This is a genomic window from Methylobacterium sp. 174MFSha1.1 (genome assembly GCF_900116815.1).
Taxonomy (GTDB): Bacteria; Pseudomonadota; Alphaproteobacteria; order Rhizobiales; family Beijerinckiaceae; genus Methylobacterium.
Window position 1 is genome coordinate 1 of record NZ_FPCB01000022.1, and the last position, 109,402, is coordinate 109,402.

A 109,402-nucleotide genomic window follows, 5' to 3' on the forward strand; every position below is an offset into this window, starting at 1 on the left:
ACAGCATGACCTCGCGCGTGAGGGTGCAGCGCTCCTGCACAGGGCCGCGCCGGCGCACTGCGCCCGGGATCTTGGCCGCGCCCGTCGCCTTCTCCATCCCGGAGGGCGTCTGACGCGTCGGCGGGCGGGGCGGCAAGCCCTTGAGCCGCGCGATCTCGTCGCGCAACGCCCGGTTCTCGGCAGTCAGGCGCTGCGTCTGCTCAATCAGCGTCCCCACAAGGACCCGCAGGTCCGACAACCCGAGCGTCTCGACCGAAGTGGGATCAGGCTGCGCCATGCCAATGCTGAATCACATCGGGACAGCCGGAGCAAACCCAAAACCCGCAAATTTGCCCCGGTTACTCGCGAAGTTCTCTAGGTCTTTCATTTTACAGCATTTTCTTCGACGAACCGGTTTCCACTTCGTCGGAAAATGCTCTAGCGGGTACCGATCGCCCGCATCAGGCCGGGCAGCGCCCGGGCGAGCAGGCCCGCGCCCCGCAGGACCTCGCCGGCCTCAGGTACCGAGCGCCGCGCCAGCGCCTGGACGACGCGCAAGGGCACCTGCGCGCCGAAGGCCGTCGCCACCAGGGCGAGCGCGGTCGCCCGGCCGTGATGCTTGGCGGCGTAGCGGATCTGGCTCTCGAGGAAGCAGGCGAGGCGGTGGGCCTTGGCCGCCCGGGTGGTGCCCTGGCCCTCGTGCCGCACCGGGATGCCGGCGAGGTGCCGCACCGCGACGCCGGCATCCCGGGCCCGGGCGCAGAGATCGACATCCTCGTAATAGACGAAGAAGCGCTCGTCGAAGCCGCCGAGATCCTCGAAGAGCGGGCGGCGGATCATCAGGAAGGCGCCCATCACCTGGTCGACCGCCCGGTCCTCGGCGTGGTCCCACTCGGTCATGAAGTGGGTGGGCACCAGCCCCGCCCGGTCGAGGAGCAGCGCCTGGCCGATCAGCGAGCGGGCGGTCGGCCGCCGGGCGCAGGAGCGCTGCACGATGCCCGCCTCGTCGAGGAGCTGCGCGCCGACGATGCCGGTGCCGGGATCCGCCGTCAGGGCGGCGTAGGCACCCGTCAGGCTTTCGGCCGTGACCCGCGCATCGGGGTTGAGGAACAGGATCGCGGGCGCGCGGCCCCGCGCCGCGCCGGCGTTGCAGGCCCGGCCGAAGCCCTGGTTGTCGGGGTTGGCGATCACCTCGGGGCCATGGCGCAGGGGCGGCAGGCCCTCCAGCGAGCCGTCGCGCGAGGCGTTGTCGACCACCACGACGCGCAGGGGCAGAGCGTCTCCGAGATGGTCTTCCGCCGCCGCCAGGCTGGCGAGGCAGGCCCGCAGCAGGGCGCCGCCGTTCCAGTTGACGATGACGACGTCGAGGGCGGGATTCGGAGCGGCGGATGTCGGATCGGCTGTCATGGCAATCCTCGCGGCGGCCCGAGCCGGCCGCGCAGGCCGTCCCACATCGCGCCGGCGAGCTGCGCCAGCACGCCCGGGCGGAAGCCGGCATCGGCCCAGTACAGCAGGGTCTGGAGCGGCAGGTAGGCGGCCTGGCGCAGCCGCCAGCGCCGGGGCACGTGCGGCAGCCGCCAGGCATAGACGCTGTTGCGCAGGTAGGCCGCCATCCGGAAGGGTGGCTGGCGCGGCATCTCGATGCCGAGGAGTTTCGAGCGGATCACCCCGGCGCCGACCCGGTGGGGGAGGGCGGTGCCGGTCTCCATCCAGCAGCCATAGCCCCGGGCCCAGGCGCGGAAGCACCATTCGAGGTCGACGCCGTCGATGAAGAAATCGCTCCGGAACGGACCGATCCGCGCATAGGCCGCGAGGTCGACGAGGGAGCCGGAGGTCGCCAGGAACTCCACCGGCACCAGCGCGCCGTTCTCCGGGATTCCCGGCCGGCGCGGATAGGCCGGGGCCTTGCGGCCGGGCGCCGCCTCCGGCCGCGGCCCGACGATGGCGGGCGGCGGGCTCGCGGGGCGCAAGCGCGCCAGCGCCGCCTCCAGGGTCGAGACCTGCTCAGGTCGGAACGCCGCATCCTGGTCGAGGAGCAGCACGGTGCCTGCGCCCGCTGCGATGGCCGCCTGCGCGATCGCGTCGAGGGCGCCGCCGACCCCGATGTTCCGCCCCGCCGACAGCACCAGGGCGCCGCGGGCGGTCAGATCGGCGGCGGCGTCCGCGGGGAGGCCGCCATTGTCGAACACGATGGTCCGGCGCTCCTCCGCCGCGACCCGGGCGCGCAGGGCCGCGACCTGCGCCGCGTCCGGGCGGAAGACCGTGATGCCGATGGCGACGGACCGGGAATCGGGGGTGGGAGAGGGGGGCAGGATCGTCTCGGCGAAGGGCTGGCGCGGCATCAGGGAATCCCGCCGCCGTAGGGCCGTCGGGGCGGGCGGGTCAATATGCCGGGGCGGCAGCGACATTGTGGCGGGGCGGCAGGGTTGGACCGGCCGGGGCAGGCGTCTCGCCCGCGGCCTATGGCGAAACGGGCGCGATCATGCTTTCGCTGTGAGCCAAGCGAAGCGTGGCTTTCCTTGGAAATGGATCTCCGTATCGTGACGCCGCAATGGTTTACGATGTCGACGCGATCCGCCTGCCCGCTGCCTGGCGGGGCCTGACCTTTCCCCTGGAGGCGGCGTCCGACGCGCTGGTGCGCCTCGACGAGCGCCTCGCCCGCGCCGATCCGGTGCTGGCCGACGGCGCCCGCGCCCGGGCCCACCTGTTCGACGCGCAGGCCGCCCTGCACCTCGATGGCGAGCTCGTCGCCCTGGAGGATCTGGTGCTGCACGAGGCGGCGATGGACGTGCGCCGCCCGACTCGGGCGCTCTCCCGCGCCGTCGCCGTGCTGGCCGAGCGCCGTCGGCTGGCCGCCGCGGCCCCCGGCTGGGCCTTCTCCGGTGCCGGCTGGGGGCTGCTCGCCGGGCCCGGGCCGGACAAGCCTGAAACGGAGAACGAGGACGAGGCCGGTACCGAGGAGACGGAGGAGCCGGACTTCGCCGCCATCGACCGGTTGCTCGCCCGCACCCGCCGCACCCTCGCCGATCACGCGGCGGGCGCGCCGACGCAGCTTTCCGCAGCGGACGATCCGCTCGCCCGCTGGCGGCGGATCCTCGACGAGACCCGCGACCTGCCGGCCGTGCTGGCGGCGGCTTGCGCCCTCGATGCCTGGCTGGTGCTCGATCCGGCCCCGCGCCGCGGCCATCGCGGCCCGCTCCTGGCGGCCGCCCTGCTGCGGGCCCGGGGCAAGGCCGGCGCCCACCTGCCGGCCCTGTCGCTGGGCCTGCGCGAGGCGAGGGCGCGCTGGTCGCGGGCGCAGCCGCTCGCCGACCGGCTGGCCGGCCTCCTCGGCGCGGTCGAGGCCTCGGCCCGCGCCCTCGGCCGCGATCTCGACCGCCTGGCGCTCTCCCGCGAGGTGATGCTGCGCGCCTGCGCCGGGCGGCGGCGGACTTCCCGCCTGCCGCAGCTCGTCGACCTGTTCGTCGGCACCCCCCTCGTCACGGTGGCGAGCGCCGCCCGGGCCCTCGCGGTCAGCCCGCAGGCGGTGGAGGGGATGCTGGCGGAGCTGGGCGCGGCCCGGCCGCGGGAATTGACGGAGCGGCGGCGGTATCGGGCGTGGGGGATCGTGTGAGGTGTGGGCCATCTCAGTGGAGGGTTGCTCGCTGTTCGGACGGGACCAACCTTCGTCGGAAGTCTCCCCCTTTCCCGGACGACTGGAACGAAGTGAAAGGAGATCCGGGATCCAGCATAAAAAGTCGCGAAGCGTCTGCGTGCCTACAACGTTGCAGTATGCAGAGCCGCTTCGCGGCAATTTCTTGCGCTGGATCCCGGATCTCCTTCCGCTGACGCTTCAGTCGTCCGGGAAAGGGGCGGATGCAAAATCATCGTGCTGCCCGTCTGGCAGGCCGTCGAGATCGTGAGTCCCCTCAATCCTTGAATGACCCATTACGCCCCGATTGCGCCCGCTCCCGCTTGCCCCGACAATGCCCGCCCCCGCATCCCGGCGGGCAAGACCAAGGCATGCGCGTCGTGATCGACCAGGTTTCCCAGCGCCAGCAGGACATCCTCGCCCTCGCCCGCCTGCACGGGCGGGTCAGCGTCGAGGACTTGGCGGCGCGGTTCGAGGTGACGCCGCAGACGATCCGCAAGGACCTGAACGAGCTCTGCGACAGCCGGCTCCTGTCGCGCATCCACGGCGGCGCCGTGGTGGCGTCCGGCGTCGAGAACGTCTCGTACGAGGCGCGCCGCCTCGTCGCCCATGGCGAGAAGCGGGCGATCGGCGCCGCCGCGGCGCGGCTGATCCCCAACAGCGCCTCGCTGTTCATCAATATCGGCACCACCACCGAGGAGGTGGCGCGCGCCCTCGGCGACCACGAGGATCTTCTGGTCATCACCAACAACCTCAACGTGGCGACCCTGCTCTACCGCCACCCGAAGATGAGCCTGATCGTCGCCGGCGGGCCGGTGCGGCGGGCCGACGGGGCGGTGATCGGCTCGGCGGCGGTCGATTTCATCAACCAGTTCAAGGTCGATTACGCCGTGATCGGCGTCTCGGCGATCGACGAGGACGGCACGCTGCTCGATTTCGACTACCGCGAGGTGCGCGTCGCCCGCGCCATCATCGAGAATGCCCGCCGGGTGATCCTGGTCGCCGACAAGCTGAAGCTGGAGCGCTCGGCGCCGATCCGGGTCGGCCACCTGCGCGAGCTCGACTACTTCGTCACCGACGCGCTGCCCTCCGGCGCCCTGCGCGAGATGTGCGCGGCCCACCGCGTCGCCCTGGTCGAGGCCGGACTCGAGGCGCAGGACACCCCCGACGCCGCGGAGTGACGCCAAACCGAAAGTCTTAGGCTTTCATTCGCACCTGCCGCCTTTCGGTTTCGCTTGCGTCAGAACCAACCCGCGTCTAGATTCGCGCCAGGATGCAAACGAAAGAGCCGAAAGGCTCCGACAGGGAGGTGGCCTTGGCCCCCAGGCGCCAGCAGCCCGGCGACGAGCGCGGGGTGTTCGACCTCGCGGTGATCGGCGGCGGCATCAATGGCTGCGGTATCGCCCGCGACGCGGTGGGCCGCGGCGCCTCCGTGGTGCTGTTCGAGCAGAACGACCTCGCCAGCGGCACCTCCTCGACCTCGACCAAGCTGATCCACGGCGGCCTGCGCTACCTCGAGCACTACGAGTTCCGCCTGGTGCGCGAAGCGCTGATGGAGCGCGAGGTGCTGTGGGGCATGGCGCCCCACATCGTCTGGCCCCTGCGCTTCGTGCTGCCGCACCATGCGGGCCTGCGGCCCGGCTGGCTCCTGCGCTTAGGCTTGCTGCTCTACGACAACCTCGGCGGCCGCAAGCGCCTGCCCGGCACCCGCACCCTCGACCTCACCCGCGATCCCGCCGGAGAGCCGCTGAAACCCGGCTTTCGCCGCGCTTTCGAATATTCGGATTGCTGGGTCGAGGATTCGCGCCTCGTGGTGCTGAACGCCCGCGACGCGGCGGAGCGCGGCGCGATCATCCGCCCGCGCACCCGGGTCGTCACCGCGACCCGCAGCGAGGGCCTGTGGGAGGTCACCGTCGAGGATCGCCAGTCCGGCGCCCGCGAGACCGTGCGGGCCCGCACCCTCGTCAACGCCGCCGGCCCCTGGGTGGCGAACGTGCTCACCGGCGTGGCGCGGGCCAATTCCACGGAGGGCGTGCGCCTGGTCCAGGGCAGCCACATCGTGGTGCGGCGCCTGTTCCAGCACGACCGGGCCTACATCTTCCAGAACGCCGACCAGCGCATCATCTTCGCGATCCCCTACGAGCGCGACTTCACGCTGATCGGCACCACCGACCGCGACTACACGGGCGACCCCGCCGACGTGAAGGCGAGCGAGGAGGAGATCGCCTATCTCTGCGCTGCCGCGAGCGAGTACTTTCGCGATCCGGTCACCCGCGACGAGGTGGTGTGGACCTATTCGGGTGTGCGCCCGCTCTACGACGACGGCGCCTCGAAGGCGCAGGAAGCCACCCGCGACTACGTGCTGACCCTCGACGCGCCGGAGGGCCAGCCGGCGATGCTCTCGGTCTTCGGCGGCAAGATCACCACCTACCGGCGCCTCGCCGAATCGGCCCTGGAGCGCCTGAAGGACCACCTGCCGGCGGCGCGAAAGAGTCCCTGGACCTCGGGCGCCACCCTACCGGGCGGCAACTTCCCGAAGGAGAGCTACGACGACGTCGTGGCGAGCCTTTCGCGCCAGCATCCGGGCGTGCCGGAGGTGCTGGTCGCCCGGCTGGTGCGGGCCTACGGCACCGAGGCGCGGGAGATCCTGAGCGGCGCCCGCGCCATGGCCGATCTCGGCCGGCTCTTCGGCGCCGACCTCACCGAGCGCGAGGTGCGCCACCTGATGCGCCGCGAATGGGCGGTGAGCGCCGACGACGTGCTCTGGCGCCGCTCGAAGCTCGGCCTTAGGTTGACGCCCGCCGAGGCCTCCGCCCTCGACGACTTCATGCGCCGCGCCGCCGCCGCCCCGAACGCGGCCTGACGAGAAGAGACGGGAGGGCGCCATGACCCTGATCCTGGAGAACGTCACCAAGCGGGTGGGGCCTGAGACCCATATCCGCGACGTCAGCCTCGCCCTGCCGAAGGGCTCGCTCAACGTGCTGCTCGGCCAGACGCTCGCCGGCAAGACCACCTTGATGCGCCTGATGGCCGGGCTCGAGGCGCCGAGCGAGGGCCGGATCCTCGCCGACGGCAAGGACGTCACCGGCCTACCGGTGCAACGCCGCAACGTCGCGATGGTCTACCAGCAATTCATCAACTACCCCTCGCTCTCGGTCTACGAGAACATCGCCTCGCCGATGCGGGTCGCAGGTATAGCGAAGGGCGAGATCGAGGTGCGGGTCCAGGAGGCGGCGGGCCTTCTCAGGCTCACGCCCTACCTCAAGCGCAAGCCCCTCGAACTCTCCGGCGGCCAGCAGCAGCGCACCGCCATCGCCCGGGCGCTCTGCAAGCGCGCCGACCTCGTGCTGATGGACGAGCCGCTGGCGAATCTCGACTACAAGCTGCGCGAGGAACTGCGCGAGGAGCTGCCCCGCATCTTCGCCGCTACGGGGGCGATCTTCGTCTACGCCACCACCGAGCCGGCCGAGGCCCTGATGCTCGGCGGGCGCACCGCCACCCTGCACCAGGGCCGCGTCACGCAAGTGGGGCCGACGCCGGACGTCTACCGCCGGCCCGACGATCTCACCACCGCGAAGGTCTTCTCCGACCCGCCGCTGAATACCCTGCGCGTGGTCAAGGCGGGGGGCCGGGTCGCCCTGCCGACCGGCGGCCAGGTCCGGGCGACCGGCACGCTCGCGAACGTCCCGGACGGCGCCTACACGATCGGCTTTCGCGCCCACCACCTCGCCCTCGATCCGCTGCCGGCCGAGGCGATCGCGCTTCCCGCCACCGTCTCGGTCGCCGAGATCACCGGCTCGGAGAGCTTCGTCCACGTCGATGCCGGCGACAGCCGCCTGATCGCGCTCCTGCCCGGCGTGCGCCGGCTCGAGCCCGGCACGGCGGTCACCGCCTATCTCGACCCCCGCCACGCCCTGGTGTTCGACGAAGGCGGCCGCACCGCTGCCCTCGACCTGCCGGCGGCCGCCTGAAGGGGAGGGGATCCATGGCCCGCATCACCCTCGATCACCTCGCCCACGCCTACGGCCCGAACCCGCAAGGCTCGCAGGACTACGCGCTGAAGGAGATCGACCACGTCTGGCGCCAGGGCGGCGCCTACGCGCTGCTCGGCCCCTCCGGCTGCGGCAAGTCCACGCTGCTCAACATCATCTCGGGGCTGGTGGTCCCGACCCGCGGCCGCATCCTGTTCGACGACCGCGACGTCACCACGGTGCCGACCGAGGGGCGCAACATCGCCCAGGTTTTTCAGTTCCCGGTCGTCTACGACACCATGACGGTGCGCGAGAACCTGGCCTTCCCGCTCAAGAACCGGCGCGTCGCGCCCGCCACCATCCGCTCGCGGGTGGAGGAGATCGCCGGGCTCCTCGACCTGACTCGCGTCCTCGACCGCCGCGCCAACAACCTGACGGCGGACATGAAGCAGAAGATCTCGCTCGGCCGGGGCCTCGTGCGCCCGGACGTGGCGGCGATCCTGTTCGACGAGCCGCTCACCGTCATCGACCCGCACCTGAAGTGGCAGCTGCGCTCGACCCTGAAGGAGCTCCACCGCAAGCTCGACCTGACGATGATCTACGTCACCCACGATCAGACCGAGGCGCTGACCTTCGCCGACACGGTGGTGGTGATGCATGACGGCGCGGTGGTGCAGACCGGCACCCCCGACGAACTCTTCGAGCGCCCGGCCCACACCTTCGTCGGCCACTTCATCGGCTCGCCGGGCATGAACCTGCTGCCGGCTCAGGTGCAGGGCGCGACCGCGACGATCGAGGGCCACGCCATCCCGCTCGCCCGGCACTATCCCGACCTGCCGAAGGGCAAACGGATCGAGCTCGGCGTCCGGCCGGAATACGTGCATCTCGCGCCGAAGGGCCTCGGGCTCCCGGTGCAGGTGCGGCGGATCGACGATATCGGCCGCCAGCGCCTCGCCCGGGTCGAGCTCGGCGGCCGGCCCCTCGTCGCCACGGTGGCGGAGGACCAGAGCCTCGACGGCACCGAGGCGGCGCTGACCCTCGATCCGCGCCAGATCCACATCTACGCCGACGGCGCCCTGGTGCCCGGAGAGGCCGCATGACCAAGACCGTCAACCAGAAGGCCTGGCTCCTCGTCCTGCCGGTCTTCGCCGTCGTCGCCTTCTCGGCGGTGCTGCCGCTGATGACGGTGGTCAACTATTCGGTCCAGGACACGTTCGGCAACAACCAGTTCTTCTGGAACGGACTCGGCTGGTTCCAGGAACTGCTCGATCCGTCGAGCCAGTTCGGCGAGCGCTTCTTCGATTCGCTGTGGCGCAACCTGCTCTTCTCGGGAATCATCCTGGCGATCGAGGTGCCGCTCGGCATCGCGGTGGCGTTGTCGATGCCGCGGGAGGGCCGCGGCGTCGCCTTCTGCCTCGTGCTGATGGCGCTGCCGCTCCTCATCCCGTGGAACGTCGTCGGCACGATCTGGCAGGTCTTCGCTCGCTCCGACATCGGCCTCCTCGGCTCGTTCCTCAACAAGATCGGCATCGACTACAACTACGCCGGCAGCGCGCTCGCCGCCTGGGTCACGATCGTGACCATGGACGTCTGGCACTGGACCAGTCTCGTCGCGCTCCTGTGCTACGCGGGTCTCAAGTCGATCCCGGACGCCTATTACCAGGCCGCCCGCATCGACGGGGCGAGCCAGTGGGCGATCTTCCGCACCATCCAGCTGCCGAAGATGCGCCGGGTCCTGCTGATCGCCGTGCTGCTCCGCTTCATGGATTCGTTCATGATCTACACCGAGCCCTTCGTGCTCACCGGCGGCGGGCCCGGCAACGCCACGACCTTCCTGTCGATCGACCTCGTCAAGCTGGCCCTCGGGCAGTTCGACCTCGGCCGGGCGGCGGCGATGTCGCTGGTCTACAACCTGATCATCCTCAGCGTCTGCTGGGTGTTCTACACCGTGATGACCAATGTGGACGCCGGCAACCGCACGGTGCTGGCCGATAGCGCCCCGGCCGACACGGCGGCCGCCGGCAGCCTGCCCCCCGCCACCACCATCCCGCTCGACCGGAGGGCCGCCTGATGCGCCCGCGCCACGTCGTGATGACGCTCTACCTGCTGTTCCTGATGGTGCCGATCTACTGGCTCGTGAACATGAGCCTGAAGACCAATCAGGAAATCAACACCAGCATGACGCTCTGGCCGCATGCGATCACGTTCGACAACTACATGCGGATCTTCACCGATCCGAGCTGGTACGGCGGCTACCTGAACTCGCTGTCCTACGTGGCGATCAACACGGTGTTGTCGATCGGCCTCGCGCTGCCGGCGGCCTACGCCTTCTCGCGCTACAGCTTCATCGGCGACAAGCACCTGTTCTTCTGGCTCCTGTCGAACCGGATGGCGCCGCCGGCGGTGTTCGCGCTGCCCTTCTTCAACCTCTACTCGGCGGTCGGCCTGTTCGACACGCCCTGGGCGGTGGCGCTCGCCCATTGCCTGTTCAACGTGCCGCTGGCCGTCTGGATTCTCGAAGGCTTCATGTCCGGCGTGCCGCGGGAGATCGACGAGACCGCGGCGATCGACGGCTACTCGTTCCCGCGCTTCTTCGTGAAGATCTTCATGCCGCTGATCGCCTCGGGCATCGGCGTCGCCGCCTTCTTCTGCTTCATGTTCTCCTGGGTCGAGCTGCTGCTCGCCCGCACGCTGACCTCGGTCGACGCCAAGCCGATCGCCGCCACCATGACCCGCACGGTCTCGGCCGCCGGCATGGATTGGGGTCTGCTCGCGGCCGCCGGCGTGCTCACCATCGTGCCGGGCGCCCTCGTGATCTGGTTCGTGCGCAACTACATCGCCAAGGGCTTCGCCCTCGGCCGCGTCTGACCGGGAGTTCATCCGATGCTCGATTTCGCCTGGATGGCCTGGACCTGGCAGACCGCGCTCTTCTTCGTGGTCATCGCCAGCCTGCTCGCCCTGATGACCGCGCTCGCCGTCTGGCGCCCGGAGACCGAGCAGGTCGGGATCCTGCGGATCCCCACCACGCGGGGCGACCGGCTCTTCCTGACGCTGGTCGGCGCCGCCTTCATCAACCTCGCCTGGCTCGGCCTCGTCGGCCCGAGCCTCGAATGGGCGCTCGCGCTCTCGCTCGTTTACGGGGCGGTGATGTTCCGCTTCGCTTAAGCGGTCCGCCGTTACGTCCGGCAGCCAGCCGGCACCAGGCGGGCCGATCACCACCAGAGGGAGGACAACCAGGATGACACGCCACGGATTGCTGACGGCCGCGAGCGCGCTGGCCTTGAGCCTCGCCGCCGGCCACGCCTTCGCCGGCATGGAAGAGGCCAAGCGCTGGGTCGATACCGAGTTCCAGCCCTCGACCCTGTCGAAGGACGAGCAGCTCAAGGAGATGCAGTGGTTCATCGATGCGGCGAAGCCCTTCGCCGGCATGGAGATCAACTTCGTCTCCGAGACCATCACCACGCACGAATACGAGGCCCGCACGCTCGCCAAGGCCTTCACCGAGATCACCGGGATCAAGGTGCGCCACGACCTCCTGCAGGAGGGCGACGTGGTCGAGAAGATCCAGACCCAGATGCAGTCGGGCAAGAACATCTACGACGGCTGGATCAACGATTCCGACCTCGTCGGCACCCATTTTCGCTACGGCCAGACCGTGGCGCTCTCCGACTTCATGAAGAACGAGGCCAAGGACGTCACCTCGCCGACCCTCGACCTCGAGGACTTCATCGGCCGCTCCTTCGGCACGGCGCCGGACGGCAAGCTCTACCAGCTGCCGGACCAGCAATTCGCCAACCTGTACTGGTTCCGCTACGACTGGTTCACGCGCGCCGACCTCAAGGAGAAGTTCAAGGCCAAGTACGGCTACGAGCTCGGCGTGCCGGTCAACTGGTCGGCCTACGAGGACATCGCCGACTTCTTCACCAACGACGTGAAGGAGATCGACGGCGTCAAGGTCTATGGTCACATGGACTACGGCAAGAAGGACCCGTCCCTGGGCTGGCGCTTCACCGATGCGTGGCTGTCGATGGCCGGCAACGGCGACAAGGGCATCCCGAACGGCAAGCCGGTCGACGAGTGGGGCATCCGCATGGAGGGCTGCCGCCCGGTCGGCTCCTCGATCGAGCGCGGCGGCGACACCAACGGCCCGGCGGCGGTCTATTCCGTCACCAAGTACGTCGAGTGGCTGAAGAAGTACGCCCCGCCGCAGGCCGCCGGCATGACCTTCTCGGAGTCGGGTCCCGTCCCGTCGCAGGGCAACGTCGCCCAGCAGATGTTCTGGTACACCGCCTTCACCGCCGACATGGTCAAGCCCGGTCTCCCGGTCATGAACCAGGACGGCACGCCGAAGTGGCGCATGGCGCCCTCGCCGAAGGGCCCGTACTGGAAGGACGGCATGAAGCTCGGCTACCAGGATGCCGGCTCGCTCACCCTCCTGAAGTCGACGCCCCTCGACCGGCGCAAGGCGGCTTGGCTCTACCAGCAGTTCATCGTCTCGAAGACGGTCAGCCTGAAGAAGAGCCATGTCGGCCTCACCTTCATCCGCGAGAGCGACATCTGGGACAAGTCTTTCACCGAGCGGGCGCCGAAGCTCGGCGGCCTGGTCGAGTTCTACCGCTCGCCGGCCCGCACGCAGTGGACCCCGACCGGCGTGAACGTGCCGGACTACCCCAAGCTCGCCCAGCTGTGGTGGCAGAACATCGGCGACGCCTCCTCGGGCGCCAAGACCCCGCAGGCGGCGATGGACGCCCTCGCCAACGCCCAGGACGACGTGATGGCGCGCCTGGAGCGCTCCAAGGTCCAGGGCGATTGCGGCCCGAAGCTGAACCCGAAGACCTCGGCCGAGCACTGGTACGAGCAGGCCAAGAAGGACGGCACGCTGGCGCCGCAGCGCAAGCTCGCCGACGAGAAGCCGAAGGGTGAGACGATCGACTACGACACCCTGATCAAGAGCTGGCCGGCCTCGCCGCCGAAGCGCGGCTGACCTTGCGGGAGCCGGGGCGAGAAGCCCCGGCTCTCCTTTCCGCGGACGGCCGGATTCCGCTATCCTGGCGGAGACGCTGCCACGGAGGTTGTCATGGCCTATTACTCGCTGGAAGACGCCATCGCCCGCCTGCCCGAACTGCTCGCCAAGGCGACGGAGGGCGAGGAGGTGATCATCACCCGCCTTGACGAGGATCTCGTTCAGCTCGTCCCCACCGAGCCGCGGCCGGTGACCAAGGAGGAGATGGATCGCATCAAGGCGAATCAGGTCATCCCGCTCAAGCCCTTCGACTCGACGGCCCTCATCCGGCAGATGCGGGATGAGGGCTTGTGAGCCGAGTTTATTGCGACACCAACATCCTGGTGCCGGTCATCATTCTCGAATCGCAGAGCATCCGGATCAGGACTTGGATCTCGTCGCCGGACGTGACGCCAGTCGTGTCGGACCTCGTGGTTCTGGAGTTCTCCGCCACGATCTCGCGTCTCGTCAGAGAACGAACGCTCAGCGACTCTCTTGGCCACGATGCTGTCGGTGAATTCGAGACTTGGCGCAAGACTCTCGGTCGCCCGCTGACCATCACCCGCCAGACGTTCGCGATCGCCCGCACCATCGTCGAGGATGCCGCCCTCGGCGTGCGCGGTCCCGACGCCCTGCATCTCGCGCTGCTGCAGGTCACCGGCCTGCCCTTCGCGACCTTCGACGCGCGGCTCGGCCGGGCGGCCGCCACCCTCGGCCTCGCCACGCTGGAGCCGCCACCCCTCTAACGCACCGCGCGAAAGAGCCGTCCCGATGTCCTCCCTCATCCTCGCCATCGACCAGGGCACCACCTCCTCGCGCGCCTTGCTGTTCCGTCCCGACACCTCGATCGCCGGTCTCGCCCAGGCCGAGTTCCCGCAGCACTTCCCGGCCTCGGGCTGGGTCGAGCACGAGCCGGAGGACCTCTGGCGCACCACGCTCGACACCTGCCGGGCGGCGATGAAGCAGGCCGGGGTGACGGCGCGGGACGTCGCGGCGATCGGCATCACCAACCAGCGCGAGACGACGCTCGTCTGGGACAAGCGCACCGGTGAGGCCGTGCACCGCGCCATCGTCTGGCAGGACCGGCGCTCGGCCGGGATCTGTGCCCGTCTCAAGGAGGCGGGCCACGAGCCTGCGGTGACGGCGAAGACCGGCCTGATCCTCGATCCCTACTTCTCCGGCACCAAGATCGCCTGGATCTTCGACAACGTGCCCGGCGCCCGCGCCCGGGCGGAGGCGGGCGAGCTCGCCTTCGGCACGGTCGATTCGTATCTCCTGTGGCGCCTCACCGGCGGCCGGCTCCACGTCACCGACGCCACCAACGCCTCGCGCACGCTGCTCTTCGACATCCATCGCGGCGCCTGGGACGAGGAGCTGATGACGCTTCTCGGTGTGCCGGCCTCGATGCTGCCGGAGGTGCGCGATTCCTCGGGCGATTTCGGCGAGACCGACCCGGAGCTGTTCGGCGCCGCGATCCCGATCCGGGGCGTCGCCGGCGACCAGCAGGCGGCGACCGTGGGCCAGGCCTGCTTCCGGCCCGGCATGGTCAAGTCGACCTACGGCACCGGGTGTTTTGCCCTCCTCAACACCGGCACCCAGCCGGTGGTCTCGAAGAACAAGCTTCTCACCACCATCGCCTACCAGCTCGACGGGAAGCGCACCTACGCGCTCGAAGGCTCGATCTTCGTCGCCGGCGCGGCGGTGCAGTGGCTGCGCGACGGGCTCGGAGTCATCGAATCGGCCGCCGAGACCGGGGCGCTCGCCGAGCGGGCCGATCCGGCGCAGGACGTCTACCTGGTGCCGGCCTTCGTCGGCCTCGGCGCGCCCTACTGGGAGCCCGACGCCCGCGGCGCCCTGTTCGGGCTGACCCGCGGCACCGGCCCCGCCGAGCTCGCCCGCGCGGCGCTCGAGAGCGTCTGCTACCAGACCGCCGACCTGCTCGCCGCCATGCGGGCCGACTGGTCGGACGGCGACGGCAGCGCCACGGTGCTGCGGGTCGACGGCGGCATGGTCGCCTCGGACTGGACGATGCAGCGCCTCGCCGACCTTCTGGCCGCCCCCGTCGACCGGCCCGAGGTGAAGGAGACCACGGCTTTGGGTGCGGCCTACCTCGCCGGCCTCGCCTGCGGCCTCTACCCCGAGCCCGAGCACTTCGCCGACCATTGGCGCCTGGAGCGCCGCTTCGCCCCGGCGATGGAGCCGACCCTGCGCGAGCGGCGGCTCGCCGGCTGGCGCAAGGCGGTAAGTTGTCTGGTGGGGAAGTAGACGAATCCCCACAGACGTTTCCCACCTCACAGGGTCATCCCGGGGCTCGCCGAAGGCGAGAGCCCGGGATCCAGACACTCAGGTGGTAGTCAACCAAGCGGGACGCCGCCCGCCTTGTTCTGGACAACCTGCGTTTCTGGATTCCGGGCTCCGCTTCGCGGCCCCGGAATGACGATGGAGTATGAAGTCAGCGGGGTTTGACTTCCCTCACTTCTCCAGCCGGGCGATCAGGCTCGACGTGTCCCAGCGCCCGCCGCCCATGCTCTGCACCTCGGCGTAGAACTGGTCGACCAGGGCCGTCACCGGCAGCTTCGCCTTGTTGCTGCGGGCTTCGGCCAGCACGATCGACAGGTCCTTGCGCATCCAGTCGACGGCGAAGCCGAAATCGAACTTGCCCTGGTTCATGGTCTTGCCGCGGTTCTCCATCTGCCAGGAGCCGGCGGCGCCCTTGGAGATCACGTCGAGCACCGCCTCGATGTCGAGCCCGGCCTGCTTGCCGAAATGCACCGCCTCCGACAGGCCCTGGACCAGGCCGGCGATGCAGATCTGGTTCATCATCTTGGCGAGCTGGCCGGCGCCGACGGGCCCCAGCAGCCGGCAGGCGCGGGCGTAGGAGGCGATCACCGGCTCGACCCGGGCGAAGGTGTCGGCGTCGCCGCCGCACATCACCGTGAGCACGCCGTTCTCGGCGCCGGCCTGGCCGCCGGAGACGGGGGCGTCGATGAAGCCGAAGCCGGCCTTCTCAGCGGCGGCCGACAGCTCGCGGGCGACTTCCGCCGAGGCGGTGGTGTGGTCGACAAAGACCGTGCCCTTGCCCATCGCCGCGAAGGCGCCGTCCGGTCCGGTCGTGACCGAGCGCAGGTCGTCGTCGTTGCCGACGCAGGCGAAGACGATCTCCTGGCCTTCCGCCGCCTCGCGGGGCGTCGCCGCGGCCTTGCCTCCATGGGCGCTCACCCAGGCATCCGCCTTGGCCTTGGTGCGGTTGTAGACCGTGACGTCGTGGCCCTTGGCGGCGAGGTGCCGGGCCATCGGGCCACCCATCACGCCGAGACCCAGAAACGCGACCTTTGCCATGCGTTCATCCTCCCACGCCGTTGTCCCGGCGATCGGCCTCCGGTGTAGTGAGCCGGCCCGCCGCCCGTCAAACCGGTTCGCCTCCTCCACGAACGAGATCGTTCGTGGAGGGCGTCACTTCGTGTCGAACGGGATGAACTTCGCCCGGATGCGGTCGTAGCGCCCATCCGCCACGAGCGCCGCGAGCGCCTTGTCGAATGCGTCGCGCAACGTGCCGTCGCCCTTGCGCAGGCCGATTCCGAACCCCTCGCCGAGGAGCGGCTCGCCCGCCGGCACGTCGCCGACGAATCGACAGCAGGCCCCGCCCTCGGGCCTGCCGAGGAAGGTCGCGAGGTCGAGCTTGTCGCCGAGCACGACGTCGACCCGGCCGGCGCGCAGGTCGAGGGTCGCGTCGGCGAGCGAATCGAAGGTGCGGATTTCGGCGCCCGGCACACGCTGCTCCAGGAAGGCGACCTGCGGCCCGTGCGCCGCGACGCCGATCGTGCGGCCCCTGAGAGCCGCCGGGCTCAGGGTCGGCAGCGAGGTGTCCCGCCGCGCCACGTAGGCGAAGGGGACGCGGAGATAGGGCCGGGTGAAAGCGATGCGGGCGGCGCGCTTCGGGGTGATCGCCATCGCCGCCATGATGGCGTCGTACTCGCCGGCCTCCAGGCCTTTGATGATGCCGTCCCACTGGTGGAGCACGAGGGTGCAGGTGAGCTTGGCCTCGGCGCACAGGGCCTGGGCCAGCTCGACCTCGAACCCCGCCGGTTTGCCGTCCTCGACGTAGTTGAACGGCGGGTGGCCGCCCTCGGTGGCGATGCGCACGGGGGAGGGGAGAGGGGCGGGGGCCTGCTGTGCGGCGGGGGCCTGCGCGGGGGCGTCCTCGGCGAGGGCCGGCCCGGCGGCCAGCAGCGACAGGAGCAGGAGGCGGGAGAGCAGGCGGCTCATCCGGCGGCGGTCTCTCGTGGCAAGGGGACGGATCGAACGGGGCCGGACCCTGCCACGGCCACGCCTGCCGGCGCAACTCGCGCGTCGGGCCCGGCCTGGATCGGGGACAGCGGCGGTGACGTTTCGTCAGGGTTAACCGGCCTTTAAGCGCGGCGCGCTCTGATCCGGCCATGCGCCTGAGCTTCCGCCCGCCCCACCCGTCCCGCGACCGTGCCGGCGCGGTCGAGATCCTGCCGCCGCTCCCCGTCGGGCCGGCGATCGAGGGGCCGGTCGAGGGATCCGGGCGCGATGCCGGACGGTCCGGGCGCGACGCCGTCGACCGGGTCGAGGCGGAGCTGGTCCGGGCCGCCCGCGCCGTCGGCGTCGCCGCCCGGGACGGCTGCGCCGAGACCGAGGCGGCGGCCGCGGATGCCGCCGCCCTCACCCGCGGCCTCGACGGCCTGGGAGCGCGGGCCGACGCGGCGGGAGCGCGCGGCCGTGCGCTTGGCGCCGACGCCGCGACCCTCGCGGCGGAGGCCGACGGGCTCGCCGGCGTGCTGGTCCAGGCCGGCCGCCACCTGGACCGCACCGACCAGCAGAGCCGGGTGCTCGAAGCCGAGATGGGGAGCGCCGCCCAGGAGGCCGCCCGCGTCGTCGAGGCGGTGGCGACCCTGGCGCGGCAGGCCAACCGCCTCGCCCTCAACGCCACCGTCGAGGCGGCCCGCGCCGGCGCGGACGGCGGGCCGCTCTGGCGGGCGGCGGAGGAATTCAAGCTGTTGTCGGCCGATGCCGCCCGGGCGGTGGAGGAGGTGCGCGCCTTGAGCCGCCGCCTCTCCGGCCCCGGGGCGGTGGCGATGGGCAGCGTCGCGACCTCGCTCGCCTGCCTGCGCCCGGCCTTCGCCACCACCGGTTCGGCGGCCGAGGCGCAAGCCGCCTCCGCCCGGCGCCTGGCCGACGGGGCCCGGGACCTCGCCGAGGTTACCGACGATCTCGGCCGGGAGGCCGCCCTGGCCACAGTCGCCGCCGGCGAGGCGGCCCGGCGCATGGAGGCGGCCCGCTCCGTCGGCGCCGGCGTCGCCGGCCTCGCCGGGGGGCTCGCCGGGCGCACCGTCGCGTCCCTGCGCCAGGCGGAGATCGGCGACCGGCGGGTGCACGACCGCTATCCGGTCGACCTCGCGGCGCGGGTCGGCAATTGGGGCCTCGGGCGGGTGCTCGACCTGAGCCGGGGCGGCCTGCTCCTGACCCCGCCGGAGGGCTGCGGCGCGGCGGTCGGCGCCCGGCTCTCCCTCGACCTGCGCGGCATCGGCCGGATGCAGGTGCGGGTCGTCGGCGCGAGCCCGCGCGGCCTGCATTGCGCGCTCGGTGACGCCGTGTCGGACGCGCGGATGCGCGACGCCCTGGTGGCGATCGAGGAAGAGAACCGGCCGCTGATCGCGGCGGCGCTCGGCGGGGCCGCGTCGGTCGGTACTGCCCTGGAGCAGGCGCTGGCCGCGGGCCGGCTCGCGCATCATGCCCTGTTCGACACCACCTACCGCCCGGTCGCCGGCATCGAGCCGCCGCACTATCTCACCGCCGCCGTGCCGGCGCTCGAAGATCTCCTGCCGCCGATCCTCGAGCCGCTGCTGCTCGCCGACGCGCGCACGGCGTTCTGCATCGCGGTCGACCGCAACGGCTACGCCCCGGTCTACAACCGCGCCCAGGCCCAGGCGCCGCGGGCCGGCGACCCGGCCTGGAACGCCCTCCACGCCCGCCAGCGCCGGCTCTACGACGACCGCATCGGCCTGTCCGCCGCCCGTTCGACCCGGGCCTTCCTGGTTCAGGCCTGCCCGCAGGACGAGGCCGGCCGCCAGCCCCTGCGCGAGGTGTCGAGCCCGATCCGGGTGCATGGGCGGCACTGGGGAGCGTTGCGGATGGGGTTTCGGGTTTGAGCGCTGGCCAAGCGCGGTTCCGGAGGAATCTCGTACCCTCAATGTCATCCCGGGGCTCGCCACAGGCGAGAACCCGGGATCCATAACCGCTAACGGGATAGAATGCGGCTCGACGCATTCCGCTTCATTCCGGACCGTCGGCGGTTATGGATCCCGGGTTCCGCTGCGCGGCCCCGGGATGACACTGAGGGTTGCAAGTCCGGTCGAGCACATCGATCGAGCCTCGACCCGGACCCTAACCCCCCGTCGTGCTCATGTGCCGCGGCACCGCCGGCTTTGCCGCACGGGCGATGACGAAGTCGTGGCCCTTCGGCTTGCGGGTGATCGCCTCCCTGATCGCCTCGGCCACCACCGCGTCGTCGAGGGAGGCGCGGAGCGCCGCGCGCAGGTCGGCGGCGTCTTCCTGGCCGAGGCACATGTAAAGCTGGCCGGTGCAGGTCAGGCGCACCCGGTTGCAGCTCTCGCAGAAATTGTGGGTGAGCGGCGTGATGAAGCCGAGACGGCCGCCGGTCTCCTCCACCCGCACGTAGCGGGCCGGACCGCCGGTGCGGTCGGGGAGGGGAGTGAGGGTGAGGCGCTCCGACAGGCGCTCGCGCACCACCGAGAGCGGCAGGAACTGATCGACGCGGTCCGGCTCGATGTCGCCGAGGGGCATCACCTCGATCAGCGTCATCTCCATGCCGAGCCCGTGGGCCCAGGCGAGCATCGACGGGATCTCGTCCTCGTTGACGCCCTTGAGCGCCACGGCGTTGATCTTGACCTTGAGCCCCGCCTCGCGCGCCGCCGCGATGCCGTCGAGCACCGTGTCGAGGTCGCCGCGCCGGGTGATCGCCCGGAACTTGTCCGGGTCGAGGGTGTCGAGCGAGACGTTGATCCGGCGCATGCCGAGATCCGCCAGCTCGGCGGCGTGCTGGCGCAGGCGTGTGCCGTTGGTGGTGAGCGTCATCTCCTCCAGCGCCCCGGAGGCGAGGTGGCGCGAGAGGTTGCGAAAGAGCCGCATGATGTCCCGGCGCACCAGCGGCTCGCCGCCGGTGATGCGCAGCTTCCTCACGCCGCGCTCGACGAAGACCGAGCAGACCCGGTCCAGCTCCTCCAGGGTGAGCAGGTCGCGCTTGGGCAGGAACGTCATGTCCTCGGACATGCAGTAGACGCAGCGCAGGTCGCAGCGATCGGTCACCGAGACGCGCAGATAGGTGATCGCGCGCTGGAACGGATCGATCAGCGGCGCCGGCCGCGCCGGCACGGACGTGGCCGGCATCGGATCGTCGGTACGGGGACCCCACATGCGAACACTATCCTCGGGGCTTAATTTCTGCGGGACACGGGCTCTGGCGGCCGGCTGCCTGCCTGCATATGAGCGCTTGCGGGACCACGGGCAAGTTGGGCCTGAGGCGAGGGAGACGCAACCCATGACCGAGGCTCATAGGACCGACCAGGCGGCGGACCAGGCCGATTGGCCGACCGAGATCCGGCTGTCGCGCGACAAGCGCACGCTCCACGTTGCCTTCGCCAGCGGCGCGGCCTACGCCCTGCCGGCGGAGTACCTGCGGGTCGAGAGCCCCTCGGCCGAGGTCCAGGGCCACGCGCCCTCGGAGCGCAAGTGGCTGCCGGGGAAGCGCGACGTCGAGATCCTGGGGGTGGCCCCGGTCGGCAACTACGCCGTCAAGCTCACCTTCGACGACATGCACGATACCGGGATCTACGCCTTCGATTTCCTGCGCCGCCTCGGCGAGGAGCAGGCGACGCGGTTCGCCCGCTACGAGGAGGAACTGGCCGCGCAAGGTTTGAGCCGGGAGCCGGCGAAGCGGCGGTGACGCATATCGGATCTGTTTACAATCCAGATTTTACCAGTCGAGCGCGTCCCCCTCTCCCGTGTGGGAGAGGGGTTAGGGGTGAGGGTGGCGCGCTTCCGTGTAATCCTGAGAGCGTCGTGCTGGCAGCTCAACGTCCAGTGCTTGATCCTGAAACGTGTCACCCTCACCCCTACCCCTCTCCCACACGGGAGAGGGGATCCCGCGCTTCACATTTCTTCGGTGAGACTGTGTAGATCTGCATCAGCCCTCCGCCACGCGCACGGGCCGCGACGCCGCCGAGACGACGAGCGCCGCGACCGCGACGGCCAGCGGCGCGAACGACACCCACAAAACCACGTCCCAGCCGTAGCGCGCCAGCAGCCCGCCGGAGGAGAACGACCCGACCGCCATCGTGCCGAACACCACGAAGTCGTTGAGCGACTGCACCCGGGTCCGCTCCTCCGGCCGGTGGCACTCGAGCACCATCGCGGAGGCGCCGACGAAGCCGAAGTTCCAGCCGAGGCCGAGCAGGACCAGGAAGGCCCAGAAATGGGCGAGGTCCAGCCCCGACAGCCCGACGAAGGCCGCCACCGCGGTGAGCGACAACCCCGCCGCGACGACGCGCGAGGCGCCGAACCGCGCGATCAGCCGCCCGGTGAAGAAGCTCGGGGCGTACATGGCGATCACGTGCCATTGCAGGCCGAGATTGGCGTCGTCCTGCGTGAAGCCGCACAGGTGCATCGCCAGCGGCGCGGCGGTCATCAGGAAGTTCATCAGGAGGTAGGACACCACCCCGCACAGGACCGCGGTGACGAAGCGGGGCTGGCGGGCGATCTCGCCGAGCGGGCGCCCGCCGGAGAGGTCGGCTGGCGTCGGCCCCGGCAGCCGGACGCCCATGAGCACGAAAGCCGACAGGAGCGCCACCGCTGCTTGCGCCAGGAACGTGGCGGCGAAGGCGTGGGCCGGCCACAGCGACATGGTGTGGCTGACGAGCTGCGGCCCGATGATTCCGGCGAAGACCCCGCCGGCCATGACGGCAGACAGCGCCCGCGGCCGCCGCGCCGGCGCGACGCAATCGGCGGCGGCGAAGCGGAACGACAGCACCACGGCGGCGTAGGCGCCGCCGAAGAAGGTCGCGACGCAGAACAGCCAGAACGAGGACAGGACGACCGCGAGCGCCGCGATGAGCCCGACGAGGACGCCGCTCCCGGTGCCGGCCAGGAACGCCGTGCGGCGGCCATAGGCCCGGGCGATGCGCCCGGCCGGCAGGGTGCAGGCCGCCATGCCGACGACGAAGATCGAGATCGGCAGGGTGGCCAGCGCCGGGCTCGGCGCCAGCTGGCTGCCGATCACCGCGCCGGTGGCGTAGACCACGACCGAGTTGGCGCCGGCGAGCGCCTGGGCCAGAGCGAGGCGCAGCACGTTGCCGGTGCCGGTCCCGGCGCGGACGGGGGTTCCGGGCAGGGAAGCCTCGGGCGAGGACTCTTCAGGAAGGGCGGCGGCGGGGTTCGACATCTCTCGTCTCGTCAGGGTGTCGTCGTCAGACGGTGAGCTGGGCCTGCCAGCGCGCGTCGCGCGGCGAGGGGCGGCGGTGGAGGCGCCGGTCGAGGAGGGTGCGGGCCTTCGCGGTCTCGCCGGCGCGCATCAGGGCGACGAGGAGCGTGTCCTCGATCACCTCGCGCTGGGCGCCGCTGCCGCCGATGCGCACGACCTCGGCCGCGACCGGTTCGAGGATCCGCGCGCAAGCACCGTAATCCTCCTCCGCGAAGGCGAGGGCCGCGCGGCAGATCGCCGGCACCACCGGTCCCGCCGCCAGCGTCCCCGCCTCGACGAGGCCGGTGAGCGCGTCGATGCGCGTCTCCGCCGCCGCGCGGTCGCCGGTCGCGGCGGCGAGCAGGCCCATATGCGCGTCGGCGAAGCCGAAGCCCGCCTTGGCGAAGTACGGTGCGGCATAGGCCCGGACCTCGTCCCACAGGCCGGCCGGGACCCTGTGCCCGTAGGCGTCGAGCCGCCAGAGCAGCGAGACCGTGTCGGTGATCACGTTGAGCGACAGGCCCGCCGTCGCCCCGGGCCGGACGTGGTCCGCGTAGATCGCCAGCGCCCCGTCCGGATCGCCGCGCTCCAGAGCCGCGAGCGCCGCGTGCCAGGCGATGTGGCCGTGCAGGATGCCCGAGCGGTCGTAATCCGGCAGCCACCCGGCGATCAGCGCCTCGGCCTCGGTTCCGGCCCCGTCCTCGAACAGGGCGTGCGAGAGGGCGTGGGCGCCGTTGGCGTTCTCGCGCCGAAGGGCGAAACCCTGCTCGGCGAGCGCCCGCCCGCGGGCGACCGCGCCGTTCTCGGTCTGGGCCCAGCCGCGATAGGTCGTGAACCACCAATCGTCCGCGTCGTAGGCGTGGGCGTGTCGCTCGCAGAGATCGACCCGGGCCTGGTCGTGGTCGGGCCGGCCGGAGAAGGCCAGGAGCCCGAAGGCGCCGAGGGGCAGCGACAGGATCAGGGCGTCCCGCGGCCAGGATTCGGCGTGGGCCAGCGCCCGTGCCAGAGCCTGCTCCGACTGGCCGTCGATCGCGAGCGACAGGACCGCGACGTGGCTGCGCTCCCGCTCGGTCCCGCGCCGCGCCACGCAGTCCGCGGCCGTGGTGATGCTGGCCCGCGCCGCGCGCGATTCGGTGCGCATCGCGTGCAGGCGGGCCCGGGCGGCGTGCGCCAGGGCGAAGCCGGGATCCTCCGCGATCGCAGCGTCGAGAGCGTCCGCGGCGCCCGGCCAGGCGGCGAGCAGGAGGTCGATCCCGGCGCGGTAGCGCTCGGCGGCGCGGTCGGAGCGGGTCGAGAGGGGCAGGCCGCGGCGGTCCTGGTGGCCCATGATGGTGTTCTTCTCTGGCGAAGCCCTGTGGCAGCAGAATTCTTCTCCTGCATAGCGGAGCGCCGGCTGTCCGTATTTCGACGGGGCGCCACTCCGTGTAGATTGGCCGCCAATCTGGAGTTCCGCATGCGGTGGGAGACGATCGAGACGCCGCCCGGGGCGGGATCGCCGAAGCCGCTGACGGTGCGGGCGCAAGCCATCCCGCCGCGCCACTCCTTCCCCGAGCACGCCCACCCCTGGCACCAGGTCGTCTACGCCATCTCGGGGGTGCTGACGGTGTCGGTGGCCGGGCGCTCCTTCGTGATCTCGCCGGAGCAGGCGGTGTGGCTGCCGACCGGGCACCGCCACCGGGTCGGATCCTTGCTCGGCGCCGAGTTCCGCAGCCTGTGGATCGCCGACGCGGCGGGGCGCGGGCTGCCCGGGGACCCGACGGTGTTCGGCGTCTCGGCCCTGCTCCAGGCGCTCATCGTCGAGGCCGCCGCCATCGACGGACAGGACGATGCCGACGGCTATGCGGGCCGGGTCGCCGGCCTGATCCTCGACCAGCTCCGCCGCGCCGCGCCGCTCCCCGGAGCGCTGCCCTGGCCGCGCGGCGGCCCGCTGACCGAGTTGTGCGAGGCGCTCTACGCCGAGCCGGCCGATGCGCGGGGCCCGGAGGAGTGGGGCCGGGCGCTCGGCCTGTCGGGGCGCACGCTGGCCCGCCGCTTCGAGGCCGAACTCGGCATGAGCCTGCGCTCCTGGCGCCGGCGCCTGCGGCTGTTCAAGGCGATCGAGCTGATGGGCGGCGGGCTCGACGTGACCCGCACCGCGCTAGCGCTGGGCTACGGCTCGACCTCGGCCTTCGTCTACGCGTTCCGGAGCGACATGGGCTGCGCGCCGCAGGCCTACATGCGCGGGCGGTCGGCGGGGGTGGGGGTGTGAGCGAGTGGTAATGTGCTGGGAGAGTTCGTGCCTGCCCCTTCTCCCGCATGGGAGGGGATCTTGCGGCATATCTGCAATATCAAAGCCTGTTCGGGTGATCCTGACAGTATCGACACCCTCCTCGTCATTCCGGGGCCGCGAATGCGGAGCCCGGAATCCAGACACTCAGGTCGTACAGGACGAGGCGGCAGGGTGTCCGTTCTTTCCTGAACCATCCGCGGTTCTGGATTCCGGGCTCCGCTACGCGGCCCCGGAATGACGCGAAGGGTGTCAATTTTGTGGGGGACGACCGAATATGCACTCAGGCAAATCAACATGAAAAAGGCCGGCACAAGGCCGGCCTCTTCACCCATCAAGATGATGCCACGCTACGTCAGCGCTGCACGATCACCTTCGTACCCACCTTGGCGTGGGTATACAGGTCCATCACGTCGTCGTTGGTCATCCGGATGCAGCCGGAGGAGACGGCGGTGCCGATGGTCTCGGGCTCGTTCGAGCCGTGGATGCGGTAGAGCGAGCCGCCGAGATACATCGCGCGGGCGCCGAGCGGGTTCTCCGGGCCGCCCTTCATGTAGCGCGGCAGGTCGGGCCGGCGGCGGATCATCTGGGCCGGCGGGCGCCAATCGGGCCACTCGCGCTTCATCGAGATGGTCTGCACGCCGCCCCAGGTGAAGCCCGGGCGGCCGACGCCGACGCCGTAGCGCAGGGCCTGGCCGTTGCCGAGCACGTAGTAGAGCCGGCGCTCGCTGGTCGAGACCACGATGGTGCCGGCGCCGTAGGGACCCGAATAGGCCACCGTCTCGCGCGGGATCGGGCTCAGCTTCGGCACCGAAGCGTCGAGGGGATCGACGGACGCCGCGGCCGCGGCGGGGGACCGCACCGTCACGGTGAGCGGCTGGTCGAGGGGCTGGCGGGTGAGCGGGTCGATCTCGTAGGCGGCGGCGGGCGCCGCCCAGGCGGTGACGGCGCAGACCAGCCCGGCCAGGGCGGGGACGAAGCGGCGCATGGAAGCCTCTTGGCAAGGACGAACTTGAATGGGGACGGGCGAATCGTGACGGTGCGAACGCAACCAGCACCGTACGGCTCACCAATGGCCAAGCCGTAAACGCCCACGTCCCAAAGCCAAGCTTAAATCCGGCGCAGCTTCGCGGTTGCGAAAGCGGCGTTGTTCCCGCGCCACACCGTGGCGGCGCGGGCACGTTTCCACATCGTTACTGCAGGGCCGCGAGGGTGCGGCGTGCCCGCTCGGTGATGGCGGAAAAGTTGCCGGCGCGGATCTCGGCCTCCGGCGCCAGCCACGAGCCGCCCACCGCCGCGACGTTCGGCAGGGCGAGCCAGGCCTTGGCGTCGGCTTCGCCGATGCCGCCGGTCGGGCAGAAGCGGGCCTGCGGGAACGGCCCGCCCAGCGCCTTCAGCGCCGCCATGCCGCCCGCCGGCACGGCGGGGAAGAATTTTGCCACCGTGAAGCCGGCGGCCAGCACCTGCATCAGGTCGGAGGGCGTGGCGATGCCGGGCATGAACACCATGTCGCTGGCCGCGGCCGCCCGCAGCAGTTCCGGCGTCGCCCCGGGGCTGAGCGCGAAGCGGGCGCCCAGCGCGTGGGCGGTCTCGAGGTCGGCCGGAGTGAGCACCGTGCCGAGACCCACCACCGCCTCGGGCACCTCGGCCATGATCGCCTTGGCGGCGTCGCGGGCCACCGGCGTGCGCAGGGTGATCTCCAGGGTGGTGATGCCGCCCGCCACCAGGGCCCGGGCGAGCGGCACCGCGTGGGCGAGCTCCGGCACGGTGATGACGGGGATCACCGGGGAGGCGGCGAGCAGCGCGTCGAGGCGCTGGGCGCGGGTCTGGGTCTCGGTCATTACGGGCGTTCCTGTGCGATTGTGAGCGGCAGGTCGGGCATCGCCGTCCGGGGGATCACGGCGCCGCGATGGCCGATCACGGTGCCGGCGAGGCGGTGGCCGTGAGAGGCGGCCTCGGCGGGCGGCCTCCCGGCGAGGCGGGCCGCCATGTAGGCCGCCGCGAAGCTGTCGCCCGCCGCGGTGGTGTCGACGACCGACGCCACGGGCGGGGCCGGCACGGTGACGTCCTCGGTTCCGGCGAGCACCCGCACGCTCGGCGGCGAGCCGCCGCCCTTCAGCACGATCTCGCAGCGGCCGTGGTGGCGCAGCACCTCCTCCTCGCCGTCGCGCCCGTACAGCCATTCGAGGTCTTCGCCGGAGGCGAAGATCAGGTCGGCCGCCGCCATCGCGTCGCGGAAGGCGCCTTGCGCCTTCGCCTTGTCGGGCCAGCCGCGGGGCCGGTAGTTGGTGTCGAAGGCGACACGCCCGCCCCGGGCCTGGACCGCCCGGCAGGTCTCGGCGAGCGCCGCCCGCCCGGCCTCGCCGTAGAGCGACAGGCTGATGCCCGACGCGTAGACGAGGTCGTAGCCCGCCAGCGCCTCCCGCGTCTCCGCGGCGCCGGGGCCGGAGAAGAGGTCGCGGGCGGCGGCGCTGTCGCGCCAGTAATGGAAGCTGCGCTCGCCGGAGGCGTCGGTGCGGATGATGTAGAGCCCCGGCATCCGCCCGGGCAGGCGCCGCACCTGACCGGTGCCGACCCCTTCGGCGGCCCAGGCCGCCAGCATCTCCTCGCTCCACGGATCGTCGCCGAGCGCCGTCACGTAGTCGACCGCGACGCCGAGCCGGGCGAGATAGAGCGCGGTGTTCAGCGTATCGCCGCCGTAGCCGCGCGAGAGGCTGCCGTCGGGCCGCTCCGACAGCTCCATCATGCACTCGCCGATGCAGGCGACCCTCGTCGTCATCGTGTTCGTTCCTCTCCCCGCCGTGCCGGCGGATCGACGCGTCGCCTCGGGCCCAAGCCCTCGAACCCAAGCTCTTATGACCAAGATCTCTTCGACCAAGACGTTGCCGAGGCCGGCTTTCTTCCCTCCCCACAAGGGGGAGGAGAGGGGCCGTGTCAACGGCTGCGCGCCCCGGCCGCCCCGACGCGATTTTCCCTGAGTTAACTCTTGAACGCTACGGAGATGACGCTAGAAGCGTTGACCCAACGTCGCCTGCGGGCGATCAGGGCGACGAGCCCGCGGCGGTCTGAGCCCGCCGCGGACGATCGTCCGACGCTCCCCGTGCCGGCCTGGCCGGAACCTGGGGCGTGGGGAACGGTTCGACACCACAAGGCAGCCGCCGATCACGCCAGACATCCGGGATCGCCAGACCCCCCTCGTCTTCGGAGTTCGCTCGTCATGCCCGTCTATCGCCTGCTCTCCGCCTCCCGCGACCGACGCGAGGCCCTCCCGCTCCACCACCTGTCGATCGAGGCGCCGACGGTGCGCCACGCCGCCGCCCGGGTGCTCGGACGGGCCGACGAGGTCTTCGGCGACCGGACCGGCGAGGCCTGGCTCGCCACCGAGGACGGCGCCCGGGTCTGGAGCGTGAGCCTCGATGCCGAGGAGAGCGAGGCCCCCGCCCCCGGCCTGGTTCCGGCCTGACACCCACCTTCTGCACCTTGCCGCGCCTTGCTGGCGCCGCAAGCGCCGCGCATCGGGACGGCCCCGAGGCCCGTTCCGAGAGTCCCGCTTCGATGAGAGCCCTGCTTCCGGGCGCCGTGATCGGCGTCGCTCTGGTGGCCAATCCGGCCGCCGCCGACTGGCGCTACTGCCTCGCCCGCGGGCCGGCCGACACCGTCTACCTGTCGACCCCGTTCTCGACTGTCGCGGCGATGCCGGCCCTCGACGCCGCCTTAGGGCGCATGCTCGACCGGACCAAGCGCTCCCACGATCCTGTCCAGTGCCCCCGGGCCGACGATGCCGCGGCCTTGCGGGCGATGCGGCACACCGCCTTGCGCTACAACCGCGAGGACGGAAAGACCGTGGTCGAGCTCGACTGGGCGCCTGACCGCGACGCCGCCGCCAAGCAGTAGATCCCGAGCAACAGGTCCCCGAGGAGGCGGAACCCTCCCTCGCACGCATGGCGGATCCGCGCCGTCCGCGCTTCAGCTCCGATCGTTAGTATCCTATCTATAAGGCCGATCAAGGATCGGTCCGCACGACGCGGCCCGACTGGCGGCGATGCGACGCGACCTCCTGCAATCCCTCACCCTGACCCTGCTCCAGGCCGGGCGCGTCTGGCGCCGGGCCGCCGACGAGGTCGTGACCGCCTACGGCCTGACCGAGGCGACGGCTTTGCCGCTGCTGCTGATCGGGCGGCTCGGCGGCGACCTGCGCCAGACGACCCTGGCCGACGCGCTCGGCGTCGAGGGGCCGAGCCTGGTGCGTCTCCTCGACCAGCTCTGCGAGGCCGGCCTCGTCACCCGCCGGGAGGACCCGACCGACCGCCGCGCCAAGGTGCTGCACCTGACGGCGGAGGGCCGGGCCCGCGCGACCGCGATCGAGGCGCGGTTCGACACCTTGCGCGAGGCGGTTTTCACCGATGTCGGCGACGACGACCTGCGGGCGGCCCTGAAAGTGATGCACGCGCTCCAGGCCGGGGGCCCGAAGGGTGCGAGCAAGGGCGGTGCGAGCCTGACCTGCGGGCCCGACGAAGCGCCGGTGCCCCGCCCGGCCGCCGGAGGACGCGCCTGATGCTGCCCGGCTGGCGCCAATGGCTGTTCGCCCTCAAGATCAGCGGGGCGGCTTTGCTCGCCCTCGGCATCGCGCTCTGGGTCGACCTGCCGCGGCCCTACTGGGCGATGGCGACCGTCTACATCACCATGCAGCCGCTCGCAGGCGCCACCCGCTCGAAGGCCTTGTACCGGGTGGTCGGCACGCTGATCGGCGTCGCGATGGCGGTCGTCCTGGTGCCGCCGCTGGTCAACGCCCCGGAGGTGCTGACGCTCGCCCTGGCGCTGTGGACCGCCGGATGCCTCTACCTCTCTCTCCTCGACCGCTCGCCGCGGGCCTACCTGTTCATGCTCGCCGGCTACACCGCGGCGCTGATCGGCTTTCCGGCGGTGACGAGCCCTGAGACCATCTTCGACACCGCGGTGTCGCGGGCGGAGGAGATCACCCTCGGCATCCTCTGCGCCTCGCTGGTCGCGAGCCTCGTCTTTCCCGAGCCCGTCGGCCCGGTCCTCGCCGCCCGGGTCGGCGCCTGGCTCAAGGAGGCCGGGCGCTGGACCGGCGACGTGCTCTCGCGGGCCGGCGAGGAACCCGCGACCCGGGCGCGGCGCCTGCGCCTCGCGGCGGAGGCGGCGGAGATCGACGCGCTCTCGACGCACCTCGCCTACGACACCTCGGCCCAGAGCCGGGCGGTGCCGCTGGTGCAGCTCCTGCGCGGCCGGATGCTGATGCTGCTGCCGGTCCTCTCCTCCCTCGCCGACCGGATCGCGGCCCTGAACGATCTCTCGGGCCTCACGCCCGATTTGCGCCGGCTCCTCGCCGACGTCGAGGCGTGGTCGGCGGCCGGCGCTCCCGCCGTCGAGGCCGACGCGCTCCTCGCCCGCATTGAGGCCGCCGACCGTCCGCTCCCCTCGCCCGCGTCCTCTCACGGATCTTGTCACGGATCTTGGTCCGCCCTGGTGCGGGCGAGCCTGATCGACCGCCTGCGCGAATTGGTGGCCATCGGCCGGGACTGCCGGGCGCTGCAGGACGGGATCGGGCGCGGCGACGGCGCCTTGCGCGAGCCGCTGGCCTATGCGGGCGAGTTCGGCGGCCGCGCGCCGCGCCACCGCGACCACGGTATGGCTTTGCGCTCCGCCCTCGGCGTGTTCCTCGGCATCGTCGCCTCCGTGACGGTGTGGATCGCCACCGCCTGGCCCGACGGCGCCACCGCGGCGATGATGGGCGCGGTGCTGTGCTGCCTGTTCGCGACCCAGGACGATCCGGCCCCGGCGATCCTGAGCTTCGCCACCTGGACCGGCATCGCCGCCGCCGCGATCGGCGTGCTCCTGTTCGGCGTGATGCCGCTGGTGCACGACTTCGTCAGCCTGGCGCTCGTGCTGGCCCCGCTGCTGATCCTGTGCGGCCTGCTGATGACGATCCCGAAGACGATGCCGGTGGGCCTGGCGCTCGGCGTCAACGGCAACGCCCTCCTGGCGATCCAGGACCGCTACACCTCGGAATTCGGCGGCTACGTCAATTCGGGCATCGCCCTCGTCGGCGGCATCTGGCTCGCCGCGATCGTGACGCGGCTGGTGCGCTCGGTCGGCGCCGAGCACGGCGCCCGCCGGCTCGTCGCGGCGAGCCGGGCCGATCTCGCCCGGGCGGCGCGCCGGCGCGGGCACGGCGACCGCGCCGCCTTCGCCCACCTGATGCTCGACCGCCTCGGCCTCCTCGTGCCGCGGCTGGCCGCCGCCGGGCCCGACAGCGACCTGTCCCGGATCGACACCCTGGCGGCGCTCCGGGTCGGCATGAACCTCGTCTCGCTGCGGCGCGCCCGCCACGGCCTTCCGTCCGGGGCGGTCGCCCCCCTCGATGACGCCCTCGACGGGGTGGCGGCCCATTACGAGGGGCCGCGCGGCCCGGCGTCGGACGACCTGCTCCGCCGCATCGACGCAGGCCTCGCGGGCGTCGGGGAGGCCGAGGGCCCCGGCCGGCGCGACGCGCTGCTGGGCCTCGTCGGCCTGCGCCGCGCCCTGTTCCCCGAGGCGCCGCCGCCCGGCGCCGTCCTGCGCGCGAGGGAGGCCGCCTGATGACCGACATCGACCTCTACGGCGTCTTCGTGCCGGCCCTGCTGGTCTGGGCCCTCGTCGCCGTCCTGGTCAGCCTCGGCTTACGCCGGCTGATCGGTGCGCTAGGGCTCTACCGGCTGGTCTGGCACCGGCCGCTCTTCGACCTCTGCCTCACCCTCGTGTGCCTCGGCGTCGTCGTGTCGCTCGCCGGCCGCCTGACCTGAAGATTCTTGAAGCCATGACCCGCGCGCTCGCCTTCCTCGGCCGCTTCGCCGTCACCGCCGCCATGCTGGCGCTCGCCCTCGTCGTCGGGACGGCGCTCTGGGACTACTACCTCGAGGCTCCCTGGACCCGCGACGGGCGGGTGCGGGCGGAGGTGGTCGGCGTCGCCCCCGACGTCTCGGGGCTGGTCCGCGACGTCGAGGTGCGGGACAACCAGCGGGTCAAGCGCGGCGACGTGCTGTTCCGCATCGACCCCGACCGCTTCGCCATGGCCTTGCGGCAGGCCGAGGCCGTGGTGGCCGGCCGCAAGGCGAACCTGGTCCAGGCCGAGGCGGATCTCGCCCGCTACCGCCAGCTCAGCGACAACGTCGTGTCGCAGCAGAAGCTGGAGGCGACGCTCGCCGCCGAGCAGAGCGCCCGGGCCGCCTACGACCAGGCCGTGGCCGACCGCGACCTCGCGAAGCTCAACCTCGACCGCTCCGAGGTCCGCGCCTCGGTCAACGGACGGATCAGCAACCTCGAACTGCGCCCCGGCGCCTATGTGGGGGTCGGCAAGGCGGTGATGGCGCTTGTCGACGGCGACACCTTGCACGTCCAGGGCTATTTCGAGGAGACGAAGCTCGACCGCATCCATCCCGGCGACCCGGTCACCGTGCGGCTGATGGGCGAGGATCGCGACGTCACCGGCACGGTCGAGAGCGTCGCCGCCGGCATCGAGGACCGGGAGCGCAGCGCCGGCTCGTCGCTGCTCGCCAACGTCAACCCGACCTTCGCCTGGGTGCGCCTCGCCCAGCGCGTGCCGGTGCGGATCGCCCTCGATTCCACCGTCGACCGCGACCGCCTCACCGTCGGACGCACCGCCACCGTCGTGGTGCATCCACGCGGCGAGCGGCCGGAGGTCCGGCCGTTCGAGGGGTTGCGCCATCTCGGCCTGCGCGACGGCTGGGAGGCGCTGAAGGCCACGCTGCCGGCGCGCCGGAGCTGACGCCGCGCGGCCTGAGATCCGCCCGCACACTCGCCTCGGCCGGCCGGGACCGGGATCTCGCGCCGGTCGTCCGGCGCCGGTGGAGGCGATTATCCCTTTCGGCGCCGGTTTCGGTCGCGAAAGGGATAACGGTTGTGTTTTCAATGGTCTGATCCGCGTTCCGAACGATCCCGTCGGAAATCGTCTCATACGATTTCCGACTGATTGCTTCGCAACGCGGAAATCGGCTTCGCTCAGGCGCCGCGCTGGCGGTGTGATACGGTTCCCGGAAGGAATCTTCCGGGAACCGTATCACACCGCCAGCGCGAGACAGGCCAGCCCCGCCGCCAGCCCCCACAGCAGCCCGCAGGCGCGCCGGTACAGCGCGAGCGCCCGCCGGATGTCGGCGGCCGTGGCTTCCGCCCGTCCCGATCCCATCCAGGCATCCTCGACCCGCGTGGTGCCGTAGACCCGGGGACCCGCGAGGCGGAGGCCGAGCGCGCCGGCCATCGCGGCCTCGGGGAAGCCGGCATTGGGCGAGCGGTGGCGGCCGGCATCGCGCCGGACCGCCGCGAGCGCCTCCCGGGCGCTGGCCCCAGGGGTGAGGGCGGCGGCGGCGACGACGAGCCCGGCGGTGAGGCGCGAGGCCGGCAGGTTGACGAGGTCGTCGAGGCGGGCGGCGGCCCAGCCGAAGGCCTCGTGGCGGGGCGTGCGGTGGCCGATCATGCTGTCGGCGGTGTTGATCGCCTTGTAGAGCGCCCCCCCGGGCAGGCCGCCGGCGCCGAGCCAGAATGCGGGCGCCACGATGCCGTCGGAAAAGTTCTCGGCCAGGCTCTCGATCGCGGCGCGGCAGAGCGCGGCCTCGTCGAGGGTCTCGGGGTTGCGCCCGACGATCATCGCCACCGCTCGCCGCCCGCCGGAGAGGCCGTCCGCTTCCAGGTCCCGCGCCACCCGGGCGACGTGGTCGTGCAGGCTGCGCTGGGCCGGCAGGCTCGCGGCGAAGAAGGCGCAGAGGACGATTCCGGGCAGGAGCCCGAGCGCCCCGCAGGCGAGCGCGAGGCCGGACGCCGCGACGCCGGTCGCCGCGAGGACGAGGAGGAGCGCCAGCACTCCGGCGGCGCGCCGGCGCCCCTCGGAATCGCCCTCGCGGTTGAGGCGGCGGTCGAGGGCGGCGATCAGGGCGCCGATCCAGGTGACAGGGTGGCCGGCCAGCCTGTAGAGGCGGTCCGGATAGCCGAGCACGGCCTCGACCGCGAGGGCGAGGACGAGCACCGGGAGGCTGTCGGGCGGGTGCAGCAGGGCGGTCATGGCGAGCGAAGGCGAGGAAGGGGCGATCCGGCACGGGGGCGACCTCGGCGAGGCCCGCCGGCTCTTCCCGCAGGCCCCCGAGCCCTGGATCGACCTGTCGACGGGGATCAATCCGATCCCCTATCCGTGGCCGGCCCTGGAGGCCAGCGCCTTCACGCGGCTGCCGGCGCGGGCCGACCTCGCCGCCCTCGAGGAGGCCGCGGCGCAGGCCTACGGCGCGGATCCGGCCCACGTCGCCGCCGCCCCCGGCACGCAGGCCCTGATCGACCTGATCCCGCGGCTGCGGCCGCCCGGCCGCGTCGCGGTCCTCGGCCCGACCTATGCCGAGCACGCCGCGTCCTGGGCCCGGGCCGGGCACGCGGTCGCGACGGTGCCGGACCTCGATCTGGAGGCCGACGTGGTCGTGGCGGTCAGCCCGAACAACCCGGACGGGCGGGTGATCCCGGCCCGCGCCCTCGCGGCGGCCTCCGCCCGGCTCGCGGAACGCGGCGGCTGGCTCGTGGTCGACGAGGCCTTCGCGGATCTCGAACCGATCGAGAGCCTGTGCGGGGCGCCGCCGCCCGGCTGCCTGGTGCTGCGCTCCTTCGGCAAGACCTACGGCCTCGCCGGCCTGCGCCTCGGCTTCGCGGTGGCGGCAGAGCCCCTGATCGGACGGGTGCGCCGCGGGATCGGCCCCTGGGCGGTGTCGGGGCCGGCGATCGCGGTCGGCCGCCGCGCGCTCGCGGACGCCGCCTGGCGGCGGGAGGCGGCGTCCGCGCGGGCCCGCGACGCGGCCCGGCTCGACGCGCTGCTCGCGCAAGCCGGCGGCCGGATCGTCGGCGGCACGCGCCTGTTCCGCACCGCCGACTTCACCGATTCCGCGCGCCTGTTCGCGCGGCTCGGCTGCGCCGGGATCTTCGTGCGCCGGTTCGAGGCGGCGCCGGCGCGGCTGCGCTTCGGCCTGCCGCCCGACGAGCCGGCCTGGGCCCGCCTCGAAGCCGCCCTGCGGGCGCGGTGAGGCGCCATTAAAAAGGCCGAAAACCGCAGCATCCGGTGAGCCTGGCCGTCGGGGTCGCGAAGGCGGCCGGGCGCCGCACGAGGAATCAGGCAGTATGGACGCGGACGAGGTCAAACGGCGCGACAGGCTCGGCAGCATGATCGCGTTCGCGCGGCGCACCGTGCCCGACCTGCGCCGCAACGCCGAGACGGTCGAGCCGATCTCCCCCCAGGGGCCCCGGGGCCGGCTGCCGGCGCTCCTCAACCCGCTGCGCTGGACCCGCGTCCCGCTCCTGCCCGCCGCCGGCACCCAGAACCGGGTCCTGGCCCGGCTGATCCGCAACATCGTCATCTTCGTGCTGCTGCCGACGGCGGTGATCGGGATCTACCTGTTCGCCTTCGCCGCCGACCAGTACGTGGTCGAGACCCGCTTCGCCGTCCGCGGCGAGGTCGAGCCGATGGGCAACGTCGCGCTCGGCGAGTTCTCCTCGCTGATCCAGAAGAACAACAGCCAGGACAGCTACATCATCCAGGAATACATCCAGAGCCAGCCGATGCTCGAGAGCGCCCAGAAGGAGCTCGACGTCGTCAGGATGTTCACCCGCGACGAGGCCGATTTCTGGGCGCGCTATTCCGGCGACAAGCCGATCGAGGAACTGCTCAAGTACTGGCGCAAGCACGTCCAGGTCCACATCGATCTGGTCTCTGGCGTGACGACCCTCACGGTGCAGGCCTTCACGCCCGACGACGCCATGGCGATCAGCCGCCACGTCATGGCCCGCGCCGAGGCGCTGATCAACGTGATCTCGTCCCGCGCGCAGCAGGACATGCTCCGGCACAGCAAGGACGACCTGGCGGCGAGCGAGGAGCGGATGCGCAAGGCCCACCTCGCGTTGCGCGAGTTCCGCAACCGCTGGGGCATCATCGATCCGGCGAAGTCGGCCGAGGCGACGATGACCACCCTGCTCACCCTGCGCAAGGACAAGATCAAGTCGGAGAACGACCTGCAGGTGCTGCGCGGCTCCGGCCTCGACGAGAAGTCGCGCTCGATCCAGACCATCGTGGCGAGCCTCAACGCCACCAACCAGCAGATCAAGCAGCTCGAGGATTCGCTGACCAGCGACGGGGTGGCGGTCGGCGGCCGGTCCGTCTCGGAGGCGATCCTGGAATACGAGGGGCTGATGGTCGAGCGCACCATCGCCGAGAAGCTGAACGACTCCGCCACCCAGATGCTCGAGCGGGCCCGGGTGGCGGCGAACCGCCAGCACGTCTACCTCGCGGTCTTCGTGCCGCCGAGCCGGCCCGAGCTCTCCACCGTGCCGATGCGCGGGCACAGCCTGTTCGTCGCCTTCTTCGCCTTCCTGGTGATCTGGGGCTGCAGCAGCCTGCTCATCGCCGGCGTGAAGGACCACAACCTGTAAGGCGGACCCCGCCCGGGACTTCGGTTCCGGCGCGGGCCGTGCGATGAGGCGGGCCGGAGCGCCGTCACGGAAGCGCCCGCGCCGCGTCAGGACGAGCAGTACACCGATGTCCGATTTCACCGACCTGGTCGCCCGGGCCGTCTCCCCGGCGATGAGCCGCGAGGAGCGCGAGGGGGTCTACCAGGTGGTCAAGCAGGCCATGCGCCGGCTCCAGGAGCGCGAGAACCTGCAGCCCGAGGATCCCCGCGCCCGGCTTCAGGAGCATCTCGTCGAGGAGACCATCCGCGACGTCGAGGCGCTGGTCACCCGCTACCTCGCCCGTCAGACCATCCTGGAGGCCGAGCGCGCCAACGCGGCGGCCAACGCCGCCGCCGCGGCGGCCGATCCGTAGCAGGTCACGTCGCTCACGCCTCCTCGGTCAGGCGCTTGAGCGAGGTCTGGAGCGCGTCGCCGCCGAGCAGCAGCGCCCGCGACAGGTCCGCCAGGGTGATCCAGCCGGTCACGCGCCCGCCCGCATCCCGCACCGGCAGGCGCCGGACGTGATGGGCGGCCATCAGGTCGAGGGCGGTGCGCAGAGGATCGGTCTCGGCACAGGACACGACCGGGCGCGACAGCACCTCGCCGATCCGCAGGGTAGCCGGATCGAGCCCCTTCGCGACCACCCGGTAGAGGATGTCCCGGTCGGTGATCACGCCGTCGAGGGCGTCCGCCGTGCCGACCGGCAGGGCGCCGACATCGAGCTCGCCCATCAGCACCGCGGCCTCCTGCACCGGCGCCTCGCCGGGGATGAATTCCACGTCCCTGCTCATCACGTCCGCGACCGTCGCGCTCATCGTGTCTCCTCGTCACCCCGGCATCCCGGCAACCCGCGGCGACGCCCGCGGCTCCGGATCGCGGCGCGATTCCCGCCGGTAAAATTGCACCAGTGAAATTTTGACGGCGGGACGGGAGCTTGGGCGAGGGCCGGCGCGTTCAGCCCACAGTCAGGCTTCTCGCCTCCGGGATCGTCGAACGCGCCCATGAACATGGAAATCACGTCCAAGCCCGCTCCGGAAGCCCCGGCGGCCTCGCCGCTCGCCCGGCGCACCTCGCCCGTCTCGCGCATCACCGAGGGCAAGCCCTTCCCGCTCGGCGCCAGCTGGGACGGCCTCGGCGTCAATTTCGCGCTCTTCTCCGCGCACGCCACCAAGGTCGAATTGTGCCTGTTCGACGAATCCGGCGAGACCGAGATCGAGCGGATCGAGCTGCCCGAATACACCGACGAGGTCTGGCACGGCTACCTGCCCGATGCCCGCCCCGGCACGATCTACGGCTACCGGGTCCACGGCCCCTACGAGCCGGAGGCCGGCCACCGCTTCAACCCGAACAAGCTGCTCCTCGACCCCTACGCCAAGGCGCTGGTCGGGTCCGTCACCTGGAACCCGGCGCTCTTCGGCTACGTGATGGAGAGCGGCGACGACACCACCTTCGACACCCGCGACAGCGCCCCCTTCACCCGCAAGTGCCGGGTGATCGATCCCGCCTTCACCTGGGGCCGCGACCAGAAGCCGAACGTGCCGTGGGACAAGACGGTCTTCTACGAGACCCACGTCAAGGGTTTCACCAAGCTGCACCCGGCGGTGCCCGAGCGCCTGCGCGGCACCTATGCGGGCCTCGGCACCCCTGAGGTGCTGGAATACATCCGCAGCCTCGGCGTCACCTCGGTCGAGCTCCTCCCGATCCACTCCTTCGTCAACGACAGCTACCTGCTCGAGAAGGACCTGGTGAACTACTGGGGGTACAACACCCTCTCGTTCTTCGCCCCCGCCCGCCGCTACGCCGCCGTGCCGGACTTCGCCTTCTCCGAGTTCAAGGAGATGGTGGCGCGCATGCACGGCGCCGGCCTCGAGGTGATCCTCGACGTGGTCTACAACCACACCGCCGAGGGCAACGAGAAGGGGCCGACCCTGTCGTTCAAGGGCATCGACAACGCCTCGTACTACCGGCTGCTGCCGGACCAGAAGCGCTACTACATCAACGACACCGGCACCGGGAATACCGTCAACCTCTCGCATCCGCGGGTGCTGCAGATGGTAACGGACAGCCTTCGCTACTGGGCGACCGAGATGCGGGTCGACGGCTTCCGCTTCGACCTCGCGACGATCCTCGGCCGCGAGCCCTACGGCTTCGACGAGGGCGGCGGCTTCCTCGATTCCTGCCGCCAGGATCCGGTCCTGTCCTCGGTCAAGCTGATCGCCGAGCCGTGGGATTGCGGGCCCGGCGGCTATCAGGTCGGCGGCTTCCCGCCCGGCTGGGCCGAGTGGAACGACCGCTTCCGGGACGAGGTCCGCGGCTACTGGAAGGGCGACGAGGGCCTCTTGCCGGCCCTCGCCTCGCGCCTCACCGGCTCGGCCGACAAGTTCAACAAGCGCGGCCGGCGCCCCTGGGCCTCGGTGAACTTCATCACCGCGCATGACGGCTTCACCCTCGCCGACACCGTCTCGTACAACGAGAAGCACAATACGGCGAACGGGGAGGACAACCGGGACGGCCACTCTCACAACCTGTCCTACAATTACGGCGCCGAGGGACCGACCGACGATCCCGAGATCAAGGCGGTGCGCCTGCGCCAGATGCGCAACCTGCTGGCGACCCTGCTCCTGTCGCGCGGCACCCCGATGCTGCTCGCCGGCGACGAGTTCGCCCGCACCCAGCGCGGCAACAACAACGCCTATTGCCAGGACAACGAGATCTCCTGGATCGACTGGGAGGGGATCGGCGAGGACGAGCGGGACTTGGCCGAGTTCACCCAGCGCCTGCTGATCCTGCGCCGGTCCCTGCCGATGCTGAGCCGCGGGCGCTTCCTCACCGGCGCCTACGACGCCGAGCTCGGCGTCAAGGACGTGAGCTGGCTCACCCCGGCCGGGACCGAGATGACCCCGGAGAACTGGAACGACGGCGGCGCCCGCTCGCTCGCCGTGGTCCTCGACGGCCGGGCCCAGACGAGCGGCATCCACCGGCGCGGGGGCGAGGCGACCCTGATGCTGCTCTTCAACGCCTATCACGACGTGGTGGAGTTCACCCTGCCGGAGGTGGTGGGGGGCGACGCCTGGATGCGGGTGCTCGACACCAACCTGCCCGACACCCAGGACCTCGCCCGGTTCGGTATCGGCGACACCTACGCGGTCACCGGCCGCTCGATGCTGATGTTCGTGCTGCGGCCCACCGACGTGGACCACGCCAGCGAGACCTGGCGCTCCTACCAGCACGTGATCCAGGCCTTCGAGCGGGCGGAATCCGAGTGCGTCGCGTTCGGGTTGCCGCACGAGGGGTGACATCCGGGCGGGCCTGCCCACTTTGAGTTGGGCCCGGGAGACGGCGCCCGTCCCCTGCATCAGTGGGGACGGGCGTGTATGAGGGCCTGTCGAACAGGCGCGATGGCGAGCGGGCGGCCGGACCGGCCGCCGGCGCCGTCTTGCGCGAGCGTGGAGTGGGGGCGGTGGCGAAGATCCTTCTCGTCGAGGACCACGAGGAAATCTGGGATTTCCTCTCCCGGCGGCTCAAGCGGCGGGGCTACGAGGTGGTGCTCGCCCATGACGGCGAGGAGGGCGTGATGAAGGCCCGCACCAGCCGGCCCGACATCATCCTGCTCGACATGAACCTGCCGGTGCTCGACGGCTGGTCGGCGGCCCGTGCGCTGAAGTCCGACGCCGAGACCGCCCGGATCCCGATCATCGCGCTCACCGCCCACGCCATGTCGGGCGACCGCGAGAAGGTGATCCAGGCCGGCTGCGACGACTACCACCCGAAGCCCGTCGACTTCTCGAAGCTCCTGACCCAGATCGGCGCCGCCCTCGGCACGCCGTCCGCTCCCTGAAGGCCCGGCGCCGATCGGAAGACCGAACGTAGACCGGCGCCGCGGCGCCGGACGCCCTCGCGTCGACGCGAGGGCATGAAGGGTTAGAGAGGCCGATGATCGACGATCCCGTGACGGCGCGCCGCCTGCGCGACGCGATGCCGGTGTTCACGGCGCTGGCGACCTGCCTCCTGGTGCTGGCGATCGGCGCGATCCTGTCCCTCGGGCGCGACGTGCTGATGCCGATCACGCTCGCGGTGCTCCTCAGCTTCGTGCTGGCGCCGGCGGTGCGGGGCCTGCAGCGCCGGCGCCTGCCGCGCTCGCTCGCGGTGCTGGCCGTCGTGCTGGCGACCTTCGCGGGGATCGGGGGGCTCGGGCTCCTGATCGCCAACGAGGCGTCGCAACTCGCCTCCGACCTGCCGCGCTACACCGTGACGATGCGCGAGAAGATCGGCTCCTTACGCGCCCAGGCCGGCGGCGGCGCCACCCTGGAGCGGCTGTTCCAGGCGGTGCAGGACCTGAGCCAGGACCTGCAGCCGCCGGAGCCCGCGAAGCCCCGCGGTCCGGGCGACACCGAGAAGCCGATGCTGGTCGAGGTGCGCGAGCCGAAGGCCGGGCTGCTCTCGACCCTCGGCAGCGTGGTGGCGCCGGTGCTGCACCCGCTCGCCACGGTCGGGCTGATCCTGCTCTTCACCCTGTTCTTCCTCGCGCAGCGCGAGGACCTGCGCAACCGCGCCATTCGCCTGGCTGGCTCCGGCGACCTGCGCGCCACCACGGCGGCGATGGACGATGCGGTGGCGCGCCTCTCGCGCTTCTTCCTCGCCCAGGCCGGGCTCAACCTCGCCTTCGGGGTCGTGATCGCGATCGGCCTGTGGCTGATCGGCGTGCCGAGCCCGATCCTGTGGGGCGTGCTCGCGGCGATCCTGCGCTTCGTGCCCTATATCGGCGCGGTGATCGGCATGGCCTTCCCGCTGCTGCTGGCCGCGGCGGTCGATCCGGGCTGGTCGATGCTGATCGCCACGGTGGTGCTGTTCGCGGTCGTCGAGCCGATCGCCGGCCACGTGATCGAGCCCCTGCTCTACGGCCACTCGACCGGCCTGTCGCCGGTGGCGGTGATCCTGGCCGCGACGCTCTGGACCTTTCTGTGGGGGCCGGTCGGACTGGTCCTCGCAACCCCGATCACCGTCTGCCTCGTCGTGCTCGGCCGCCACGTCGAGCGCTTGGCCTTCCTCGACGTGATGCTGGGCGACCGGCCGGCCCTGGCCCCCTCCGAGATCTTCTACCAGCGCATGCTGGCGGGCGACCCCCTCGAGGCGATCGACAAGGCGCGCCAGGTGCTGAAGGAGCGGGCGCTCGCCACCTACTACGACGAGATCGCCCTCGGCGGCCTCCGGCTCGCCCAGAACGACCGGGCGAGCGGGGCGCTCGCCGCCGACCGCCAGCAGGCGGTGGGCCAGGCGATCGAGACCGTGGTGACGACGCTCGGCACTCTGCCGGTGCGCAAAGGTGCCTCGGCGGTGCGCAGCGCCGAGACCGAGGCGGCGGTGGCGGCGCTCGGGCCGGACCGGGCCTCGACCGCCATCGTGCGCCGCCCGGAGGATCTGGCCCCGGCTTGGCGCGGCCCCGCCCCGGTGCTGGTGGTGGCGGCCCGCGGGCCGTTCGACGCCGCCGCCGCCGGGATGCTGGCCCAGGTGCTCGGGCATCACGGCCTCAACGCCCGCACCACCAGCCAGGACGCCCTGAACAAGGGCGAGCGGCCGGACACCGCGGGCGTCGCCCTGGTCTGCCTGTCCTACATCGAGCCGATCAGCACCTCGCATATCCGCCTCGCCGCCCGCCTCGCCCGGCGGGCGATCCCCGGCGTGCGGGTGATGGTGGCGATCTGGCGCGAGCGCGACACGGGCGGCCGCGACCGCCTGCGCCGGGCGACCTCCGCCGACATCCTGGTCACCACGATCAGCGACGCCCTCGACGCCGCCCTGGCGCTCTCCGGCGCCGGCGAGGCCCGCGAGACGCGGCGCGAGGCGGCGTGAGAGGAAGGGGGACTTCGCCGTAACATCCGGCCCGGTCGGCGGGGTCCGCGGGGCCTCGTCTCCGATCGCGACCCCCGGCGGGAAGCATAGTTATGAATTTTCCGCCCTTGTAAGGGCATAGTCCGGCCGCCTTATGCCGTCGCGACGGTGTTGCAGCGGGGGTGACAAGTGCATCCGCGACCGGGACGTGGCAAAATCCTGTCACGGCGATCGTTTGCCGGATCGGGACCGCCACTCGCCTGCCGGTGGCCGCCGCGACGGCGATTGCAACCTTGCATGTCCTGGCTTATCCAAGTCCCGAAGCGACGCCCGGTCGCGGTTGCGCTGGTGGCTTCGACCGTTGTGCAGGGACGCCGGGTGTAGGATCCCCTAAGTCCAGTCGGGATCTCGAGCGGACGGGATTCGGTCAGCGGGCCACCGGAGCGACGATGAGTGTGAAGCGAACGCCGATCGAACTCGGGGCCCGGCCGACCGTGGCGGACGTGCCCACCGACGTCTCGGACCACCACAGCGACATCTTCTTCGCCGCCGTCGAGATGACGCGGATGCCGATGATCGTGACCGATCCGCGCCAGCCGGACAACCCGATCATCTTCGCCAACCAGGCCTTCCGGGCGATGACCGGCTACGCGCCCGAGGAGCTGGTCGGCCGCAACTGCCGCTTCCTGCAAGGTCCCGAGACCGACCGCGAGACGGTGTCGGAGGTCCGCCGCGCCATCGCCGAGCGGAAGGAGATCGCCACCGAGATCCTGAACTACCGCAAGAACGGCTCGACCTTCTGGAACGCGCTGTTCATCTCGCCGGTCTACGATCCGTCGGGCGAGCTGGTGTATTTCTTCGGCTCGCAGCTCGACGTGTCGCGCCGGCGCGACGCCGAGGAGGCCCTGCGCCAGGCCCAGAAGATGGAGGCGCTGGGCCAGCTCACCGGCGGCATCGCGCACGATTTCAACAACCTGCTCCAGGTGGTGGTCGGCTACGTCGACATCCTGCAATCGGGCCTCGAAGACCCGGCGGCGGATCCGCGCCGGATGACCCGGGCGGTCGACAACATCCGCAGCGCCGCCGAGCGCGCCACCACCCTGACCCAGCAGCTGCTCGCCTTCGCCCGCAAGCAGCGCCTCGACGGGCGGGCGGTGAACCTCAACAACCTCGTCGAGGGCATGCGCGACCTCGCCGGCCGCACCCTCGGCGACGGCATCGCCATCGAGGCGGAGCTGCCCGAGGGCCTGTGGAACGCCCGCCTCGACCCGACCCAGACCGAGGTGGCGCTGCTCAACATCCTGATCAACGCCCGCGACGCGATGCCGGACGGCGGGACGGTGACGCTCCGGACCGAGAACCACGTCTTCTCGGCCGAGGATCTGCCCTCCGGCCTGGCCCAGCCCGGGCGCTACGTCTCGGTCGCGGTGACGGATACCGGCAACGGCATGCCGCCGGAGATCCTGGCGCGGGTGATGGAGCCGTTCTTCACCACCAAGGAGGAGGGGCGCGGCACGGGCCTCGGCCTCGCCATGGTCTACGGCTTCGCCAAGCAGTCGGGCGGCACCGTCGTCATGGAGTCGCGCTCCGGCCACGGCACCACCGTGCGGCTCTACTTCCCGATGAGCGACAGCGAGGAGCGCCCGGCCCCGGGCCCCGGCCAGCGCGCCGACCAGCGCTCCGGCACCGAGACGATCCTGGTCGTCGACGACCGCCGCGACGTCGCCGAGCTCGCCCGGGCGATCCTGCGCGATTTCGGCTACACCACGCTGCTCGCCACCGACGGCCGCCAGGCCCTCGAACTGCTCGACGGCGGCGACAAGGTCGACCTCCTGTTCTCCGACCTGATCATGCCCGGCGGCATGAACGGCGTGATGCTCGCCCGCGAGGCCCGCCGCCGCCAGCCCCGCCTCAAGGTGCTGCTCACCACCGGCTACGCCGAGGCCTCGCTGGAGCGGACCGATGCCGGCGGCAGCGAGTTCGAGATCATCAACAAGCCCTATCGCCGGATGGAGCTGGCGCGGCGGGTGCGGGCGGTGCTGGATGGGCCGACGGGGGTGACGTGAGCGGCGGCCGCACGCCGCCTGGACGGGGGAGGAGCCGATGCCGAATCGCCCGACGCGCCGCGTGATGCTCGGCACCCTTGCCGTCGGCCTCCTGGCGCCCCGGCCGGCGCGGGCGACCTGCCTCCTGACTCCACAGGCGGTGGAGGGGCCGTTCTACCTCGATCCCCGCCTGCTGCGCTCGGACATCCGCGAGGACCGGGCCGGCACGCCGCTCCGGGTGAGCCTGCAGGTCGTGACGTTGCGCGACTGCGTCGCCCTGCCGGCGGCCCGGGTCGATCTCTGGCACGCCGACGCGCAGGGGCAGTATTCGGGCACCCGCGACCAGGGCGCGTCGACCCTCGGCCGAACGTTCCTGCGCGGCACGCAGGTCGCCGACGAGGCCGGCCGCGTGGGCTTCCGGACGATCTATCCCGGCTGGTATCTGGGCCGCACGCCCCACCTCCACGTGAAGGTGATCCTCGGCGGCCGGACGGCGCTCACGGGCCAGATCTACTTCCCGGACGCGGTGAGCGAGGCGGTGTACGGGGCGCCCGCCTATGCGGGCCGCTCCCGGCGCGGCCGGATCGGCAATGCCCGCGACATCCTCCTGCGCCAGGACGACCCCGAGGGCCGCGGCATCGCGGAGCTCCGTCCGGAGGGCGCGGGCTACGAGGCGGCGCTGACGCTGGTGGTGAGGGGAACGTGACGGGTTCCCCGCGGCCGTCGGCGCCGCGGGGAACGATGCGTGAAGGGCGGCCGGCAGGCTCCGGCCGCCGCTCGGCGACTTACGCCTTCATCGCGGTCTTCAGGTTCTCGTCGACCTTGTCGAGGAAGCCGATGGTCGAGAGCCACTTCTGGTCCGGGCCGACGAGCAGCGCCAGGTCCTTGGTCATGAAGCCGGCCTCGACGGTGTCGACGCAGACCTTCTCCAGGGTCTCGGCGAACTTGGCGAGATCGGCGTTGGAATCGAGCTTGGCGCGGTGCGACAGGCCGCGGGTCCAGGCGAAGATCGACGCGATCGAGTTGGTCGAGGTCTCCTTGCCCTTCTGGTGCTCGCGGTAGTGGCGGGTCACCGTGCCGTGGGCGGCCTCGGCCTCGACGGTCTGGCCGTCGGGGGTGAGCAGCACCGAGGTCATCAGGCCGAGCGAGCCGAAGCCCTGCGCCACGGTGTCCGACTGCACGTCGCCGTCGTAGTTCTTGCACGCCCAGACGTAGCCGCCGGACCACTTCAGGGCCGAGGCGACCATGTCGTCGATCAGGCGGTGCTCGTAGGTGATGCCGGCCGACTGGAACCGCGACTTGAACTCGGCCTCGTACACCTCCTCGAAGATGTCCTTGAACCGGCCGTCATAGGCCTTGAGGATGGTGTTCTTGGTCGAGAGGTAGACCGGGAACTTGCGGGCGAGGCCATAGTTCATCGAGGCGCGGGCGAAGTCGCGGATCGAGTCGTCGAGGTTGTACATCGACAGGGCGACGCCGGCGCCCGGGAACTTGAACACCTCGCGCTCGATGACGGTGCCGTCGTCGCCCTCGAACTTCACGGTCATGCGGCCCTTGCCCGGCACCTTGAAGTCGGTGGCGCGGTACTGGTCGCCGTAGGCGTGGCGGCCGACGACGATCGGCTGGGTCCAGCCCGGCACCAGGCGCGGCACGTTCTTGCAGATGATCGGCTCGCGGAAGATCACGCCGCCGAGGATGTTGCGGATCGTGCCGTTCGGCGACTTCCACATCTCCTTGAGGTTGAACTCCTTCACCCGGGCCTCGTCCGGGGTGATGGTGGCGCACTTGACGCCGACGCCGTGCTTCTTGATCGCCTCGGCGGCCTCGATCGTCACCTTGTCGTTGGTGGCGTCGCGGTGCTCGACCCCGAGGTCGTAGTATTCGAGCGGAACGTCGAGGTAGGGGTGGATCAGCTTGTCCTTGATGGACTGCCAGATGATCCGGGTCATCTCGTCGCCGTCGAGCTCGACGACGGGGTTCGCCACCTTGATCTTCGCCATGTCTGATCCAGCCTTCCGTGATCCGGGGGCCGCCCACAAGCCCGCGTTGGCTAAGCGGCCGGCCGTGGCGCGGTCATAGCGCGCTGCACAAACAGGGGGAAGCGCCGGGACGGAATGGTTTTTCCGAAGAGTCGCGAAAAAAGCCCCGGCGCGGGGGCACCGGGGCTGCAAGGAGGTCCGTGGTATGAACGCCGATCGGGGCCGGCGGGTTCCCGAAGCCGCGCGAGGCCTCTTCGCGATCCGGGCGCGAGGCCCTATGTGCCGGCGATCCGTTCCGCTCGACGCCGCCCCATGACCGATCCTTCGCCGAACCGCCCCTGCATCATCCTGGTCGAGCCCCAGCTCGCCGAGAATATCGGCATGACCGCCCGCGCGATGGGGAATTTCGGGCTCGACGCGTTGAGGATCGTCAACCCGAAGGGCGGCTGGCCGATGAAGGGCGTGCGCGAGACCGCCTCGAGCGCCACCCACATCCTCGACGGCGCGCAGATCTTCCCGACCGTCGCCGAGGCCTTGGGGGACCTCCAGTACGTCCTCGCCACCACGGCACGGGAGCGCGGGCAGATGAAGCGGGTCTTCGGGCCCGACGAGGGGATGGCGGAGGCGGCGGGCCGACTCGCCGCGGGCGAGAAGGTCGGCATCCTGTTCGGGCGCGAGCGGGTCGGGCTGTCGAACGACGAGGTGTCGCTGGCCGATGCCATCGTCACGTTCCCGGTCGATCCGGAGCATTCCTCGCTCAACCTCGCCCAGAGCGTGCTCCTCGTCGCCTACGAGTGGCGCCGGGCGGCGGGCCAGGCGGTGCTGCCCTTCACAGGCGGGATGCACTCGGGGCCGGCGCCGCGGGAGGCGGTGATCGCGCTGTTCGAGAGCCTGGAGGCCGAGCTCGACGCCGCCGGCTACTACCCGCCGGCGAAGCGCGACGGGATGATCCGCAACATGCGCGACATGTTCCACCGCATGGCGATGACCGAGCAGGACGTGCGCAGCTTCCGGGGGGCGCTGCGGGCGCTGGCGCGGCGCCCCCCGGAGGAGTGACGCCTACAGCTTCACCACCAGTTTCCCGAAATTGCGGCCCTTGAGCAGGCCGATGAACGCCTCCGGCGCGCTCTCCAGCCCCTCGACGACGTCCTCGCGGTAGCGCACCTTACCCTCGCGCAGCCACTGGCCGACATCGGAGAGGAAGTCCTGCTCCTGGTCGGCGAAGTCCCAGACGATGAAGCCGCGGAAGGTCAGGCGCTTGCTGAGCACCGCGCGCATCAAAGCCGGCACCCGGTCGGGCCCGGGGGGTAGCTCGGTCATGTTGTAGTTGGCGACGAGGCCGCAGACCGGGATGCGGGCGAAGTCGTTCAAGAGCGGCAGCACCGCGTCGAACACCGCGCCGCCGACATTCTCGAAATAGACGTCGATGCCGTCCGGGCAGGCCGCCGCCAGCGCGGCGGGGAGGTCGGCGGAGCGGTGGTCGACCGCCGCGTCGAAGCCCAGCTCCTCCGTGAGGTGGCGGCACTTGTCGGGCCCGCCGGCGATGCCGACCGTCCGGGCGCCCTTGAGCTTGGCGATCTGGCCGACCAGCGAGCCGACCGGGCCGGTGGCGGCGGCCACCACCACGGTCTCGCCGGCTTTGGGCGCCCCGATGGTGAGGAGGCCCGTATAGGCGGTCATGCCCGGCATGCCGAGCACCCCGAGCGCCGTGGTGACGGGGGCGGCAGCCGGATCGAGCTTGCGCAGGCCCTGGCCGTTCGACACCGAAAAATCCTGCCAGCCGCCATAGGCCAGGACCGTGTCGCCGACGGCAAAATCCGGGTTGTGCGAGGCCGCCACCTCCGCGACCGTGGCGCCGACCATCACCTCGTTGATCTCGACCGGCTTGGCGTAGGACTTCGCCGCGCTCATCCGGCCGCGCATGTAGGGGTCGAGGGAGAGGTAGCGGTTGCGCAGCAGCACCTCGCCCTCCTTCGCCACCGGCACCGTCCCGCGCTCGACGCGGAAATGAGCGGGCGTCGGCTCGCCGTGGGGCCGGGACGCCAGGACGATGCGGCGGTTCACGTCGGACATGCGGGACCTCCTTGAGGGCTTTGCTCGCGGGCTTTCACAGGGGGATGGCCCCCGACCGCACTCGCTCGCGCTCGATCTGTCGCACTTGGGACGCGAGCCCCCGCGCGTCAACGCCGCGCTGGCCGGAGTTTGTCAGAGCCTTACCTGCGAGGGATGCGCCGGCCGGTCCGGCGCCACCGCGAAACGATTCGCGCGAAAGGGTTCGGCATGCCTGCGTCGTCGCTCCTCGCCTCGCTTCTCGCAAGCACCCTCCTGCTGGGGGCGGTCCTGCCCGCGGCCGCCGCCGGCTTCGACCTCGACCGCTACCGCTGGAAGTCCCGGGTCCTGGTGATCGCCGCCGCCGCCGACGATCCCCGGGCCGGCGCGCAGGGGCGCATCGCCGAGGCGGCCGGCGCCGGGATGCGCGAGCGCGACCTCGTGGTGGTGCGGGCGATCGGGGAGGGGAGGGAGGCCGCTGCCCTGCGCCGCCGCCTCGGCCTGCCGGCGACGGGATTCCGGGCGGTGCTGGTCGGCAAGGATGGCGGGGCGAAGCTCGTCGCGGAGGAGCCGATCCCGGCCGAGCGCCTGTTCTCCACCATCGACGCCATGCCGATGCGGCGGGACGAGGCGGCGGGGCGCCGCGACTGAGCCGAGATCGAGCCAGGGCCACTGCCCACGAAAAAGGGCCGCCCTCGCGCGGGCGGCCCCTTCCTGTCTGTGCGATCCCGCTCAGTAGCAGCGGGTCACGAGCACGCGGCGATAGCCGTAGGGCGTCCAGCGCACCCGGGGCACCTCGTAGCAGCCGCCGCCATAGCCGTAATCGTAGCCGCCGCCGTAATAGCCGACCGGGGCGTAGCCGCCATAGCCGTAGCCGCCGTAATACGGGTAGGCCGTGGCCGCCGCGAGGCCGAGACCGAGGCCGAGCCCCAGGCCCGCCGCGCCGTAGCCGAAGCCGCCATAGCCGCGGCGGTAGCCGTAGCCCCCGCGCCAGCCGCTGAAGCCGACGCCGCGATAGCCGCCGAACCCGCCGCGATAGCCGCCGAAGCCGACCCCGCGGTAGCCGCCGAAGCCACCGCGGAACCCGCCGCCGCCGAAGCCGCCGCGGAACCCACCACCGCCGAAGCCGCCGCCGTGGAATCCGCCACCATGGAATCCGCCGCCGCCGAAGCCGCGCGCCTCCGCGGTGGCCGGTACGACCAGCAGCGCGCCCGCGAGCGCCGCCGACGCCGCCAACATGCCCTTCATGATCCGATCTCCCTCGAGAGAGTGTCCGACCCCCAGGCTCTCAAAACTCGCAAGCTCGACGTTCGGTTCGTGCTGCAAAACGTCACGATCGCTCTATACCGGTAGCACGAAAACCGGATGCGCGGACGGAGTGCGGAGACGATGATGGCGGCAAGGGCGGGACGGATCGGGGTGTGGCTGCTCGGAGCGGGCCTGTGCTGGCTCGCCGCCGGCCCTGCCCCTGCGGCGCCCGCCGCCTCCCCTTCGGTCGCCTCCGCCCCGGCGCCCGCCGCCGCCCCTGCCTCCTGCCGCCCGCAGACCCACGAGGGCCAGGCCTACGCCGTCTGCACCGTCGACCTGCGCCGCGCCCGGGTGAAGCTCTTCTGGCGCGGGCCCGACGGCCTGCCCTACGGCTCGCTGTCGCGGCTCGCCGGCCAGCAGGGCACCAACCTCGCCTTCGCGATGAATGCCGGCATGTACGATACCGGACTCGCCCCCGTCGGCCTCTACGTCGAGGACGGGCGCGAACTGAAGGCCGCCAACACCGCCAACGGCCCGGGCAATTTCCACCTCAAGCCGAACGGCGTGTTCTACGTCGCCGGCGACCGGGCCGGCGTCCTGGAGACGGGGCGCTACCTCAAGGTGCATCCCCGGGCCGAGTTCGCGACCCAGTCCGGCCCGATGCTGGTGATCAACAACCGCATCCACCCGAAGATCTCCGAGGACGGCCCCTCGCAAAAAATCCGCAACGGGGTCGGCGTGCGGCCGGACGGGCATACGGCCGTGTTCGCGATCTCGGAGGCGCCGGTGAGCTTCGGGGCCTTCGCGCGGCTGTTTCGCGATGCGCTCGGCTGCCCCAACGCGCTCTTCCTCGACGGCAGCGTGTCGAGCCTCTACGCCCCCTCGCTCGGCCGCCAGGACCTGAGCCGGCCGCTCGGGCCGCTCGTCGGCGCCGTGACCAAGTGAGGCGGACCCGGTGAGGTGAGGCGGACCAAGTGAGGCGGGGGATGGGACGGCGGTTCCGTTGATCCCGAAAATGCTCTACGGGGGACCACGATGAACCGCACCGCGCTCTATGCCGGCTCCTTCGATCCGGTGACCAACGGCCATCTCGACGTGGTGCGCCAGGCCTGCCGCCTGGTCGGCCGCCTCGTCGTGGCGATCGGCGTGCATCCGGGCAAGACCCCGCTGTTCTCCGCCGAGGAGCGGGCGGAGCTGATCCGGGCCACCTGCGGGCCGCTCGCCGCCGAGACCGGGACGGCGCTCGAGGTGGTCACCTTCGCCGACCTCGCGGTGGCGGCGGCGCGCCGGCACGGGGCCAGCCTGTTCATCCGCGGTTTGCGCGACGGCACCGATCTCGACTACGAGATGCAGCTCGCCGGCATGAACGGCGCCATGGCGCCGGAGGTGCAGACCGTGTTCCTGCCGGCCTCGACCGGCGTGCGGCCGATCACCGCCACCCTGGTCCGCCAGATCGCCGCCATGGGCGGAGACGTGCGGCCCTTCGTGCCCGCGGCGGTGGCCGACCGCCTCAGCGCCCGCTTCGCCCCGTCCGCCTGACGCGGGCGTCCTCACCCTTTCAGGAGACATCCCGATGATCCGCTGGCTCGCAGCCCTGGTGCTGTCCGTCGCCGCCTTCAGCGCCGCCGCCCCGGCGAGCGCCGCACCCGACCAGAACACCGTCTACCTCGACACCAAGGACGGCCGCGTCACCATCCAGCTGCGGCCCGACCTCGCGCCCAAGCACGTCCAGCAGATCAAGACGCTGACGAAGCGCGGCTTCTACAACGGCATCGTCTTCCACCGCGTCATCGACGGCTTCATGGCCCAGACCGGCGATCCCACCGGCACCGGCATGGGCAAGTCCGACCTGCCGAACATCCCGGCGGAGTTCTCCAAGGCACCGTTCAAGCGCGGCACCGTCGGCATGGCCCGCTCGCAGGACCCGAACTCGGCCAATTCCCAGTTCTTCATCTGCTTCGGCGACGCCTCGTTCCTCAACAACCAGTACACGGTGGTGGGCGAGGTGACCTCGGGCATGGACGTGGTCGACAAGATCAAGAAGGGCTCCTCGGCCCAGAACGGCACCGTGCAGGGCCCGGACAAGATCGTCCGGATGAGCCTGGCGCAGGACGGCCAGTAAGGTCTTGCGCGGCGGGTCGATCCGCGTCGGCCTCGCGCTGGCCCTCTCGGCCGCGCCCGCCGCCGCGCAGTTCGACGTCTATGACAACCCCTCGGTGCTCTCGCTGCCGACGACCCTGCGGGCGACCGTGCGGGTCCCGATGATGGCGAAGCCCGAGGGGCCCGCCGACACCCTGGTGGCGCTCTATCCGCAACTCGCCGCCTGCTGGCGCCCGCCGGCCGACCTCGGAGCCGCCGCGATCACCGCGCGTTTCGCCCTGCGGCGGGACGGGAGCCTCCAGGGCATTCCGCGGATCACCTTCGCCCGCGTGCGCCCCGAGCGCCGCGAGGCTCTCGCCGCCGAGACCCTCTCGTCGCTGGCCCGCTGCACCCCGGCGCGGCTGACGGCGGGGCTCGGCGGCGCCGTCGCGGGGCGTCCCATCGCCCTGCGTTTCGTCTACCCTGGTCCGAATCAAGGAGACCGACCATGACCGACAGCAACCGACTCGTGATGGAGACCAGCAAGGGCCGCGTGGTCATCGAACTGCGCCCCGACCTCGCCCCCAACCACGTCGAGCGGATCAAGACCCTCTCGCAGCAGGGCTTCTACGACGGCGTGCCGTTCCACCGCGTGATCGACGGCTTCATGGCCCAGACCGGCGACCCGACCGGCACCGGCACCGGCGGCTCCGAGCTGCCGGACCTGAAGGCCGAGTTCAACGCCGAGCCGCACGTGCGCGGCACCTGCTCGATGGCCCGCACCAACTTCCCGCACTCGGCCAACTCGCAGTTCTTCATCTGCTTCGGCGACGCCAAGTTCCTCGACAAGCAGTATACGGTGTGGGGCAAGGTGGTCGAGGGCATGGAAGTCATCGACCAGATCAAGCGCGGCGAGCCCGTGCGCGATCCCGACACCATCACGTCGATGCGCGTCGAGGCGTAAGCAGAAGGCTTCGGCGGGCCCTCGGGCTGCCGAGCCAAGCGCGCGGACCCTCCCCCCTCTGCGGGGGAGGGTGGTCCCTGCGTCAGCAGGGGCCGGGAGAGGGGCGGCGCGACGCCGATCCAGGGGGCGCCCTTCAGAACGGCTCCGCTACATCTGGGAGCGTGGTTCCCCTCTCCCGCCCCACTCCGTGGGGCACCCTCCCCCGCAGAGGGGGGAGGGCATGATCCGAGCCTTAATGAATGGGCGAATGCCCCTCGCCCGCCACCAGCCTTTCCGCCGCGAAAAAATCCTCCGGCGTGTTGAGGTTCAGGAACGGATCCACCGGCTCCGCCTCCCAGGCGGCTTCCGCCGCGTTGTGCCGGGCGATCCACATGCCGACCCGCCGCAGTCCCCGCTCCACCAGGGCAGCCCGCAGGTCGTGGCGCAAGCCCACCGCCCACACCCCGTTGACGAAATGCAGCTGCCCGCCCGAGGCCGCCACCGCCATCTCGACGCCGTCGCGGGCGCGTGCCGCGTGCAGGCGTTCGACGAAATCATGCGGCAGGAACGGCGTGTCGCCGGCGACGCTCGCGACGTAAGCGACATCCGGATGGTGCGCGGCGCAGAAATCGAGGGCGGCGAGCACGCCGGCCAGCGGCCCCGGCGCGTCGGGGAGCGAATCCGGCACCACGAAACCCGTGAAGGCGCGGAACCGGCCCGGGTCGCCGTTGGCGTTGAGGATCAGGCCGGCGGAGCATTGCGGCGCCAAGCGCGTGGCTACCCGCTCGAGCAGGGTCCGGTCGCCGAGCCGCAGCAGCGGCTTGTCGCCGCCGCCCATCCGGCGGGAGAGCCCGCCGGCGAGGATCACCCCGAGGGTCGGGGGCACCTCCATCCGGTCGCGGCTCACTCGATCACGATCCGGGGCGCCGGGCGCGGGCCGGCGCCGCCGCTGATGTTGGCCCAGAGCCCGGCGGCGATCGCCCGGTAGGCGGCAGCCTGCGGCCCGTCGGGATCGACCGCCACCACGGGACGGCCGGAATCGGAGGACTCGCGGATCGTCATGTTGAGCGGCACCTCGCCGAGGAACGGCACGCCGAGCGTCTCGGCCTCCTGGCGGGCGCCGCCATGGCCGAAGATGTGCGAGGTGCCGCCGCAATGCGGGCAGACGAAGGTCGCCATGTTCTCGACCACGCCGAGGATCGGCACCTCGACCCGGCGGAACATCGTCACGGCGCGCCGCGCATCGATCAGCGCGAGGTCCTGCGGCGTCGAGACGATCACCGCGCCGGCGAGCGGCGTTCCTTGCGCCAGCGTCAGCTGCGCGTCGCCGGTGCCGGGGGGCATGTCGACGACCAGCACGTCGAGCTCGCCCCAGGCGACCTCGCGCAGGAGCTGGGTCAGGGCCGATTGCACCATCGGTCCGCGCCAGATCATCGCCGTGTCGGCGGAGATCAGGAAGCCGATCGACATCACCGCGAGGCCGTAGCCGTTCAGCGGCACGATGCGCTGCCCCTGCGGCGTGTTGATCGTCTCCGGCTTGCGGTCGAGGCCGAAGAGCTTCGGCACCGAGGGGCCGTAGATGTCGGCGTCTAGCAGGCCGACCTTGAGCCCCTGCGCCCGGAGCGCCAGGGCGAGGTTGCAGGCGGTGGTCGACTTGCCGACGCCGCCCTTGCCCGAGGCCACCGCCACGATGTGGCGCACCCCCGGCAGGGCCGGGCCGGGACGGGGACCGCCCTGGGCGCCGGCCCCGGGGCCCGCGGGACGCGGCGCGGGGCCCGCGCCAGGTCCGGCACCCGGGCCGCGCTCGCCGGTGAGGCTCGCCAGTGCCGCCTTGACGCCGGGCACCTTCAGCACCGCGATCTCGGCCGCCTGCCGCACCGCCTCGAAGGCCTTGGCCTCCGGCGGCGCGATGCCGATCGAGAACACCACCCGGCCGGAGGGATCGATGACGATCTCGGACAGGCGGCCGGAGGCCGGCAGTGTCGTGCCCGCCGCATCGACCGTCACGCCCGCGAGCGCCTTCAGCACGTCGTCCCGGGTGATCGCCACGTCGCCTCGCTCCTGTCCGCCACTCGTTCGCTTCCGGTCATGTAACCCCTGCGCCGGGAAACGCCAGCGCGGCGGGACCGGCCATCGGTCGGGGGGTAGCGCGGGATGCAGACCTCCTCGCCGGCATGATGTCAGCCGCCCGGCAGGAAGGCCCGCGCCCCGCTCTTCGTGTCCCGCACCTCCTCGACCGGCGCGCCGTAGAGCCGGCCGAGGGCGTCGGCGTCCAGCACCTGCGCCACCGGTCCCTCGGCCAGGGCCGCGCCGCCGCGCAGGAGGAGCGCCCGGTCGGCGAAGCGGGTGGCCTGGTTGGGGTCGTGGGTGGTGAAGAGGAGGCCGAGCCCGTCGGCGCGCAGGCGCAGGATCTCGGCCATCACCCGGCCCTGGTTGCCGAAATCGAGGCTCGCGGTCGGCTCGTCGAGGACCACGATGCGGGGTTCCTGGGCGAGGGCCCGGGCGACCAGCACCAGTTGGCGCTCGCCGCCCGAGAGCCGCGTCACCGGCCGCTCGGAGAGGTGGGCGATGCCCATCCGGGCGAGCGCCTGCTCCGCCGCCGCGTGGTCGGCCCGCGAGGGGGCGGAGAGCAGGCCGGTGCGGCTGGTGCGCCCCATCAGCACCACGGCGCGGGCCGTGAACGCGAAGGCGCTGGCGCCGGCCTGCGGCACGTAGGCCATCGCCCGCGCGCGCTCCCGGGCCGTCAGGCCGCCGAGCGGCCGGCCCTCGACCCGGATCGTGCCGCCTAAGGGCGGCAGCAGGCCGAGCAGGGTCTTGAGGAGCGTGGTCTTGCCGCCGCCGTTCGGCCCGAGCAGAGCCAGGGCCTCGCCGGCGGCGAGCCGGAGCGAGAGGCCGCGCCCGATCTCGCGGCCGGGATAGCCGAAGGCGAGGGCGTCGGCTCGAAGCAGCGTCACGACCAGTCCCGCTCCGCCCGGGCGAGCAGCCACAGGAAGATCGGCGTGCCGACGAAGGCGGTGAGGATGCCGAGCGGCACCTCGACCGGAGCCACCGTCCGCGCCAGCGTGTCGATGGTCAGCAGCGTGCCGGCGCCGAGCAGAGCCGCCGTCGGGATCAGCCGGCCGAAGCCGGGACCGACGAGGAAGCGGGCGAGGTGCGGCACCACCAGCCCGATCCAGCCGACGATGCCGGCCGTCGCCACGCTCGCCGCGGTGACGAGGGTCGCGGCCGCCACCACGGCGACGCGCAATGGCCCGGTGGCGAGGCCGAGGGAGCGCGCCTCCTCGTCCGGCAGGGACAGGACGTCGAGGCGCCAGCGCAGGGCGAGCAGGAGCCCGGTGCCGAGGACCACGGGTCCGGCGAGCGGCAGGAGGTCGGAGGGGTGCGTGCCCGATAGGCTTCCCAAGAGCCAGAAGGTCATCGCGGGCAGCTGGTTGTAGGGGTCGGCAAGATATTTGATCAGCCCGACGCCGGCCCCGAGCAGCGAACCGATGACGATGCCGGCGAGCACCAGCACCAGGACCGGATCGCGCCCCGACAGGGCGGCGCCGAGCGCGTAGACGCAGGCCACCGCCACTAGCCCGCCCGCGAAGGCGAGGCCCTCGATCGCCAGCACCCCGAGGGAGAGCCAGATGCCGAGCACGGCCCCGAGCGCCGCCCCGGACGAGGCGCCGAGGATGTCGGGCGAGACCAGGGGATTGCGAAACAGGCCCTGGAAGGCGGTGCCGGCGACCGACAGGGCGGCGCCGATCAGGATCGCGGCGGCGATGCGGGGGCCGCGGATCTGCAGCACCACTGCCTCGACCGCCGGCGCCACGTCCGGCGCGTGGCCGATGAGGCGGGAGGCGAGCACCCGGGCGACGTCGAGGAGCGAGACCGGGTAGCGACCGACCCCGAAGGCGAGGGCGGCGGCGAGCACCAGGACGAGGAGCGCGAGCCACGGCCCGCCGAGGCGCACGGCCCGGGCGCCCGCAAGCGCGATGCCGCTCACGGGGCTCCCGCCAGAAGGCGGTCGAGGGCCGCGTCGTCCGGCACCACGTGGTAGAGCTGCCCGGAGAGGTCGCGGGCGACCGCCCGGATGTCTTCGGGGAATCGCGCCGGGTAGAGGATTGTCCCCAGCCACCACAGGCCCATGAGCCGGTTGACCGAGGGCGGGAAATCGACCCAGCCGAAGGGGAGCGACGGGCTGACATGCAGGCGGTTCGCCCGCAGAGCCGGCGTCGCCTGCCAGAGGGGATCCTGCCGCGCCGCCGCCGCGAAGGCGGGATCGAGGGCGACGATCACCTCGGGCGCCCAGGCCACCACGTCCTCCGGCGAGACCTGGGCCAGGCTGCCGCCGGGGCCCGCGACGTTGACGGCGCCCATGAGCGCCAGCGCCTCGACGTTGATCGAGCCTGCCCGGGCGGTCTCGAGGCCGCGAGGCCCGCGGGCGAGGTAGACCCGGGGGCGCTCGTCTTGCGGCACCGCGGCGACGCGCGCACGCATCGTCGCCAGCGTCCGCTCGGCGAGCATCGCCAGAGGTTCGGCGTCGCGCCCGATCAGGCGGCCGAGGCCGCGATAGGTGGCGGGCGCCGCCGTCAGCCGACCGTCGAGGAGGGCGTAGGGGATGCCGGTCTGGCCCTGCACACGGTCGGCGAGGGAGCGGTAGGTCTCGGCGGTCGAGCCGACGTCGAGGATCAGGTCGGGTTTCGAGGCCAGCACCGCTTCGAGGTTGGCGGTGTTGCCGCGCCCGGTGAGCCGCCCGACCTCGGGCAGGTCGCCGGCCTGCGGCAGCAGGTAGGGTTTTTCCGCCGGGCGGATCGCCCGCGGCCAGCCGAGCAGCAGGTCCGGCGCCAGGGTGTAGAGCAGGATCGCCGCCGGGGGGCCGGCGGGAAACACCCGGGCGACGGGGGTGCGCAAGCCGTCGAGGGCCCGGCCGGCATCGTCCCGCAGGGGATCGGCCGCGCGGGCGGGCCCCGCCAGCGCGAGGGCTGCCGATCCGATCAGGAGAGAACGCCGGTCAAGCATCGCAGAAGCGCTCAAGGCCCGTTCGCCTGAAACCGTAGTTGTCATTTCACCCGCAACCTTACCCTGAGAGCTGGCTCAAGTGGGCGGAGTGGTTTGCAACCCTCCTCGTCATCCCGGGGCCGCGGAAGCGGAACCCGGGATCCATAACCGCTGACGGTAGAGGCTAAGGCGGAACGGATCTGCTTCGTTCTCCAACATCAGCGGTTATGGATCCCGGGTTCTCGCCTTCGGCGAGCCCCGGGATGACGTCGAGAGTTGTCGAATTCTGGGCCGGATCAATCGACGCGACCGATTGGGCAGATTCTCAATCCGTCGCGATCATCACGTCGCTGGACTTGATCACCGCCTTCACGGTCTTGCCGGGAGAGAGCCCCAGCTCGTCGGCGGATTCGTTGGTGATCGCCGCGGTGACGACCTGCCCGCCGGCGAGCTCGACCCGGACATGGGCGGTGGTGGCGCCCTTCTTCACCTCGACGACCTTGCCGTCGAGCTGGTTGCGCGCGCTGATCTTCATCGAGGGTCCTCTCCGTCCGGCAATCGCGGCGCGTCCGCGCCGCTCTGGGCGCACAGATAGGCGCGGCGCCCGGTCCCGGCGAGCCGGAGTCGGGCGATTTCACGGCCGAGTTTCGCGCGCCGGGACCCGAAACCAAAGCCGGCATCGTCCGTTGTCGTGCAGCTTCGAGCGGGCCTGCCCGCTCGTCACGCCGTTACGGGAGATCGAGATGCACCAGGGCAGCCACCGCGACCACGAGGGCGCTAAGAAGCTCTTCGCGATGATCAAGGACGTGAAGATCGCGATGATGACCACGGCTGATTCCGACGGGCAGCTGCGCAGCCGTCCGATGTGGAACCAGGACGCGGACGAGGCCGGCGACCTGTGGTTCTTCGTCAAGCACGACGCGCCGGTGGCGGGCGAGATCAGCCGCGACAACCAGGTCAACCTGTCGTATTCCGATCCGTCGAGCCAGAACTACGTCTCGGTCTCGGGCAAGGCCGAGATCGTCCGCGACAAGGCGCAGATCGACGCCAAGTGGAGCGAGAGCCTGAAGACCTGGTTCCCGGGCGGCAAGGACGATCCCTCGATCGCGCTGATCCGCGTCCATCCGGAGAAGGGCGAGTACTGGGACAGCCCGAACTCGACGATGCTGCACCTCTACGGCTACGTGAAGGCGGCCGTGACCGGCGAGTCGCCGAAGACCGAGAAGAAGGCGGTCGACCTCGGCGCGCGCTGACGGTTGCGCACAAGGCAGGGCCGGCGGTCGAGCTTGATGCTTGACTCGGCGGCCCGAACCGTGCCGGCTGCGCACCCTCCGTTGCCCCGCCCGAGGGGCGACGGTTCGGCCGCCCGCAGGAGGCGGTCCTGACGCAGGCAGGCACGGGCGATGCTCGATCTCGCGACCAGGGTCTACAACCACACCTGGAAGATCGACCCGATCATCCGCTCCGTGCTCGACACGGATTTCTACAAGCTGCTGATGGCCCAGACGATCTTCCGGCGCCACCGGAACGTCTCGGTCACCTTCGGCATCCAGAACCGCACCAGCCGGGTGCGGCTCGCCGACCTGATCGACCCCGGCGAGCTGCGCGAGCAGCTCGACCATTGCCGGTCGCTGCGCCTCACAAGGGGCGAATCGACCTGGCTGCGCGGCAACACGTTCTACGGCCGCCGGCAGATGTTCTCGCCGGATTTCATGGACTGGCTCGAGAACTTCCGCTTCCCCGACTACCTGCTGGAGAAGCAGGACGGGCAGTACGTGCTCACCTTCCACGGCCCGTGGATCGAGACCACGATGTGGGAGGTGCCCGCGCTCGCCATCCTCAACGAGCTGCGCTCGCGCGGCGTGCTCAAGGGCATGGGCAAGTTCGAGCTCCAGGTGCTCTACGCCCGCGCGATGACGCGGATCTGGGAGAAGATCGAGCGGCTCAAGACCCTGCCCGGCCTCTCCATCGCCGATTTCGGCACGCGCCGCCGCCACGGCTTCCTGTGGCAGGACTGGTGCGTCGAGGCTATGATCGAGGGCTTAGGCAACGGTTTCCTCGGCACCTCGAACTGCCTGATCGCCTTGCGCCACGACATCGAGGCGGTGGGCACCAACGCGCACGAACTGCCGATGGTCTACTCGGCTCTCGCCGAGACCGAGGAGGATCTCGCCCGCGCGCCCTACCTGGTGCTCGCCGACTGGCAGCGGGACTATGCCGGCAACCTCCTGGTGATCCTGCCCGACACCTACGGCACCACCGGCTTCCTCGACCGCGGCCCCGCCTGGATGGCCGACTGGACCGGCATCCGCATCGATTCGAAGGACCCGATCGAGGGCGGCGAGGAGGCGATCCGCTGGTGGACCCGGCACGGCCGCAACCCGCGGGAGAAGCTGGCGATCTTCTCCGACGGGCTCGACGTCGACGTGATCGAGCGGATCCACCGCCACTTCCACGGCCGCCTGCGCATCGGCTACGGCTGGGGCACGCTGCTCACCAACGATTTCCGCGGCCTGGCGCCGGACGGCCGCCTCGACCCGATCTCGATCGTCTGCAAGGTGATCTCGGCCAACGGCCACGCGACCGTGAAGCTCTCCGACAATCCCACCAAGGCCCTGGGGCCGGAGGAGGAGGTCGAGCGCTACAAGCGGGTGTTCGGCGTGGGCGCCCAGCAGGCGGTGCCGGTTCTGGTCTAGCGCGTCGTCCGGCGGAGCGGAGACCGGTTCGCCGCAGGAAACGCGGCGACATCAAAGATCCCTCGTGCTGTCCTGTGGCGGCATGAGGGGGTGGTGCCCCAGAGTATCGCTCCGTCCTACGAGTTCTCCCGTCCTCCTGACGCAGGGACGGAATGGGAGAAAAGGATGCGAAACGCCGGATTATTGTCGGATTCGTCATAGATCCCGTGCTTCTGTCAGGAGCGGAAACGGGGTCGGGCACGTGGCGGATGCGCGCGAGCGTTGAATCGGACGAGGTCTACGTCGCGCTGGTGTCGGATCTCGCGCGCACCGCCTTGCCGACCACCATCTTGGGCGTGACCTTCGCGGGCGTCGGCCTGTTCGTCGCGCAGGCGCTCGGCCATGCCGGGCTGACCGCCGCGGTGGCGAGCGGCGTCCTGGCCTGCCTGTGCAAGCTGGCGCTCATGATCGGGCAGACGCGACGGCTGGCGCGCCGGCCCTACGCGCCGCGGGAGGCCCGCCTGTGGGAATGGGGCCATCTCCTGGCGACCATCGGGGTCGCCTCCTCGGTCGGCGCCTTCGCCGCCATGGTCTTCGCGCAGCCCCAGATGGAGCCGCAGATGCTCGCGACCGGGCTGCTGTTCGGCTACAGCTCGGGCGTCGTCGCCCACCTCTTCATCCGGCCGGTGCTGGCCTGCGGCGCGCTGCTGCTGGCGGTCCTGCCGGCGATCGCGTCGGCGGCCTGGTTCGGGGACATGCCGCACAGGATCCTGGCGGCGATGTTCGGCCTGTTCCTCGTCGGGGCCCTGCAGAGCGTGTTCTCCGCCCACCGGAAGGCCATCCGGCAGATCCGGCTGCGCCTCGACATGGCGGCGCTCGCCCGCAGCGACACCCTGACCGGGCTCGCCAACCGCCTCGGCCTCCGCGAGGCGTTCCGCACCCTGTCGGGGACCGGGGACGACAGCGTGGCGATCCACTGCTTCGACCTCGACCGCTTCAAGCCGGTCAACGACCGTTACGGCCACGCGGCCGGCGACGCCCTGCTGCAGGAGCTCGGCGCGCGCCTGCGCCTGATCGTGGGGCCCCCCGCCCTGGCGGCCCGGACGGGCGGGGACGAGTTCGTGGTGCTCCAGCCCGGCGTGCGCCACCCGGGGGAGGCGGAGAGGTTCGCCCGCCGCATTCTCCACGCCCTCAGCGCGCCCTACCGTCTCGGACCCGAGACGGTCAGCGTCGGCCTGAGCTTAGGCTTCGCCTGCGCGCCGTCGCGCACGGCCGATCTCGAGGACCTGGTCCGGCGCGCCGATGCGGCCTCCTACGCGGTCAAGCGGCAGGGCGGCGGGGTCGCCCCGAGCGGTCCCGCGGCCGGGCCGCCGCGGGCGAGGGCCGGCGCGGATTCCGTGCCGGCCACCTGCCGATAACGGCGCCGCGCTACTGCAGCTTCGCCCGGTAGGTCTCGCCGGCCTTCGCCTTCAGCTCCGTCCCCGCCTCGCGCCCGATCGCCAGGGCGTCCGCGGCGAGGCCGCTGCGGTGGGTGGCCCAGTGGGCGCTGCCGTCGGGGAGGAACAGCAGCCCGTCGAGGGTGAGCCGGTCGCCGTCGATCTGGGCGAGCGCCGCGATCGGGGTGCGGCAGGAGCCGTCGAGTTCTTCGAGCAGCGCCCGCTCGGCCCCGACCGCGATGGTGGTGCGGGGGCAGGCGACGGCCTGGAGGCGCGCGATCACGTCGGAATCGCCGGCCCGGCACTCGATGCCGAGGGCGCCCTGCGCCACCGCCGGCAGCATCTCGCTCACCGGCAGGATCTCCTGCGCCCGGTCGGCGAGGCCGAGGCGCTCGAGCCCCGCGATGGCGAGCAGGGTGGCGTCGCAGGCGCCCTCCTGCAGCCGCTTCATCCGGGTGTTGGCGTTGCCGCGCAACGGCACAATTCGAAGGTCGGGCCGGCGCATCAGCACCTGGGCGCCGCGGCGCAGGGACGAGGTGCCGACCCGGCTGCCCGGCGCGAGGTCGGCCAGGCGCTGCGCGTGCGGCGACAGGAAGGCGTCGCGGGGATCGTCCCGTTCCAGGATGCAGGCGATGACGAGGCCGTCCGGCAGCCAGGTCTCGACGTCCTTCATCGAGTGGACGGCGACGTCGACCTCGTCGGCGAGGAGGGCCTGCTCCAGCTCCTTGGTGAACAGGCCCTTGCCGCCGATCTCGGAGAGCGGCCGGTCGAGCACCTTGTCGGCCACCGTGGTGACGACGACGAGCTCCATCGCGCCGGGTTCGGCGAGGTCGGGGTGGGCTGCCGCGATGCGGTCGCGCACCATCCCGGTCTGGGCGAGCGCCATCGGGCTGCCGCGGGTGCCGATGCGCAGGGGACGTCGGGCCATGGTCGGGTGCCGTGAGATCGAGGAACCTTGACTTCGCGAGTAGCGGGTCGGGCGCCCCGTGTCACGCTGCCGTGACACTCTCGTGGATCATCAGTCCCGCGGTACCTGTTCGTCGGCGGGCCGGCCGCCCTGGGGCGTGCCGGCGGCGGGCTTCGTCGCGCCCGCGGGATCGGCGCCCGCGGGACGGCGGCTCGCCCCGAGGCTGTCGTTGGCGAGCCCTTCGCCGGGCTCCGGATCCGGCTTGCGGTCGTCGGTCATGGCTGTCTCCGGTCTCAGGTCCGGAGGGCAACGATTGGCGATTGCCCGGGTTTCGAAAGTCCTTTTCAGAAGCCCTGGACCGCCAGCACGGTGTGCTCGACCTGCGGCGGGGCGGCGAAATGCTCCGAGACCAGGGCGCGCCAGGCCGGGAAATCGGCCGATTCGCGAAAATCGACGGTGTGGTTCTCCAGGGTCTCCCACTGCACCATCAGCCGGTAGCGGGTCGGGACCTCGACCGAGCGCTGCAGCTCCATGCCGCGGCAGCCCTTGGCGCGGCGAAACAGCTCCGCGGCCTGGCCGACGCCGGCCTCGAAGGCGCTCTCGTGCCCGGCCTTCACCTCGATCTGCGCGATCTCCAGAACCATGCGACCCTCCTCGTGCGATGCAGCAACCCATGCGCGAAGCCGCCGGGCTTGTCCACGCGGCGGGGCGGCGGCAACCCAGGGCGGCGGCAACAGCGGTGGATGGCCTCCGGTGCCCCGTTGCCAAGCCGGAACAGGACGCGCACAAACCGTGGATGACCTGTGCACAGGGGCAACCAGTCCCGACCGGCGCCGTTTCCCTGCCGGAACGTGACAGCGGAGTTCGGTCCTCATGGCGACGCTGAAGGAATTCGAGGAAGCCCTGCGCGAGAACGGCATGCAGATGGCGCTGGCGATTCTCGAGCGCCTGCGCGAGCGCGACCGCGCCAACCGGGTGGTCAAGCCCGGGCGGCGCATCGTCGGCAAGAAGATGACGCCGGAACTCGCCCGCGAGATCCTGGAGCTGCACGGCTCGACGGAGATGACCCAGCAGGAGATCGCCTTCAAGCTCGGCGTCAACCAGGGCCGGGTGAACGAGGTGATCAAGCGCGGCAAGTGGCTCTCGGGCGACCAGACCGCCCCGGAGGCCGTGGCCCGCGACAAGGGCAAGGCACGCATCCAGGGCGTCGAGCCGAAGCGGCCGCGCAAGGCCGCCGCCAAGACCGGCGCCCGGAGCACGGCGAAGGCCGGGGCCAAGACTGGTGCGGCCAAGGCCGGCAAGCCGCAGAAGAGCCCGGCGGCGGCCCAGCTCGCCTTCGGCGATCTCTGACGAAAGACCGGGCCGCCCTAAAGCCGCATTGGGCTTAACGCCCGCGATCCTCTAACAGTCGAGGTGCCGAGCCGCCCCGACCGACGGGCGGCCGGTCACGACACCGGCCAACCCCGGGAGGAACACGCCCATGTCCAATGCGATGTACGATTCCGCCAACCTGCAGAAGCTCGGCGCCCTCAAGGGCCTCACCCCCGAGGCGATGAGCGCCTTCGAGGCCCTCGACAAGGCGGCGCTCGCGGACGGCGCGATCCCGCGCAAGTACAAGGAACTGATGGCGCTCGCCGTCGCCCTCACGACGCAATGCCCGTACTGCCTCGAAGTGCACCGCGAGGCGGCGAAGAAGGCCGGCGCGACCGAGCAGGAACTCGCCGAGACCGTCTTCGTGGCGGTGGCCCTGCGGGCCGGCGCGGCGCTCACCCACGGCACGCACATCCTGCCCTGAGACAACAAGAAGCGCCCCGGCCTTGCGGCCGGGGCGCTCCCACTGACTAGGCTGAAGACCTGACGCTTACGCGGCCTTCTGGACGCTGCCCTCGATCGATTGCGGGCGGGCACCCGAGGCGATCTGGATCTGGCGCGGCTTCTTGGCCTCCGGGATCTCGCGGACGAGATCGACGTGGAGCAGGCCGTTCTCCAGCACCGCACCGGTCACCTGGACGTGGTCGGCGAGCTGGAAGCGCCGCTCGAACCCGCGGGCCGCGATGCCCTGGTGCAGGAACTCGGCCTGCTTGGCCTCGGCCTTGCGCTCGCCCTTCACGGTGAGGGCGTTCTCGCGGGTCTCGATCGACAGGTCCTGATCGGTGAAGCCGGCCACCGCGAGGGTGATCCGGTAGGCGTTCTCGGCCGTGCGCTCGATGTTGTAGGGCGGATAGGTCGGCGCCGCATCCGAGGTCACGAACTGGTCGAGAGCGGAAAACAGGCGGTCAAAGCCGACGGTCGAACGGTACAGGGGGGCGAGATCGAACTGACGCATGACATATTCTCCGTCTGAAGCAATATGTAGTCTTGTGGGACCGCCGCTGGGGCCGGCCCCGGTCTTGCGCGCCGCCGTATCGGCCGGCGCCCCTCGCATATTGGAGTGGTCTCTGGACTGGTCAAGACCGCCGCCGGAGGCGGATCGCGAATTTTTTCGAAGGGCGCGGACGGACGCGGATCCCGCCCCACTTAATTAGGGTGTGCCGTGCCAGGATGCGGCGGATGCCAGCCTCGGAGGCCCTCCCGTGACCGTGCCGCTGCTCGCCACGCCCGACAATCCGATCCCGCCGGGGGCCACGCTCCTGACGGTCAGAACCGCCGACGGGCTCTCCTTACGCGTCGCCACCTGGGCGCCGACCGCGCGGGTCGTGCACGGCACGGTCTGCCTGGTGCAGGGCCGGGCGGAGTTCATCGAGAAGTACTTCGAGACCGTGACCGAACTGCGCGGCCGCGGCTTCCACGTCGTCGCCTTCGACTGGCGCGGGCAGGGCGGCTCGGACCGCACGGTCGAGGACCCGCACAAGGGCCACGTCGACGATTTCGCCGAGTACAAGCTCGACCTCGCGGCGGTGGAGACGCAGGTGATGGAGGCGCGGATGCCGCGGCCCTTCTTCGGCCTCGCCCACTCGATGGGCGGCGCGATCTGCCTCACCGCGGCGCGGGAGGGCTGGCTGCCGTTCAGCCGCCTCGTCGTGCTCGCCCCGATGGTGGCGATCTGCATGATCCGCCGGCCCAAGGCCGCGATGCGCCTCGCTGCTGTCCTGCGGGCGCTCGGCTACGGCCGCCGCTACGTGCCGGGGGGCTCGGCGGTCTCGATCGCCACCAAGCCGTTCCCGAACAACCGGCTCACCGCCGACCCGGTGCGCTACGCCCGCAACGCCGCGGCGGCGCTCGCGGTCAAGGCCGGCGCCATCGGCGATCCGACCATCGGCTGGCTCGCCGCCGCCTTCCGGGCGATGCGCCGCTTCGAGGATCCGCGCTATCCCCTCGGCATCCGCGTGCCGGTCCTGGTGGTGGCCGCCGGCGCCGATCCGGTCTGCAGCACCCCGGCGGTGGAGCGTTTCGCGGCCCGGCTGGCGGCCGGCCACACCATCACGCTCCGCGGCGCCCGCCACGAGATCCTGATGGAGCGCGACGCGATCCGCGAGCAGTTCTGGGCGGCGTTCGACGCCTTCGTGCCGGGGACGGCGGCGCCGCTCGCCGAAGGAACCCAGGAGGTGGCGAGGGCGGACGTGGCGTGACGCTCACCCGCGCCAGCGCAGGGTCTCGATCAGGGCGCGCAGGGCCGGGGTGACTTGGCGCGCCGGGTGATAGAGGTGGTATCCGGGAAACGGCAGGCACCAGGCATCCAGCACCTGGACGAGACGGCCCGCCGCGACGTCCTCGGCGACGTCCTGCTCCAGCATGTAGCCGAGCCCGACGCCCGCCCGCAGGGCCGCCCCCGCCAGGACGCCGTCATTGACGACGAGCCGGCCGCTCGCGCGCACCCGCATGTCGCGGCCGCCCCGAGCGAATTCCCAAGGCAACAGGCCGCCGCCGGCGAGCCGGTAATTGATGCAGTCGTGGTCCTCGAGGTCGGCCGGGCTCTCGGGAGGAGGCCGCCGGGCGAAGTAGCCGGGCGTGCCCACCACCACCGTGCGCAGGTCCGGCCCGACGCGCACCGCCAGCATGTCGCGCTCCACCGCCTCGCCGAAGCGGATGCCGGCGTCGAAGCCCGCCGCGACGATGTCGGTCAGCCGGTCGTCGGTCACCACCTCGACCGAGACCGCCGGATGGTCGAGGAGGAAGCCCGGCAGCGCCGGATCGAGCACGCTGCGGGCCGCCGCCAGGAAGGTCGTCAGCCGCAAGGTCCCCGAGGGGGCGCCGCGCCACTCGGCGAGGCCGGCGATCCCGCGGGCGACCTCGGCGAGCGCCGGATCGAGGGAGCGCAGCAGCCGCTCGCCCGCCGGCGTCGGGGCGACGCTGCGGGTGGTGCGGGCCAGCAGCCGCACGCCGAGCCGCGCCTCCAACCCCCGCATCGCGTGGCTGAGCGCCGAGGGCGACAGGCCGAGCTCGGCCGCCGCGCGGGTGAAGCTGCGTGCCCGCGCCACCGCCGCGAAGGCCGCGAGATCGTCGAGCGTGCCGCGCCGCATTCCTGAGCCCCGTTCACAAGCGCTTGCGGCCGATCCGGGCTAATCGCCCGTGATCCCTCACGCTATCCCGTGTCCCATCATCGAGGACATGCAGCAATGGACCTGTCGGATTATTGCACGCTCGGCCGTTCGGGCTTGGGCGTCAGCCCGCTCGCGCTCGGCACCATGACTTTCGGCACCGCCCGCTGGGGCCTCGACGAGGCAGGTGCCCGGGCGGTATTCGACGCCTATGTCGAACAGGGCGGCAACTTCGTCGACACCGCCGACCTCTATGCCGGCGGCGAGAGCGAGGCGATGCTCGGCCGCTTCATCGCCGAGCGTTCCTTGCGCGACCGGATCGTGCTCGCGACCAAGGCCGGCTTCGCGGCCGGCACCGGGCCGCATGCCGGCGGCAGCGGCGCCAAGCACCTCCACGCCGCCCTCGACGGCTCGCTGCGCCGCCTGCGGACCGACGTGATCGACCTCTACTGGCTGCACGTCTGGGACGGCGTCACCCCGGCCGAGGAGATCCTGGAGACGATGACCGGCCTCGTACGGGCCGGCAAGATCCGCTACTGGGGCCTCTCGAACGTGCCGGCCTGGCTCGCCGCCAAGACCGCGACCCTCGCGCAGGTGCGCGGCGTGCCGGGGCCGGTCGCGCTGCAATACTTCTACTCGCTGGTGAGCCGCGAGGTGGAGGACGAGCACGTCCCGCTCGCCCGCGAGTTCGGGATGGGACTGGTCCCGTGGTCGCCGCTGGCCTACGGGCTCCTGACGGGCAAGTACGACCGCGCCGCCGTCGAGGCGGGTGCCCCCCGCGGGGGCGGCCTGCCGGACGCCGCCGCCCCCGTCGGCGGGTCGCGGCCGGAGGGAGACAAGCGGCTCGACGGCGCCAACCCGTTCGGCGACAGCCTGTTCACCCCGCGCAACTGGGAGATCGTCGCGGCTGTGGGCCGGGTGGCCGAGGCGCTGGGACAGACGCCGGCCCGCGTCGCTCTCGCCTGGGTGATGGGGCGGCCGGGCGTCGCCTCGACCCTGATGGGGGTGAGCCGCCCGGGTCAGGTCGCCGATAATGTCGCGGCGCTCGACCTCGTCCTGCCGCCCGAGCACCGCGCCGCCCTCGACGTGGCGAGCGCCCAGGCCGAGCCGCGGATGCTCTACGCCCTGTCGCGCCTTCCCTTGCGGAGTCGGGTGGTGTTCGGGGGCGCCGCGATGCGCGGGATGGCGGACTGATATCCTACCCGTTCAGGAGCGCCATGGCCGCCTCGTGCAGCCGCTTGTCCCCCGCCGCCACGATCCGTCCGCCCTTGGCGGCGGAAGTTCCCTCCCAGGTCGTGACGACGCCGCCGGCGCCCTCGATCACCGGAATCATCGCCACGATGTCGTAGGGCTTGAGCGAGGCCTCGACCACGAGGTCGATGTGGCCGGCGGCGAGCATCGCGTAGGCGTAGCAATCGGCGCCGTAGCGGGCGAGGCGGGTGGCTTTCTCCACCCGCTCGTAGGCCTGCCGGTCTGCCGTGCCGTCGCCGAACAGGCGCGGGTCGGTGGTGTGCAGGATCGCCTCGGAGAGGTCGCCCTTCCGGCGGGTGCGCAGGCGGCGGCTCCCGTGCGGGCCCTGGTAATGCGCGGCCTCGCCGTCGCCGAAGAAGCGCTCGCCGGTGAAGGGCTGGTTCATCAGGCCGTAGCAGGGCACGCCGCCGCGGGTGAGCCCGATCAGCGTGCCCCAGATCGGCAGGCCGGCGATGAAGCCGCGGGTGCCGTCGATCGGGTCGAGCACCCAGACGTATTCGGCGTCCGGATTCTCGGTGCCGAATTCCTCGCCCAGGATGCCGTGGTCGGGGAAGCTGCGCTTGATCAGTTGGCGCATCACCGCCTCGCCGGCCCGGTCGGCCTCGGTGACCGGATCGAAGGCGGCGTGTCCGTCGGCCTTGTCCTCGGTGGCGAGAGCGGTGCGGAAGAAGGGCAGGATGGCCTGGCCCGACTGGGTGGCGAGCTCGTCCACGAACCGCGCGAAATCCACCACGCTCATGCTGTCCCCGATTCCCGCTCGCCTGGGCCTGCGGCCCGCTTCCCCGGATCGAAAGGGCGGCGCAGGCCCGGCGTCAAGCCCCGGGGCATCGCCCCGGGCCCTCGGGTCAGGCCTCTTCGTGCTCGGGCTCGGGCTCCCGGGCCGGGGCGGGGGAGGGCGCAGGGGAAGGGGGCGGCAGGGTGCGCAACGCCTCCAGGCAGGCTTCGACGCCTTCGCGCAAGGAGACCGCGTAGTGGTCGGCGCCGAGCGAGTCCCGGGCGCCGGGATCGCTCAGCACCGCGTCGTCCGCCGGCCACAGGCCCACCAGCACCTGCGCCGCCGGCGCCCGGCGCCGCACCCGCTGGATCAGGTAGCGCAGATGGGCCGGCTTGCCGCTGATCTCGAGGTAGGAGATGCAGATCATCCGCGCCGCACTCGCATCGAGCGAGGCGATCTCCGACCGCGACACCGCCTCGAACGGGACCACCCGTGTGCCGAAGCCGTGCTTGTCGAGGAGCTGGGCCAGCATCATCGAGGCGGCCTCGTCGAGCGGCCCGCGGCCGGCGACGCAGAGCACCGCGCCCTCGCGCCGCCATTCTTCCGGCAGCTGGTCCGGGGCGGGGGCGTCCGGCACCGCGGGGGCGGCCTCGCAGGGCATCTCCTCGTCCTGGCGGCCCGACAGGAGGCGCCCGGCGAGGGTGGGCTTTACCTCCGGCGCCACGTCGTCCCGGGTGGCGAGATCCTCGATCAGCTGCGCGATGCCGACGCGGATGCGATCGAGCTGGCTCTCGGTCAGCACGCCGCGGCGGGCGTCGGTGGCGGCGAGCTGGAGGCCTTTCAGCGCCACCTCGTCGTAGTACGAGGACAGCGAGCACTGGGCGAGGATGACCTCGGCCAGCTCCTGCGCCTCGTCGGGATCGTCGGCCAGCATGCGCTGATAGAAGTTCTCGACCGGGGTCAGGGCCGGGCGGTCGCCGAACAGCACGTCGAGGAATTCGAGCTTGTCGACGTGGCGGCCGAGCACGACGAGGCAGACGGTGAGCGGCGTCGAGAGCAGGAGCCCGACCGGCCCCCACAGCCAGGTCCAGAACAGGGCCGAGACCAGCACCGCGAAGGGCGACAGCCCGGTCGAGTGGCCGTAGACCAGCGGCTCGATGAACTGGCCGACCAGCGGTTCGAGCACGATGAACAGGGCGGCGGTCGCCAGCACCATGTTCCAGCCCGGATCGACGGCGGCGGCCAGCATCAGCGGCAGCAGGGCCGACAGGAAGGCGCCGATATAGGGCACGAAGCGCATCAGCGCGGTGAAGATGCCCCACAGGATCGGATTCGGCACGCCGATCAGCCACAGCCCGGTGCCGATGGCGAGGCCGAATCCCGCATTGAGCGCGAGCTGGACCAGGAAGAACCGGCTCAGGCGCCGCGCCGCGTCGTCCATCGCCACGGTGGTGCGGTGCAGGTCGCTGGAGCCGACGAGGCGGATCATCCGGTCGCGCAGATCCTCGCGCTGCACCAGGATGAAGATCAGCACCACGAAGACGATGCCGAGAGTGGCGAGCGGCGAGACGACCGGGGCCAGCAGCTTCTCGGCGAGTTCGACCGGGCTCGGCTCGCGGTCGCGCACCTCGACCAGGACCGGCTTGTCGGGGTTCTGCACCGCGGGGGGCGGGGCGCGCCTGCCCTCGGGCTTCTGCTCCTTCTGATCTTGTTTCTGATCTTGCGGCTTCTGCTCGGGCGCCCCGGCCTGCTGGATCTGGTGGTTGATGCTGCGGAGATACCCGGCCATGTCGCCCAGCGGCCCGGCCTTCAGGTTCTCGGCCTTCTGGGCGATGGTGCGCTGGTAGCGCGGCAGGCCGGTCGAGAGATCGGCGACCTGCATGCCGATGAGGCCCCCTAAGCCCGCCACCACGGCGAGCAGCAGCAGCACCGCGACGCCGACGGAGGGAAGCCGCCCGAGCCGGAGCTTGCGCAGCAGCGCCACCAGCGGCCCGATCACGAAGCTGAGCAGCACCGCGATGGCGATCGGGATCAGGATCTCGCGGCCGAAATACAGGGCCGCCACGATCACCGCCGCGATGACCAGCGGCGCCGCGAGGCCGTCGCCGGGGGTCTCGGCGGCCTGGACCCGGGCCGGCGCCATCGGAAAGCTCCGCCTGCGATCGTCTCGCGCATCCGCCATGCGACGCTTCACTCCCGCGCGCGCGGCACCGCCGTGGCGCCACGCTTCCATGGGGGAGGAACGGGGTGCGCGGCGAAACGATCCGCCGGTGACCTTGGGCCATCCTCGCGAAAACGTGTCCGCGCCTACTCGATCCGCACCATCACGCTGTCGCTCGCCCCCGTCGCGTCGAGCACCGAGATGCGCACGAAGCCGGCCCCGTCGGGCTGCCACTCGGCCTGGCGTCGGTCCGATTCGGTCACCGGCAGCCCACCGACGAGCCAGGTCAGCGGCAGGGTGCCGCCGAGCGCCTTGAGGGCGAGGCCGGCGGGCGCCCCCTCCAGCGCGCCGAGGTCGATCCGCGCCCCGTCCGGCGGGTAGGCGATGCGCAGGCGGTCGGTCGGTCCCGCCTCGCGGCGCAGGTGGCGCAGGGGCGGCGGCAGGGCGGAGGTCGTCGCGACCAGCGCGTCGCGGGGACGCGGCACCGGCTCGGGGTCGCCGCCGAGGCGCGCGACCGCGTCGAACAGCAGCGGCGCGGCGGCGACCCGCCCGACGAGGCCCGGCACCCCGGCCCCGTCCGGGCGCCCGAGCCACACCGCGACCGTGTATCGGTGGTCGAACCCGACCGCCCAGGCGTCGCGGTAGCCATAAGACGTGCCAGTCTTGTAGGCGAGGCGGTTCGGCAGCGCGCTCTCGGGCGGCGGCGTGCCCCGCAAGACGTCGGCGACGTACCAGGCCGCCACCGGCTCGGCGATGCGCGGCGGCACCGCGTCCGCGACCGGGATGTCGAGGCGGCGCTTCAGCGCCGGCACCTCGCCGCCGCGGGCGAGCCCGGCATAGAGCCGCGCGAGGTCGGCGAGCGTGATGCCCAATCCCCCGAGCGCGACCGGCAGGCCGGGCGCGGCGTCCCGCGGCAGGACGATGCCGGCGCCGGCGGCGCGCAGGCGGGCGATGAAGCGGGCCGGCCCCACCGCCTCCATCAGCTCCACCGCCGGCACGTTCAGCGAGAGCTGGAGCGCGCGCCGCGCCGTCACCGTGCCCTGGAAGGTGAGGTCGAAATTCTCCGGCGCGTAGGAGGCGCCGAACCGGGACGGACGGTCCTCGATCAGCGTCTCGGGATGCGCGAGCCCCGCTTCGAACGCCATGGCGTAGACGAAGGGCTTGAGGGCGGAGCCCGGCGAGCGCAGAGCCCCCGTCATGTCGATGGCGCCCGCGCGTGCCGCGTCGAGGTAGCCGGCGCTGCCGACCTGGGCCCTGACCTCGCCGGTGGCGTTGTCGATGACGAGAACCGCCGCCGACAGGCCGGGGCCGAGAGACGCCGCCCGCTCGGCCACGAGCGGTTCGAGCCGTCCCTGCAGCCGCGCGTCGATCGCGAGCCGATGCACCGCCCGCCCCGGCTCCTGCGCCAGGGCGGCCTCGGCGGCGTGGGGCGCCAGCATCGGGAAGGGTTTTCGGGAATGCGGCACCGGCTCGGCCTTGGCGGCTGCCGCGTCCGCCGCCGGCACCACGCCGCGGGCGGCGGCGATGTCGAGCACCCGGTCGCGGGCCCGCCGGGCGGCGTCCGGGAAGCGGTCGGGCCGCCGCCCTTCCGGCGCCTGCGGCAGGGCGACCAGCAGGGCGGCCTCGGCCAGCGTCAGCCGCGCCGGCTCGCGCCCGAAATAGGCGAGGCTCGCCGCTCGCAACCCCTCGACCGGCCCACCATAGGGCGCGAGGGCGAGGTAGAGCCGCAGCACCCCGTCCTTGCCGAGGCGCCGTTCCAGTTCGATCGCCCGGGCGATCTGGCGCAGCTTGGCGGCGAGCGAGCGCTCGCCCCGCGGCTCGACGAGGCGCGCCACCTGCATCGACAGGGTCGAGGCTCCCGACACGATCCGCCCCGCCGCGAGCCACTGCCCGGCGGCGCGCAGGAGCGCCGCCGGGTCGATGCCGGGATGCGACCGGAAGCGCCGGTCCTCGTAGGCGGTCAGCATGGCGAGGAAGCGCGGATCGACGGCCTCCGGTTCGAGCGGCAGCCGCCAGCGGCCATCCGTGGTGGCGAAGGGGCGCAGCAGCGTGCCGGCCCGGTCGAGGACGATGGGGGAGCGGGCCTGCGCGGCGGCGAGGTCGAGGGGCGGGAGACGGGCGAGGGTGGTCCAGAGCCAGGCGGAGACGGCGAGACCGGCGGCGAGGCCCGCGAGCCCCAGGGCGGCCCCGAGGCGCCGGATCGTCGGTGTCGTGCGCGCTCCCATCCCCCGTCGTCCCGTGCCCGTTCTGCCGTGCCGTCGATGCCGGGGCGATCCTGACGCATTTCCCACGCGGCGGCGACCGGGCACGTTCGATTGCGTCGCGCCGCGACTCTGAGAGCGTGTTTGATCGGAATCCCACAGAGTTGAAACCCTGCATGTCATTCCGGGGCCGCGCAGCGGAGCCCGGAATCCAGAACCGCAGATGGTTCAGGACTGAGCAGAAGCCGTTCCGTCTTCTTTTGCAAATCCTGAGGTTCTGGATTCCGGGCTCCGCTCCGCGGCCCCGGAATGACACGGAGGGTGATAAGCCTGTAGAGGCCAGTCGAACAGGCTCTGAGGTTTGGCGGACCTGCTGGCTCTTGGCGGGAACTTCTCGGCCCTCCGTCCCGTTGCTCTTATGGCGAAGTTCAGCCGTTGCGGACGGTCGAACCGGCCTGAGCGGGGTGAGCAGCATGTGGTTGTCGAGATGGATCGCCCCGGTCGCCGCGCTCGTCACGGTTGGTACGGGCGCCTTCGCTCAGGGCGCCCCGGTGCCGAACGTCAATGATTGCACGTTCATCCGCGATCCGGTCGCCCTGCGCGACTGCATCGACCTGTATCAGGGCCAGCGCCTCGCCCCGGGCCCCCGCTCCGCCGCCCTCCAGGCCGCGCCGAAGCTCGACGAGTCCCTGATCGCGGCGGCCGGCCCGATCGAGGCGTCCCCCCGCTCGATCCGCCGCGGCCGGTCGGTGCGCAGGCCGGCCCCGCCGGAACCGGCGAATCCCGTCGCGATCCCGCAAGTGGCGCCGTCGCTATCTCAGTAGACGGCCTGCTCAGTAGACGGCCTGCACGATGCAGGCGGCGCCGGCGGCGTTGAGGGTGGCGCAGAGGCCCTTCTCGGAGCGCGGCTCGGGCACGGAACGGGCGGTGCGCGCCGGATGGCCCAGGCCCTGCGTTGTCGCGGCGGCGCGGCCCCGGAGGGCCTGGCGGTCGCGCGGCGCGGTCGAGGCCCAGCGCGCGGGCCGGGCCGGACCGGCCGTCGCGTGCCAGGCCGGGCCCCACAACGCGCGCCCCGTCGTGCCCCAGGCCCCTGCCGAGCCCAAAGCCGCGGTCGTGCCCAAGGTTGCGGTCGCACCGAGGGCCGCGGCCCAGGCCGTGCCGCCCATCGGCCGGCTCGCGGTCGACAGGAGGGCGGCGCCGGGCGGGGCCCAGTCCTCGACGGCCCGGCCGGTGATCTGCCGGACGTAGTTCTGCGTCTCCATCGGCAGGGCCGAGCGCCCGTCGAGCCAGTTCCGTACCCGTTGCGGGCCGGCATTGTAGGCCGCCGCGGCGAGGCCGAGATTGCCGAACCGGGCCTGGTGCTCGCGGAGCAGGGCAGCGGATTTCGGGATCGCCTCGCTCGGGTCGAAGGGGTCGCGCAGCCCGCGCTCGGCCGCGGTGTAGGGCATGAACTGGGCGATGCCCTGGGCGCCGGCCCGGCTCACCGCCCGGGGATCGAGGCCGCTCTCCTGGCGCAGGAGGCGCAGGAAGAAATCGGGCGGCAGGTCGTTGGCGTGGGCTGCCACGACGATCAGGGCGCGGATGTCGTCCCGGCCCGGAAACAGGGGCGCCCAGGCGGGCTCGGGGAACGGGTTCGAGGGGCGGGCGACGATGACGAGACCGTCGGCCGCCTCGATCCCGGCGAACGGGCCGCCGCGGGCGGCGGCTGGGTCCCGGTCGCCGGCCGCCCATGCGGGCCCGCCGGCCAGGATGAGCGCCGCCGCGAGACGTGCCGCGAGCGGGCGCTCCACGGGACGGGCGATGCTGGCGAGCCCGGTCATGGGGGGCGCTCCCGGTCGGTCTTCTCAGGACTTCGCCACGACCGGCCGGTCCGCCACCGGCACGGATTCGGGCTGGGCGAGCGGGGTCGGCTTGTCGCGCATCAGGTAATCCTCGATCAGCCGGGACGAGGCGGTCGGGTCGCGGAAGCGCCAGAGCTTCTTGCGGGCGCCCTCGAGGATCGTCGCGTAGACCGCGAGGTCGATCGCCTCGCGGACCGCCATCTGGGTCGGCTCGTTGCGCGTCACCCCGGCCTCGACCTGGAGGAGCTTGGCGACCGCGACGTAGCGGTAGGCGTTGGCGTTGAGGCCGACCGAGTAGATCGTCTTCGTCACCGTGACGCTGTTGAGCACCTCGCCGGTCTGGACCGAGACGATGCGCATCGCCACCGTGACCTCGTCGCGGCGGTAGCGCGTGTCGCCGCCGATGCCCAGAAGGTTGGCGCCCGCCCCGCCGGTGACCGTGTTGGCGTCGTAGCCGATGATGCCGCCCTCGACGATCAGCCCCGCGAAGCGGATCGGCGGCAGGGGCTTGGCGTCGGTCCCCTCGAATTCCTGGCGCGTCGCCCGGATGAGCTGGCGCTCCTGGAGCAGGTTGGCGAGGCCCGTCCGCTCGACCACCGAGAACCACCGCCCGCCGCCGGCCCGGCGCAGGGCGTCGACCACGAAGGCGCCCCCGCCCTGGGTCACGGCGCGGGAATACTCGGCGATGTTGTCGTTGGGCTTGTTCTGCCCGGTCAGGTCGGGAAAGCTGTAGATCGCGACGTCGATCTTGCGCGCCGGCGGCGGCAGCGTCTCGAGGTTGAGGTCCGTCGGCGACGGCGTCGTCACCACGGGCGCCTCGGCGAGCGGCTCGCGGATCCAGGTCGTGCCGCAGCCCGCCAGGGCCGGGGCGAGGAGGGCCGCGCAGGCGGCGCCGAGCCGCCACTGCCGGATGGCGCGGAGCCGGCGCCGCGACGCGAGAGATGCGATCATGATCGGGCTGCGGCGTCAGGGCGCGCCGGAGAGCGGGGCCGCGCCCGATCCGCCACCGAGCGTCGCCGTCGCCGGCACCACCACCGTCGTCGTCGTCGTGCCGTCGAAGATCTGGAGCTGGATGTTGGTGCCGACCCGCTGGAACGTCACGGTCGAGCCGCCGAAGCTGTAGCTGCCGCTCTGCTGCGCGTTCTCGCCGAAGATCGCCTGCGTGATCTGGTTGGCGAGCGAGCTGTAGATCTGGGCCTGGAGCTGCTGCGAGAAGATCTGGCCGGGCGTCGTCCCGGTCGCGCTGCTCTGCTGGGCCGAGAAGAGCTGCTGCAGGCGCTGAGCGCGCCGCGCGGCGTCGTTCTGCGCCGTGGCCTCGGCCTGCAGCCAGGCGCCGTTCAGCGGGCTGCCGCCGAAGGACGGGTTGACCGGCTGGTAGACGAGGCTGCCGGCTTGCGCCGCGCCGGCGAGCGTCGCGAGAGCAAGAGCCGCGAAGGTCTGGGCCAAGGGCCCGGTGAGCGTGATCCGGAGCATGGTTCTACTTGCGTGAGACCGAGACGCTGCCGCCGTTGCCGACTTGCGTGATGCTGATCGGCAGCGGATTGTTGCCCTGCTGCTGCGCCGTGACGGTGTTGCTGTCGCCGCGCACCGTCACGGTCGCGGCCGCGCCGTTGCCGTCCTGGCGGGTGCCGACGGTGTTGGTGTTGCCGAACACCGTGACGCTCGACTGGTTGAAGCTGCCGGACTGTTCCTGCGTCACGGTGTTCCGGGCCCCCACGATGCTCTGGAACGCCGCGTTGGCATTGCCCGACATATCGACCGTCGAGGTGTTGCCGAAGCCGGACTGGAGGACGCGGGCCTGGCTTCCCGCCGGCACGGTGGGAAGCGCGGGACCCGGGGACATCAGCGTGATGCCGGACTGGCTGCTCAGGATGTAGTCGGCCTCCTGGATCGCCGGGCGGGAGACGCCCGCCTCCGGCCGGATCATCCGGACCTGAACCTGATCGATGGTCACGCGATCCTGCGCCGCCGCCGGGGTCACAGTCGCACCGACACAAACGGCCAGCAGGAGCCCGGCTCGGCTGCCGCCAGTTCCATGACCGATCATGCTCCCTCCCGATCTTCGCTGTCTATGATCAAATCATCGCTTCCGGGCGATGTATAGATGTCGCGATCTGTTCATGTGTGGGAATCTGCTCCTGTTGCCGTCTTGACACATTCGCGGCTTGATTGGAGACGTTATGCGCATTTAGCTTGGAGATACCCTGGGTCACTGTGCTCGCGCGAATAGAAGAGGAGATTGTCGGGAAAGAAGAGCCGATCCGGAACGCCGGGTCGGGCGGCGGCGGCGGTGGCGCGATGCTCGCCGGTTACAGCGAATCGGTGCGCTGGTGGCCGCAGCGGACGGTGGTGCCGTTGAATGCGATCCGGGCGTCGAGGACGAGCTCGCCCGCCGGGGCGACGCTCACCAGGACCTGGCCGAAGCCGCGGGTCTCGCCGGCGCCGGTCGCGAAGCCGCCGGCCTGCTCCATCACCGCCGATCCGGCCGCGTCCGATTTGCGGACCTGGAGGCTGTAGCGCCCCGACAGCGCCTCGGACGTCGTGATCCGCACGGCGATCCGGGCGCCGTCCAGGGAGCGGCTCTCGACGACGATGCAGGTCGCCGGGCCTGCCGCGGGCAGGTCGATGGTGGGCATCGCTCGGCCTCCTCGTGCATCGGCCTCGCCGGCCCGATGGTGCAGTCCCGGGACGAAAGGCCAGCCCTGGCGGGCTGGCCAAGTCTCTCGTCTCTCTCGTCCGCCCGCGTGCCTCGGAGCGGTGACCGGAATCGCCGCCCCAGGGCCTTGCGGGCCGCCGGCGCTCAGCGCTGACGGATGGTCACGCTGTTGTTGTTGCCGGCCTGGGCGAAGAGGGCGTTGGACGAGGAGAGGCCGTTCTGGAGGACCGAGGCGGAGTTTCCGACGCCGTACTGGTAGCCGCCGGCGCCGACGCCCGCCGTTCCGAACTGGGTGATGCCGGCAGTGTTGTAGCTTCCGATCTGCAGCAAGCCCGCGTAGTTGTACGTGCCGGACTGCTCGATGGCGCCGCTGTTGTTGTTCCCCTGCTGCACCACGACGGCATAGGCGTTGATGGCCGTGCTGTTCTGGCGGATCTGGGCCGTGTTGCTGTCGCCGAACTGGAACAGGCCGGCGTAGGTGTTGTTGGCGTTGGCTTCGGTGATGATCGAGCCGGTGTTGCCGTCGCCGCGCTGCTGGAACTGGGCGACACCATTGCCGCCGCCCTGATTCACATAGACCTTGTTGCCGTCGCCGCGCTGGAACGAACCGCCGCTGGTCGGGTTAAAAATAAAAGTATCGCGAAAATAATTACCGGAGGAAGTGACGACGGAATTGTTGGATCCGGGCTGGATGATATTTAGTTCGTTATTATTGCCGTTCTGGAGAACGGAATTCACATTGGTGAAGGCGCCGTTGCCGTTGTTTTCAGTAATATTGGCGGCGGAAAGATCGATGGTGTTGTTCAGATAACCGGCCTTGTTGTTCTGACCGATCGTCTGGTCGATCGTCGCTTTGTTGGTGCCGCCACGCTGGACGACGATGGCCTCGTTGACAGTGGGGGCGCTGCTCAGCACAGGAGAGATCGCCTGCTGCGCCGAAGCAGTACCGGCGAAAGCGACCACGAACAGCGCAACGGAGCCGAGAAGAACGGACTTGGACATGACGACACTCCCTTGATCAGTCTATGCTGAGTTGAATGTAGGCTTCGGCCTGTGCGCATCGATCGCTTCATTGCGACTTAACGCTTCGTTTACCTACACACGCTGGACCCATCTGATCAAGCAGGCGCCATGGTCGAAGAAACTCAATCTACGTGCGTATTTCATCAATCAAAGGTTGGTATTTCGGGTCGACGGCCGACCGTTCGAGCACGAACAATCGATAGACGATTCAATGGTTTAGCTCTTCCGGCCGGTTTGCCCCCGGCTCGGCGGCCGCGATGACCTGATCTGGTCTCATCGTTCGAATGATCCCCCGATTACAACTTTGTGCTATTTTTGCAACCTGCCGGCTACTTCGGAAGCGGTAGGGCTTGAACCGACCGGCGAAGGTGGCAGTGTGTGTCATGGCTTGTATTGACGGTCGGTCCGGCCGCGGCTCGATTGTCGCCGGACCGGCAGAGCCGATGACGAACCATGAAGGCGCCCAGTCAAGGGCGTGGTGATCGGGGGGAGAAGGGGATGCAGCGTCTTCGTCCAGCGCGCGGGAGCGCCCGGCTCCTCGTCGCGGTCGTCGGATTGGCCGGACCGGCCCTCGCGCAGACGGCACCGCCCCCGCCGGCCCCGGTCGGCCTCGCCTCCCATCAGCAGGTTCAGGCCGGCCTCGCCGCCGGCCAGCCGGCCGCCGTCCCCACCCCTGCCCAAGCCGCCGCCGTGCCGCCGCCGGCTGCCCCCGGCTGCGATTCCGCCTGCGTGCGGGCGAATTCCGAGACGGCCGCCCAGCTCTGCGCGCCCCGCGTCGAGGCGGAGGCGCCGACGGATTTCGAGTGGGTCAGCCGGCCGTTCGCCAAGATCTTCCAGCAGGCCGAGGCGCCGGAGGGCGCTTCGGCCCTGGTGCGCTACCGGGGCGACTCGATCCGCTTCCTGAGCCCGCAGAAGGACTGGGTCCGCGTCACCTACGAGTGCGGCTTCGACGCCGGCAAGCGCGCGGTGGAGTACGTCCGGGTCCGCCTCGGCCGCCTCGACAAGGCGGCGCCGGCGGCCCCAGCGCAGGCGCAGCAGGCGAGCCCGCCGGCGCAGGGCCGCGCGCCGCAGCCGGGCCAAGCGCGTACGGCGCAGGCCGCTCCCGTGATGCCGGCGAGCCAGCAGGTCGCCACCGCGGCGCCGGTGCCGAAGCGGATCCGCCCCTCGGAGCCGAGCGAGATCGAGATCCGGCAGGTGGATACCCGCGCGAGGACGGCGCGCCCGTGAGCGGGGCCGGACCTGAATCCCGGACCGGGCGGGCGGCCGCGCGGGGGCGGACCGCCCTCCTGCTGCTGCCGCTGCTCGCGACCGGCTCCCTCGCGCAGACGAGCCCCACCAGCGTGAACGATTGCACGCTCCTGCCCGATCCCGGCGCGCTGCGGCGCTGCCTGGACCAGGTCGAGGGGCGGGTCGCCAATCCGGCAGGGCTGCCCGGCGCGTCGGCCGCGACGGCCCTCGACGCGGTGGCCCCGGCCCAGGCGCAGCCCCGCGGCGCGGCGGATCCTTCGCCGCCGGCGCGCCGCCAGGACGATTTTCTCAAGGACAAGGCCGCGCCGTGGGACGGCCCCGCTCCGGGCCGCGCCGTCATCGACCTGCGCTGAAGCCCGGGACGGCCTTCCCGCCGTCGCGCGGCCGGGCGACGACATGCGCTACAGGAACGGCGCCGGATCCTTCGGGTCGCGCGCCGGCTTCACGTCGCGCCGGTTCCACCACCCGCCGCCGAGCGCCTGGAACAGGGCCGCTGTATCGGCGTACTGGTTGGCTTGCGCCTGGGCCTGGGTCACCACGGCCTGGAGGTAGGCCGATTGGGTGATCAGCAGCGAGGCGCTGCTGACCGCGCCGAGGCCGAACTGCTTGCGCACCAGTTCCACGCTCTGCCGGCTCGCCGTGGCGGCGGCGTTGGCGGCCGCCACGGCGCGGCTGTCGGCCTGGAGGGCGCGCAGGGCATCGGCGACGTTCTGGTAGGCGGTGATGACGGTCGCGCGGTACTGCGCCTGCGCCGCGACCAGCGTCTCCTCCGCCGCCTGCTGGCGCCGGAAGAGGGTGCCGCCGTCGAAGAGCGGCTGGGCCACCGCGCCGGCGATGGTCCAGAGGCTGGCGGCCGGATTGAGCAGGGCGGCGAAGTTGGTCGCGCTGGCGCCGACCGCGCCCGAGATGGTGAATTGCGGCAGGCGGTTGGCCACCGCGACGCCGACCTGGGCGCTCGCGGCGTGGACCGCGGCTTCCGCGGCCTTCACGTCCGGGCGCTGCTCGATCAGCCGCGAGGGCAGGCTCACCGGTAGGGTGCGGGGCAGGTGCAGCGAGGCCAGGGTGAAGGTCTGGCTCACCTCCTCGCTCGGGAAGCGGCCGGCGAGCGCCGTCAGCAGGTTGCGCTGCTGCGCCAGCGCGCGCTGCAGGGGCGGCAGCAATTGCTGCGATTGGGCGAGGAGCGCGGTCTGCTGCACCACGTCGGCACCCGCGACCTGCCCGGCATTCTGCTGCTTGGTGATCAGGGTCAGGAGGTCGGTCTGGGCCTGGATCACCTTCTCGGTCGCGGCGATCTGGGCCCGCAGGGAGGCTTCCTGGATCGCCGCCGCGACGACGTTGGAACTCAGCGTGAGGGTGGCCGCCTCCAGCTGCCAGAGCTGGCCCTCGGCCTGCGCCGCCTGCGATTCCAGGGCGCGACGGGTGCCGCCGAACACGTCGGGGGCGAAGCTCACCGTCACCTGCGGGGTGACGAGGCTGTAGAGCAGCGAGTTGTCGTTGAGCGGCGATTGCAGGTCGCCGCCCGGGGCCTTGTTGGCGGAGGCCTGCGCGTTGAAGCCGACCTGCGGGAAGAGCGCGCCGCGCTGCGCCTCCGTGGTGGCCCGCGCCGCCCGCAAGCTCGCCTGGGCCGCCTCGAGGTTCGGGTTGCGGGCGAGCGCCTCGGTCACCAGGCTGTTGAGGGCCTTCGAGCGAAACAGCGTCCACCACTCGCCCGGCACGTCGCGCCCGGCGGCGAAGGTCTGCCCGGGCGCGCCGTTGCGGCGATCCTCGGCGCTGGTGTCCGGGTTGCGTAAGGACTCCCTGGTGTAGCGGGAGACCGGCGGCGGCGTCGCGCCCTGGAAATCGGGCCCGACCATGCAGGCCGAGGCCGAGGCGGCCGCGAGCGCCGCCGCCAGGATGCGGGCCGCGGTGCGCGCGGCGGGGCGGGGCCTCGCCTCGTCGCCCGAGCCCGCGTCGCCCGGATCCGTCTCGTCCAGGTCCGGGCCGTCCGTCGCCATGCGCTCCGCCGAGGAGACGGCAGAGGCCGCGCGCGGGGCCGTGATCGCGGTCGAGAAGCGCAGGAGGGTGCGCATGGAAGAGGGCATGCTGGCGGAGGCAGGGGAGAGCGAGTCGGGTCGGGACAGCATCTCGCTCATTCCGCCGCCTCCGGCTGTCGCGCCGCGGCCACAGGCACCCGCGGACGGTGGTGCGAGAAGGCCGCGATCAGCACCGGCAGCACCACCAGGATCAGGATCGGCGCGAGCAGGATGCCGCCCACCACCACCAGCGCCAGGGGCTTCTGCACCTGCGAGCCGATGCCGGTCGAGACGGCGGCCGGCAGCAGGCCGACGCAGGCCGCGACGCAGGTCATCATCACCGGGCGCATCCGCACGTCGGCGGCGTGGTGGATGGCCTCCGACCGCGCCCAGCCCTCGTCCATCAGCTGGTTGCAGTAGGAGAGCAGGATCACGCCCTCCATGGTCGAGATGCCGAACAGCGCGATGAAGCCGATCGCCGCCGAGACCGAGAACGCCGTGCTGGTGAGCACCAGCGCGAAGATGCCGCCGATCAGCGCCATCGGGATCACGCTGAGCGTCAGCAGGGTGTCGGTGAGGGAGGCGAAGTTGACGTAGAGCAGGAGCGCGATCAGCCCGATCGTCAGCGGCACCACGAGCTTGAGGCGCGCGATCGCGCCCTGCAGGTTGGTGAACTCGCCGACCCATTCGAGGTGGTAGCCGGCCGGCAGCTCGACCTGCTCGGCGACGCGGCGTTGCGCCTCGATCACCGCGCCGCCGAGGTCGCGGCCGCGCACGCTGAACTTGACCGGGATGTAGCGCTCCTGGTTCTCGCGGTAGATGAAGGCGGCGCCCGAGACGAGCTGGACCTGGGCGATCTCCGAGAGCGGCACCTGCATCACCCCGCCGCTCGGATTCGTCACCCCGACCGTGATGTTGCGGATGGTCTCGAGCGAGCGGCGGTATTCCGGCGCCAGCCGCACCCGCATCGGGAAGTGGCGGTCGCTGCCGTACTCGTAGAGGTCGCCGGCGGCCTGGCCGCCGATCGCCGCCGAGATCGTGGTGGCGATGTCGCCGGGGGCGAGGCCGTAGCGGGCGGCGCGCGCCCGGTCGATGTCGATCCGCACCGTCGGCTGGCCGAGGGAGGTGAACACCGCCAGATCCGTCACCCCGGGGATCGTGGCGAGCGCCGCCTTCACCTCGTTCGCGGTGCGGGTGATCTGTTCGAGGTCGGTGCCGTAGATCTTGACCGAGTTCTCGCCCTTCACGCCCGAGGCCGCCTCCTGGACGTTGTCCTGGATGTACTGCGAGAAGTTGAACTCGATGCCGGGCAGCTCCTCGCGCAGGCGGCCCGAGATCTCGTCGATCAGCTTCTCCTTGGTGAGGCCGGGCCGCCACTGGTCGGCGGGCTTCAGGGGGGCGAAGATCTCGACGTTGAAGAAGCCGGTGGCGTCGGTGCCGTCGTCGGGCCGGCCCTGGTGGGAGACGACCGTGGTCACCTCCGGGTAGGAGCCGATCAGCTTGCGCATCCGCTCGACGTAGGGGTTGCCGGCCTCCAGCGAGATCGAGGCCGGCATCGTGCCGCGGATGTAGAGGTTGCCCTCTTCCAGCGTCGGCAGGAACTCGAGGCCCAGCGTGCGCATCGCCACGCCGGTGCAGCCGAGCATCGCTAGCGTCATCAGGATGGTCAGGACCCGGTTGTTCAGGGTGAAGCCCTGGAGCGGCCGGAACAGCGCGCGCAGGATCTTGACCACGATGGTGTCGCGCTCCTCGACGTGGTTCGGCAGGATGAGCGCCGAGAGCGCCGGCGACACCGTGTAGGTGGCGAGCAGGCCCCCGACCAGCGCGTAGGCGTAGGTCTTCGCCATCGGCCCGAAGATGTGGCCCTCGACGCCGGTCAGGGTGAAGAGCGGCAGGAAGCCGACGATGATGATCGAGGCGGAGAAGAAGATCGCCCGGTTCACCTCGCGCGCCGCCGACGCAATCAGCCCGAGCTTGACGCCGCTGCCGGCTTTCGTCGGTCCCTTGTGCTCGGCGAGGTGGCGGAAGATGTTCTCCACCATGATCACCGTCGCGTCGACGATGAGGCCGAAATCGATCGCCCCGAGGGACAGGAGGTTCGCGGACTCGCCCCGCGCCACCATGATGGTGATGGCGAAGCCCAGGGCGAAGGGGATGGTGGCCGCGACGATGATCGCGCTCTTCAGGCTGCCGAGGAAGAGCCACTGCACCAGGAACACCAGCACCACGCCGAAGACGAGGTTGTGCATCACCGTGTGGGTGGTGGTGTGGATGAGCGCGCTGCGGTCGTAGAGCGGCACCACCTGCACGCCGGGCGGCAGGATGCCCGACGAATTGATCTTCTGGATCTCGGCCTCGACCCGCTGGATCGTCGGCAGGCTCTGGCCGCCGCGGCTGAGCAGCACGATGCCTTCGACGATGTCGCCGTTATTCTCGTGGCCGACCATGCCGAGGCGCGGCGCGTTGCTGACCGAGACCTCGGCGACGTCGCGCACCAGCACCGGCACGCCGTTGACCTGCGTGATCATGGTGTTGCGGATGTCGTCCATGTCGCGGATCAGCCCGATGCCGCGCACCACCGCCGATTGCTCGCCGACATTGAGGGTCTGGCCGCCGACATTGGTGCTCGAATTGTTGAGCGCCGTGACGAGCTGGACCAGGGTGAGCCCCTGCGCCTGGAGCTTGCGCAGGTCGACCGCGACCTCGAATTCCTTGGTCTTGCCGCCGAAGGCCGAGACGTCGACGACGCCGGGGATCGCCTTGAAGCGGCGCTGCAGCACCCAGTCCTGCAGGGTCTTCAGGTCGGTGGAGGAGAAGCCCGGCGGGCCCGCCACCTGGTAGCGCATGATCTCGCCGATCGGGCTCGTCGGCGAGATCTGCGGCTGGGCGTTGTTCGGCAGGGGCGAGAGCTGCGACAGGCGGTTGAGGACGCGCTGGAGCGCCTCCTGGTAGGTGAAGTCGTAGGTGAACTGGATCTTCACGTCCGAGAGGCCGAAGACCGAGATCGTCCGCGTCACCGTGGCGTTGGGGATGCCGGCGAGCTGCACCTCCAGCGGGATGGTGATGTAGCGCTCGATCTCCTCGGCCGACTGGCCCGGATTCTGGGTGATGACGTCGACGAGCGGCGGCACCGGGTCCGGATAGGCCTCGATGTTGAGCTGCTGGAAGCTGGCGTAGCCGATCCCGAGCATCGCGATGAAGAGGAGCAGCACCAGCACCCGCTGGCGCAGGGCGAAGTCGATCAGGCGGTTCATGGTGCCCCTCTCGCGGGGTTTGGAATCACGGTCTCGGGAGAGCCGAAACCCGGGAGGCCGGGAGTCGGGAAGCCGGGAATCAGGAAGCCTTGTCGCCGGAGGCGGCGCGGTCGATGAACAGGCTGCCGCGGGTCACCACCCGCTCGCCGACGGTCAGCCCGTCAACGACCTGGACAAGGCCGCCGCCGGAGAGGCCGAGGGCGACGTTCCGCGACGCGATGGTGCCGTCCGGCCGCTCGACCCAGACCCGGGCGCGGGCGCCCTCGTAGACGATCGCCGAAGCCGGGATCGCCGGGGCGCTCTCGTCGCGGCCGGTCAGGATCGTGAAGGTCGCGAACATCTCGGGCCGCAGCAGGCCCTCGGCGTTGTCGATCTCGGCCCGCACCGGCAGCCGGCGCGTCGCCGGATCGAGGGAGGCCGCCATGTAGCTGATCTTCGCCTTGAACACCCGGTCGGGGAAGCCGATCACGCTGGCCTCGAGCTCCTGGCCGAGCCTGATCCGCGGCACCTCGCTCTCGCGCACGTTGGCGACGAGCCACACCGTCGAGAGGTCGCCGATGACGAAGGCCGGGTCGCTCCCCGCGGCGAGGTACTGGCCGAGGCCCACCTTGCGCTGCACGATGGTGCCGGCGATCGGGGCGCGGATCTCGGTCTCGGGGCTCATCGCGCCGCTCTTGGCAAAGGCGTCGATCTCGGCGTCCGACTTGCCGAGGATGCGCAGGCGGTTGCGCACCGCCTGGAGCGCGGCCTCGGCCGAGCGCTGGTCGCTCTGCGCCGCGATCACGTCGTTCTGGGCCTGCTGCCAGTCCTTCAGCGCCACCGCCTTGGCCTGGAACAGCTCCTGGAGCCGGGCCGCCACGGTCTGGTTGAGCTTGAGCAGCGCTGAGGTCTTGGCGAGGGCGTTCGTCGCCGCCTGGAAGTCGTTGAGGGCCGAGACCATGTCGGCGGCCTCCAGGGTGAACAGCACCTGGTTGGCCTTCACCCGGTCGCCGGCCCGGACCATCACCTTGGTCACCCGGCCGGCATAGGGCGTGTAGACCGGGACGTTGTCGTCCTCGTTGACGGTGATGCGCCCCTCGGCGAATCCTTCCGGCCGGAAGTCGCGGGCCTGCACGGTCTCGATGCCGAAGCTCGCCCGCTGCTGCTTGCTCGGCCGGAATACCGGGGATGCCGTGGTCTCGCCGGCCTCGGGCGCCTGGCCCTCGACACCCTGGCGCTGCACCAGCAGATCCTCCAGGCGCTCGCGGACGGGCGCGAGGGCGGGCACGGACCAGACCGCCGCGCCCGCGCCCGCCAGCACAAGGATCGTGACGACCCAGCCGAGGCCGCCGCGCCGCCGCGCCGCCCGGGAGGTCACAGGCTCCTTGGTCAGAGGGTTGTTGGTGTCCATCGCGCGCCGACCAATCGCCGGGGTGGTGCGGCCGGGCCCTCGGGACCCTCAGGCGGCCCGCCCTGCGACGGGGCGGCGTCCGAGCGGTTCCGGGCCGGCCGACCGGCCCCTGTCTGTGCCTCGAATCCGGGATCTCCCGGGTGTCCTGCCCTGTCCCTGCGTCAGATCCATGACAGCGGCGGACGGCGTAGCAGGATCCGGGCCGGGGCGCCGTACCTCGCGGACGGCGCCCCGTAGCCGTCTCTTGGCGAGCAAAACAAGGCCAAGTCAAGGATGACCGGCGGCCCCTCCACCCGCAGCGGAAGCATGGGTGCAGGGTCAGGCCGGATGGCCGCCGAGCGCGGAAAACAGCATTGATATGAAGCAGTTGAGCGGTTTGGAGAAATATTTTCGGCGGCAGGGATTAATCCGTCCGGACGAGATGATTGGCGCCTGTTAGACCGTGTGGCATCGGTCCGGCGCCTTGACCCTGGGGAGGGTGCGACCAAGTCTCCATGATCCGGCGCGGGGGTCCCGCGCGCATGAAGGCCGATGACCTCCCCGATGCCCCGCTCCTCCGTCCGCGACCCGATCCTCCACAGCACGCCGATCGCCGAGCTGCGCCCGACGCAGATGACGGTCGGCTACCGGGAGGTGGCAGCCAAGCGCCGGCGCTGGCGCGAGATCGACGACACGGACCGCGAGGCGTTCCTCGGCTCGCACATGATCCCGGTCCTGCTCGGGCCGAAGAAGCGCCGCTACGTCATCGACCACCACCACCTCGCCCGCGCGCTGCAGGAGGAGGGGGTCGCGAGCGTGTTCACCTTCGTGGTGGCCGACCTGCACCACCTGGAGAAGGACGCGTTCTGGATCGTCGCCGACCACCGCGCCTGGGTCCACCCCTACGATTCGGACGGCGTGCGCCGGGACGTCGGCGACCTTCCGAAGAGCATCGAGGACCTCGCCGACGACCCCTTCCGCAGCCTCGCCGGCGAGCTGCGACGGGCCGGGGGCTTCGCCAAGGACACGACGCCGTTCAGCGAGTTCCTGTGGGCCGATTTCCTGCGCCGGCACATCAAGCGCAAGGACGTGAAGCAGGATTTCTCCGACGCCCTGGAGGAGGCCCTGTCGCTCGCCCGTTCCAAGGCGGCGGTCTACCTGCCGGGGTGGTGCGGGCCGCACGAGGATTGAGCGCTGATCCCCGCTTTATCGGCGAGCGGCGTACCAGTTCGGTGCCGGGCTGTCCTTTGAGGCGGCTGCCGGACGACGTTGACAAAGCCGTGCGTGCGGCCAACTCTCTCCTCATGTCACTCAAATTCGCCTATCAATTCCGTGAGGAGGCGCCGAGGTCGGGATTTCGCGATCTCGATGTCGTTGTGCTCACCGCTCCTGTTGTCAGCGACGACGGTGTCTCGATCCTGGCAGGCACCGAAGGCACGATCGTATCCGTGGACGACTCGGATGAGACATACATTGTAGAGTTCCCAGAGCCGGACGGAACTCTCGCTACAGTCAGATCTCACGAGATGTCGCTTGTCGCGAGAATCAGCAATTGACCCCGTCACAGGTTCCAATTGCATGGCTGATAGACAATCAGAAAATTTCAGGATATTTGCTCAATATTGAGCATCCTCATGGCGCATCGAAGGCGAAATACCTGATGCGCTTCGGCTTCAGACCTGAATCCCCCGATGCGCTGGCCAGCGCGCTCGTAGAGCATGCGCTGAAGAACTTGCCAGGCCTGGAGGTGGTGCCACCGGGCGGGTCGCCGAAGATCGTGTTCGAGGGAGTGGTTGCCGCACCGGACGGTCGCGATATGCCCCTGCGCACTGTCTGGAAGCGGCGAGCTCCTTTCGAGATGCGTTTCGTCACGGCTGTTCCGCTCACGCGGTAGAATGCATCGAACGCGTACCATGCAGTCTGTGGCGGGGAACGGTTCCCTCCCATCAAGTTTATTTGCCGCAGGCCGCCGCCCGGCCTAACCTTCCGTCCGGCGCGCGGGGCGTCGCGCCGGTACGGGGGACCTCCGTCATGTTCGACTCGCTTTTGAAGAGCATGGGTGCCGATCCGGTCGACAACGAGACCCACTTCTACAAGTTCACGCCGAAGCCCGACATCACGGCCTACGAGCTGGCCCTGATCCTGCGGCGTTTCGGGGCGCTCACGGCCGGCGCGGCGCCGCTGCACGGCGTGATGCTGATGCCGTGGGAGACCCTGGAGGACGAGTACGCCCGCCACTTCGAGCTGGCGCCGCACGGCATGTTCCAGGGTTGATCCGCCCCGCCTGATCCGTCCGGCTCGGAACTCTCGGCTGCGCCACGCCGTTCCGCTTCGCTGCGGTGCTGTTGCAACACTCGGTTTACCATTCCGTCCGATGGTCGCGCATGGTGAACGAGGGGCCCTGCAAGCCATGATGTCCCGCGCGGAACGCTCGCATCTCGGCGACTGGTGGTGGACCGTCGACCGGGCTTTGCTCGCCGGCCTCGGCGTGCTGATGACGGCTGGACTGGTCTTCCTGATGGCCGGCGGCCCGCCGGTGGCCGAGCGCCTCGGCCTGCCGACCTTCCATTTCCTCAACCGGCAGGTGATGTACCTGCTGCCGACGATCGCCCTGATCCTGGCGGTGTCGTTCCTGTCCCTGCGCCACATCCGGCGCATGGCGCTCGTCACGTACAGCCTCGGCATCGTGCTGTGCATCGCGGCCACCAAGTACGGGCCGGAGATCAAGGGCGCCCACCGCTGGATCCAGTTCGGCCCGATCGGCGTCCAGCCCTCCGAGTTCGTCAAGCCCGCCTTCGTGATCCTGGCCGCCTGGGCCTTCGCGGAGGGCGCGCGCCGGCGCGACATGCCGGGCGGCAGCCTCGCGGTGCTGCTCCTGCCGATGACCATCGTGCCGCTGATCCTGCAGCCGGATTTCGGCCAGACCATGCTGGTCACCATGGTGTGGTGCTGCATGGTGTTCGTCGCCGGTCTGCACTGGTTCTGGGTCGGCGGCCTCGGCGGGGCCGGCCTCATCGGGGTGGCGGCCGCCTACGAGTTCCTGCCCCACGTGCGGGCCCGCATCCAGCGCTTCATGGACAAGGATTCGGGCGACAACTTCCAGACCTTCTGGTCGCAGGAATCGTTCAATTCCGGCGGCTGGCTCGGTACCGGCCCGGGCGAGGGCGTCGCCAAGCGCCACCTGCCCGACGCCCACACCGACTTCATCTTCTCGGTGGCGGGCGAGGAGTTCGGCGTCATCGTCTGCATCGGCATCGTGCTGCTGTTCGCCTTCATCGTGATGCGCGGCCTGATGCTGGCGCGGCGCAGCGACGACATCTTCTGCCGGCTGGCCATCACCGGGCTCACCGCCCTGTTCGGCCTCCAGGCCTGCATCAACATGGCGGTGAACACCCGGATGATGCCGGCCAAGGGCATGACCCTGCCCTTCATCTCCTACGGCGGCTCGTCGCTGATCTCGCTCGCCCTCGGGATGGGCTTCCTCGTCGCCCTGACCCGGCGCCGGCCGCGCACCACGCTCCTCAACCGCGACGAGGGCTCGGCGCACTGACAGCATCCGAGGGGTGACCGCGGGGCCCCGCCGTGACACACGGGGGCCCCTCGACGCCGATCCTTGACCGGAGACCGCATGCCCAGCCCCCGCACACCGGCCGCCCGATGACCGTCGCCCAGCCCCTCGTCCTGCTCGCCGCCGGCGGCACCGGCGGCCACCTGTTTCCGGCCGAGGCCCTGGCGTTGCGCCTGCGCGAGCGCGGCATCCGGGTGGTGCTCGCCACCGACAGCCGGGTCGCGGCGCTATCGGGCGAGTTCCCGGCTTCGGAGATCGTGGCGGTGCCCTCCGCCACCCCGTCGAGCGGGCGTTCGCCCTTGCGGCGCGTGACCGCCTTCGCGACCCTCGGGCGCGGCTTCGCGGCGGCGCTCCGCGAAGTACGCCGGCTCAACCCGGCGGTGGTCGTAGGGTTCGGCGGCTATCCCACCGTGCCGCCGCTGCTCGCCGCCCAGATGCTGCGGGTGCCGACCCTGCTGCACGAGCAGAACGCCGTGATGGGCCGCGCCAACGGCTTCCTCGCCCGCGGCGCCCGCGTGATCGCCACCGGGTTCCCCGCGGTGCGCGGCGTTCCGCCCAAGGCGACGGCGCGGCGCGTCCATACCGGCAACCCGGTCCGCCCGGCGGTGCTGGCGGCAGCCGAGATGGCCTATCCGGCCGTGGGCCCCGAGGCCCCGCTCCAGCTCCTCGCCTTCGGGGGCAGCCAGGGCGCCCGGGTGATGAGCGACGTGGTGCCCGACGCCGTGGTGCGCCTGCCGGCCCCCTTGCGCGCTCGCCTGACGGTGATCCAGCAGGCGAGGGCCGAGGATATGGCCCGGGTGCAGGCGCTCTACGAGGGTGCGGGGCTCGCCGCCTTCACGGTGGCGCCGTTCTTCAAGGACCTGCCGGCCAAGATGGCCTCGTCCCACCTCGTCGTGGCCCGTTCCGGCGCCTCGACGGTGGCGGAACTCGCGGTGATCGGGCGGCCCGCGATCCTGGTGCCGCTCCCCGGCTCCCTCGACCAGGACCAGGCGGCGAACGCCGCGGTACTCGGCACTATCGGTGCCGCCTTTCCCAGACCACAAACGGACTTCACCCCTGAGCGGCTGGCCACCGACCTCGGCGCGCTGCTCGGCGATCCCGACGGGCTCGCCCGGGCGGCGGCCGCCGCCAAGGGGGCCGGCCTGCCCGATGCCGCCGAGCGCCTCGCCGCCCTGGTGGTCGAGACCGCGGTTGCGGCCCGCTAGCGGCCGCCCACAGACACTATCGGCCCGCCAGGGCCCGCCACCGAACAAGAAGACTTAAAGGACCCCGACTCCATGAAGCTGCCGAACAAGCTCGGACCCATCCACTTCATCGGCATCGGCGGCATCGGCATGTCCGGCATCGCCGAGGTGATGCACAATCTCGGCTACACGGTGCAGGGCTCGGACGCGTCCGACAACGCCAATGTCCGCCGCCTGAACGAGAAGGGCATCCGCACCTTCGTGGGCCACCGGGCCGAGAACCTGGCCGACGCCGCCCTGGTGGTGGTCTCGACCGCGATCCGCCGCGACAACCCGGAGCTGGTCTCCGCCCGCGAGCGCCGCCTGCCGGTGGTGCGCCGGGCCGAGATGCTGGCCGAGCTGATGCGCTTCAAGTCCTGCGTCGCGGTGGCCGGCACCCACGGCAAGACCACCACGACCTCGCTCGTCGCCACCCTGTTGGACGCCGGCGACCTCGACCCCACGGTCATCAACGGCGGCATCATCAACGCCTACGGCACCAACGCCCGCATGGGCGAGGGCGACTGGATGGTGGTCGAGGCCGACGAATCCGACGGCACCTTCCTGAAGCTGCCGGCCGACATCGCCATCGTCACCAACATCGACCCCGAGCATCTCGACCATTTCGGCTCGTTCGACGCGATCAAGGACGCCTTCCGCGCCTTCATCGACAACATCCCGTTCTACGGCTTCGCGGTGATGTGCATCGACCACCCGACGGTGCAGGACCTCGTCGGGCGCATCGAGGACCGGCGCATCGTCACCTACGGCGAGAACCCGCAGGCGGACGTGCGCCTGATCGACGTTGACCTGAAGGGCGGCCAGAGCCGGTTCCGGGTGATGATCCGCGACCGCCGCCCCGGCTTCCGGATGGAGATGGAGGACCTCGTCCTGCCGATGCCGGGCAAGCACAACGCCCTCAACGCCACCGCGGCCCTCGCGGTCGCCCACGAGCTCGGCGTGTCGCCCGACGCGATCCGCAAGGCGCTGGCGAATTTCGGCGGCGTCAAGCGGCGCTTCACCCGCACCGGCGAGTGGAACGGCGCGCAGATCTTCGACGATTACGGCCACCACCCGGTCGAGATCAAGGCGGTGCTGAAGGCCGCCCGCGCCTCGACCGACGGTTGTGTGATCGCGGTGGTCCAGCCCCACCGCTACTCGCGCCTCGCCTCGCTGTTCGACGATTTCTGCACCTGCTTCAACGACGCCGACACGGTGATCGTCGCCCCCGTCTACGCCGCCGGCGAGGCGCCGATCGAGGGCATCGACCGCGACGCCCTGGTGGCGGGCCTCACCTCCCGCGGCCACCGCAACGCCATCGCGCTCGAGCGCACCGAGGACCTCGCCGGCATCGTCGGCGGGCTCGCCCGCTCCGGCGACTACGTGGTGTGTCTCGGGGCCGGCAACATCACCCAATGGGCCTACGCGCTCCCGGGCGAACTCGCCGCGATCGGCGAGAAGGCGGCGTGAGGCGCTGCCCTCAGGGTGCGTCCGGGACGAGATCCTCGATCTCGACCCCGAGCGCCCGGGCGAGCCGCCGGTAGAGCTGGACGTCGCCGATGCTCTCGCCGCGCTCGACCGTGCCCAGGCGCTCCTCCGGCACGCCCGCGTGCCGGGCGAGTTCTTCCGGGCTCAAGCCCCTCTTGCCGCGCCAGAAGGCGAGGGGGGTCGGCGCGGCGCGCAGCGCGTCGAGGTCGTCCCCGCTCAGAAGCTCCTCCTCGCCGGCCTGCAGCCGCGCGAGGGAAGCCGCGAGGGTACAGGCATCCGCGGCTTCCTCGGCGAGGTCGCGCAACCGCTCGAACTCTGCCTCCGGCAGGATCACGATCGCCTCGCCGGCGGGCGTCTTGGTGCGGACGATGGTCATGACCCTACCCGTAGATCGAGCCGCGCGGCCCGACATCGTGCACAATGATCCGCTCATCTTCACTCGTGAAGAGGGCGCGCCAATCTCCGACCCGCAGCCTGTAGCCCGGTACGCCCCGCATCGCCTTGACGTTGTTGCCCAGCGATGCCGGATCCCGGGCCAGCTGATCGAACTTTGCCCGGATCAATGCCTCAATGTCGGCCGGCATCCGGGCGAGCGCCCGCGCCGCCTTCCGGGTGTAGACGACCGTCCTGGCCATCCGCGCCGACCCTCATTGCCCTTGCGTCAACTCTAGAGCGCTCCGCCCCCGGGCGTCGAGCCGGAACCGAACCATGACCTCCGCCGCCATCCTCGCCGCCCTGGAGCCCGCCGCTCTGCGTGGCCGCCTCCTGCCCGACCATCCGCTGGCCGACCTGACCTGGTTCCGGGTCGGGGGACCGGCCGACGTGCTGTTCACGCCCGCCGACGAGGAGGACCTCGCCGCGGCGCTGGCCGCCCTTCCCCCGGACGTGCCCGTGACGGTGATCGGCCTCGGCTCGAACCTGATCGTGCGCGACGGCGGCGTGCCGGGGCTCGTCATCCGCCTCGGCGGCAAGGCCTTCGGGTCGATCGCGATCGAGGGCGAGACGATCCGGGCCGGCACGGCCGTGCCCGACATGAAGCTCGCCCGCGCGGCGGCCGAGGCCGGGCTCGACGGCCTCGCCTTCTATCGCGGTATCCCGGGCTCGGTCGGCGGGGCGCTCCGGATGAATGCCGGGGCGCATGGCGGCGAGACCACCGACGTGCTGGTCGAGGCCCGCGCCGTCGACCGCAAGGGCGCCCTGCACGTCCTCTCCCACGCCGACATGGGCTTCGCCTACCGCCACTGCGCGGCGCCCGCCGACCTGATCTTCACCCAGGCGACCTATCGCGGGAGGCCCGGCGACCGGGCGTCGATCGAGGCCGAGATGGACCGGGTCACCGCGGCCCGGGAGGCGGCGCAGCCGATCCGCGAGCGCACCGGCGGTTCGACCTTCAAGAACCCGCCCGGGGGCAAGGCCTGGCAGCTCGTCGACGCCGCCGGCTGCCGCGGGCTCACCCGCGGCGGCGCGCAGGTGTCGGAGATGCACTGCAACTTCCTGATCAACCGCGGCGGCGCCACCGCGGCCGATATCGAGGGCCTGGGCGAGGAGGTGCGGACGCGGGTGCGCGCGACCTCCGGCATCGACCTGCATTGGGAGATCAAGCGCATCGGCGTCGCCGCGCGCTGATTCGCGAATCACCCTCGGCGGGGCCCGCCCGGGTCGCGACGGTAACCATGGGCGCCGTCCCAGACCCGCGCCGCCGCGGGGCCGCCCGACCCCCGCCGAAACCGGTCTCGGCCCGGGGGAGGGGCTTGCCGGCCCTCCCGTAAGCTCTTGAGAAGGCGGATTTTCTCAGCCTCGATGCGATCCGCCGGGCGATCCCGGCCCGGCCCGCCGCCGCGGCGTGGCCCCCGGGCGACGGGGGCCGCCGGGGCTGCGCGATCCCTGTGCGGCGAGCGAAAATTTTACCGGATATTTACCAGCGAGTTCGAGAGTTGGCGTTAACGGCGCATCAAGCACTTGGATGCCGGGCGTGAGCCGTGCCGACCTTTCGCGACGACGTACCGGCCCCGCCGGTATGCCCGTGGCGGGGCGGCACAGCGAAGCCAGGATGACCCGAGACCGCTCACGCGCCGGAGATCGCAGCCCGTGCCGGGTATCGTTTTCGGTGAACTCGCCCCATGGATGGTGGTGGACGCTTCCCTGAGCCGCTGACCGACGCCGGCTATGCCGGCGAGGAGGCCGGCATGACCGTTCCCCAGGCGGGGACGGCACCGGCCCGGGGCGGTCCCGCGCGCGACGCGCGGCTCGGCGACCTGCGCTTGAGCGAGTCGCGTCTCGCCCGCGTCCTGCCGCGCTTCCTGCGCCCGCGCCGCGCCTCGGTGGCGGTGCCGATCGAGCGGCGGATGCCGCGCCATCTCGGGATGGGCCTGGCCTTCGGGTTCTTCGGCCTCGTCGCGGCGGCGGGCTTCGTGTCCGGCGGCGGCTACGCCGAGGTCTCGGCCCGCTACGGCACCCCCTTCGACATGGCCGCCCGCGCCCTCGGCTTCGGCCTCGACAAGGTCACGATCACCGGGCTGGTGCAGCTGCGCTCGGCCGAGATCCTGAAGGCCGCCGGCATCGACCAGCGCAACTCGCTGCCCTTCCTCAGCGTGGTCGACGTGCGCGACCGCCTGTCCACCGTGCCGCTGATCGGCGCGGTCTCGGTGCGCAAGATCTATCCGCGCGAGCTCCTGGTCACGCTCACCGAGCGCGAGCCGAGCGCCCTGTGGCAGCGCAACGGCGAGATCGCCGTGATCGCCGCCGACGGCACGGTGATCGACCAGATGCGCGACGGCCGCTTCGCCGACCTGCCGCTGGTGGTGGGCGACGAGGCGAACCTGCGCACCAAGGAGTACCTCGCCCTGCTCGAGGCCGCCGGGCCCCTCCGGGAGCGGATCCGGGCCGGCACCCTGGTCTCGGGGCGGCGCTGGACCCTCAAGCTCGACGGCATCGACGTGCGCCTGCCCGAGGCCGGCGCCCGCGACGCGGTGACCCGCCTCGTCAAGCTCGAGGCCGAGTCGAGCCTGCTCGAGAAGGACATCATCGCGGTCGACCTGCGGCTGCCCGACCGGGTGGTGGTGCGGCTGACCGAGGAGGGCGCGGCGGCGCGCCTGGAGGCCCAGAAGAAGCAGAAGAAACCGAAGGGAACCGAGACATGACCCGCGCGCGAGACGTGACGCCCGCCGGTCTTCCCGGCTCCTCTCTTGCGGGCTCCTCCAGCCCCCCGATCCCCTTGTCCTTCCCGGTGAGCGTCGCGTCATGAGTCTCCTCCAGCACGGTCTCACGCCGCGCTTAAAGCCGCTCTCGGCGCGCCGCAGCGCGACCCTGTCGGTGCTCGACATCGGCACCAGCAAGATCGTCTGCCTCGTCGCCGAGCTGCAGCCGGTCGAGACGCTGGCGACGTTGCGCGGCCGCACCCACCTCGCCCGCATCATCGGCATCGGGCACCAGCGCTCGCTCGGCCTCAAGGGCGGCGCCGTGGTCGATCTCGAGGCGGCCGAGACCGCGATCCGCCAGGCGGTCCACGCCGCCGAGCGGATGGCCCGGGTCGAGGTGCAGTCGGTCATCGTCAGCCTCTCGGGCGGGCGGCTCGGCTCGCAGCATTTCGACGCCAAGGTCCCGGTGCGCACCGGCGCCGTCACCGGCGCGGACGTGCAACGGGTGCTGGAGGCGGCGAGCACCCACAGCATCAGCCCCGGCCGCGCCGTGCTGCACGCCCTGCCGACCGGCTACTCCCTCGACCAGCAGAGCGCGGTGGTCGACCCGTCGGGCATGCTCGGCGAGCGCCTCGGCGTCGACCTGCACGTCGTCACGGCCGAGATCGCCGCCGCCCGCAACCTGATGCTGGCGGTGGAGAACACCCACCTGCGGGTCGAGGCGGTGATCGCCACCCCCTACGCCTCGGGCCTCTCGGCGCTGGTCGACGACGAGGCCGAGATGGGCGTCGCGGTCGTCGACATGGGCGGCGGCACGACGAGCGTCGGGGTCTTCTCCGGCGGCCACCTCGTCCATTGCGACGCGCTCGCGGTCGGCGGCCACCACGTCACCATGGACATCGCCCGGGGCCTCTCGACCCGGGTGGCGGCGGCCGAGCGGCTCAAGACCCTCTACGGCGCCGCCATGGCGACGGCGTCGGACGAGCGCGACATGATCGCGGTCCACGGCGTCGACGAGGACGAGCGCGACCTGCCGCACCACATCCCGAAATCGCACCTCGTGCGGATCATCCGCCCGCGGGTCGAGGAGGTGCTGGAACTGGTGCGCGACCGCCTGCGCAACGCGGGCTTCGCCGCCCAGGCCGGGCGCCGGGTGGTGCTGACGGGAGGCGCCAGCCAGCTCGTCGGGCTGCCGGAGGTCGCCCGCCGCATCCTGCAGGGCCAGGTCCGGATCGGCCGGCCGCTCGGCATCAAGGGGCTGCCCGAGGCCGCCAAGGGACCGGCCTTCTCGGCCGCCGTCGGCCTCCTGGTCTACCCCCAGGTCTCGCATGTCGAGCATTTCGAGCCGCGCGGCCAGTCCGGCCACGCGGGCCTCGGTTCCGACACCTACCTCTCCAAGGTCGGACGCTGGATCCGGGAGAGCTTCTAACGGGATCGCCTCCCGGCGCGGGCCCCGGAAACGGGCCGCGCCGGGCGGGCGGGACGGCAAACGGCGCTTAGCGGCGCCACCAGAAACGTAACGATCATCAGAGGCTCGCGCATCATGGCCATCTCCCTGCAAGCTCCGGACATCCGCGAACTGAAGCCCCGCATCACCGTGTTCGGCGTCGGCGGCGCCGGCGGCAACGCCGTCAACAACATGATCGAGTCGGGGCTCCTCGGCTGCGAGTTCGTGGTCGCCAACACCGACGCCCAGGCGCTGACCTCCTCGAAGGCCGAGCGCGTGATCCAGATGGGCATCGGGGTGACGCAAGGGCTCGGCGCCGGCTCGCAGCCCGATGTCGGCCGCGCCGCCGCCGAGGAGGTGATCGACGAGATCCGCGACCAGCTCTCGGGCGCCCACATGTGCTTCATCACGGCCGGCATGGGCGGCGGCACCGGCACCGGCGCGGCCCCGGTCATCGCCCGCACCGCCCGCGACATGGGCATCCTGACGGTCGGCGTCGTGACGAAGCCGTTCCAGTTCGAGGGCGTGCGCCGCATGCGCACCGCCGAATCGGGCATCAACGAGCTGCAGCAGGCCGTCGACACCCTGATCGTGATCCCGAACCAGAACCTGTTCCGGGTCGCCAACGAGAAGACCACCTTCGCCGACGCCTTCGCGATGGCCGACCAGGTGCTCTATTCGGGCGTCGCCTGCATCACCGACCTGATGGTGAAGGAGGGCCTCATCAACCTCGACTTCGCCGACGTGCGGGCGATCATGCGCGGCATGGGCAAGGCGATGATGGGCACCGGCGAGGCGTCCGGCGAGAAGCGCGCCAACCGCGCCGCGGAAGCCGCGATCGCCAACCCGCTCCTCGACGACGTCTCGATGAAGGGCGCCCGCGGCCTCCTGATCTCGATCACCGGCGGCAACGACCTGACCCTCTACGAGCTCGACGAAGCCGCCACCCGCATCCGCGAGGAGGTCGATTCCGACGCCAACATCATCCTGGGCGCCACCTTCGACGAGAGCCTCGACGGCATCATCCGGGTCTCGGTGGTCGCCACCGGCATCGAGCCGGCGCTGATCAACGCCAACGCGATCGGCTCGCCGGAGATCGCCCAGACCGAGCAGCGCATCGCCGAGGTCGCCGAGCGCCTGCGCGCCGAGGCCCGGGCCCGGGCCGCCGCCCCGTCGGCGCCCCCCTCCACCGCCTCCTTTCGTCCCGCCGAGGCCCCGGTAGCGCGGGCCCCGGCGCCGGAGCCGGTGGCGCACGCCCCGATGCATGCCCAGATGCATACCCCCGCGCATGCCGCGATGCCCGCGCCGGAGCCGGTCCGCATGGAGATGCCCGGCACCCACCAGGCCGCCGGCCTGATGCGCGACGAGGTGCAGATCACCCCGGCCCAGCCGCGTCCCGCCCCGGTCTACGAGCCGGCCCCGGCGCCGCAGCACGAGCCGCAGATGCCGATGGCCTCCGGCCCGTTCATCCCGCCGTCCCCGGCGGTGGTGCGCGCGCCGCGCATGCCCCGGGTCCAGGACCTGCCGATGCCGGCCCAGAACCAGATCCGGGCCAGCCGCGGCGAGGAACCGGTGCAGCAGGTGACCCCGGACGCCAAGCGCACCTCGCTCCTGCGCCGCCTCGCCACCGTCGGCTTCGGCGGCCGGCGCGAGGACGAGGCCGGCCATCCGGCTCAAGCTGCGGCGCAGGCCCCGGCGGCGCATGCCCCGATGCCGCACGCCCCGCAGCCGGCGCCGCGCCAGGCTCCTCTGCATCAAGCTCCGGTGCAGCACGCCGCCCCGGCCCCGCGCCAGCCCGCCCCGCAGCAGGCCTACGCGCCGCAGGGCGGCTACCCGGCGCAGCCGCAGGGCTACCGCCCGGCGCAGGGCAACCTCGACCCACAGGGCCGCGCGGTGCCGGCCGGCACCCGCATGATGGACGACGATCAGCTCGAGATCCCGGCCTTCCTGCGCCGCCAGGCCAACTGACGCATGGGCAAGGCCTGATGTCGGGCCCGGCTGGGGCCTGCACCGAAAGGTGAGGCCCCGGTCCCTGCGCCGGGCGCCACGATCCTGCCACGGAGGGCGCCGGTGCAGCCCAAAAGACACACCCCGAGGCCGCCCGGCCCCGGGGTTTACGCGTTGTTCAAGCTTTTGATGAATAACGGTTTTTTGCGTCCGTAGCGGATGCCCGGATCTGTTACAGAGCGTAAGAATCCGTGATTTGGCCGTGCTTTCGAGCGCGACTATAGCTGTCCTACGCACAAGGGCGAAGGCCGAGCGGAACCGCCGGCACTGACACCCACAGGGGCTTCAAGCAACGGACGGATCGCCTCGAAACGTGGGCCCGGCAACGGGACACGATGGTGAGTCGCGGCCGAGGGCTGAGGTAATGAGAACAAGTCAGCAGACGACCCTACGCTCCGCCGCGAGCCTCTCCGGCATCGGCGTCCACTCCGGTAACCCCGTCGCGATCACTCTCCATCCTGCGGAGGCGCATCACGGCATCGCCTTCCTCCGCACCGGCCTCCCGAACGGCCGCGACCGCCTGATCCAGGCCCAGTACGCCCAGGTCAGCGCCACCGAGCTCTGCACCGTCATCGGCAGCCGCGAGACCGGCGCCGTCGCCACCATCGAGCACCTGATGTCCGCCCTCTACGGGCTCGGCATCGACAACTGCCTCGTCGAGATCGACGGGCCCGAGATGCCGATCCTCGACGGCAGCGCCGGTCCCTACGTGGCGGCGATCGAGGCGGTCGGCACCCTCTCCTGCGGCACCCCCCGCCGCTTCATCAAGGTGCTCAAGACCGTCCGGACCGAGAAGGGCCGCGCCTATTCCGAGCTGCGCCCGTTCGAGCGCGGCTTCCACCTCGACGTCGAGATCGACTTCGAGAGCCCGGTGATCGGCCGCAGCCGCAAGGCCCTGACCCTCACCCCCGCCGCCTATCGCCGCGAGATCGCCCGCGCCCGCACCTTCGGGATGATGCGCGACGTCGAGCGCTACTGGAAGGCCGGCTTCGCCCTGGGCGCCTCGCTGGAGAACACCGTCGCGGTCGGGGACGGCGGCGTGGTCAACCCCGAGGGCCTGCGCTACCCGGACGAGTTCGTCCGCCACAAGATCCTCGACGCCGTCGGCGACCTGGCGCTGGCCGGCCTGCCGATCCTCGGCGCCTACCAGTCCTTCTGCGGCGGCCACGGCCTCAACTGCGCGGTCCTCGGCGAGCTCTTCGCCGACCGGGCCAACTACGCCATCGTCGAGGGGGCTGGCGCCCGGCGCGAGCCGGTCTTCGCCGAGTTCGGCGTCGGCCTCGGCGCCGCGGTCTACGCGCCGGAACTCTGAGACGATCGTCCGACCGGCGTTGCCGCCGGGCCACATCGGGACGATTTCGTCGCCGCACGACGGCGGCGAGAGGGAACCTGCACCGCCTCGCGCCGTCTTGGCGCCCCATTCGCCCCGCAGGGTTAAAAGGTTCCTGACCGATGGCCGCCGGCTCCGTGCCGTGGCCGTCGCGGGCTTGGCGCAACCCGCCGGCCTGGGATAAGGGGCTCGTGGATCAGCGGCCGTGCAAAGGCCGCCTGCTTGGGGAAGAACCCGAATGCCGTTCGCCCACCCGCTTCGCGACGCGAAGGTGACCGTTCTGCGGACCGTGCTGCTCGCGGCGTGCGGCCTGGGGCTCGCCGGCTGCGACGCGATCGACTCGATCAACCCGTTCGCGTCCGAGAAGTACAAGACCGAGGTCGTGGCCGACATTCCGGCCGACAAGCTCTACAGCCAGGGCCTCGGCCGGCTTGAGGATCGCGACTACGAGGGCGCGACGAAGAAGTTCGAGGACCTCGACAAGCAGTACGCCTATTCCGACTGGTCGCGGAAGGCCGTGCTGATGACCGCCTACTCGAACTACGAGGGTGGCCGCTACGAGGACGCGATCACCGCCTCGAAGCGCTACCTGCAGCGCCATCCGGGCTCGAAGGACGCGGCCTACGCCCAGTACCTGCTGGCGATGTCGCACTACAAGCAGATCCCGGACGTGACCCGCGACCAGGACCGCTCCGAGAAGGCCCTCGTGGCGCTCACCGAGCTGGTGCAGAAATACCCGACCTCGGAATACTCCGCCGACGCCAAGGCCAAGATCCAGATCACCCGCGACCAGCTCGCCGGCAAGGAGATGGAGATCGGCCGCTACTACCTGGAGCGGCGCAACTTCCCGGCGGCGATCAACCGTTTTCGCGATGTCGTGAGCAAGTACCAGACGACTCGCCACGTCGAGGAGGCGCTGGAGCGTCTGGCCGAGGCCTACATGGCGCTCGGCATCACCGGCGAGGCCCAGACCGCCGCGGCGGTGCTCGGCCACAACTTCCCCGACTCGCCCTGGTACAAGGACGCCTACAACCTGCTCCAGAACGGCGGCCTGCAGCCGCGCGAGGAGAAGGCGTCCTGGATCAGCAAGGCGTTCCGCGGCGTGATCGGGATGGACACGCGCACCGCCGAGGCGCAGTAAGAGCCTCACGGCTCGGGCCAGGCATGCGGCCGTGGCGCGCACTCGCGCCGCGGCCCGTTCGGCTGTAGATACCCGCCCGATCTCCTCCTCCAAGTCCCTTCTTCAACGTCCCGGCAAGGGTGGCATGCTGGTTCAGCTCGCGATCCGCGACATCGTCCTGATCGATAAGCTCGAGCTGAACTTTCGCGAAGGCCTGAGCGTCCTGACCGGGGAGACCGGCGCCGGCAAGTCGATCCTCCTCGATGCCTTCACGCTGGCGCTCGGTGGGCGCGGCGACGGTCGCCTGGTGCGCCAGGGCGAGGCGCAGGGGCAGGTCACCGCGGTGTTCGACGTTCCCGCCGACCATCCGGCGAGGACGCTCGCCGCGGCCTCCGAGATCGACACCGAGGGCGACCTGATCCTGCGCCGGGTCCAGGTCGCGGACGGGCGCACCCGCGCCTTCGTCAACGACCAGCCGGTCGGCGTGCAGGTGCTCCGCGCTATCGGGGCGGCCCTCGTCGAGATCCACGGCCAGCACGACGACCGGGCCCTGTCGGATTCCACCACCCACCGGGCGATCCTCGACGCGTTCGGGGGCCTCGGGAGCCGTCAGGCCACCGTCGCGACGGCGGCGCGCCAGGTGCGCCAGGCCCGTACCGCCCTGTCCGAGCACCGCGCCCGGGTCGAGGCCGCCCGCAAGGAAGTCGATTTCCTGCGCCACGCCGTCGAGGAACTCGCCGCCCTCGATCCGAAGCCCGGCGAGGAGACCGGGCTCGCCGAGCGCCGCACCGCGATGCAGCAGGGCGAGAAGGTCGCCCGCGAGCTCAACGAGGCCCTCGACGCCGTCGCCGGCCAGGGCTCGCCGACCGCCCATCTCTCGGCGGCGTTGCGCAAGCTCGAACGGCGCGCGGCGCTGGCGCCGGGTCTCGTCGAGCCGAGCATCGCGGCCCTCGACAACGCGCTCGTTGCCCTCGACGAGGTCCGCACCAGCCTGGAGGACGCGCTCCAGGCGGCGGAGTTCGATCCGCGCGAACTGGAGCGGGTCGAGGAGCGCCTGTTCGGCCTGCGCGCGGCGGCCCGGAAATACAACGTCGCGGTCGACGACCTCGCGGCGCTGCGCGAGCGCTACGAGGGCGACGTCGCGGTGATCGATGCCGGCGAGGAGGCGCTGGGACGGCTGGAGGCCGACCTCGCGAGCGCCGACGCGGCCTACCTGGAGAAGGCGCAGGCCCTGAGCAAGGGCCGGCGCAAGGCCGCGGCCGCCCTCGACAAGGCGGTGCAGGCCGAATTGCCGCCGCTGAAGCTGGAGCGCGCCCGCTTCATCACCGAGATCGCCACCGATCCGGAGGCCCGCGATCCGGCCGGCCTCGACCGGGTCGAGTTCTGGGCCCAGACCAATCCGGGCACCCGGCCCGGTCCGATGATGAAGGTGGCATCCGGCGGCGAGCTGTCGCGGTTCATGCTCGCCCTCAAGGTGGTGCTGGCCGACAAGGGCTCGGCCCCGACCCTGATCTTCGACGAGATCGATACCGGCGTCGGCGGCGCGGTGGCGGACGCGATCGGCGCCCGCCTCGCCCGGCTCTCGGCCCGGGTCCAGACCGTGGCGGTCACCCACGCGCCGCAGGTCGCCGCCCGCGCCTCGACGCACTTTTTGATCGCCAAGGAGGCGGTGAAGGGCTCGGACCGGGTCGCCACGCGGGTGAAGCCCCTCGCGGCGGTGCCGCGCCAGGAGGAGATCGCCCGCATGCTCGCCGGCGCCACGGTGACCGAGGAGGCCCGCGCCGCCGCGGCCCGGCTGCTCGAGGCAGCGTCGGCGTGACGCGCGGCCGACGCCACGCTCTCAAGCTTGGCGGTAACGGAAGGCGTAACGCCCCTCGACAGACGTTGCTGTCCGGTTAAGCTCTAGCGATGATTCGCCGGGTGGCCGTCAGCGCCTGCGGCGGGATGAACGACATGGTGAACAAAGAGGAAAATTAACTCTTTCTTTACCATATCCACCGAGACTGCTTCATCTCGGCGCGGGCCGGCCTTCCCTCGGGCCCGCGCAATGGCACGGGGCCGATGGTCCGATGAAGCAGGAAGTGAGTGCGTCCCGGGAGACCGTTCAGGATCCGGCCCTGCCGGCGATCTGCGTCGAGGCGCAGCATCGGCTCGGGCGGACGTTGCGCTCGTTCTACGAGCGCACGGTGGACGGCCAGCCCATCCCCCTCGATCAGGTCGACCTGCTGCTGCGACTGCGGCACCGCGAGCGCGAGTTGCAGCGTCAGCGCTGAGGGGCGATTACCCCGACATTAACTGTGAGCATGGAGCGCTCCGCCGCTTGGGCGGAGCGAAAGACGTTCGGGCGGACCGTCCTGATCCCGCCCGCAGCGACCCGGTCCCCGCGAGAGGACCGGGAGGAGGGTGGCGGTGCCTAGCGCCGCCGGCGGTCGCGCACCCGCACCGGAACGAGGGCCGGTGCCGCCTGCGCCCGCGCCCCGGCGAGCGCCAGCGCTCCCGCGAGGCCGAGCGCCGCGAGGAGGCCTGTCACCACCATCGGCGAGGCCGTGACGAGACCCGCCAGCAGGGCGAGCAGCACGAGGCCGGCACGCAGGGCATTGGAACGGATCATCATCAAGCCTCCATCCAGACGCCGGTGAGAACGTGTGGCGCGAAACCGGAGTTCCGCCCCGGCCGTCCCCCGGCCGTCACCATGATGTGGGGTGCCCGACCCGTTCGTGCCACCTGCGACAAAGCGGAACCCAAGGTCATGCTTGACGTTGTCTGCTCACGATCGGCCGAGGGCCGATAGAATCAGAGAACGAGGGTCTCGCCATGCTGGGTTGGGCTGTCACTTTCCTCGTCGTGGCCCTGGTGGCCGCGCTGTTCGGGTTCGGCGGCATCGCCGGCACGGCGGTCGAGGCCGCCAAGCTCATCTTCTTCGTCGCCGTCGTGCTCTTCGCCATCTCGGCCGTGGTCGGCCTGATGCGGGGCCGCTCGCCGACGCTCTGACGTCGCCGACCGTCGATCGCCCGAGAGATTTTCGGGAGCGAGATTTTCGGTAGAGTCCGGCGCCGTCCCTCCCGCGGGGGACGGCGTCGTCGCGAGGCCGAGTGGGTGGTCAGGATTCCGCGTCCGGCGTCGCCTGGACCGCGCTGCGCTCCAGTTCGGCGATGAGATCGATGAAGCGGTCGGGAATAGGCTGCTGCATCAACTCGTCATACATCGCACGCAGGTGCGAGCCGATGCGCCCCTGCACATTGCGGTCGAGAGCGGGCTGCTCGGGCCCGGCGGCGGGCACATCCTCATCCAGGGGCGCCCGCGGGCCCTTGCCTTCGCTCATACCATTCCCCTTCGCCCGTCCTGGACACGCGGACAGAGCGATGCCATGGCGCCCGGTATGCCGGGTCGCGCGCTTGCGGCGACAACGCGCGCCGACGCAGTCAGTTCCGCACCGGTCCGGAACGAACACGTCTGCACGGCGTTGAAGCGTGAGGGCCGACGCGCGAACGACAACACCAAGGGGACCTGAATGTCGACAGCACAACTCGTGGTGCAGCACCTGCCCTACCTGCGCCGCTACGCGCGCGCCCTCACGGGCAGCCAGGTGGCGGGCGATGCCTACGTGGCCGCGACGCTCGAAACGCTCGTGAACGAGCCCGAGACCCTCGGGCGCAGCACCAACGTCAAGGCCGACCTGTTCCGCGTCTTCACCCGGATCTGGAACTCGCTCTCCGTCAACGGACAGACCGAGCAGACCCAGCACGACCTGCCGGCCGAGGTGCGCCTGGGCCAGATCACCCCGCTGCCGCGCCAAGCCTTCCTGCTCTCCTGCCTCGAGGGCTTCTCCGAGGAGGACGCCGCCACCATCCTGGGCGTCGACGTCTCGGAGGTCCGCGACCTCGTCGACGAGGCGGGCCGCGAGCTCGCCGCCGACATGGCGACCGAGATCCTGATCATCGAGGACGAGCCGCTGATCGCCATGGACCTCGAGGCCCTGGTCGAGGGTCTGGGCCACAACGTCACCGGCGTCGCCCGCACCCGCACCGAGGCGGTCAAGCTCGCCTCGACCAAGCGACCGGGCCTCATCCTCGCCGACATCCAGCTCGCCGACGGCTCGTCGGGCCTCGACGCGGTCAACGACCTCCTGAAGTCGTTCGAGGTGCCGGTGATCTTCATCACCGCCTATCCGGAGCGCTTCCTCACCGGCGAGCGGCCCGAGCCGGCCTTCCTCATCGCGAAGCCGTTCCAGCCCGCCAACGTCTCGGCGGTGATCAGCCAGGCTCTGTTCTTCCAGCAGAGCGCCCGCCGCCGCGAGGCCCGCGCGAGCGCCTGACGCCGTCCGACACGGCGCGCCACGAGACCCTGGGCCCCGGGCCCGCCGCGAGGCGGGTGCCGGGGCTTCGTCGTGTCCGTGGTCGTTCGTCAGGTGTCGCTCGGCCTGTTACGACTCGCCGGGCCATCTTGACACCCTCCGCGTCATTCCGGGGCCGCGCAGCGGAGCCCGGAATCCAGACACTCGGATGTTTCAGAAGAAGGTGGAACGGTGACCACTTGATCTTGAACCATCCGTGGTTCTGGATTCCGGGCTCCGCTGCGCGGCCCCGGAATGACCCGGAGGGTACATGGCAATCGGGAGGGGCCAACGACGGGTTTTCAGACCCGATACTTGCCGTTCCGCTTGACCAGCACGGTCGCGCCCACCGGCACGCGGTTGTAGAGGTCGACCACGTCCTCGTTGAGCATGCGCACGCAGCCCGAGGACATCTGCTCGCCGATGCTCCAGGGCTCGTTGGTGCCGTGGATGCGGAACAGGGTGTCGCGGCTGCCCTGGTAGAGGTAGAGCGCGCGGGCGCCGAGCGGGTTGTCGACGCCGCCCTTGCGCGAGCGCGGCAGGTCGGGGTTGAGGCTGACCATCTTGGCGGTCGGGCCCCAATCGGGCCAGACGCCCTTGCGGCCGACCGTGGCGGTGCCCTTCCACGAGAAGCCGAGCTTGCCGACGCCGACGCCGTAGCGCATCGCCTGGCCGCCGTCCTGCACGAGGTAGAGGAAGCGCTCGTCGATATCGACCACGACGGTGCCGGGCTTCTCCAGGCCCGTATAGGCGACGGTCTGGCGCCGGTATTTCGGGTCCATCCGGCTGCGGTCGACCAGCGGCACGTCGTAGGGCTGGTCGGGCATGCTGCCGATATACCAGGCCGCGTCCGGATCCACGGCCGCGACTTGCGCGGGTCCGCGGGCATTGCAGGCCGCGAGCGGCAGCCCGGCGAGGAGAGTGAGGACGAGGCGGCGCGGGAGCATGCGGGCGAGACCTTTCGGCAAGGAATGATGTCCTCGGGGAACATCTCCCATGCCTAGCCGCTCCCGGACGCTCAGGTTGTGTCCTCCCGGACGCAATACCGGTGAAACCGGGTGGCGAGAATCGGGCCGCCGCCGTCCCGAGGACGTCGCGGCGGCCGCGTCCGGCTGGCCGGCTCTCGCCGGTTGGCGCTATCCCAGCGCCACCTCGATCAGGAACGGCCCCCGCCGGCCGAGCGCCCCTTTCAGCGTGTCGACGAAGTCCGCGAGGGTCTCGACCCGGCGCGCCTCGACGCCGTAGCCCTTCGACAGGCTCACCCAGTCGATCGGCGGATCGTCGAGGGTCAGCATGTCGATCGCCTTGCGGCCCGGATTGGCGCCGACATTGGTCAGTTCGTGGCGCAGGATCGCGTAGGAGCGGTTGGCCCAGATCAGCGTCACCACGTCGAGGCGCTCGCGCGCCTGGGTCCACAGCGCCTGGGCGGTGTAGAGGGCGCTGCCGTCGGCCTGGAGCGAGATCACCTTGCGGTCCGGGCAGGCCACCGCGGCGCCGGTCGCCATCGGGATGCCGAGGCCGATCGAGCCGCCGGTGAGCTGGAGCCAGGTATGGGGCGCGGCCGCATGGGTGGCGGGAAAGAAGGCGCGCCCGGTCGTCACCGATTCGTCGCAGACGATCGCGCCCTCGGGGATCAGCGCGCCGAGCACCCGGGCGATCGAATCCTGGTCGAGGGCGCCGGTGCTCGGCAGGTCGGGCCGGGAGAGCGGCGGCAGCGGCGCCTCGGCCGGCGCGCCGACCGCCTCGGCGAGGCGCGCGAGCGCGTCGATCTGGTCCTGCTCGGGCGTCGCCAGGGCGAAGACGTCGCAGGTCGGCGGAGCGAGCGCGCTCGGCTTGCCCGGATAGGCGAAGAACGCCACCGGCAGGGTCGCGCCGACGAGGATCACGTGCTTGTAGGGCGCCAGCACCTCCCGGGCCGGATCGACCGGGTAGGGCAGGCGCTCGATCGGCACCGTGCCGGCGCCGCGGTCGATGCGGGCGTTCGACGTCATGGCGAGCAGCTTCGCGCCGGTCTTCTCGGCGATGCGGGCGGCGATGCGCCGCCCCTCGCCGCGCACCGCCTGGTCGCCGAGATGGAGCAGCACCGGCTCGCCGCTGCGCAAAGCCGCGACCGCGTGGGCGATCGCCTCGTCGCTCGCCCGCGGGCGCTCCGGGATCGGGGGGAGGGGAGCGATGCCGGAGCCCTCCTCCCAGGCGGTGTCGGCGGGCAGGATCAGGGTGGCGACGCCGCCCGGCGCCGTGCGGGCGGCGACGATCGCGTCGGCCCCGTCCGCCGCCACCGCCTTGGCGCTCAATCCGGTGCGGACCCAGGCCGAGACCGGACCGGCGAGGCCCTCGATGTCTGAGGTCAGCGGCGCGTCGAAGGTGCGGTGATAGGTGGCGTGCTCGCCGACGATGTTGACGAGCGGCGAGCGGGCGCGGCGCGCATTGTGCAGGTTGGCGATGCCGTTGCCGAGGCCGGGCCCGAGATGCAGCAGCGTCGAGGCGGGCTTGTCGGCCATGCGGGCATAGCCGTCGGCCGCCCCCGTGGCGCCGCCCTCGAACAGGCAGAGCACCGCCCGCATCCCCTCGACCCGGTCGAGGGCGGCGACGAAGTGCATCTCCGAGGTGCCCGGATTGGTGAAGCACACCTCCACGCCCCCCGCCACCAGGGTGCGCACCAGGCTCTCGGCCCCGTTCATCGCCATCGGCGTCTCCTCATCCGGCGGGCCTCTGGTCGGCCCGGTTCGCGGTTGCGGTCTGGTGATAGGGGATTTCCGGCTCGGCCGTGAGGGCCTGGGAGGCATAGGTCCCAGGAGGCATGGGTGGTGGGCGCCGCGGCGGTCCTTGCCGGCCGGGGCGGAACGGCGGCCCCCTTTGCCGAGCGTCAGCTTCCGCCGAGATCCAGCGCCTCGGGAAAGAACAGGTCGCCCAGGGTCGCCGGCCGTCGCTTCAGGACCCCCGTCTCGGCCATGAAGCTCGCGACCTTCATCAGCCCGCGCGGCTGCAGCGTGAAATCGTTGCCGGAACTGCGCATCGCGGAGAGCACGTTCTGCGCACTGTCCTTGTCGCCCGAGTTCTTGAGGTAGATCTCGACCGCCTGGGCCGGCTCCTTGTTGATGAAGTCCGTCGCCTCCTGGAAGGCGGCGAGGCAGGCCTTCCAGGCGATCGGGTTCGCCTCGCGGAAGGCGGCGTTGCCGTAGATCGTGTTGGGGGTGACCGAGGGCAGACCCATGACCCGGAAGCTGCTCGTCACCTCGCGCAAAGCGGGGTCGGCCAGCGCCCGTTCCTGGAACGGGCTCGTCGACCAGTGGCAGTTGATCTCGGTCCGCGCCAGCATCGCCGCCATGCTGTCGGGATGCGCGCGCCCCACGGCGAGGGAATCGAAGCGGTTCCACTCGGCCGGGCCGAACGCCGCGGCGGCCGCCATCTGCAGCCAGATCGCCTGCGGCGCGGTCTTGACCGCCGGAAGCGCGATCCGGTCGGTGGGTTTCAGGTCCTCGATGCGGCGCAGGTCCGGCCGCACGGTCAGGAGCTTCTGGTCCGTCGC

Annotated in this window: 108 protein-coding genes and 1 pseudogene (1 of these 109 cut by a window edge); 63 read left to right on the plus strand and 46 right to left on the minus strand. The window is 71.4% G+C overall.

What is annotated here, in order from left to right; translation table 11 throughout:
- The 3 genes and pseudogenes from BM430_RS19510 to BM430_RS19520 form a co-directional block, all read right to left on the minus strand.
- A pseudogene (locus tag BM430_RS19510) lies at positions 1 to 277 on the minus strand (hypothetical protein); the annotation flags it as partial.
- A gap of 140 nt (positions 278 to 417) precedes the next feature.
- The gene (locus BM430_RS19515) at positions 418 to 1,386 is read right to left on the minus strand and encodes a glycosyltransferase family 2 protein (protein WP_093568922.1); all 969 of its coding nucleotides are present in this window, start codon (positions 1,384 to 1,386) and stop codon (positions 418 to 420) included.
- A complete protein-coding gene (locus tag BM430_RS19520) occupies positions 1,383 to 2,321 on the minus strand; it encodes a glycosyltransferase family protein (protein WP_093568923.1) in 939 nt (312 codons plus the stop codon). Before BM430_RS19520 ends, BM430_RS19515 begins: the two co-directional genes overlap by 4 nt.
- A 209-nt stretch (positions 2,322 to 2,530) precedes the next feature.
- Here BM430_RS19520 and BM430_RS19525 point away from each other — a divergent pair, with 209 nt between their 5' ends.
- The 12 genes from BM430_RS19525 to glpK all read left to right on the plus strand — a co-directional run bounded on the left by BM430_RS19525 (position 2,531) and on the right by glpK (position 14,848).
- Complete coding sequence (locus tag BM430_RS19525) at positions 2,531 to 3,592, plus strand: RHE_PE00001 family protein (protein WP_093568924.1); 1,062 nt, start codon at positions 2,531 to 2,533, stop codon at positions 3,590 to 3,592.
- 389 nt (positions 3,593 to 3,981) lie between these two features.
- Complete coding sequence (locus BM430_RS19530) at positions 3,982 to 4,791, plus strand: DeoR/GlpR family DNA-binding transcription regulator (protein ID WP_210188450.1); 810 nt, start codon at positions 3,982 to 3,984, stop codon at positions 4,789 to 4,791.
- Between the two features lie 134 nt (positions 4,792 to 4,925).
- Positions 4,926 to 6,473 (plus strand): glycerol-3-phosphate dehydrogenase, encoded by a 1,548-nt coding sequence (gene glpD / locus BM430_RS19535; RefSeq protein ID WP_093569039.1) that lies wholly within the window; start codon positions 4,926 to 4,928, stop codon positions 6,471 to 6,473.
- Positions 6,474 to 6,495: 22 nt separating this feature from the next.
- On the plus strand, positions 6,496 to 7,581 hold the full coding sequence (locus BM430_RS19540) for an ABC transporter ATP-binding protein (RefSeq protein ID WP_093568925.1): 1,086 nt from the start codon (positions 6,496 to 6,498) through the stop codon (positions 7,579 to 7,581).
- A 14-nt stretch (positions 7,582 to 7,595) separates the two neighbouring features.
- Entirely contained in the window at positions 7,596 to 8,681 is a 1,086-nt protein-coding gene (locus BM430_RS19545; RefSeq protein ID WP_093568926.1) for an ABC transporter ATP-binding protein, read from the plus strand.
- A complete protein-coding gene (locus tag BM430_RS19550) occupies positions 8,678 to 9,652 on the plus strand; it encodes a carbohydrate ABC transporter permease (protein ID WP_093568927.1) in 975 nt (324 codons plus the stop codon). Before BM430_RS19545 ends, BM430_RS19550 begins: the two co-directional genes overlap by 4 nt.
- Positions 9,652 to 10,449, plus strand: coding sequence for a carbohydrate ABC transporter permease (locus BM430_RS19555; RefSeq protein WP_093568928.1), 798 nt, complete (start codon positions 9,652 to 9,654; stop codon positions 10,447 to 10,449). The genes BM430_RS19550 and BM430_RS19555 overlap by 1 nt, the downstream gene beginning before the upstream one ends.
- 15 nt (positions 10,450 to 10,464) lie before the next feature.
- The gene (locus tag BM430_RS19560) at positions 10,465 to 10,746 is read left to right on the plus strand and encodes a DUF2160 domain-containing protein (RefSeq protein ID WP_093568929.1); all 282 of its coding nucleotides are present in this window, start codon (positions 10,465 to 10,467) and stop codon (positions 10,744 to 10,746) included.
- 73 nt (positions 10,747 to 10,819) lie between these two features.
- Positions 10,820 to 12,565 carry an ABC transporter substrate-binding protein gene (locus BM430_RS19565; RefSeq protein ID WP_093568930.1) on the plus strand — a complete coding sequence of 582 codons (1,746 nt, stop codon included), beginning with the start codon at positions 10,820 to 10,822 and terminating at the stop codon, positions 12,563 to 12,565.
- A 93-nt stretch (positions 12,566 to 12,658) separates the two neighbouring features.
- On the plus strand, positions 12,659 to 12,898 hold the full coding sequence (locus tag BM430_RS19570) for a type II toxin-antitoxin system Phd/YefM family antitoxin (RefSeq protein WP_093568931.1): 240 nt from the start codon (positions 12,659 to 12,661) through the stop codon (positions 12,896 to 12,898).
- The gene (locus BM430_RS19575; protein ID WP_093568932.1) at positions 12,895 to 13,329 is read left to right on the plus strand and encodes a type II toxin-antitoxin system VapC family toxin; all 435 of its coding nucleotides are present in this window, start codon (positions 12,895 to 12,897) and stop codon (positions 13,327 to 13,329) included. The genes BM430_RS19570 and BM430_RS19575 overlap by 4 nt, the downstream gene beginning before the upstream one ends.
- A gap of 25 nt (positions 13,330 to 13,354) precedes the next feature.
- Positions 13,355 to 14,848: a glycerol kinase GlpK gene (gene glpK, locus BM430_RS19580; protein ID WP_093568933.1), complete on the plus strand. Its 1,494-nt coding sequence runs from the start codon at positions 13,355 to 13,357 to the stop codon at positions 14,846 to 14,848.
- 207 nt (positions 14,849 to 15,055) lie between these two features.
- Here the strand turns inward: glpK and BM430_RS19585 are convergent, their stop codons facing one another.
- Positions 15,056 to 15,922: an NAD(P)-dependent oxidoreductase gene (locus BM430_RS19585; protein ID WP_093568934.1), complete on the minus strand. Its 867-nt coding sequence runs from the start codon at positions 15,920 to 15,922 to the stop codon at positions 15,056 to 15,058.
- 114 nt (positions 15,923 to 16,036) lie between these two features.
- Positions 16,037 to 16,849 (minus strand): transporter substrate-binding domain-containing protein, encoded by an 813-nt coding sequence (locus tag BM430_RS19590; protein ID WP_093568935.1) that lies wholly within the window; start codon positions 16,847 to 16,849, stop codon positions 16,037 to 16,039.
- A gap of 170 nt (positions 16,850 to 17,019) precedes the next feature.
- Between BM430_RS19590 and BM430_RS19595 the strand changes: the two genes are divergently transcribed.
- Positions 17,020 to 18,756, plus strand: a complete 1,737-nt coding sequence (locus BM430_RS19595; protein WP_093568936.1) for a methyl-accepting chemotaxis protein — start codon at positions 17,020 to 17,022, stop codon at positions 18,754 to 18,756.
- Positions 18,757 to 18,991: 235 nt separating this feature from the next.
- Here BM430_RS19595 and moaA read toward each other — a convergent pair whose 3' ends face one another.
- Entirely contained in the window at positions 18,992 to 20,041 is a 1,050-nt protein-coding gene (moaA, locus tag BM430_RS19600) for a GTP 3',8-cyclase MoaA (protein WP_244539562.1), read from the minus strand.
- A 124-nt stretch (positions 20,042 to 20,165) separates the two neighbouring features.
- On the opposite strand from moaA, the gene BM430_RS19605 reads away from it, so the two are divergent.
- Positions 20,166 to 20,570, plus strand: a complete 405-nt coding sequence (locus BM430_RS19605; protein ID WP_093568937.1) for a gamma-butyrobetaine hydroxylase family protein — start codon at positions 20,166 to 20,168, stop codon at positions 20,568 to 20,570.
- 240 nt (positions 20,571 to 20,810) lie between these two features.
- On the opposite strand, the gene BM430_RS19610 is transcribed toward BM430_RS19605, so the two are convergent.
- Both BM430_RS19610 and BM430_RS19615 read right to left on the minus strand, forming a co-directional pair.
- Positions 20,811 to 22,064 (minus strand): MFS transporter, encoded by a 1,254-nt coding sequence (locus BM430_RS19610; RefSeq protein ID WP_093568938.1) that lies wholly within the window; start codon positions 22,062 to 22,064, stop codon positions 20,811 to 20,813.
- A gap of 25 nt (positions 22,065 to 22,089) precedes the next feature.
- Positions 22,090 to 23,409, minus strand: a complete 1,320-nt coding sequence (locus BM430_RS19615; protein WP_093568939.1) for a tetratricopeptide repeat protein — start codon at positions 23,407 to 23,409, stop codon at positions 22,090 to 22,092.
- Positions 23,410 to 23,535: 126 nt separating this feature from the next.
- Between BM430_RS19615 and BM430_RS19620 the strand changes: the two genes are divergently transcribed.
- The gene (locus tag BM430_RS19620) at positions 23,536 to 24,330 is read left to right on the plus strand and encodes an AraC family transcriptional regulator (RefSeq protein WP_093568940.1); all 795 of its coding nucleotides are present in this window, start codon (positions 23,536 to 23,538) and stop codon (positions 24,328 to 24,330) included.
- Between the two features lie 373 nt (positions 24,331 to 24,703).
- Here BM430_RS19620 and BM430_RS19625 read toward each other — a convergent pair whose 3' ends face one another.
- From BM430_RS19625 to BM430_RS19635, 3 genes are all read right to left on the minus strand, one after another.
- Positions 24,704 to 25,336 (minus strand): L,D-transpeptidase, encoded by a 633-nt coding sequence (locus BM430_RS19625; protein WP_093568941.1) that lies wholly within the window; start codon positions 25,334 to 25,336, stop codon positions 24,704 to 24,706.
- Positions 25,337 to 25,541: 205 nt separating this feature from the next.
- Positions 25,542 to 26,189 (minus strand): bifunctional 4-hydroxy-2-oxoglutarate aldolase/2-dehydro-3-deoxy-phosphogluconate aldolase, encoded by a 648-nt coding sequence (gene eda / locus BM430_RS19630; RefSeq protein WP_093568942.1) that lies wholly within the window; start codon positions 26,187 to 26,189, stop codon positions 25,542 to 25,544.
- Positions 26,189 to 27,127, minus strand: a complete 939-nt coding sequence (locus tag BM430_RS19635; RefSeq protein WP_093568943.1) for a sugar kinase — start codon at positions 27,125 to 27,127, stop codon at positions 26,189 to 26,191. Before BM430_RS19635 ends, eda begins: the two co-directional genes overlap by 1 nt.
- 438 nt (positions 27,128 to 27,565) lie before the next feature.
- On the opposite strand from BM430_RS19635, the gene BM430_RS19640 reads away from it, so the two are divergent.
- The 6 genes from BM430_RS19640 to BM430_RS19665 all read left to right on the plus strand — a co-directional run bounded on the left by BM430_RS19640 (position 27,566) and on the right by BM430_RS19665 (position 32,137).
- Entirely contained in the window at positions 27,566 to 27,811 is a 246-nt protein-coding gene (locus BM430_RS19640) for a hypothetical protein (RefSeq protein ID WP_093568944.1), read from the plus strand.
- Positions 27,812 to 27,903: 92 nt separating this feature from the next.
- Complete coding sequence (locus tag BM430_RS19645; RefSeq protein ID WP_093568945.1) at positions 27,904 to 28,242, plus strand: hypothetical protein; 339 nt, start codon at positions 27,904 to 27,906, stop codon at positions 28,240 to 28,242.
- 148 nt (positions 28,243 to 28,390) lie between these two features.
- A complete protein-coding gene (locus BM430_RS19650) occupies positions 28,391 to 28,903 on the plus strand; it encodes a MarR family winged helix-turn-helix transcriptional regulator (protein WP_093568946.1) in 513 nt (170 codons plus the stop codon).
- Complete coding sequence (locus BM430_RS19655; RefSeq protein ID WP_093568947.1) at positions 28,900 to 30,951, plus strand: FUSC family protein; 2,052 nt, start codon at positions 28,900 to 28,902, stop codon at positions 30,949 to 30,951. The genes BM430_RS19650 and BM430_RS19655 overlap by 4 nt, the downstream gene beginning before the upstream one ends.
- Positions 30,948 to 31,154, plus strand: coding sequence for a DUF1656 domain-containing protein (locus BM430_RS19660; protein WP_244539573.1), 207 nt, complete (start codon positions 30,948 to 30,950; stop codon positions 31,152 to 31,154). The genes BM430_RS19655 and BM430_RS19660 overlap by 4 nt, the downstream gene beginning before the upstream one ends.
- Before the next feature lie 14 nt (positions 31,155 to 31,168).
- Entirely contained in the window at positions 31,169 to 32,137 is a 969-nt protein-coding gene (locus BM430_RS19665; protein ID WP_093568949.1) for an efflux RND transporter periplasmic adaptor subunit, read from the plus strand.
- Between the two features lie 291 nt (positions 32,138 to 32,428).
- Here the strand turns inward: BM430_RS19665 and cbiB are convergent, their stop codons facing one another.
- Positions 32,429 to 33,424 carry an adenosylcobinamide-phosphate synthase CbiB gene (gene cbiB, locus BM430_RS19670; protein ID WP_093568950.1) on the minus strand — a complete coding sequence of 332 codons (996 nt, stop codon included), beginning with the start codon at positions 33,422 to 33,424 and terminating at the stop codon, positions 32,429 to 32,431.
- On the opposite strand from cbiB, the gene cobD reads away from it, so the two are divergent.
- The 3 genes from cobD (at position 33,423) to BM430_RS19685 (ending at position 36,211) form a co-directional block, all read left to right on the plus strand.
- A complete protein-coding gene (gene cobD / locus BM430_RS19675) occupies positions 33,423 to 34,421 on the plus strand; it encodes a threonine-phosphate decarboxylase CobD (RefSeq protein WP_093568951.1) in 999 nt (332 codons plus the stop codon). The genes cbiB and cobD overlap by 2 nt on opposite strands.
- A gap of 94 nt (positions 34,422 to 34,515) precedes the next feature.
- Entirely contained in the window at positions 34,516 to 35,820 is a 1,305-nt protein-coding gene (locus tag BM430_RS19680; RefSeq protein ID WP_093568952.1) for a KpsE/RkpR family capsule polysaccharide export protein, read from the plus strand.
- A 106-nt stretch (positions 35,821 to 35,926) separates the two neighbouring features.
- On the plus strand, positions 35,927 to 36,211 hold the full coding sequence (locus BM430_RS19685) for a hypothetical protein (protein ID WP_093568953.1): 285 nt from the start codon (positions 35,927 to 35,929) through the stop codon (positions 36,209 to 36,211).
- Positions 36,212 to 36,224: 13 nt separating this feature from the next.
- Here the strand turns inward: BM430_RS19685 and BM430_RS19690 are convergent, their stop codons facing one another.
- The gene (locus BM430_RS19690; protein ID WP_093568954.1) at positions 36,225 to 36,653 is read right to left on the minus strand and encodes a CBS domain-containing protein; all 429 of its coding nucleotides are present in this window, start codon (positions 36,651 to 36,653) and stop codon (positions 36,225 to 36,227) included.
- 192 nt (positions 36,654 to 36,845) lie between these two features.
- On the opposite strand from BM430_RS19690, the gene glgX reads away from it, so the two are divergent.
- The 5 genes from glgX (at position 36,846) to BM430_RS19715 (ending at position 44,418) form a co-directional block, all read left to right on the plus strand.
- Positions 36,846 to 39,134, plus strand: a complete 2,289-nt coding sequence (gene glgX / locus BM430_RS19695; protein ID WP_093569041.1) for a glycogen debranching protein GlgX — start codon at positions 36,846 to 36,848, stop codon at positions 39,132 to 39,134.
- 164 nt (positions 39,135 to 39,298) lie between these two features.
- Positions 39,299 to 39,676 (plus strand): response regulator, encoded by a 378-nt coding sequence (locus tag BM430_RS19700; protein WP_093569042.1) that lies wholly within the window; start codon positions 39,299 to 39,301, stop codon positions 39,674 to 39,676.
- Positions 39,677 to 39,771: 95 nt separating this feature from the next.
- A complete protein-coding gene (locus tag BM430_RS19705; RefSeq protein WP_093568955.1) occupies positions 39,772 to 41,688 on the plus strand; it encodes an AI-2E family transporter in 1,917 nt (638 codons plus the stop codon).
- A 428-nt stretch (positions 41,689 to 42,116) separates the two neighbouring features.
- Complete coding sequence (locus BM430_RS19710; protein WP_093568956.1) at positions 42,117 to 43,733, plus strand: hybrid sensor histidine kinase/response regulator; 1,617 nt, start codon at positions 42,117 to 42,119, stop codon at positions 43,731 to 43,733.
- A gap of 37 nt (positions 43,734 to 43,770) precedes the next feature.
- Positions 43,771 to 44,418, plus strand: a complete 648-nt coding sequence (locus tag BM430_RS19715; RefSeq protein ID WP_093568957.1) for an intradiol ring-cleavage dioxygenase — start codon at positions 43,771 to 43,773, stop codon at positions 44,416 to 44,418.
- Positions 44,419 to 44,497: 79 nt separating this feature from the next.
- Here the strand turns inward: BM430_RS19715 and BM430_RS19720 are convergent, their stop codons facing one another.
- Complete coding sequence (locus BM430_RS19720; protein ID WP_093568958.1) at positions 44,498 to 45,712, minus strand: NADP-dependent isocitrate dehydrogenase; 1,215 nt, start codon at positions 45,710 to 45,712, stop codon at positions 44,498 to 44,500.
- A gap of 291 nt (positions 45,713 to 46,003) precedes the next feature.
- On the opposite strand from BM430_RS19720, the gene BM430_RS19725 reads away from it, so the two are divergent.
- Positions 46,004 to 46,747 (plus strand): RNA methyltransferase, encoded by a 744-nt coding sequence (locus tag BM430_RS19725; RefSeq protein WP_093568959.1) that lies wholly within the window; start codon positions 46,004 to 46,006, stop codon positions 46,745 to 46,747.
- 3 nt (positions 46,748 to 46,750) lie between these two features.
- Here the strand turns inward: BM430_RS19725 and BM430_RS19730 are convergent, their stop codons facing one another.
- A complete protein-coding gene (locus tag BM430_RS19730) occupies positions 46,751 to 47,764 on the minus strand; it encodes an NADP-dependent oxidoreductase (RefSeq protein ID WP_093568960.1) in 1,014 nt (337 codons plus the stop codon).
- A 207-nt stretch (positions 47,765 to 47,971) separates the two neighbouring features.
- Between BM430_RS19730 and BM430_RS19735 the strand changes: the two genes are divergently transcribed.
- On the plus strand, positions 47,972 to 48,391 hold the full coding sequence (locus BM430_RS19735; RefSeq protein WP_093568961.1) for a DUF4174 domain-containing protein: 420 nt from the start codon (positions 47,972 to 47,974) through the stop codon (positions 48,389 to 48,391).
- 81 nt (positions 48,392 to 48,472) lie between these two features.
- Here BM430_RS19735 and BM430_RS19740 read toward each other — a convergent pair whose 3' ends face one another.
- Positions 48,473 to 48,988 carry a hypothetical protein gene (locus BM430_RS19740; RefSeq protein ID WP_093568962.1) on the minus strand — a complete coding sequence of 172 codons (516 nt, stop codon included), beginning with the start codon at positions 48,986 to 48,988 and terminating at the stop codon, positions 48,473 to 48,475.
- 117 nt (positions 48,989 to 49,105) lie between these two features.
- Between BM430_RS19740 and BM430_RS19745 the strand changes: the two genes are divergently transcribed.
- The 5 genes from BM430_RS19745 (at position 49,106) to BM430_RS19765 (ending at position 52,031) form a co-directional block, all read left to right on the plus strand.
- Positions 49,106 to 49,933, plus strand: a complete 828-nt coding sequence (locus BM430_RS19745; RefSeq protein ID WP_244539563.1) for a phosphodiester glycosidase family protein — start codon at positions 49,106 to 49,108, stop codon at positions 49,931 to 49,933.
- Between the two features lie 90 nt (positions 49,934 to 50,023).
- The gene (gene coaD, locus BM430_RS19750) at positions 50,024 to 50,527 is read left to right on the plus strand and encodes a pantetheine-phosphate adenylyltransferase (RefSeq protein WP_093568963.1); all 504 of its coding nucleotides are present in this window, start codon (positions 50,024 to 50,026) and stop codon (positions 50,525 to 50,527) included.
- 34 nt (positions 50,528 to 50,561) lie between these two features.
- The gene (locus tag BM430_RS19755; RefSeq protein ID WP_093568964.1) at positions 50,562 to 51,110 is read left to right on the plus strand and encodes a peptidylprolyl isomerase; all 549 of its coding nucleotides are present in this window, start codon (positions 50,562 to 50,564) and stop codon (positions 51,108 to 51,110) included.
- A gap of 4 nt (positions 51,111 to 51,114) precedes the next feature.
- A complete protein-coding gene (locus BM430_RS19760) occupies positions 51,115 to 51,579 on the plus strand; it encodes a hypothetical protein (protein ID WP_093568965.1) in 465 nt (154 codons plus the stop codon).
- Positions 51,576 to 52,031 (plus strand): peptidylprolyl isomerase, encoded by a 456-nt coding sequence (locus tag BM430_RS19765; protein ID WP_093568966.1) that lies wholly within the window; start codon positions 51,576 to 51,578, stop codon positions 52,029 to 52,031. Before BM430_RS19760 ends, BM430_RS19765 begins: the two co-directional genes overlap by 4 nt.
- 232 nt (positions 52,032 to 52,263) lie before the next feature.
- Here the strand turns inward: BM430_RS19765 and mobA are convergent, their stop codons facing one another.
- From mobA to BM430_RS19795, 6 genes are all read right to left on the minus strand, one after another.
- Complete coding sequence (mobA, locus tag BM430_RS19770; protein ID WP_093569044.1) at positions 52,264 to 52,902, minus strand: molybdenum cofactor guanylyltransferase MobA; 639 nt, start codon at positions 52,900 to 52,902, stop codon at positions 52,264 to 52,266.
- An 11-nt stretch (positions 52,903 to 52,913) separates the two neighbouring features.
- Positions 52,914 to 54,059, minus strand: a complete 1,146-nt coding sequence (locus tag BM430_RS19775) for an Mrp/NBP35 family ATP-binding protein (protein ID WP_093568967.1) — start codon at positions 54,057 to 54,059, stop codon at positions 52,914 to 52,916.
- Between the two features lie 131 nt (positions 54,060 to 54,190).
- Positions 54,191 to 54,964, minus strand: a complete 774-nt coding sequence (locus BM430_RS19780; protein WP_093568968.1) for an ABC transporter ATP-binding protein — start codon at positions 54,962 to 54,964, stop codon at positions 54,191 to 54,193.
- On the minus strand, positions 54,961 to 55,998 hold the full coding sequence (locus BM430_RS19785) for a FecCD family ABC transporter permease (protein ID WP_093568969.1): 1,038 nt from the start codon (positions 55,996 to 55,998) through the stop codon (positions 54,961 to 54,963). The genes BM430_RS19780 and BM430_RS19785 overlap by 4 nt, the downstream gene beginning before the upstream one ends.
- Complete coding sequence (locus BM430_RS19790; RefSeq protein ID WP_093568970.1) at positions 55,995 to 57,014, minus strand: iron ABC transporter substrate-binding protein; 1,020 nt, start codon at positions 57,012 to 57,014, stop codon at positions 55,995 to 55,997. The genes BM430_RS19785 and BM430_RS19790 overlap by 4 nt, the downstream gene beginning before the upstream one ends.
- Before the next feature lie 304 nt (positions 57,015 to 57,318).
- A complete protein-coding gene (locus BM430_RS19795; protein WP_093568971.1) occupies positions 57,319 to 57,582 on the minus strand; it encodes a TOBE domain-containing protein in 264 nt (87 codons plus the stop codon).
- A 154-nt stretch (positions 57,583 to 57,736) separates the two neighbouring features.
- On the opposite strand from BM430_RS19795, the gene BM430_RS19800 reads away from it, so the two are divergent.
- The 3 genes from BM430_RS19800 to BM430_RS19810 all read left to right on the plus strand — a co-directional run bounded on the left by BM430_RS19800 (position 57,737) and on the right by BM430_RS19810 (position 61,086).
- Positions 57,737 to 58,246 carry a pyridoxamine 5'-phosphate oxidase family protein gene (locus BM430_RS19800; RefSeq protein WP_093568972.1) on the plus strand — a complete coding sequence of 170 codons (510 nt, stop codon included), beginning with the start codon at positions 57,737 to 57,739 and terminating at the stop codon, positions 58,244 to 58,246.
- A gap of 150 nt (positions 58,247 to 58,396) precedes the next feature.
- Positions 58,397 to 59,689: a nicotinate phosphoribosyltransferase gene (pncB, locus tag BM430_RS19805; RefSeq protein ID WP_093568973.1), complete on the plus strand. Its 1,293-nt coding sequence runs from the start codon at positions 58,397 to 58,399 to the stop codon at positions 59,687 to 59,689.
- A 248-nt stretch (positions 59,690 to 59,937) separates the two neighbouring features.
- Positions 59,938 to 61,086, plus strand: a complete 1,149-nt coding sequence (locus tag BM430_RS19810) for a GGDEF domain-containing protein (RefSeq protein ID WP_143132075.1) — start codon at positions 59,938 to 59,940, stop codon at positions 61,084 to 61,086.
- A gap of 10 nt (positions 61,087 to 61,096) precedes the next feature.
- On the opposite strand, the gene hemC is transcribed toward BM430_RS19810, so the two are convergent.
- The 3 genes from hemC to BM430_RS19820 form a co-directional block, all read right to left on the minus strand.
- Entirely contained in the window at positions 61,097 to 62,032 is a 936-nt protein-coding gene (gene hemC / locus BM430_RS19815; protein ID WP_093568975.1) for a hydroxymethylbilane synthase, read from the minus strand.
- A gap of 90 nt (positions 62,033 to 62,122) precedes the next feature.
- Positions 62,123 to 62,290: a hypothetical protein gene (locus BM430_RS34805; RefSeq protein WP_177303108.1), complete on the minus strand. Its 168-nt coding sequence runs from the start codon at positions 62,288 to 62,290 to the stop codon at positions 62,123 to 62,125.
- A 65-nt stretch (positions 62,291 to 62,355) separates the two neighbouring features.
- Positions 62,356 to 62,655 carry an antibiotic biosynthesis monooxygenase family protein gene (locus BM430_RS19820; RefSeq protein WP_093568976.1) on the minus strand — a complete coding sequence of 100 codons (300 nt, stop codon included), beginning with the start codon at positions 62,653 to 62,655 and terminating at the stop codon, positions 62,356 to 62,358.
- Between the two features lie 229 nt (positions 62,656 to 62,884).
- Here BM430_RS19820 and BM430_RS19825 point away from each other — a divergent pair, with 229 nt between their 5' ends.
- Complete coding sequence (locus BM430_RS19825) at positions 62,885 to 63,361, plus strand: RNA polymerase subunit sigma-70 (protein ID WP_093568977.1); 477 nt, start codon at positions 62,885 to 62,887, stop codon at positions 63,359 to 63,361.
- A gap of 142 nt (positions 63,362 to 63,503) precedes the next feature.
- Complete coding sequence (locus BM430_RS19830) at positions 63,504 to 63,806, plus strand: carboxymuconolactone decarboxylase family protein (RefSeq protein ID WP_093569045.1); 303 nt, start codon at positions 63,504 to 63,506, stop codon at positions 63,804 to 63,806.
- Between the two features lie 66 nt (positions 63,807 to 63,872).
- Here BM430_RS19830 and BM430_RS19835 read toward each other — a convergent pair whose 3' ends face one another.
- Positions 63,873 to 64,337, minus strand: coding sequence for an Hsp20 family protein (locus BM430_RS19835; RefSeq protein WP_093568978.1), 465 nt, complete (start codon positions 64,335 to 64,337; stop codon positions 63,873 to 63,875).
- A gap of 247 nt (positions 64,338 to 64,584) precedes the next feature.
- Between BM430_RS19835 and BM430_RS19840 the strand changes: the two genes are divergently transcribed.
- On the plus strand, positions 64,585 to 65,580 hold the full coding sequence (locus tag BM430_RS19840) for an alpha/beta fold hydrolase (protein ID WP_093568979.1): 996 nt from the start codon (positions 64,585 to 64,587) through the stop codon (positions 65,578 to 65,580).
- A 3-nt stretch (positions 65,581 to 65,583) separates the two neighbouring features.
- Here the strand turns inward: BM430_RS19840 and BM430_RS19845 are convergent, their stop codons facing one another.
- Positions 65,584 to 66,471 carry a LysR family transcriptional regulator gene (locus BM430_RS19845; protein ID WP_093568980.1) on the minus strand — a complete coding sequence of 296 codons (888 nt, stop codon included), beginning with the start codon at positions 66,469 to 66,471 and terminating at the stop codon, positions 65,584 to 65,586.
- Positions 66,472 to 66,567: 96 nt separating this feature from the next.
- Here BM430_RS19845 and BM430_RS19850 point away from each other — a divergent pair, with 96 nt between their 5' ends.
- Positions 66,568 to 67,683: an aldo/keto reductase gene (locus BM430_RS19850; RefSeq protein ID WP_093568981.1), complete on the plus strand. Its 1,116-nt coding sequence runs from the start codon at positions 66,568 to 66,570 to the stop codon at positions 67,681 to 67,683.
- A 4-nt stretch (positions 67,684 to 67,687) separates the two neighbouring features.
- Here the strand turns inward: BM430_RS19850 and hisN are convergent, their stop codons facing one another.
- The 3 genes from hisN to pbpC all read right to left on the minus strand — a co-directional run bounded on the left by hisN (position 67,688) and on the right by pbpC (position 72,841).
- Entirely contained in the window at positions 67,688 to 68,479 is a 792-nt protein-coding gene (gene hisN, locus BM430_RS19855; protein ID WP_093568982.1) for a histidinol-phosphatase, read from the minus strand.
- Between the two features lie 106 nt (positions 68,480 to 68,585).
- Complete coding sequence (locus tag BM430_RS19860) at positions 68,586 to 70,598, minus strand: AI-2E family transporter (protein WP_244539565.1); 2,013 nt, start codon at positions 70,596 to 70,598, stop codon at positions 68,586 to 68,588.
- A gap of 164 nt (positions 70,599 to 70,762) precedes the next feature.
- Positions 70,763 to 72,841 (minus strand): penicillin-binding protein 1C, encoded by a 2,079-nt coding sequence (gene pbpC, locus BM430_RS19865; RefSeq protein WP_093568984.1) that lies wholly within the window; start codon positions 72,839 to 72,841, stop codon positions 70,763 to 70,765.
- Positions 72,842 to 73,290: 449 nt separating this feature from the next.
- Between pbpC and BM430_RS19870 the strand changes: the two genes are divergently transcribed.
- Positions 73,291 to 73,641 carry a hypothetical protein gene (locus BM430_RS19870; protein WP_244539566.1) on the plus strand — a complete coding sequence of 117 codons (351 nt, stop codon included), beginning with the start codon at positions 73,291 to 73,293 and terminating at the stop codon, positions 73,639 to 73,641.
- A gap of 9 nt (positions 73,642 to 73,650) precedes the next feature.
- Here BM430_RS19870 and BM430_RS35580 read toward each other — a convergent pair whose 3' ends face one another.
- The 6 genes from BM430_RS35580 to BM430_RS19900 form a co-directional block, all read right to left on the minus strand.
- Positions 73,651 to 74,637: a lytic transglycosylase domain-containing protein gene (locus tag BM430_RS35580; RefSeq protein ID WP_093568985.1), complete on the minus strand. Its 987-nt coding sequence runs from the start codon at positions 74,635 to 74,637 to the stop codon at positions 73,651 to 73,653.
- Positions 74,638 to 74,661: 24 nt separating this feature from the next.
- Positions 74,662 to 75,609, minus strand: a complete 948-nt coding sequence (locus BM430_RS19880) for a CsgG/HfaB family protein (RefSeq protein ID WP_244539567.1) — start codon at positions 75,607 to 75,609, stop codon at positions 74,662 to 74,664.
- A 15-nt stretch (positions 75,610 to 75,624) separates the two neighbouring features.
- A complete protein-coding gene (locus BM430_RS19885) occupies positions 75,625 to 76,131 on the minus strand; it encodes a curli assembly protein CsgF (RefSeq protein ID WP_093568986.1) in 507 nt (168 codons plus the stop codon).
- Positions 76,132 to 76,135: 4 nt separating this feature from the next.
- Complete coding sequence (locus tag BM430_RS19890) at positions 76,136 to 76,612, minus strand: hypothetical protein (RefSeq protein ID WP_244539568.1); 477 nt, start codon at positions 76,610 to 76,612, stop codon at positions 76,136 to 76,138.
- Between the two features lie 355 nt (positions 76,613 to 76,967).
- The gene (gene csgH, locus BM430_RS19895) at positions 76,968 to 77,294 is read right to left on the minus strand and encodes a curli-like amyloid fiber formation chaperone CsgH (protein WP_093568987.1); all 327 of its coding nucleotides are present in this window, start codon (positions 77,292 to 77,294) and stop codon (positions 76,968 to 76,970) included.
- A 164-nt stretch (positions 77,295 to 77,458) separates the two neighbouring features.
- The gene (locus BM430_RS19900) at positions 77,459 to 78,316 is read right to left on the minus strand and encodes a hypothetical protein (RefSeq protein WP_093568988.1); all 858 of its coding nucleotides are present in this window, start codon (positions 78,314 to 78,316) and stop codon (positions 77,459 to 77,461) included.
- 519 nt (positions 78,317 to 78,835) lie between these two features.
- On the opposite strand from BM430_RS19900, the gene BM430_RS19905 reads away from it, so the two are divergent.
- Together BM430_RS19905 and BM430_RS19910 are read left to right on the plus strand one after the other, a co-directional pair.
- Positions 78,836 to 79,564, plus strand: coding sequence for a hypothetical protein (locus BM430_RS19905; protein ID WP_093568989.1), 729 nt, complete (start codon positions 78,836 to 78,838; stop codon positions 79,562 to 79,564).
- A complete protein-coding gene (locus tag BM430_RS19910; RefSeq protein ID WP_093568990.1) occupies positions 79,561 to 79,938 on the plus strand; it encodes a hypothetical protein in 378 nt (125 codons plus the stop codon). The genes BM430_RS19905 and BM430_RS19910 overlap by 4 nt, the downstream gene beginning before the upstream one ends.
- A 48-nt stretch (positions 79,939 to 79,986) precedes the next feature.
- On the opposite strand, the gene BM430_RS19915 is transcribed toward BM430_RS19910, so the two are convergent.
- The 3 genes from BM430_RS19915 to BM430_RS19925 form a co-directional block, all read right to left on the minus strand.
- Positions 79,987 to 81,654, minus strand: a complete 1,668-nt coding sequence (locus BM430_RS19915; protein WP_244539569.1) for an efflux transporter outer membrane subunit — start codon at positions 81,652 to 81,654, stop codon at positions 79,987 to 79,989.
- Between the two features lie 59 nt (positions 81,655 to 81,713).
- Positions 81,714 to 84,851, minus strand: coding sequence for an efflux RND transporter permease subunit (locus BM430_RS19920; RefSeq protein WP_093568991.1), 3,138 nt, complete (start codon positions 84,849 to 84,851; stop codon positions 81,714 to 81,716).
- A 79-nt stretch (positions 84,852 to 84,930) separates the two neighbouring features.
- Positions 84,931 to 86,241, minus strand: coding sequence for an efflux RND transporter periplasmic adaptor subunit (locus BM430_RS19925; protein ID WP_093568992.1), 1,311 nt, complete (start codon positions 86,239 to 86,241; stop codon positions 84,931 to 84,933).
- A gap of 543 nt (positions 86,242 to 86,784) precedes the next feature.
- On the opposite strand from BM430_RS19925, the gene BM430_RS19930 reads away from it, so the two are divergent.
- From BM430_RS19930 to murC, 7 genes are all read left to right on the plus strand, one after another.
- Positions 86,785 to 87,411, plus strand: coding sequence for a ParB-like protein (locus BM430_RS19930; RefSeq protein WP_093569050.1), 627 nt, complete (start codon positions 86,785 to 86,787; stop codon positions 87,409 to 87,411).
- On the plus strand, positions 87,408 to 87,776 hold the full coding sequence (locus tag BM430_RS35065; RefSeq protein ID WP_244539570.1) for a DUF4926 domain-containing protein: 369 nt from the start codon (positions 87,408 to 87,410) through the stop codon (positions 87,774 to 87,776). Before BM430_RS19930 ends, BM430_RS35065 begins: the two co-directional genes overlap by 4 nt.
- Positions 87,773 to 88,114, plus strand: coding sequence for a DUF6883 domain-containing protein (locus tag BM430_RS34100; protein ID WP_143132076.1), 342 nt, complete (start codon positions 87,773 to 87,775; stop codon positions 88,112 to 88,114). The genes BM430_RS35065 and BM430_RS34100 overlap by 4 nt, the downstream gene beginning before the upstream one ends.
- Before the next feature lie 137 nt (positions 88,115 to 88,251).
- Positions 88,252 to 88,494: a hypothetical protein gene (locus BM430_RS19940; protein WP_093568993.1), complete on the plus strand. Its 243-nt coding sequence runs from the start codon at positions 88,252 to 88,254 to the stop codon at positions 88,492 to 88,494.
- A 136-nt stretch (positions 88,495 to 88,630) separates the two neighbouring features.
- Positions 88,631 to 89,770: an FtsW/RodA/SpoVE family cell cycle protein gene (locus BM430_RS19945; protein WP_093568994.1), complete on the plus strand. Its 1,140-nt coding sequence runs from the start codon at positions 88,631 to 88,633 to the stop codon at positions 89,768 to 89,770.
- Positions 89,771 to 89,877: 107 nt separating this feature from the next.
- The gene (locus tag BM430_RS19950; RefSeq protein WP_093568995.1) at positions 89,878 to 90,993 is read left to right on the plus strand and encodes a UDP-N-acetylglucosamine--N-acetylmuramyl-(pentapeptide) pyrophosphoryl-undecaprenol N-acetylglucosamine transferase; all 1,116 of its coding nucleotides are present in this window, start codon (positions 89,878 to 89,880) and stop codon (positions 90,991 to 90,993) included.
- Positions 90,994 to 91,065: 72 nt separating this feature from the next.
- Entirely contained in the window at positions 91,066 to 92,481 is a 1,416-nt protein-coding gene (gene murC, locus BM430_RS19955) for a UDP-N-acetylmuramate--L-alanine ligase (RefSeq protein ID WP_093568996.1), read from the plus strand.
- 10 nt (positions 92,482 to 92,491) lie between these two features.
- On the opposite strand, the gene BM430_RS19960 is transcribed toward murC, so the two are convergent.
- The gene (locus tag BM430_RS19960; RefSeq protein WP_093568997.1) at positions 92,492 to 92,875 is read right to left on the minus strand and encodes a helix-turn-helix transcriptional regulator; all 384 of its coding nucleotides are present in this window, start codon (positions 92,873 to 92,875) and stop codon (positions 92,492 to 92,494) included.
- 4 nt (positions 92,876 to 92,879) lie between these two features.
- Entirely contained in the window at positions 92,880 to 93,134 is a 255-nt protein-coding gene (locus BM430_RS19965) for a type II toxin-antitoxin system RelE family toxin (RefSeq protein WP_093568998.1), read from the minus strand.
- 73 nt (positions 93,135 to 93,207) lie between these two features.
- On the opposite strand from BM430_RS19965, the gene murB reads away from it, so the two are divergent.
- From murB to BM430_RS20005, 8 genes are all read left to right on the plus strand, one after another.
- Positions 93,208 to 94,125, plus strand: coding sequence for a UDP-N-acetylmuramate dehydrogenase (murB, locus tag BM430_RS19970; RefSeq protein ID WP_093568999.1), 918 nt, complete (start codon positions 93,208 to 93,210; stop codon positions 94,123 to 94,125).
- Between the two features lie 494 nt (positions 94,126 to 94,619).
- Positions 94,620 to 95,639, plus strand: coding sequence for a cell division protein FtsQ/DivIB (locus BM430_RS19975; protein ID WP_093569000.1), 1,020 nt, complete (start codon positions 94,620 to 94,622; stop codon positions 95,637 to 95,639).
- Positions 95,640 to 95,739: 100 nt separating this feature from the next.
- On the plus strand, positions 95,740 to 97,065 hold the full coding sequence (gene ftsA / locus BM430_RS19980; RefSeq protein ID WP_093569001.1) for a cell division protein FtsA: 1,326 nt from the start codon (positions 95,740 to 95,742) through the stop codon (positions 97,063 to 97,065).
- Between the two features lie 114 nt (positions 97,066 to 97,179).
- Entirely contained in the window at positions 97,180 to 99,051 is a 1,872-nt protein-coding gene (ftsZ, locus tag BM430_RS19985; protein WP_093569002.1) for a cell division protein FtsZ, read from the plus strand.
- A gap of 403 nt (positions 99,052 to 99,454) precedes the next feature.
- The gene (gene lpxC, locus BM430_RS19990) at positions 99,455 to 100,402 is read left to right on the plus strand and encodes a UDP-3-O-acyl-N-acetylglucosamine deacetylase (protein WP_093569003.1); all 948 of its coding nucleotides are present in this window, start codon (positions 99,455 to 99,457) and stop codon (positions 100,400 to 100,402) included.
- Between the two features lie 256 nt (positions 100,403 to 100,658).
- Complete coding sequence (locus BM430_RS19995; protein WP_093569004.1) at positions 100,659 to 101,561, plus strand: outer membrane protein assembly factor BamD; 903 nt, start codon at positions 100,659 to 100,661, stop codon at positions 101,559 to 101,561.
- 124 nt (positions 101,562 to 101,685) lie between these two features.
- Positions 101,686 to 103,359: a DNA repair protein RecN gene (gene recN, locus BM430_RS20000; protein ID WP_093569005.1), complete on the plus strand. Its 1,674-nt coding sequence runs from the start codon at positions 101,686 to 101,688 to the stop codon at positions 103,357 to 103,359.
- A 250-nt stretch (positions 103,360 to 103,609) separates the two neighbouring features.
- A complete protein-coding gene (locus BM430_RS20005; protein ID WP_093569006.1) occupies positions 103,610 to 103,813 on the plus strand; it encodes a hypothetical protein in 204 nt (67 codons plus the stop codon).
- A 140-nt stretch (positions 103,814 to 103,953) separates the two neighbouring features.
- Here the strand turns inward: BM430_RS20005 and BM430_RS20010 are convergent, their stop codons facing one another.
- Positions 103,954 to 104,154, minus strand: a complete 201-nt coding sequence (locus BM430_RS20010; RefSeq protein ID WP_093569007.1) for a hypothetical protein — start codon at positions 104,152 to 104,154, stop codon at positions 103,954 to 103,956.
- 200 nt (positions 104,155 to 104,354) lie between these two features.
- On the opposite strand from BM430_RS20010, the gene BM430_RS20015 reads away from it, so the two are divergent.
- Complete coding sequence (locus BM430_RS20015) at positions 104,355 to 104,531, plus strand: DUF1328 domain-containing protein (protein ID WP_048429091.1); 177 nt, start codon at positions 104,355 to 104,357, stop codon at positions 104,529 to 104,531.
- Positions 104,532 to 104,640: 109 nt separating this feature from the next.
- On the opposite strand, the gene BM430_RS20020 is transcribed toward BM430_RS20015, so the two are convergent.
- Positions 104,641 to 104,862, minus strand: a complete 222-nt coding sequence (locus BM430_RS20020; RefSeq protein ID WP_093569008.1) for a NepR family anti-sigma factor — start codon at positions 104,860 to 104,862, stop codon at positions 104,641 to 104,643.
- Between the two features lie 189 nt (positions 104,863 to 105,051).
- Here BM430_RS20020 and BM430_RS20025 point away from each other — a divergent pair, with 189 nt between their 5' ends.
- A complete protein-coding gene (locus BM430_RS20025) occupies positions 105,052 to 105,855 on the plus strand; it encodes a response regulator (protein ID WP_048429093.1) in 804 nt (267 codons plus the stop codon).
- A gap of 320 nt (positions 105,856 to 106,175) precedes the next feature.
- Here the strand turns inward: BM430_RS20025 and BM430_RS20030 are convergent, their stop codons facing one another.
- The 3 genes from BM430_RS20030 to BM430_RS20040 form a co-directional block, all read right to left on the minus strand.
- Entirely contained in the window at positions 106,176 to 106,820 is a 645-nt protein-coding gene (locus tag BM430_RS20030; protein WP_093569009.1) for a L,D-transpeptidase, read from the minus strand.
- 189 nt (positions 106,821 to 107,009) lie between these two features.
- Positions 107,010 to 108,560 (minus strand): acetolactate synthase large subunit, encoded by a 1,551-nt coding sequence (locus BM430_RS20035; protein ID WP_093569010.1) that lies wholly within the window; start codon positions 108,558 to 108,560, stop codon positions 107,010 to 107,012.
- Positions 108,561 to 108,739: 179 nt separating this feature from the next.
- Positions 108,740 to 109,402 carry the 3' portion of an ABC transporter substrate-binding protein gene (locus tag BM430_RS20040; protein ID WP_177303109.1) on the minus strand. The gene runs 342 nt beyond the window's last position, so the window shows 663 of its 1,005 coding nt (coding positions 343-1,005); its start codon lies off the right edge, out of view; the stop codon is at positions 108,740 to 108,742.

What these genes read in the sequence shown, in the direction of transcription:
- BM430_RS19710 (WP_093568956.1), top strand. Translation starts at nt 42,117, where the DNA reads ATGAGTGTGAAGCGAACGCCGATCGAACTCGGGGCCCGGCCGACCGTG.
- BM430_RS19560 (WP_093568929.1), top strand. Translation starts at nt 10,465, where the DNA reads ATGCTCGATTTCGCCTGGATGGCCTGGACCTGGCAGACCGCGCTCTTC.
- BM430_RS19905 (WP_093568989.1), top strand. Translation starts at nt 78,836, where the DNA reads ATGCAGCGTCTTCGTCCAGCGCGCGGGAGCGCCCGGCTCCTCGTCGCG.
- ftsZ (WP_093569002.1), top strand. Translation starts at nt 97,180, where the DNA reads ATGGCCATCTCCCTGCAAGCTCCGGACATCCGCGAACTGAAGCCCCGC.
- pbpC (WP_093568984.1), bottom strand. Translation starts at nt 72,841, where the DNA reads ATGGGAGCGCGCACGACACCGACGATCCGGCGCCTCGGGGCCGCCCTG.
- BM430_RS19740 (WP_093568962.1), bottom strand. Translation starts at nt 48,988, where the DNA reads ATGAAGGGCATGTTGGCGGCGTCGGCGGCGCTCGCGGGCGCGCTGCTG.
- ftsA (WP_093569001.1), top strand. Translation starts at nt 95,740, where the DNA reads ATGAGTCTCCTCCAGCACGGTCTCACGCCGCGCTTAAAGCCGCTCTCG.
- moaA (WP_244539562.1), bottom strand. Translation starts at nt 20,041, where the DNA reads ATGTGGGGTCCCCGTACCGACGATCCGATGCCGGCCACGTCCGTGCCG.
- BM430_RS19555 (WP_093568928.1), top strand. Translation starts at nt 9,652, where the DNA reads ATGCGCCCGCGCCACGTCGTGATGACGCTCTACCTGCTGTTCCTGATG.
- BM430_RS19945 (WP_093568994.1), top strand. Translation starts at nt 88,631, where the DNA reads ATGATGTCCCGCGCGGAACGCTCGCATCTCGGCGACTGGTGGTGGACC.
- BM430_RS19820 (WP_093568976.1), bottom strand. Translation starts at nt 62,655, where the DNA reads ATGGTTCTGGAGATCGCGCAGATCGAGGTGAAGGCCGGGCACGAGAGC.
- recN (WP_093569005.1), top strand. Translation starts at nt 101,686, where the DNA reads ATGCTGGTTCAGCTCGCGATCCGCGACATCGTCCTGATCGATAAGCTC.
- BM430_RS19610 (WP_093568938.1), bottom strand. Translation starts at nt 22,064, where the DNA reads ATGTCGAACCCCGCCGCCGCCCTTCCTGAAGAGTCCTCGCCCGAGGCT.
- BM430_RS20020 (WP_093569008.1), bottom strand. Translation starts at nt 104,862, where the DNA reads ATGAGCGAAGGCAAGGGCCCGCGGGCGCCCCTGGATGAGGATGTGCCC.
- hemC (WP_093568975.1), bottom strand. Translation starts at nt 62,032, where the DNA reads ATGGCCCGACGTCCCCTGCGCATCGGCACCCGCGGCAGCCCGATGGCG.
- BM430_RS19650 (WP_093568946.1), top strand. Translation starts at nt 28,391, where the DNA reads ATGCGACGCGACCTCCTGCAATCCCTCACCCTGACCCTGCTCCAGGCC.
- BM430_RS20025 (WP_048429093.1), top strand. Translation starts at nt 105,052, where the DNA reads ATGTCGACAGCACAACTCGTGGTGCAGCACCTGCCCTACCTGCGCCGC.
- hisN (WP_093568982.1), bottom strand. Translation starts at nt 68,479, where the DNA reads ATGAGCGTGGTGGATTTCGCGCGGTTCGTGGACGAGCTCGCCACCCAG.
- BM430_RS19645 (WP_093568945.1), top strand. Translation starts at nt 27,904, where the DNA reads ATGAGAGCCCTGCTTCCGGGCGCCGTGATCGGCGTCGCTCTGGTGGCC.
- lpxC (WP_093569003.1), top strand. Translation starts at nt 99,455, where the DNA reads ATGAGAACAAGTCAGCAGACGACCCTACGCTCCGCCGCGAGCCTCTCC.
- glgX (WP_093569041.1), top strand. Translation starts at nt 36,846, where the DNA reads ATGGAAATCACGTCCAAGCCCGCTCCGGAAGCCCCGGCGGCCTCGCCG.
- BM430_RS19900 (WP_093568988.1), bottom strand. Translation starts at nt 78,316, where the DNA reads ATGTCCAAGTCCGTTCTTCTCGGCTCCGTTGCGCTGTTCGTGGTCGCT.
- BM430_RS19735 (WP_093568961.1), top strand. Translation starts at nt 47,972, where the DNA reads ATGCCTGCGTCGTCGCTCCTCGCCTCGCTTCTCGCAAGCACCCTCCTG.
- BM430_RS19545 (WP_093568926.1), top strand. Translation starts at nt 7,596, where the DNA reads ATGGCCCGCATCACCCTCGATCACCTCGCCCACGCCTACGGCCCGAAC.
- pncB (WP_093568973.1), top strand. Translation starts at nt 58,397, where the DNA reads ATGCTCGATCTCGCGACCAGGGTCTACAACCACACCTGGAAGATCGAC.
- cobD (WP_093568951.1), top strand. Translation starts at nt 33,423, where the DNA reads ATGGCGAGCGAAGGCGAGGAAGGGGCGATCCGGCACGGGGGCGACCTC.
- BM430_RS19585 (WP_093568934.1), bottom strand. Translation starts at nt 15,922, where the DNA reads ATGGCAAAGGTCGCGTTTCTGGGTCTCGGCGTGATGGGTGGCCCGATG.
- BM430_RS19930 (WP_093569050.1), top strand. Translation starts at nt 86,785, where the DNA reads ATGCCCCGCTCCTCCGTCCGCGACCCGATCCTCCACAGCACGCCGATC.
- BM430_RS19620 (WP_093568940.1), top strand. Translation starts at nt 23,536, where the DNA reads ATGCGGTGGGAGACGATCGAGACGCCGCCCGGGGCGGGATCGCCGAAG.
- murB (WP_093568999.1), top strand. Translation starts at nt 93,208, where the DNA reads ATGACCTCCGCCGCCATCCTCGCCGCCCTGGAGCCCGCCGCTCTGCGT.
- BM430_RS19860 (WP_244539565.1), bottom strand. Translation starts at nt 70,598, where the DNA reads ATGGCGCCGGCCCGGGTCCAGGCCGCCGAGACCCCCGGCGACGGCCTC.
- BM430_RS19550 (WP_093568927.1), top strand. Translation starts at nt 8,678, where the DNA reads ATGACCAAGACCGTCAACCAGAAGGCCTGGCTCCTCGTCCTGCCGGTC.
- BM430_RS19825 (WP_093568977.1), top strand. Translation starts at nt 62,885, where the DNA reads ATGGCGACGCTGAAGGAATTCGAGGAAGCCCTGCGCGAGAACGGCATG.
- BM430_RS19635 (WP_093568943.1), bottom strand. Translation starts at nt 27,127, where the DNA reads ATGACGACGAGGGTCGCCTGCATCGGCGAGTGCATGATGGAGCTGTCG.
- BM430_RS19870 (WP_244539566.1), top strand. Translation starts at nt 73,291, where the DNA reads ATGTGGTTGTCGAGATGGATCGCCCCGGTCGCCGCGCTCGTCACGGTT.
- BM430_RS19995 (WP_093569004.1), top strand. Translation starts at nt 100,659, where the DNA reads ATGCCGTTCGCCCACCCGCTTCGCGACGCGAAGGTGACCGTTCTGCGG.
- BM430_RS19615 (WP_093568939.1), bottom strand. Translation starts at nt 23,409, where the DNA reads ATGGGCCACCAGGACCGCCGCGGCCTGCCCCTCTCGACCCGCTCCGAC.
- BM430_RS20015 (WP_048429091.1), top strand. Translation starts at nt 104,355, where the DNA reads ATGCTGGGTTGGGCTGTCACTTTCCTCGTCGTGGCCCTGGTGGCCGCG.
- eda (WP_093568942.1), bottom strand. Translation starts at nt 26,189, where the DNA reads ATGACCGAGACCCAGACCCGCGCCCAGCGCCTCGACGCGCTGCTCGCC.
- glpK (WP_093568933.1), top strand. Translation starts at nt 13,355, where the DNA reads ATGTCCTCCCTCATCCTCGCCATCGACCAGGGCACCACCTCCTCGCGC.
- BM430_RS19810 (WP_143132075.1), top strand. Translation starts at nt 59,938, where the DNA reads ATGCGCGCGAGCGTTGAATCGGACGAGGTCTACGTCGCGCTGGTGTCG.
- BM430_RS19515 (WP_093568922.1), bottom strand. Translation starts at nt 1,386, where the DNA reads ATGACAGCCGATCCGACATCCGCCGCTCCGAATCCCGCCCTCGACGTC.
- BM430_RS19690 (WP_093568954.1), bottom strand. Translation starts at nt 36,653, where the DNA reads ATGAGCGCGACGGTCGCGGACGTGATGAGCAGGGACGTGGAATTCATC.
- BM430_RS19830 (WP_093569045.1), top strand. Translation starts at nt 63,504, where the DNA reads ATGTACGATTCCGCCAACCTGCAGAAGCTCGGCGCCCTCAAGGGCCTC.
- BM430_RS19640 (WP_093568944.1), top strand. Translation starts at nt 27,566, where the DNA reads ATGCCCGTCTATCGCCTGCTCTCCGCCTCCCGCGACCGACGCGAGGCC.
- BM430_RS19765 (WP_093568966.1), top strand. Translation starts at nt 51,576, where the DNA reads ATGACCGACAGCAACCGACTCGTGATGGAGACCAGCAAGGGCCGCGTG.
- BM430_RS19915 (WP_244539569.1), bottom strand. Translation starts at nt 81,654, where the DNA reads ATGCGCACCCTCCTGCGCTTCTCGACCGCGATCACGGCCCCGCGCGCG.
- BM430_RS20010 (WP_093569007.1), bottom strand. Translation starts at nt 104,154, where the DNA reads ATGATGATCCGTTCCAATGCCCTGCGTGCCGGCCTCGTGCTGCTCGCC.
- BM430_RS19730 (WP_093568960.1), bottom strand. Translation starts at nt 47,764, where the DNA reads ATGTCCGACGTGAACCGCCGCATCGTCCTGGCGTCCCGGCCCCACGGC.
- csgH (WP_093568987.1), bottom strand. Translation starts at nt 77,294, where the DNA reads ATGCCCACCATCGACCTGCCCGCGGCAGGCCCGGCGACCTGCATCGTC.
- BM430_RS19755 (WP_093568964.1), top strand. Translation starts at nt 50,562, where the DNA reads ATGATCCGCTGGCTCGCAGCCCTGGTGCTGTCCGTCGCCGCCTTCAGC.
- BM430_RS19940 (WP_093568993.1), top strand. Translation starts at nt 88,252, where the DNA reads ATGTTCGACTCGCTTTTGAAGAGCATGGGTGCCGATCCGGTCGACAAC.
- BM430_RS19800 (WP_093568972.1), top strand. Translation starts at nt 57,737, where the DNA reads ATGCACCAGGGCAGCCACCGCGACCACGAGGGCGCTAAGAAGCTCTTC.
- BM430_RS19590 (WP_093568935.1), bottom strand. Translation starts at nt 16,849, where the DNA reads ATGAGCCGCCTGCTCTCCCGCCTCCTGCTCCTGTCGCTGCTGGCCGCC.
- BM430_RS20005 (WP_093569006.1), top strand. Translation starts at nt 103,610, where the DNA reads ATGAAGCAGGAAGTGAGTGCGTCCCGGGAGACCGTTCAGGATCCGGCC.
- BM430_RS19705 (WP_093568955.1), top strand. Translation starts at nt 39,772, where the DNA reads ATGATCGACGATCCCGTGACGGCGCGCCGCCTGCGCGACGCGATGCCG.
- BM430_RS19885 (WP_093568986.1), bottom strand. Translation starts at nt 76,131, where the DNA reads ATGCTCCGGATCACGCTCACCGGGCCCTTGGCCCAGACCTTCGCGGCT.
- cbiB (WP_093568950.1), bottom strand. Translation starts at nt 33,424, where the DNA reads ATGACCGCCCTGCTGCACCCGCCCGACAGCCTCCCGGTGCTCGTCCTC.
- BM430_RS19725 (WP_093568959.1), top strand. Translation starts at nt 46,004, where the DNA reads ATGACCGATCCTTCGCCGAACCGCCCCTGCATCATCCTGGTCGAGCCC.
- BM430_RS19975 (WP_093569000.1), top strand. Translation starts at nt 94,620, where the DNA reads ATGGATGGTGGTGGACGCTTCCCTGAGCCGCTGACCGACGCCGGCTAT.
- BM430_RS19850 (WP_093568981.1), top strand. Translation starts at nt 66,568, where the DNA reads ATGGACCTGTCGGATTATTGCACGCTCGGCCGTTCGGGCTTGGGCGTC.
- BM430_RS19595 (WP_093568936.1), top strand. Translation starts at nt 17,020, where the DNA reads ATGCGCCTGAGCTTCCGCCCGCCCCACCCGTCCCGCGACCGTGCCGGC.
- BM430_RS19570 (WP_093568931.1), top strand. Translation starts at nt 12,659, where the DNA reads ATGGCCTATTACTCGCTGGAAGACGCCATCGCCCGCCTGCCCGAACTG.
- BM430_RS19925 (WP_093568992.1), bottom strand. Translation starts at nt 86,241, where the DNA reads ATGGACACCAACAACCCTCTGACCAAGGAGCCTGTGACCTCCCGGGCG.
- BM430_RS19665 (WP_093568949.1), top strand. Translation starts at nt 31,169, where the DNA reads ATGACCCGCGCGCTCGCCTTCCTCGGCCGCTTCGCCGTCACCGCCGCC.
- BM430_RS19950 (WP_093568995.1), top strand. Translation starts at nt 89,878, where the DNA reads ATGACCGTCGCCCAGCCCCTCGTCCTGCTCGCCGCCGGCGGCACCGGC.
- BM430_RS19565 (WP_093568930.1), top strand. Translation starts at nt 10,820, where the DNA reads ATGACACGCCACGGATTGCTGACGGCCGCGAGCGCGCTGGCCTTGAGC.
- BM430_RS19625 (WP_093568941.1), bottom strand. Translation starts at nt 25,336, where the DNA reads ATGCGCCGCTTCGTCCCCGCCCTGGCCGGGCTGGTCTGCGCCGTCACC.
- BM430_RS34805 (WP_177303108.1), bottom strand. Translation starts at nt 62,290, where the DNA reads ATGACCGACGACCGCAAGCCGGATCCGGAGCCCGGCGAAGGGCTCGCC.
- BM430_RS19835 (WP_093568978.1), bottom strand. Translation starts at nt 64,337, where the DNA reads ATGCGTCAGTTCGATCTCGCCCCCCTGTACCGTTCGACCGTCGGCTTT.
- coaD (WP_093568963.1), top strand. Translation starts at nt 50,024, where the DNA reads ATGAACCGCACCGCGCTCTATGCCGGCTCCTTCGATCCGGTGACCAAC.
- BM430_RS19960 (WP_093568997.1), bottom strand. Translation starts at nt 92,875, where the DNA reads ATGACCATCGTCCGCACCAAGACGCCCGCCGGCGAGGCGATCGTGATC.
- BM430_RS19965 (WP_093568998.1), bottom strand. Translation starts at nt 93,134, where the DNA reads ATGGCCAGGACGGTCGTCTACACCCGGAAGGCGGCGCGGGCGCTCGCC.
- BM430_RS20035 (WP_093569010.1), bottom strand. Translation starts at nt 108,560, where the DNA reads ATGGCGATGAACGGGGCCGAGAGCCTGGTGCGCACCCTGGTGGCGGGG.
- BM430_RS19540 (WP_093568925.1), top strand. Translation starts at nt 6,496, where the DNA reads ATGACCCTGATCCTGGAGAACGTCACCAAGCGGGTGGGGCCTGAGACC.
- BM430_RS19920 (WP_093568991.1), bottom strand. Translation starts at nt 84,851, where the DNA reads ATGAACCGCCTGATCGACTTCGCCCTGCGCCAGCGGGTGCTGGTGCTG.
- BM430_RS19715 (WP_093568957.1), top strand. Translation starts at nt 43,771, where the DNA reads ATGCCGAATCGCCCGACGCGCCGCGTGATGCTCGGCACCCTTGCCGTC.
- BM430_RS19845 (WP_093568980.1), bottom strand. Translation starts at nt 66,471, where the DNA reads ATGCGGCGCGGCACGCTCGACGATCTCGCGGCCTTCGCGGCGGTGGCG.
- BM430_RS19790 (WP_093568970.1), bottom strand. Translation starts at nt 57,014, where the DNA reads ATGCTTGACCGGCGTTCTCTCCTGATCGGATCGGCAGCCCTCGCGCTG.
- BM430_RS19680 (WP_093568952.1), top strand. Translation starts at nt 34,516, where the DNA reads ATGGACGCGGACGAGGTCAAACGGCGCGACAGGCTCGGCAGCATGATC.
- BM430_RS19880 (WP_244539567.1), bottom strand. Translation starts at nt 75,609, where the DNA reads ATGATCGCATCTCTCGCGTCGCGGCGCCGGCTCCGCGCCATCCGGCAG.
- BM430_RS19605 (WP_093568937.1), top strand. Translation starts at nt 20,166, where the DNA reads ATGACCGAGGCTCATAGGACCGACCAGGCGGCGGACCAGGCCGATTGG.
- murC (WP_093568996.1), top strand. Translation starts at nt 91,066, where the DNA reads ATGAAGCTGCCGAACAAGCTCGGACCCATCCACTTCATCGGCATCGGC.
- BM430_RS19530 (WP_210188450.1), top strand. Translation starts at nt 3,982, where the DNA reads ATGCGCGTCGTGATCGACCAGGTTTCCCAGCGCCAGCAGGACATCCTC.
- mobA (WP_093569044.1), bottom strand. Translation starts at nt 52,902, where the DNA reads ATGGAGGTGCCCCCGACCCTCGGGGTGATCCTCGCCGGCGGGCTCTCC.
- BM430_RS20030 (WP_093569009.1), bottom strand. Translation starts at nt 106,820, where the DNA reads ATGCTCCCGCGCCGCCTCGTCCTCACTCTCCTCGCCGGGCTGCCGCTC.
- BM430_RS19520 (WP_093568923.1), bottom strand. Translation starts at nt 2,321, where the DNA reads ATGCCGCGCCAGCCCTTCGCCGAGACGATCCTGCCCCCCTCTCCCACC.
- BM430_RS19745 (WP_244539563.1), top strand. Translation starts at nt 49,106, where the DNA reads ATGCGCGGACGGAGTGCGGAGACGATGATGGCGGCAAGGGCGGGACGG.
- BM430_RS35580 (WP_093568985.1), bottom strand. Translation starts at nt 74,637, where the DNA reads ATGACCGGGCTCGCCAGCATCGCCCGTCCCGTGGAGCGCCCGCTCGCG.
- BM430_RS19525 (WP_093568924.1), top strand. Translation starts at nt 2,531, where the DNA reads ATGGTTTACGATGTCGACGCGATCCGCCTGCCCGCTGCCTGGCGGGGC.
- BM430_RS19685 (WP_093568953.1), top strand. Translation starts at nt 35,927, where the DNA reads ATGTCCGATTTCACCGACCTGGTCGCCCGGGCCGTCTCCCCGGCGATG.
- BM430_RS19720 (WP_093568958.1), bottom strand. Translation starts at nt 45,712, where the DNA reads ATGGCGAAGATCAAGGTGGCGAACCCCGTCGTCGAGCTCGACGGCGAC.